General features: G+C 56.4%; 98 protein-coding genes, 1 tRNA gene, 2 rRNA genes and 2 pseudogenes (1 of these 103 only partly in view). 43 read left to right on the forward strand and 60 right to left on the reverse strand.

Features of this window, described 5'->3' with window-relative positions; genetic code table 11:
• Window positions 1–428 precede the first annotated feature (428 nt).
• The 3 genes from RMR21_RS19475 (at window position 429) to RMR21_RS19485 (ending at window position 4,234) form a co-directional block, all read left to right on the forward strand.
• Window positions 429–3,235 (forward strand): 23S ribosomal RNA (locus RMR21_RS19475).
• A gap of 458 nt (window positions 3,236–3,693) precedes the next feature.
• A 5S ribosomal RNA gene (gene rrf, locus RMR21_RS19480) occupies window positions 3,694–3,808 on the forward strand.
• Window positions 3,809–4,157: 349 nt separating this feature from the next.
• A tRNA-Met gene (locus tag RMR21_RS19485) sits at window positions 4,158–4,234 on the forward strand.
• Between the two features lie 176 nt (window positions 4,235–4,410).
• On the opposite strand, the gene RMR21_RS19490 is transcribed toward RMR21_RS19485, so the two are convergent.
• Window positions 4,411–5,220 carry an MOSC domain-containing protein gene (locus tag RMR21_RS19490; RefSeq protein ID WP_498671057.1) on the reverse strand — a complete coding sequence of 270 codons (810 nt, stop codon included), beginning with the start codon at window positions 5,218–5,220 and terminating at the stop codon, window positions 4,411–4,413.
• Window positions 5,217–6,899: an FAD/NAD(P)-binding protein gene (locus RMR21_RS19495; RefSeq protein WP_498671058.1), complete on the reverse strand. Its 1,683-nt coding sequence runs from the start codon at window positions 6,897–6,899 to the stop codon at window positions 5,217–5,219. The genes RMR21_RS19490 and RMR21_RS19495 overlap by 4 nt, the downstream gene beginning before the upstream one ends.
• Before the next feature lie 278 nt (window positions 6,900–7,177).
• Here RMR21_RS19495 and RMR21_RS19500 point away from each other — a divergent pair, with 278 nt between their 5' ends.
• Both RMR21_RS19500 and RMR21_RS19505 read left to right on the forward strand, forming a co-directional pair.
• Window positions 7,178–8,806, forward strand: coding sequence for a sensor histidine kinase (locus tag RMR21_RS19500; protein WP_498671060.1), 1,629 nt, complete (start codon window positions 7,178–7,180; stop codon window positions 8,804–8,806).
• Window positions 8,803–9,513 (forward strand): response regulator transcription factor, encoded by a 711-nt coding sequence (locus RMR21_RS19505; RefSeq protein ID WP_498671061.1) that lies wholly within the window; start codon window positions 8,803–8,805, stop codon window positions 9,511–9,513. The genes RMR21_RS19500 and RMR21_RS19505 overlap by 4 nt, the downstream gene beginning before the upstream one ends.
• A gap of 9 nt (window positions 9,514–9,522) precedes the next feature.
• Here the strand turns inward: RMR21_RS19505 and RMR21_RS19510 are convergent, their stop codons facing one another.
• From RMR21_RS19510 to RMR21_RS19530, 5 genes are all read right to left on the reverse strand, one after another.
• Entirely contained in the window at window positions 9,523–10,086 is a 564-nt protein-coding gene (locus RMR21_RS19510; protein WP_498671062.1) for a metal-independent carbonic anhydrase family protein, read from the reverse strand.
• 249 nt (window positions 10,087–10,335) lie between these two features.
• Entirely contained in the window at window positions 10,336–11,472 is a 1,137-nt protein-coding gene (locus RMR21_RS19515) for an alpha/beta hydrolase (RefSeq protein ID WP_498671063.1), read from the reverse strand.
• A gap of 60 nt (window positions 11,473–11,532) precedes the next feature.
• Window positions 11,533–14,610 carry an efflux RND transporter permease subunit gene (locus RMR21_RS19520; protein WP_498671064.1) on the reverse strand — a complete coding sequence of 1,026 codons (3,078 nt, stop codon included), beginning with the start codon at window positions 14,608–14,610 and terminating at the stop codon, window positions 11,533–11,535.
• Entirely contained in the window at window positions 14,607–15,689 is a 1,083-nt protein-coding gene (locus tag RMR21_RS19525; protein WP_498671065.1) for an efflux RND transporter periplasmic adaptor subunit, read from the reverse strand. The genes RMR21_RS19520 and RMR21_RS19525 overlap by 4 nt, the downstream gene beginning before the upstream one ends.
• The gene (locus RMR21_RS19530) at window positions 15,686–16,759 is read right to left on the reverse strand and encodes an efflux RND transporter periplasmic adaptor subunit (RefSeq protein ID WP_498671066.1); all 1,074 of its coding nucleotides are present in this window, start codon (window positions 16,757–16,759) and stop codon (window positions 15,686–15,688) included. Before RMR21_RS19530 ends, RMR21_RS19525 begins: the two co-directional genes overlap by 4 nt.
• Window positions 16,760–16,867: 108 nt before the next feature.
• Between RMR21_RS19530 and RMR21_RS19535 the strand changes: the two genes are divergently transcribed.
• Complete coding sequence (locus RMR21_RS19535; RefSeq protein WP_498671067.1) at window positions 16,868–17,503, forward strand: TetR/AcrR family transcriptional regulator; 636 nt, start codon at window positions 16,868–16,870, stop codon at window positions 17,501–17,503.
• A 4-nt stretch (window positions 17,504–17,507) separates the two neighbouring features.
• Here RMR21_RS19535 and RMR21_RS19540 read toward each other — a convergent pair whose 3' ends face one another.
• The 10 genes from RMR21_RS19540 to RMR21_RS19585 form a co-directional block, all read right to left on the reverse strand.
• Window positions 17,508–18,200 (reverse strand): ParA family protein, encoded by a 693-nt coding sequence (locus RMR21_RS19540; protein ID WP_498671068.1) that lies wholly within the window; start codon window positions 18,198–18,200, stop codon window positions 17,508–17,510.
• Between the two features lie 120 nt (window positions 18,201–18,320).
• Window positions 18,321–19,409, reverse strand: a complete 1,089-nt coding sequence (locus RMR21_RS19545) for a protein-glutamate methylesterase/protein-glutamine glutaminase (protein ID WP_498671070.1) — start codon at window positions 19,407–19,409, stop codon at window positions 18,321–18,323.
• A 9-nt stretch (window positions 19,410–19,418) separates the two neighbouring features.
• Window positions 19,419–20,267 (reverse strand): CheR family methyltransferase, encoded by an 849-nt coding sequence (locus tag RMR21_RS19550; protein ID WP_498671071.1) that lies wholly within the window; start codon window positions 20,265–20,267, stop codon window positions 19,419–19,421.
• Between the two features lie 13 nt (window positions 20,268–20,280).
• Window positions 20,281–20,775, reverse strand: coding sequence for a chemotaxis protein CheW (locus RMR21_RS19555; protein ID WP_498671072.1), 495 nt, complete (start codon window positions 20,773–20,775; stop codon window positions 20,281–20,283).
• Between the two features lie 3 nt (window positions 20,776–20,778).
• A complete protein-coding gene (locus RMR21_RS19560; RefSeq protein WP_498671073.1) occupies window positions 20,779–22,467 on the reverse strand; it encodes a methyl-accepting chemotaxis protein in 1,689 nt (562 codons plus the stop codon).
• A 172-nt stretch (window positions 22,468–22,639) separates the two neighbouring features.
• Window positions 22,640–24,454: a methyl-accepting chemotaxis protein gene (locus RMR21_RS19565; RefSeq protein ID WP_498671074.1), complete on the reverse strand. Its 1,815-nt coding sequence runs from the start codon at window positions 24,452–24,454 to the stop codon at window positions 22,640–22,642.
• 1 nt (window position 24,455) lies between these two features.
• The gene (locus RMR21_RS19570; RefSeq protein WP_498671075.1) at window positions 24,456–24,998 is read right to left on the reverse strand and encodes a chemotaxis protein CheW; all 543 of its coding nucleotides are present in this window, start codon (window positions 24,996–24,998) and stop codon (window positions 24,456–24,458) included.
• Window positions 24,995–26,983 (reverse strand): chemotaxis protein CheA, encoded by a 1,989-nt coding sequence (locus RMR21_RS19575; RefSeq protein ID WP_498671077.1) that lies wholly within the window; start codon window positions 26,981–26,983, stop codon window positions 24,995–24,997. Before RMR21_RS19575 ends, RMR21_RS19570 begins: the two co-directional genes overlap by 4 nt.
• Complete coding sequence (locus RMR21_RS19580; RefSeq protein WP_498671078.1) at window positions 26,980–27,348, reverse strand: response regulator; 369 nt, start codon at window positions 27,346–27,348, stop codon at window positions 26,980–26,982. The genes RMR21_RS19575 and RMR21_RS19580 overlap by 4 nt, the downstream gene beginning before the upstream one ends.
• Entirely contained in the window at window positions 27,345–27,659 is a 315-nt protein-coding gene (locus RMR21_RS19585) for an STAS domain-containing protein (RefSeq protein ID WP_498671079.1), read from the reverse strand. Before RMR21_RS19585 ends, RMR21_RS19580 begins: the two co-directional genes overlap by 4 nt.
• A gap of 851 nt (window positions 27,660–28,510) precedes the next feature.
• Here RMR21_RS19585 and RMR21_RS19590 point away from each other — a divergent pair.
• From RMR21_RS19590 to RMR21_RS19615, 6 genes are all read left to right on the forward strand, one after another.
• Window positions 28,511–29,746, forward strand: coding sequence for an ABC transporter substrate-binding protein (locus tag RMR21_RS19590; protein WP_498671080.1), 1,236 nt, complete (start codon window positions 28,511–28,513; stop codon window positions 29,744–29,746).
• A 156-nt stretch (window positions 29,747–29,902) separates the two neighbouring features.
• Window positions 29,903–30,805 carry a carbohydrate ABC transporter permease gene (locus RMR21_RS19595; RefSeq protein WP_065698780.1) on the forward strand — a complete coding sequence of 301 codons (903 nt, stop codon included), beginning with the start codon at window positions 29,903–29,905 and terminating at the stop codon, window positions 30,803–30,805.
• Entirely contained in the window at window positions 30,798–31,739 is a 942-nt protein-coding gene (locus RMR21_RS19600; protein WP_498671081.1) for a carbohydrate ABC transporter permease, read from the forward strand. The genes RMR21_RS19595 and RMR21_RS19600 overlap by 8 nt, the downstream gene beginning before the upstream one ends.
• A gap of 5 nt (window positions 31,740–31,744) precedes the next feature.
• A complete protein-coding gene (locus RMR21_RS19605) occupies window positions 31,745–32,833 on the forward strand; it encodes an ABC transporter ATP-binding protein (protein WP_498671082.1) in 1,089 nt (362 codons plus the stop codon).
• A gap of 48 nt (window positions 32,834–32,881) precedes the next feature.
• Window positions 32,882–33,643, forward strand: coding sequence for a sugar phosphate isomerase/epimerase family protein (locus RMR21_RS19610; RefSeq protein ID WP_498671084.1), 762 nt, complete (start codon window positions 32,882–32,884; stop codon window positions 33,641–33,643).
• Between the two features lie 25 nt (window positions 33,644–33,668).
• Complete coding sequence (locus RMR21_RS19615; RefSeq protein WP_498671085.1) at window positions 33,669–34,802, forward strand: Gfo/Idh/MocA family protein; 1,134 nt, start codon at window positions 33,669–33,671, stop codon at window positions 34,800–34,802.
• A 43-nt stretch (window positions 34,803–34,845) separates the two neighbouring features.
• On the opposite strand, the gene RMR21_RS19620 is transcribed toward RMR21_RS19615, so the two are convergent.
• Window positions 34,846–35,682, reverse strand: coding sequence for an endonuclease/exonuclease/phosphatase family protein (locus RMR21_RS19620; protein WP_498671087.1), 837 nt, complete (start codon window positions 35,680–35,682; stop codon window positions 34,846–34,848).
• 48 nt (window positions 35,683–35,730) lie between these two features.
• Window positions 35,731–37,191: a phospholipase D-like domain-containing protein gene (locus tag RMR21_RS19625; RefSeq protein WP_498671837.1), complete on the reverse strand. Its 1,461-nt coding sequence runs from the start codon at window positions 37,189–37,191 to the stop codon at window positions 35,731–35,733.
• 240 nt (window positions 37,192–37,431) lie between these two features.
• On the opposite strand from RMR21_RS19625, the gene RMR21_RS19630 reads away from it, so the two are divergent.
• Together RMR21_RS19630 and RMR21_RS19635 are read left to right on the forward strand one after the other, a co-directional pair.
• Window positions 37,432–38,724 carry a L,D-transpeptidase family protein gene (locus RMR21_RS19630; RefSeq protein WP_498671088.1) on the forward strand — a complete coding sequence of 431 codons (1,293 nt, stop codon included), beginning with the start codon at window positions 37,432–37,434 and terminating at the stop codon, window positions 38,722–38,724.
• On the forward strand, window positions 38,721–38,954 hold the full coding sequence (locus tag RMR21_RS19635; protein WP_498671089.1) for a sulfurtransferase TusA family protein: 234 nt from the start codon (window positions 38,721–38,723) through the stop codon (window positions 38,952–38,954). The genes RMR21_RS19630 and RMR21_RS19635 overlap by 4 nt, the downstream gene beginning before the upstream one ends.
• Before the next feature lie 19 nt (window positions 38,955–38,973).
• Here the strand turns inward: RMR21_RS19635 and queE are convergent, their stop codons facing one another.
• The 7 genes from queE to RMR21_RS19670 form a co-directional block, all read right to left on the reverse strand.
• Window positions 38,974–39,711, reverse strand: a complete 738-nt coding sequence (gene queE, locus RMR21_RS19640) for a 7-carboxy-7-deazaguanine synthase QueE (RefSeq protein WP_498671090.1) — start codon at window positions 39,709–39,711, stop codon at window positions 38,974–38,976.
• Window positions 39,708–40,076: a 6-carboxytetrahydropterin synthase QueD gene (gene queD, locus RMR21_RS19645; protein ID WP_498671091.1), complete on the reverse strand. Its 369-nt coding sequence runs from the start codon at window positions 40,074–40,076 to the stop codon at window positions 39,708–39,710. Before queD ends, queE begins: the two co-directional genes overlap by 4 nt.
• The gene (gene queC, locus RMR21_RS19650; protein ID WP_498671092.1) at window positions 40,076–40,786 is read right to left on the reverse strand and encodes a 7-cyano-7-deazaguanine synthase QueC; all 711 of its coding nucleotides are present in this window, start codon (window positions 40,784–40,786) and stop codon (window positions 40,076–40,078) included. The genes queD and queC overlap by 1 nt, the downstream gene beginning before the upstream one ends.
• A 148-nt stretch (window positions 40,787–40,934) precedes the next feature.
• Window positions 40,935–41,741: an ABC transporter ATP-binding protein gene (locus RMR21_RS19655; RefSeq protein WP_498671093.1), complete on the reverse strand. Its 807-nt coding sequence runs from the start codon at window positions 41,739–41,741 to the stop codon at window positions 40,935–40,937.
• Window positions 41,738–42,733, reverse strand: a complete 996-nt coding sequence (locus tag RMR21_RS19660) for a FecCD family ABC transporter permease (RefSeq protein ID WP_498671838.1) — start codon at window positions 42,731–42,733, stop codon at window positions 41,738–41,740. Before RMR21_RS19660 ends, RMR21_RS19655 begins: the two co-directional genes overlap by 4 nt.
• A 41-nt stretch (window positions 42,734–42,774) precedes the next feature.
• A complete protein-coding gene (locus RMR21_RS19665) occupies window positions 42,775–43,818 on the reverse strand; it encodes a FecCD family ABC transporter permease (RefSeq protein WP_498671094.1) in 1,044 nt (347 codons plus the stop codon).
• Window positions 43,818–44,780, reverse strand: coding sequence for an iron-siderophore ABC transporter substrate-binding protein (locus tag RMR21_RS19670; protein WP_498671840.1), 963 nt, complete (start codon window positions 44,778–44,780; stop codon window positions 43,818–43,820). The genes RMR21_RS19665 and RMR21_RS19670 overlap by 1 nt, the downstream gene beginning before the upstream one ends.
• Before the next feature lie 277 nt (window positions 44,781–45,057).
• Between RMR21_RS19670 and RMR21_RS19675 the strand changes: the two genes are divergently transcribed.
• Window positions 45,058–47,178: a TonB-dependent siderophore receptor gene (locus tag RMR21_RS19675; protein ID WP_498671095.1), complete on the forward strand. Its 2,121-nt coding sequence runs from the start codon at window positions 45,058–45,060 to the stop codon at window positions 47,176–47,178.
• A 208-nt stretch (window positions 47,179–47,386) separates the two neighbouring features.
• Here the strand turns inward: RMR21_RS19675 and RMR21_RS19680 are convergent.
• Window positions 47,387–47,673: pseudogene (locus tag RMR21_RS19680) on the reverse strand (transposase); the annotation flags it as partial.
• A gap of 373 nt (window positions 47,674–48,046) precedes the next feature.
• Window positions 48,047–48,538: a MarR family winged helix-turn-helix transcriptional regulator gene (locus RMR21_RS19685; protein ID WP_498671097.1), complete on the reverse strand. Its 492-nt coding sequence runs from the start codon at window positions 48,536–48,538 to the stop codon at window positions 48,047–48,049.
• Window positions 48,539–48,623: 85 nt separating this feature from the next.
• Between RMR21_RS19685 and RMR21_RS19690 the strand changes: the two genes are divergently transcribed.
• The 4 genes from RMR21_RS19690 (at window position 48,624) to RMR21_RS19705 (ending at window position 53,680) form a co-directional block, all read left to right on the forward strand.
• A complete protein-coding gene (locus RMR21_RS19690) occupies window positions 48,624–49,025 on the forward strand; it encodes an aldehyde dehydrogenase family protein (RefSeq protein WP_498671098.1) in 402 nt (133 codons plus the stop codon).
• A gap of 147 nt (window positions 49,026–49,172) precedes the next feature.
• Window positions 49,173–50,012, forward strand: a complete 840-nt coding sequence (locus RMR21_RS19695) for a p-hydroxycinnamoyl CoA hydratase/lyase (protein ID WP_498671099.1) — start codon at window positions 49,173–49,175, stop codon at window positions 50,010–50,012.
• Between the two features lie 105 nt (window positions 50,013–50,117).
• Window positions 50,118–52,244: an acetate--CoA ligase family protein gene (locus RMR21_RS19700; RefSeq protein WP_498671100.1), complete on the forward strand. Its 2,127-nt coding sequence runs from the start codon at window positions 50,118–50,120 to the stop codon at window positions 52,242–52,244.
• Between the two features lie 83 nt (window positions 52,245–52,327).
• Complete coding sequence (locus RMR21_RS19705) at window positions 52,328–53,680, forward strand: MFS transporter (RefSeq protein ID WP_498671102.1); 1,353 nt, start codon at window positions 52,328–52,330, stop codon at window positions 53,678–53,680.
• A 375-nt stretch (window positions 53,681–54,055) separates the two neighbouring features.
• On the opposite strand, the gene RMR21_RS19710 is transcribed toward RMR21_RS19705, so the two are convergent.
• The gene (locus RMR21_RS19710; RefSeq protein ID WP_498671103.1) at window positions 54,056–55,825 is read right to left on the reverse strand and encodes a sigma 54-interacting transcriptional regulator; all 1,770 of its coding nucleotides are present in this window, start codon (window positions 55,823–55,825) and stop codon (window positions 54,056–54,058) included.
• A 324-nt stretch (window positions 55,826–56,149) separates the two neighbouring features.
• On the opposite strand from RMR21_RS19710, the gene RMR21_RS19715 reads away from it, so the two are divergent.
• Together RMR21_RS19715 and RMR21_RS19720 are read left to right on the forward strand one after the other, a co-directional pair.
• Entirely contained in the window at window positions 56,150–57,622 is a 1,473-nt protein-coding gene (locus RMR21_RS19715) for a benzaldehyde dehydrogenase (RefSeq protein WP_498671104.1), read from the forward strand.
• Window positions 57,623–57,696: 74 nt separating this feature from the next.
• Window positions 57,697–58,797 (forward strand): NAD(P)-dependent alcohol dehydrogenase, encoded by a 1,101-nt coding sequence (locus tag RMR21_RS19720; RefSeq protein WP_498671105.1) that lies wholly within the window; start codon window positions 57,697–57,699, stop codon window positions 58,795–58,797.
• Between the two features lie 608 nt (window positions 58,798–59,405).
• On the opposite strand, the gene RMR21_RS19725 is transcribed toward RMR21_RS19720, so the two are convergent.
• The 6 genes from RMR21_RS19725 to RMR21_RS19750 all read right to left on the reverse strand — a co-directional run bounded on the left by RMR21_RS19725 (window position 59,406) and on the right by RMR21_RS19750 (window position 66,240).
• The gene (locus tag RMR21_RS19725; RefSeq protein ID WP_498671106.1) at window positions 59,406–60,857 is read right to left on the reverse strand and encodes an aldehyde dehydrogenase; all 1,452 of its coding nucleotides are present in this window, start codon (window positions 60,855–60,857) and stop codon (window positions 59,406–59,408) included.
• 304 nt (window positions 60,858–61,161) lie between these two features.
• On the reverse strand, window positions 61,162–62,130 hold the full coding sequence (locus RMR21_RS19730) for a PDR/VanB family oxidoreductase (protein WP_498671107.1): 969 nt from the start codon (window positions 62,128–62,130) through the stop codon (window positions 61,162–61,164).
• 21 nt (window positions 62,131–62,151) lie between these two features.
• Complete coding sequence (locus RMR21_RS19735; RefSeq protein ID WP_498671108.1) at window positions 62,152–62,883, reverse strand: GntR family transcriptional regulator; 732 nt, start codon at window positions 62,881–62,883, stop codon at window positions 62,152–62,154.
• Between the two features lie 4 nt (window positions 62,884–62,887).
• Window positions 62,888–63,934: an aromatic ring-hydroxylating dioxygenase subunit alpha gene (locus tag RMR21_RS19740; protein WP_498671109.1), complete on the reverse strand. Its 1,047-nt coding sequence runs from the start codon at window positions 63,932–63,934 to the stop codon at window positions 62,888–62,890.
• A gap of 162 nt (window positions 63,935–64,096) precedes the next feature.
• Window positions 64,097–65,023, reverse strand: coding sequence for a 3-hydroxyacyl-CoA dehydrogenase NAD-binding domain-containing protein (locus RMR21_RS19745; RefSeq protein ID WP_498671110.1), 927 nt, complete (start codon window positions 65,021–65,023; stop codon window positions 64,097–64,099).
• A complete protein-coding gene (locus tag RMR21_RS19750; RefSeq protein ID WP_498671111.1) occupies window positions 65,020–66,240 on the reverse strand; it encodes an MFS transporter in 1,221 nt (406 codons plus the stop codon). Before RMR21_RS19750 ends, RMR21_RS19745 begins: the two co-directional genes overlap by 4 nt.
• 197 nt (window positions 66,241–66,437) lie before the next feature.
• On the opposite strand from RMR21_RS19750, the gene RMR21_RS19755 reads away from it, so the two are divergent.
• A complete protein-coding gene (locus RMR21_RS19755; RefSeq protein ID WP_498671112.1) occupies window positions 66,438–67,115 on the forward strand; it encodes a TetR/AcrR family transcriptional regulator in 678 nt (225 codons plus the stop codon).
• 45 nt (window positions 67,116–67,160) lie between these two features.
• Here the strand turns inward: RMR21_RS19755 and RMR21_RS19760 are convergent, their stop codons facing one another.
• The 3 genes from RMR21_RS19760 to kce all read right to left on the reverse strand — a co-directional run bounded on the left by RMR21_RS19760 (window position 67,161) and on the right by kce (window position 70,184).
• Window positions 67,161–67,934 (reverse strand): SDR family oxidoreductase, encoded by a 774-nt coding sequence (locus RMR21_RS19760; protein WP_498671113.1) that lies wholly within the window; start codon window positions 67,932–67,934, stop codon window positions 67,161–67,163.
• Between the two features lie 118 nt (window positions 67,935–68,052).
• The gene (locus RMR21_RS19765; RefSeq protein ID WP_498671114.1) at window positions 68,053–69,174 is read right to left on the reverse strand and encodes an alcohol dehydrogenase catalytic domain-containing protein; all 1,122 of its coding nucleotides are present in this window, start codon (window positions 69,172–69,174) and stop codon (window positions 68,053–68,055) included.
• Between the two features lie 80 nt (window positions 69,175–69,254).
• The gene (gene kce, locus RMR21_RS19770; protein WP_498671843.1) at window positions 69,255–70,184 is read right to left on the reverse strand and encodes a 3,5-dioxohexanoate:acetyl-CoA acetone transferase; all 930 of its coding nucleotides are present in this window, start codon (window positions 70,182–70,184) and stop codon (window positions 69,255–69,257) included.
• Window positions 70,185–70,579: 395 nt separating this feature from the next.
• Here kce and RMR21_RS19775 point away from each other — a divergent pair, with 395 nt between their 5' ends.
• From RMR21_RS19775 to RMR21_RS19785, 3 genes are all read left to right on the forward strand, one after another.
• Window positions 70,580–72,340, forward strand: a complete 1,761-nt coding sequence (locus tag RMR21_RS19775) for an acyl-CoA dehydrogenase family protein (RefSeq protein WP_498671115.1) — start codon at window positions 70,580–70,582, stop codon at window positions 72,338–72,340.
• Between the two features lie 636 nt (window positions 72,341–72,976).
• Window positions 72,977–73,906, forward strand: a complete 930-nt coding sequence (locus RMR21_RS19780; RefSeq protein WP_498671116.1) for an alpha/beta fold hydrolase — start codon at window positions 72,977–72,979, stop codon at window positions 73,904–73,906.
• A gap of 160 nt (window positions 73,907–74,066) precedes the next feature.
• A complete protein-coding gene (locus RMR21_RS19785) occupies window positions 74,067–74,957 on the forward strand; it encodes a SphA family protein (RefSeq protein WP_498671117.1) in 891 nt (296 codons plus the stop codon).
• Window positions 74,958–75,299: 342 nt separating this feature from the next.
• Here the strand turns inward: RMR21_RS19785 and RMR21_RS19790 are convergent, their stop codons facing one another.
• The 9 genes from RMR21_RS19790 to RMR21_RS19830 form a co-directional block, all read right to left on the reverse strand.
• Window positions 75,300–76,295: an ABC transporter ATP-binding protein gene (locus RMR21_RS19790; protein WP_498671118.1), complete on the reverse strand. Its 996-nt coding sequence runs from the start codon at window positions 76,293–76,295 to the stop codon at window positions 75,300–75,302.
• Window positions 76,292–77,317: an ABC transporter ATP-binding protein gene (locus RMR21_RS19795; protein ID WP_498671119.1), complete on the reverse strand. Its 1,026-nt coding sequence runs from the start codon at window positions 77,315–77,317 to the stop codon at window positions 76,292–76,294. Before RMR21_RS19795 ends, RMR21_RS19790 begins: the two co-directional genes overlap by 4 nt.
• A 4-nt stretch (window positions 77,318–77,321) precedes the next feature.
• Complete coding sequence (locus RMR21_RS19800) at window positions 77,322–78,293, reverse strand: ABC transporter permease (RefSeq protein WP_498671120.1); 972 nt, start codon at window positions 78,291–78,293, stop codon at window positions 77,322–77,324.
• Window positions 78,294–78,303: 10 nt separating this feature from the next.
• Window positions 78,304–79,341 carry an ABC transporter permease gene (locus RMR21_RS19805; RefSeq protein WP_498671121.1) on the reverse strand — a complete coding sequence of 346 codons (1,038 nt, stop codon included), beginning with the start codon at window positions 79,339–79,341 and terminating at the stop codon, window positions 78,304–78,306.
• Between the two features lie 120 nt (window positions 79,342–79,461).
• Window positions 79,462–81,159, reverse strand: coding sequence for an ABC transporter substrate-binding protein (locus RMR21_RS19810; protein WP_498671122.1), 1,698 nt, complete (start codon window positions 81,157–81,159; stop codon window positions 79,462–79,464).
• Window positions 81,160–81,218: 59 nt separating this feature from the next.
• Entirely contained in the window at window positions 81,219–82,112 is an 894-nt protein-coding gene (locus RMR21_RS19815) for a proline iminopeptidase-family hydrolase (RefSeq protein ID WP_498671123.1), read from the reverse strand.
• A 17-nt stretch (window positions 82,113–82,129) separates the two neighbouring features.
• The gene (locus tag RMR21_RS19820; RefSeq protein ID WP_498671124.1) at window positions 82,130–82,714 is read right to left on the reverse strand and encodes an ANTAR domain-containing response regulator; all 585 of its coding nucleotides are present in this window, start codon (window positions 82,712–82,714) and stop codon (window positions 82,130–82,132) included.
• On the reverse strand, window positions 82,711–83,862 hold the full coding sequence (locus RMR21_RS19825) for a transporter substrate-binding protein (protein ID WP_498671125.1): 1,152 nt from the start codon (window positions 83,860–83,862) through the stop codon (window positions 82,711–82,713). The genes RMR21_RS19820 and RMR21_RS19825 overlap by 4 nt, the downstream gene beginning before the upstream one ends.
• A gap of 258 nt (window positions 83,863–84,120) precedes the next feature.
• Entirely contained in the window at window positions 84,121–85,770 is a 1,650-nt protein-coding gene (locus RMR21_RS19830) for a diguanylate cyclase (RefSeq protein WP_498671126.1), read from the reverse strand.
• A 464-nt stretch (window positions 85,771–86,234) separates the two neighbouring features.
• Between RMR21_RS19830 and RMR21_RS19835 the strand changes: the two genes are divergently transcribed.
• Window positions 86,235–86,699, forward strand: coding sequence for a heme-degrading domain-containing protein (locus tag RMR21_RS19835; RefSeq protein ID WP_498671127.1), 465 nt, complete (start codon window positions 86,235–86,237; stop codon window positions 86,697–86,699).
• Window positions 86,700–86,706: 7 nt separating this feature from the next.
• Here the strand turns inward: RMR21_RS19835 and RMR21_RS19840 are convergent, their stop codons facing one another.
• Entirely contained in the window at window positions 86,707–87,378 is a 672-nt protein-coding gene (locus tag RMR21_RS19840; protein WP_498671128.1) for a CHASE3 domain-containing protein, read from the reverse strand.
• Between the two features lie 152 nt (window positions 87,379–87,530).
• Here RMR21_RS19840 and RMR21_RS19845 point away from each other — a divergent pair, with 152 nt between their 5' ends.
• The 3 genes from RMR21_RS19845 to RMR21_RS19855 all read left to right on the forward strand — a co-directional run bounded on the left by RMR21_RS19845 (window position 87,531) and on the right by RMR21_RS19855 (window position 89,465).
• Entirely contained in the window at window positions 87,531–87,788 is a 258-nt protein-coding gene (locus RMR21_RS19845; protein ID WP_498671129.1) for a hypothetical protein, read from the forward strand.
• A gap of 141 nt (window positions 87,789–87,929) precedes the next feature.
• Window positions 87,930–88,226 (forward strand): hypothetical protein, encoded by a 297-nt coding sequence (locus RMR21_RS19850; protein ID WP_498671130.1) that lies wholly within the window; start codon window positions 87,930–87,932, stop codon window positions 88,224–88,226.
• Between the two features lie 33 nt (window positions 88,227–88,259).
• Complete coding sequence (locus RMR21_RS19855) at window positions 88,260–89,465, forward strand: low temperature requirement protein A (protein WP_498671131.1); 1,206 nt, start codon at window positions 88,260–88,262, stop codon at window positions 89,463–89,465.
• A gap of 187 nt (window positions 89,466–89,652) precedes the next feature.
• On the opposite strand, the pseudogene RMR21_RS19860 reads toward RMR21_RS19855, so the two are convergent.
• A pseudogene (locus tag RMR21_RS19860) lies at window positions 89,653–89,825 on the reverse strand (DapH/DapD/GlmU-related protein); the annotation flags it as partial.
• Window positions 89,826–90,677: 852 nt separating this feature from the next.
• Here RMR21_RS19860 and RMR21_RS19865 point away from each other — a divergent pair.
• Window positions 90,678–92,435, forward strand: a complete 1,758-nt coding sequence (locus RMR21_RS19865; protein ID WP_498671132.1) for an FAD-dependent oxidoreductase — start codon at window positions 90,678–90,680, stop codon at window positions 92,433–92,435.
• A gap of 432 nt (window positions 92,436–92,867) precedes the next feature.
• Here RMR21_RS19865 and RMR21_RS19870 read toward each other — a convergent pair whose 3' ends face one another.
• The gene (locus RMR21_RS19870) at window positions 92,868–94,691 is read right to left on the reverse strand and encodes a methyl-accepting chemotaxis protein (RefSeq protein WP_498671133.1); all 1,824 of its coding nucleotides are present in this window, start codon (window positions 94,689–94,691) and stop codon (window positions 92,868–92,870) included.
• A gap of 565 nt (window positions 94,692–95,256) precedes the next feature.
• Here RMR21_RS19870 and RMR21_RS19875 point away from each other — a divergent pair.
• Window positions 95,257–95,889 carry a hypothetical protein gene (locus tag RMR21_RS19875; protein ID WP_498671134.1) on the forward strand — a complete coding sequence of 211 codons (633 nt, stop codon included), beginning with the start codon at window positions 95,257–95,259 and terminating at the stop codon, window positions 95,887–95,889.
• 82 nt (window positions 95,890–95,971) lie between these two features.
• On the opposite strand, the gene RMR21_RS19880 is transcribed toward RMR21_RS19875, so the two are convergent.
• The 5 genes from RMR21_RS19880 to RMR21_RS19900 all read right to left on the reverse strand — a co-directional run bounded on the left by RMR21_RS19880 (window position 95,972) and on the right by RMR21_RS19900 (window position 99,217).
• Complete coding sequence (locus RMR21_RS19880) at window positions 95,972–96,502, reverse strand: type 1 glutamine amidotransferase domain-containing protein (RefSeq protein WP_498671135.1); 531 nt, start codon at window positions 96,500–96,502, stop codon at window positions 95,972–95,974.
• A gap of 63 nt (window positions 96,503–96,565) precedes the next feature.
• On the reverse strand, window positions 96,566–97,051 hold the full coding sequence (locus RMR21_RS19885; protein ID WP_498671136.1) for a class I SAM-dependent methyltransferase: 486 nt from the start codon (window positions 97,049–97,051) through the stop codon (window positions 96,566–96,568).
• Window positions 97,052–97,236: 185 nt separating this feature from the next.
• Window positions 97,237–97,701, reverse strand: coding sequence for a nuclear transport factor 2 family protein (locus RMR21_RS19890; RefSeq protein WP_498671137.1), 465 nt, complete (start codon window positions 97,699–97,701; stop codon window positions 97,237–97,239).
• Window positions 97,702–98,013: 312 nt separating this feature from the next.
• Window positions 98,014–98,310 (reverse strand): YciI family protein, encoded by a 297-nt coding sequence (locus RMR21_RS19895; RefSeq protein WP_498671138.1) that lies wholly within the window; start codon window positions 98,308–98,310, stop codon window positions 98,014–98,016.
• 100 nt (window positions 98,311–98,410) lie between these two features.
• Window positions 98,411–99,217: an SDR family NAD(P)-dependent oxidoreductase gene (locus tag RMR21_RS19900; RefSeq protein WP_498671139.1), complete on the reverse strand. Its 807-nt coding sequence runs from the start codon at window positions 99,215–99,217 to the stop codon at window positions 98,411–98,413.
• Between the two features lie 221 nt (window positions 99,218–99,438).
• Here RMR21_RS19900 and RMR21_RS19905 point away from each other — a divergent pair, with 221 nt between their 5' ends.
• The gene (locus tag RMR21_RS19905) at window positions 99,439–100,491 is read left to right on the forward strand and encodes an AraC family transcriptional regulator (protein ID WP_498671140.1); all 1,053 of its coding nucleotides are present in this window, start codon (window positions 99,439–99,441) and stop codon (window positions 100,489–100,491) included.
• Between the two features lie 67 nt (window positions 100,492–100,558).
• Here RMR21_RS19905 and RMR21_RS19910 read toward each other — a convergent pair whose 3' ends face one another.
• Entirely contained in the window at window positions 100,559–101,320 is a 762-nt protein-coding gene (locus tag RMR21_RS19910; RefSeq protein WP_498671141.1) for an SDR family NAD(P)-dependent oxidoreductase, read from the reverse strand.
• 262 nt (window positions 101,321–101,582) lie between these two features.
• On the opposite strand from RMR21_RS19910, the gene RMR21_RS19915 reads away from it, so the two are divergent.
• The 9 genes from RMR21_RS19915 (at window position 101,583) to RMR21_RS19955 (ending at window position 110,952) form a co-directional block, all read left to right on the forward strand.
• On the forward strand, window positions 101,583–102,740 hold the full coding sequence (locus RMR21_RS19915) for a transporter substrate-binding domain-containing protein (RefSeq protein WP_498671142.1): 1,158 nt from the start codon (window positions 101,583–101,585) through the stop codon (window positions 102,738–102,740).
• Window positions 102,737–103,390, forward strand: a complete 654-nt coding sequence (locus tag RMR21_RS19920; RefSeq protein ID WP_498671143.1) for an ANTAR domain-containing response regulator — start codon at window positions 102,737–102,739, stop codon at window positions 103,388–103,390. The genes RMR21_RS19915 and RMR21_RS19920 overlap by 4 nt, the downstream gene beginning before the upstream one ends.
• Window positions 103,391–103,475: 85 nt before the next feature.
• On the forward strand, window positions 103,476–104,651 hold the full coding sequence (locus RMR21_RS19925; RefSeq protein ID WP_498671847.1) for an urea ABC transporter substrate-binding protein: 1,176 nt from the start codon (window positions 103,476–103,478) through the stop codon (window positions 104,649–104,651).
• A gap of 71 nt (window positions 104,652–104,722) precedes the next feature.
• On the forward strand, window positions 104,723–105,595 hold the full coding sequence (locus RMR21_RS19930; protein WP_498671144.1) for an ABC transporter permease subunit: 873 nt from the start codon (window positions 104,723–104,725) through the stop codon (window positions 105,593–105,595).
• Between the two features lie 4 nt (window positions 105,596–105,599).
• On the forward strand, window positions 105,600–106,676 hold the full coding sequence (locus RMR21_RS19935; RefSeq protein WP_498671145.1) for a branched-chain amino acid ABC transporter permease: 1,077 nt from the start codon (window positions 105,600–105,602) through the stop codon (window positions 106,674–106,676).
• A gap of 2 nt (window positions 106,677–106,678) precedes the next feature.
• Entirely contained in the window at window positions 106,679–107,395 is a 717-nt protein-coding gene (locus RMR21_RS19940) for an ABC transporter ATP-binding protein (protein WP_498671146.1), read from the forward strand.
• Window positions 107,388–108,104, forward strand: a complete 717-nt coding sequence (locus RMR21_RS19945) for an ABC transporter ATP-binding protein (RefSeq protein WP_498671147.1) — start codon at window positions 107,388–107,390, stop codon at window positions 108,102–108,104. Before RMR21_RS19940 ends, RMR21_RS19945 begins: the two co-directional genes overlap by 8 nt.
• Window positions 108,105–108,144: 40 nt before the next feature.
• Window positions 108,145–109,143: an acetamidase/formamidase family protein gene (locus tag RMR21_RS19950; RefSeq protein WP_498671148.1), complete on the forward strand. Its 999-nt coding sequence runs from the start codon at window positions 108,145–108,147 to the stop codon at window positions 109,141–109,143.
• 63 nt (window positions 109,144–109,206) lie between these two features.
• Window positions 109,207–110,952 (forward strand): nitrilase-related carbon-nitrogen hydrolase, encoded by a 1,746-nt coding sequence (locus RMR21_RS19955; protein WP_498671149.1) that lies wholly within the window; start codon window positions 109,207–109,209, stop codon window positions 110,950–110,952.
• 20 nt (window positions 110,953–110,972) lie between these two features.
• Here the strand turns inward: RMR21_RS19955 and RMR21_RS19960 are convergent, their stop codons facing one another.
• From RMR21_RS19960 to RMR21_RS19975, 4 genes are all read right to left on the reverse strand, one after another.
• The gene (locus RMR21_RS19960) at window positions 110,973–111,212 is read right to left on the reverse strand and encodes a hypothetical protein (RefSeq protein ID WP_498671150.1); all 240 of its coding nucleotides are present in this window, start codon (window positions 111,210–111,212) and stop codon (window positions 110,973–110,975) included.
• Window positions 111,213–111,383: 171 nt separating this feature from the next.
• Window positions 111,384–111,635, reverse strand: a complete 252-nt coding sequence (locus RMR21_RS19965) for a hypothetical protein (RefSeq protein WP_498671151.1) — start codon at window positions 111,633–111,635, stop codon at window positions 111,384–111,386.
• A 74-nt stretch (window positions 111,636–111,709) separates the two neighbouring features.
• Window positions 111,710–113,080 (reverse strand): sensor histidine kinase, encoded by a 1,371-nt coding sequence (locus RMR21_RS19970; RefSeq protein WP_498671153.1) that lies wholly within the window; start codon window positions 113,078–113,080, stop codon window positions 111,710–111,712.
• Entirely contained in the window at window positions 113,080–113,748 is a 669-nt protein-coding gene (locus RMR21_RS19975) for a response regulator transcription factor (protein WP_498671154.1), read from the reverse strand. Before RMR21_RS19975 ends, RMR21_RS19970 begins: the two co-directional genes overlap by 1 nt.
• 139 nt (window positions 113,749–113,887) lie before the next feature.
• On the opposite strand from RMR21_RS19975, the gene RMR21_RS19980 reads away from it, so the two are divergent.
• Both RMR21_RS19980 and RMR21_RS19985 read left to right on the forward strand, forming a co-directional pair.
• Window positions 113,888–114,388, forward strand: a complete 501-nt coding sequence (locus RMR21_RS19980) for a hypothetical protein (RefSeq protein WP_498671849.1) — start codon at window positions 113,888–113,890, stop codon at window positions 114,386–114,388.
• A 223-nt stretch (window positions 114,389–114,611) separates the two neighbouring features.
• Window positions 114,612–115,343 carry the 5' portion of a PAS domain-containing protein gene (locus tag RMR21_RS19985; protein WP_498671155.1) on the forward strand. It continues 372 nt past the right edge of the window, so the window shows 732 of its 1,104 coding nt (coding positions 1–732); it begins with the start codon at window positions 114,612–114,614; its stop codon lies beyond the right edge, outside the window.

Below are 115,343 nucleotides of genomic sequence, written 5' to 3' on the forward strand. Positions count from 1 at the left end.
TCTTGAATGAGATGATGCCTGTTCTGTCTGCATTGTGAAGAGAAGATATGTCTGGAAGCTTCCAGGTGTTTTGAACCATTGGTTCAAGGCGTCCGAGCCCAGTCTCAGTGAAACCGTGTGATGGCTTAGTCGGCCGGAATTGGTGGAGGGATTGGAGTAGGTAGGAAAGCTTGTCCTGAGGCATTTTTGTTGTTTGAAGGTTTAGGCCTTCATCTGATGGAGATGCTGGATTGATGTTGCCTGACCGCGCATCACCGGATGATATCTCGAGAAGCTGGTCTTAATGATACGGCCTCGAAGTGCACCGGCGTGCCTTCAATGAGGACTGTATCGACACGTCGATGTCATCAAGAAATGACCTGATTGTAAAAGGTAATCGGGTTGTCGCTCCTTTGGAGCGACTATGGGTGAGCATAGACAATGAGAACGAAGAAGTGAATTAAGGGCATTTGGTGGATGCCTTGGCATGCACAGGCGAAGAAGGACGTGATACGCTGCGATAAGCCGTGGGGAGCTGCGAATAAGCTTTGATCCATGGATTTCCGAATGGGGGAACCCACCTTAAATGCTTGGAGAATCTAAGTTGTGCTTCGGTACGGCTTAGGTTTCCAAGCATTATGATAAGGTATCTGCATCTGAATACATAGGGTGTAAGAAGCGAACTCAGGGAACTGAAACATCTAAGTACCTGAAGGAAAGGACATCAACCGAGACTCCGTAAGTAGTGGCGAGCGAACGCGGACCAGGCCAGTGGCAATGAGGAATAAAGTGGAACACTTTGGAAAAGGTGGCCATAGCGGGTGATAGCCCCGTACACGTAGAACACTCATTGTCCTTGAGTAGGGCGGGACACGTGAAATCCTGTCTGAACATGGGGAGACCACTCTCCAAGCCTAAGTACTCGTGCATGACCGATAGCGAACAAGTACCGTGAGGGAAAGGTGAAAAGCACCCCGACGAGGGGAGTGAAATAGAACCTGAAACCGGATGCCTACAAGCAGTCGGAGCTCGAAAGAGTGACGGCGTACCTTTTGTATAATGGGTCAACGACTTAGTGTAGCAAGCAAGCTTAAGCCGGTAGGTGTAGGCGTAGCGAAAGCGAGTCTGAATAGGGCGTTTAGTTTGTTGCATTAGACCCGAAACCGAGTGATCTAGCCATGAGCAGGCTGAAGGTTGGGTAACACCAACTGGAGGGCCGAACCCATATCTGTTGCAATAGATTGGGATGACTTGTGGCTAGGGGTGAAAGGCCAATCAAACTCGGAAATAGCTGGTTCTCCGCGAAAACTATTTAGGTAGTGCGTCGATCGAATACCCTCGGGGGTAGAGCACTGGATGGGCTATGGGGACTCACCGTCTTACTGATCCTAACCAAACTCCGAATACCGAGGAGTACTAATCGGCAGACACACGGCGGGTGCTAACGTCCGTCGTGAAGAGGGCAACAACCCTGACCTCCAGCTAAGGTCCCCAAGTCATGGCTAAGTGGGAAAGGATGTGAGGATCCCAAAACAACCAGGATGTTGGCTTAGAAGCAGCCATCATTTAAAGAAAGCGTAACAGCTCACTGGTCTAAATAAGGGTCTTTGCGCCGAAAATGTAACGGGGCTAAAGCCATGCACCGAAGCTGAGGATAAGACAGTCGTAGTGGCTGTTTTGTGGTAGCGGAGCGTTCCGTAAGTCTGTGAAGGGGGACCCGTGAGGGCCCCTGGAGATATCGGAAGTGCGAATGTTGACATGAGTAACGATAAAGGGAGTGAGAGACTCCCTCGCCGAAAGACCAAGGGTTCCTGCTTAAAGTTAATCTGAGCAGGGTTAGCCGGCCCCTAAGATGAGGCAGAAATGCGTAGTCGATGGGAACCACGTTAATATTCGTGGGCCTGGTGGTAGTGACGGATCTCGTGTGTTGTTCAACCTTATTGGATTGGTTGGGCGGCGAAGAGGTTCCAGGAAATAGCTCCACCGTATAGACCGTACCCGAAACCGACACAGGTGGTCAGGTAGAGTATACCAAGGCGCTTGAGAGAACTATGTTGAAGGAACTCGGCAAATTGCACGCGTAACTTCGGAAGAAGCGTGACCCTGTTGTACGCAAGTATGTCAGGGTGGCACAGACCAGGGGGTAGCGACTGTTTATCAAAAACACAGGGCTCTGCGAAGTAGCAATACGACGTATAGGGCCTGACGCCTGCCCGGTGCTGGAAGGTTAAAGGGAGGGGTGCAAGCTCTGAACTGAAGCCCCAGTAAACGGCGGCCGTAACTATAACGGTCCTAAGGTAGCGAAATTCCTTGTCGGGTAAGTTCCGACCTGCACGAATGGCGTAACGACTTCCCCGCTGTCTCCAACATAGACTCAGTGAAATTGAATTCCCCGTGAAGATGCGGGGTTCCTGCGGTCAGACGGAAAGACCCCGTGCACCTTTACTATAGCTTTACACTGGCATTCGCCAAGGCATGTGTAGGATAGGTGGTAGGCTTTGAAGCGGGGACGCCAGTTCTCGTGGAGCCATCCTTGAAATACCACCCTTATCTTCGTGGATGTCTAACCGCGGTCCGTTATCCGGATCCGGGACAGTGTATGGTGGGTAGTTTGACTGGGGCGGTCGCCTCCGAAAGAGTAACGGAGGCGCGCGATGGTGGGCTCAGACCGGTCGGAAATCGGTCGTCGAGTGCAATGGCATAAGCCCGCCTGACTGCGAGACTGACAAGTCGAGCAGAGACGAAAGTCGGTCATAGTGATCCGGTGGTCCCGTGTGGAAGGGCCATCGCTCAACGGATAAAAGGTACGCCGGGGATAACAGGCTGATGACCCCCAAGAGTCCATATCGACGGGGTTGTTTGGCACCTCGATGTCGACTCATCGCATCCTGGGGCTGGAGCAGGTCCCAAGGGTATGGCTGTTCGCCATTTAAAGCGGTACGTGAGTTGGGTTCAGAACGTCGTGAGACAGTTCGGTCCCTATCTGCCGTGGGTGTAGGAATATTGACAGGATCTGTCCCTAGTACGAGAGGACCGGGATGGACGTATCTCTGGTGGATCTGTTGTCCTGCCAAGGGCATAGCAGAGTAGCTATATACGGAATGGATAACCGCTGAAGGCATCTAAGCGGGAAACCAACCTGAAAACGAGTGTTCCCTATCAGAGCCGTGGAAGACGACCACGTTGATAGGACGGGTGTGGAAGTGCAGTAATGCATGAAGCTTACCGTTACTAATAGCTCGATCGACTTCTTCGTTCCCATTGATTATGTTCATCAAGCAAAGCTTGATGAAGATCTGTTCTGTCTTCACGCTGACGTGGCCTTCGGCCACTACGCTGCAGACGGCGCGCAAAACGATTTGCGACGGACTATCGTCCTGTAGGGCTGCCCCGCTCAAGCTTGAGTGTGGCACCATACAGGCTCAGCGAGCCGTCGCATCGCGTGATGCGGCCCGTCCGGAGCCCTTCGGGCGTCAGGACAAAACAGATAAGACGTGTAATTAAGACAAAAAGTGGCTCAGCCACCCAGCTTCTCGAAACAACAGTTTCCATGTGAAAACATGAACATGTTGCTTTGGTCAAACGTACACTCGCAAAGGGTGCCGTATCGACCATTGGTGTGCCCTGTGAGCGTCAAGCGAACAGGATAAGCTACACCAATCACAAGCAATCATATGTTCATGCTCCGCATGAACATATGTTGCGTTTTGCCGACCTGGTGGTTATTGCGGGGCGGCTGCACCCGTTCCCATTCCGAACACGGCCGTGAAACGCCCCTGCGCCAATGGTACTCCGTCTTAAGACGCGGGAGAGTAGGTCGCTGCCAGGTCTGCAAAACGCAACACATGATAAAACAAAAATCTTCTCAAACATAAACAAACTTCGGCCCAGCCGATACAAAGGGCCGCATCAAGCGGCCTTTCGTCGTTGAAGCGATAAGCCGAAAACAAATCAAAGATCGGCGTACCAAAAAAAGAGGTGCGTCCCTTACAGGAGACAAGTTGCTACGCAATTTGCTCCGGCACTCCATGTAAACCGCCTTGCGGTGTACATGATCGGTATTTTGCCCAAGGCAAAAACCGGGAAAAAAGCGACATTTTGCTAACGCAAAAGTCGGGTAGTGACGCAAACTCTGCGAGTTTGCTATGGCGGTTTTTGCAAACGCAAAAACCTGGTAACGCGGGGTGGAGCAGCCCGGTAGCTCGTCAGGCTCATAACCTGAAGGCCGCAGGTTCAAATCCTGCCCCCGCAACCAACGAAACTTGTAAATTCTCCCATTCCAAAGATTTGCGTTCAAGCTCCTCGGCTCCAGCCTTGGCAGCGTCTACTTTTCGCAGCGTCGGTGTCCCATGGTATTCTAGCACTGACGCGCCGGATCGACGAGCCAACTCTCCTGTGCCAGTCTTATGCGAACCTTGTTAGCCTGAGAGATTACAGTGATACGACCGCGAGATTGACGTTGGCGTCGACTGTCAATGTGCCAGACTGCGGAATATGACAATAAATCCCGAAATTTCGGGCGTTGCGACGAACAAGGGTTCGTAGAATCTCAGGTTGTTCTGTGAGTTCGGGCTGAGCGATCAAGGTCATTCCGCACCTTTTGGCTTTTTCCGTAACTTCCACTCTCAGCGTACCAAGGTAAAGTGTACCCTCCAGCCAGCTTTCTTCTAGAAAACCAGAATCCTCATGGTTTGAAGGGTCCGTCTCGATCAACACCGAGGGGCGAAACCGGCGGTGGTTTACCTCGGTTAACGATGCAATACTGGCAAGTTCTCTCAACGACTGCGTCGTGATAATGTGAAGAGGGCTTGGATCATACCGGTTCGAGATAATTGGAAGGGCCGCAGCCGCCGACAGATTGGTGCGCGCGTATCGTCCTACTCCGACATCAAAACCGAAGTGGTCTGAGAGCAGGGAGGGCGCCGTCTCGTCAATAATCGAGAGATCCGTACCATCAGGGAAATGGATGCGTGGCAATCCGTTTTCATCCAGTGTGCTGTGTAGAAACAAAGCGGATCGCCAGCGGGCTTCTTTCTCCGGTGCAGCAGCACGCCCGGTAGAGGTATCGAAAATGCCGAACCCGCGATCTCCCACGATACCATTCATATCCACATTGACAGTGTCGCACGTCTCGCCCCCCAAAGAACTCACGGGGTAGCGCCACAATTCGGCTATGCGTCCCACTCTTTTTACAGTTTGACGCTGGGACGCGGTGACAGTTCCTGCGCTAATATCATTCATGCTGAAAGTAACTCGGTAAACTGTGCATGGTTCACGTCGTCGATGATGGCCTGTGCGACGATCTCGCCCGTTTCTGCCGCGCTCGTAATGCCCTGAACGAAGGGATTCTTGTGCAAGAGAAACGGAATCGCAGCACAATAAAGGCGGTTCGAGACGGTTCCGGCTGTGATCGTACGATAGTGGTCATCCACGTCGATCCCGCCCAAACGTACGCTCGACACAGATGCATCGCCTGTCAGGAAACCCAACGGCTCGGCTGTGGGAGCTTTGCGCACGGTTTCCTGGTTGACCAGTGTCGGAAACGGAAGTTCACGGGCAGAAAGTGCACTTTGGCCAGTAGCATCAATGAAATTATCAAAGCGCTCCGTCCTCTCTCCCAACGCAACGCACGCCCCACGCGCCGATTCTGGCTTTGTGATCTCATAATCGCTACCTAGCTTGAAGATTTCCAGCCGTGCTGCATTTCGCAGTGCCAACAGACGCTCAATCGAGAGGTGTGGCACCGTTGCGTATTCATCAATGAAGATTCCTTTGAACGATTTGTTGAACCGCGCAAAATCTTCTGTGTCGAGATGCGGAACGACTTTAGCGATGATCTCGTGTGTGATCATGATTGCGTAACGCCATGGCACCGTAAATTCCGCTGCAGCATTCTGTTTGGCTTCTGCAAGGTTTGCGGCAGCCCAAACAAACGGATCGATGCTTGAGCGGCGGGCGTAATACGCGTTAGCAAACGTATCGACGTTCAGCTGGCTCAGTCCGATCTCGGCTGCATAGTCCGGATCGGCAAGACTGATTTCGTTTCTGAAAAGCTCGAATACCTTGTTCAAAAGTCCGTTCGATCCCTGCGAAATCAAAGCCTCGATCGATTCTGGAGTGCAAATGCGTGGGCGCATGTAAGGCAGCGGACAATAGAAGTCCGCCTCTGGTAAAAGTCCTTTTCGAGACATCAGAACAGCATGGAAATCTTCACAGCCAGTCGATGGTTGGTACTGGAGATTTCCGGTACCGTCATACACGAATGATCCACACGACGTCGCCACCGTCATAAGCGCGTCGATTGCACTCAGTGAAGTGCCCAATATGCCCAATCGCCCGCCTTTAATCGACTGAAGTGCGGATGCGGGCCAAGCCGACATAAAATATCCGGGGTGAGTTTCGGTATTTTCTGGCCAGTTGTGACCCGTTGCCATCACGACATGATCGTAGACCGCATCGAAAGTTTCACCCGCAGCTTCGACTTTCAGGCGAATTTCATGCGTTTCGAGGGCAATGTCCCTCACGCGGTGTTGCACGCGGATATCCACCTTGTGCCCATTTTTTTCCGCCTGCGCCTTCAAATACAGAAACTGATCGTGGAAATAGTCGCCCAAGACCAAGCGAGGGTAAAACTCACGCTCAGTGATATGGGTACGGACGATCCCGAATGTGGAGAGATATTCGTCATCACGGCCACGTAGCCAGTCTGCCAATGTTTGTCCCAGCAACGGGATCTCGATGCTCGGAATATTCGACAACATTGCCGGATCATTGATTGTGGGAAGATACGGAGTGCCTTTCCCCGCGTAGTTCTCAGCTTCGTATATTGTAATGGAGAGGTGCTTGGGTGAGTTGGACAAATGCTGAAACGTATAAATGCCTGTCGGGCCAGATCCGATGATACAAACTCTATCAGTCATAAAAACTCTCTCCAGCGGTATCTAATATACCGTCCCACCTAAACACCAGCTGGACCATATGTGTTCCACGCATCTTTGTTATGTGGCTGTCGGACGGATAGTGACACGTGGCTTTATGGGATGCGCAGGTTCGAGGCGCTAATCCTAACGCCCATCCAAACATTTCTCGCCTTAGCCGAACAAATACCGCAAAGTCCGCCTTGGCATATGCGATGTAAACGAGAGCTATGAGAATGTAGCTTGGCACGGCCAAGGGCCCCTTAACAGGAAGTTTTAGCATGGGACGGTTTGACTTCACGATGCGGCTGATCGCGGCTTTCGCGGTTCTCGCTGTATTGATCGTGTGTCAAGGCCTGCTCAACCGTCACATTGCCACAGAAGCCGAACAACAGGTCATTCGCGGACGCTATGCGGGCGATATTCTGTCAGGGCTGCTTGAGTTATCTGCTACCAAACAGAGGCTGCGGGCATGGTCCTTGCGCGCCTTGATTGGAGCAGACCATGCGCCTGGCGATGGTGAGATGCTCCGCGCCCAGATGGCTACCACCATCGAGCAGATTCAACAGATCAGCAAGGAAACACGGGAGATGGATCATCTCGCCGGGGCCTCCGCGGACGATGATGACGCACGCGACGAGGCTTTGCAGCTTATCTCAGGCAGTGTCATCGCGCTGAAACCCGCTATCGAAGACATCAGGTCTCACACGGGAGCAGATGATGTACGCAGCGCCTGGGCATCCATCGAGACGATCTTCGATCAGGGGGCGGGAAGGGATCTTCGCGAAGTGCTCAACAACACCATCTCCGAGGAGAAGTCGGAACTTGTCATCTCTCGGGCCAAGGCGAATGCAGCGCTTTTGCAGCTCAATCGCGTCCTCGCCGTGCTGACCTTCGTTATCGCGATTATCGGCATGGGACTGGCCTATGTCATCGCTAAAGCCATCCGGCGTCCGCTGCAGCAGATGTCCGAAGGGGCGAAAGCTTACGAATCCGGTCAGCTCGAACATCGTATTCCCGTGACGACGACTGACGAATTCGGCCGTTTCGCAAAAAGCATCAATCGCATGGCCTCAGAACTTTTACTTCGCCGAAACGAAGAAGCCGATCACCGCGTTGTCCTTGAGCAACAGGTGAGGGAGCGGACGTCTGCTTTGGAAGATGCTCTATCGCGACTGCGGGCATCCGAGGGGCGTCGGCGCAGTCTGCTGGCCGATATCAGCCACGAATTGCGTACACCCACCACCGCAATTCGTGGTGAAGCGGAGATTGCGTTGCGGGGGCAAAAAGCAGATGACGAGTATCGCGCGTCGCTGGAGCGCATCGGGCAAGCTGCCAGTCAGATGGGGAGCCTGATCGACGATTTGTTGATGATGTCGCGCGGCGCAGACGAGACATTGGCGCTCAACAGGGAGCAGATTGACATCGCGGGCCCACTCGAAGAGGCGCTGTTGAGCGCGGAAACCCTCGCAAATCAGCGAGGTATCAAGATTTCCACTGATATCGAGGATGCAGAGACGATCGTGGCGGGTGACCCGTTCCGCCTGCGCCAGGTCATTGCCATTCTTCTCGACAACGCCATCCGCTATTCGCCGCAGAACGCAAAAATAGATGTCAGTTCCAGCATCACCTCAAATGCTTGGGAACTTGTTGTTCGAGACCATGGGATAGGAATTGAAGCTGATGCGCTTCCCCATGTTTTCGACCGTAATTTCAGAGGCAGCAATGCACGGCTTCACCGCCCTGATGGTACCGGCCTGGGATTGTCAATCGCCAAACATCTGACGTCCGCACATGATGGAACCATCACGCTTCATAGCGAGAGCGAGCTAGGAACGACAGCGACGCTGCGCTTACCGTTGCTGGGCGCTTGTCGTGTTCCCGAAGCCATCATGGAGACGACGAAGTGAACATACTGATCATAGAAGATGATCCCAGAGTGGCGGACTTTTTGGAACGCGGCCTGCGTGCCGAGGGCTACAGCGTCACCGTTGCCCGTGATGGCCCAACGGGTATCGAACAGGCGCATGCCTTATGGCAGGAATGGCGCTCGACAGGCGCAAGCGGTGCCATTTTACTCGATGTGATGCTGCCGATCATCAACGGGTCTGATGTCTGCCAGACGCTTCGCGCCAGTGGTATCTCGGCGCCAATTTTGATGCTGACGGCACTGGGTTCGGTGAGTGACCGCATTTCTGGATTGAAAATGGGTGCTGACGACTATCTGGTCAAACCGTTCTCGTTCGAGGAGCTGTTGGCACGAATAGAAGCACTGATGCGACGTCCCATCGAACTGCGTCCGCTTGGGACGAGAACGTTGTGTGTCGGGGTGCTGGAGCTGGATCGCGAGTCCATGCGCGTCACGGTCGAGGGCGACGAGATATCGATGACGGCAAAGGAACTTGCGCTTCTGGAGCTGTTCATGTCCGCCCCGGGACGCGTGCTCAGCCGTGAACGCATTTTGGCAAATATCTGGGGCGCGGGTGAAGACCCCTTGACCAATGTCGTAGATGTCTACGTTCGCCGCCTGCGAGCAAAAATTGATCGCGCCGCGGACAGTCGCTCGTGTATCACGACTGTCCGCGGCATTGGGTATCGTCTGGAGCAAGATCGTTAGACGACGGTTTTATTTCGCCGAATAAGGCAGTGAAGAGTGATGCTGAACGATACGGATTGTTCCCACGTCATCCTTCTTGAACGTCCAGGACTTGTCGACTGTGGTCACCTTGCCGTCCTTGTCGGTGAAAGAGACGTTTCCAAGCGTGGTCGCGTATTCGCCATCCAGAAGAATGGCAGCGTTCTTGACCTCGACTTCACGCCATCCCTTCAGGGCAAAGCCTGTATCGGAAGGGTATTTCGGGTTCTGACCCACGAAGTAGGACAGTGCGCCCTCGCGGTCCGTTCTGAATGTCTGAGGCTCTTGCGTCAGCGTGGGCTTGAAGAGGACCGGGCCCAGCTGGTAGCCATAAGCCGCATCAATGACTTTGGCTGCCATCTCCTGGGCTGGCTTTACGCCTTTTTCTTCATGCTCTCGCGAAATAGCAACGAGAGCGTCGCCCCATGCTTTCTGCGTCTGGAGGACTTCAGTCTCGCTGATGGTCCGATTTTTGATTTCGACGGCGTTCACGCCACCGGCAGTCATGAGCAAAGCAGTTCCGGTCACGGCAGTTGCCTTGGCTATCCAGCGCATATGTTTTTATCTCCTGTTTGATGGCTCGTTTTGAGCGACAAAAGGAATATGGACGTCTTCTCTGAAACAGGCGTGGCTGCTGTATGAACAGATGATGGACAGAAGATTACGGTTCAAGTTGCGAACCAGACAGCTTCATTCTGCCGTGAGGTCCATAGACGCGGACAATGCCGTTTCGTGCACCTTGAATGATCTCGGACACAACGGAGAACTGGTTGAAGCTCGGACTATGGCTCAAGGCTCATCCGATTATTGTCTTGCGATTTGCCCAGCAAGCCTGAACGGACTGGCAACGGCGGCACCGGCCGCGTCGAAGACGAAAGCACCAATGTTGCCGCCGCTCAAGCGTGTTCGAGCTTCTGCCTTATCGATGTTTCCTGCAAACTGTGCAAGTGAGGCGTAGCGATCATGGCCGAGACCATCGGATGATTTCAGCGATGAAATATCGACGACGCGCACGCGCTCTGCTTTTGCGGTCTCCTGAATCACGGGGTCGTTCACGTCCAGACTTCCCACTCTTGGCCTTTCACCGCCAACGAAGCTGGAGAAGCTGAGCGCCTTGTCAGACTTTGATACCAGAAGCGTAATGGGCGTTGGAATCGCTCCGATATCGCGAATCTGCGATCGGAACACATCGAGGTCGATATCTGGCGCAGCAAGCACAATCTGCAGCTTTGCCAGGACATTGCTCCTGCCTTCGAGCCTGAGTTGTCTGGCTGCTTCCATGGACAGAAAACCGCCCATGCTGTGACCGAACAGGATGATGCGCTTGACCTTTGGTGCGGCCGCTATTGTTTCGAGGAGGGACCCAAGCTCCGAGCGGGAATAAAGGACCGCATCACGGTCTGCGACATATCCGGCTACGCTTGCCGCAGATGGCCACGAAAACATAATCGGTGCACCAACCGTGCCGGCATCGGCTACCATCTGTGCCGTTCGGAACAAGGCTTCCTGGTAGGAGTAGTTGTAACCGTGGACAAAGACCGCAGCGGTGCCATCAAACTGCGGCGTGTCGATCATCTTTTGAACAAGTGAAGCCTTTGTCAGTGTTTCTCGTCCGGTCACGATATATTGACGATTTGGATCTGGCATTTTGGACACATACTGAATGTTGGGTCCATCCCGTTCGGAAGGTACGGAGAATGAAAACTGATCATAGCTCGTAGCACCTGCCCAGCGGTTCCCGAAAGAGGCGTCCTTTGCCACCGGATCACGATTGGTAACGGCGAGAATGCTGACCTTTTTTTGCTGAGCGGTTTTCAGTGTCACCGGCTTGAGGACATCGGATGTCGGTCGCGAAACGCAACCCGTCAATGCAATCACCGTTGCGATGATGACCATGGTGTAAGGAAAGCGCCTGCCGCCCTTTGTCATGAAAAGTGACATGGTTTACTCGTTTCGTGCTTGGGGAGGCAGAGGAGGGCGCGTCAGCGCCCCCGTTTTGGCTCAGGCCGTTGCGGGTGGATGCTCGGGGTCTTTGGAGACGTCTTCACGTGGAATTCTAAACCATGCGACATAAAGCGCTGGCAGGAACAGAAGCGTGAGAACGGTTCCGACCACGATACCGCCCATCATCGCATAGGCCATTGGTCCCCAGAAGACTTCCCGCGAAATCGGGATGAGAGCCAGAGTTGCCGCTGCTGCCGTCAGCATGATCGGCCTCATACGATGTTCGGTCGCCTCTATCACCGCCTGCCAAGGCGTCAATCCTTCCTCTCGCAGATGCTCGATCTGGACCACAAGGATGACCGAGTTTCGTATGAGAATGCCAATGAGTGCGAGAATGCCCAGGATCGCGACGAAGCCCATCGGGGCATTGCTCAAGAGGAGGGCAGCAACCACACCGATCAGCGCAAGCGGCGCAACGGCAAACACCAGGAACAGGCGGCTGAAGCTTTGCAACTGGAACATCAAGATCGTTGCCATGGCAAACAGCATCATCGGCGCCACGGCAGCAATCGGCCCCTGAGAGTCTGCACTGGACTCGACGGAACCGCCAATTTCTACCTTGTAGCCTGCGGGAAGATTAGCCGTAAACTTCTCGATTGCTGGCTTCAAACCCTCAACAACCGTCGCAGGTTGAGTGGGTCCGACAACGGCAGCCTTGATGATGATCGTCGGGATACGATCTCTTCTGCCAATCATCGGTTGCTCAAGTTCGTAACGGAACTTGGCGACAGCCGAAAGTGGAACGGACTGGCCGTTAGAGCTTGGCAATTGAAGGTTTCTCAAGGTTTCGATTGACCCACGCTCAACGTCTTCGGCACGACCGATAACATCGATAAGATAAATGTCATCACGGACCTGCGTGCTGGAAGACCCTTCGACGACGTCATTGAGAACGGTCGCAATATCCTGAGAGGAGACGCCAAGCTGTCTTGCCTTATCCTGGAGAACGTCGATTTTGACGACGCGAGACGGCTCGTTCCAGTCAAACGTCATGTTGGATAGCAGCGGGTTGGCGCTGACGATTGCGCCGAGTTGCTGCGCGTATTGCCGCAATTTCTGCACATCAGGTCCGCTCACGCGGTACTGAACAGGCTTGCCGACCGGGGGGCCGATATCGAGAAATTTCGCGAAGGCATCGGTGCCAGGGAATGTCTTGGAAAGATAAGCCTGAAGATCGGCCTTGAGACGGTCACGTGCCTCCAGGTCTTTTGCGACGATCACGACCTGACCAAACCATGCCGCAGGGCTCTGCACGTCATAGGACAGAATGAAACGTGGTGCACCCTCGCCGACATAGGTCGACCAGTGGTCGATATCAGCGTTGCCAACCAGTTTTTCCTTTTCAAACTGAGCCATCTGGCGGTCTGTTTCGGTGATAGTGCTGTTTTGCGGCATGCTCCAGTCAACGATCAATTCCGGGCGATCGGATGTCGGGAAGAACTGTTGCTGAACCAGACCCATTCCGCCAAGTGAAAGCGCAAAAACGGCGACTGTAGAGATGATCGTGATCCAGCGGAAGCGCATGGCAAGGCCAAGGAGCCATGAAAAGCCGCTTGCCATCCGTCCCTTTTTATCGTGGTGGGACTTCATGGTTTTTGGCAAAATCATCACGCCGAGAAGAGGTGTGAACACCACGGCCACGACCCAAGAGACAACGAGTGATACGCCAATCACGACGAAGAGCGTGAATGTGAACTCGCCCGCGGCGCTGCTGTTGAGGCCAATCGGGATGAAGCCAGCTACAGTGACGAGTGTGCCTGTCAGCATCGGAAATGCGGTCGACGTGTAGACGTAGGTCGCAGCCTGTCGAAGATTGTCACCCACTTCCAGCCGCGCGACCATCATTTCGACGGCGATCATGGCATCATCTACCAGAAGGCCAAGAGCAATGATCAACGCACCCAACGAAATGCGCTGGAGCGAAATGCCGGTATATTCCATGTAAACGAAAGTAATAGCCAGAACGAGCGGTATGGACACGGCCACGACCAGTCCAGCCCTAACGCCCAAGCTGATGAAACTGATGGCCAGAACGATGACCACGGCTTCAAACAGCGCGGTGGTGAAGCCGGAAACGGCCTCCTCGACCACGGCGGGTTGATCCGAGACGCGCTCGACGGTCACGCCGATCGGCAGGTCTGCCACCACGCGTTTCATCTCGGCATCAAGATGTTCGCCGAAGGTCAGAAGGTTTGAACCTGTGATCATGCCAATGGCAAGGCCGATGGCAGGTTTGCCCTTGAAACGAAACAACGACGTTGGGGGATCAACATAGCCTCGCTTGATCGTTGCTACATCGGTCAGTGGGAAATAGCGGTCATTAACCCGAAGATTGATGGATTTGAGGCTTTCTTCGGAAGAAAAGCCGCCGCCGACACGGATAGCAATACGTTCAGGTCCGGCATCCACAAAACCCGACTGGGTAACCGCATTTTGTGCTTGAAGCGTATTGATCACGGCTTGGCGATCGAGCCCCAGCGCAGCAATCTTGCGTGTTGAAAATTCAAGATAGATAGCTTCGTCCTGCTCGCCGATAATATCGATTTTACCGACATTTTCGATCGTCAGGAGCTTGGCGCGCGCGTCTTCGACGAGATCGCGCAACTGTCGTTGGGACAGCCCATCCGATGTGAAGGCATAGATGTTGCCGTAAACATCTCCAAACGTGTCGTTAAAGAAGGGGCCCACCACACCGCTTGGTAAACTGCCCTTGATGTCATTGACCATGTTGCGAACCTTGACCCAGTTCGTGGTCACATCCTTGGCCTTGGTCGTGGGCAGCAACTCGACGTAAATGATTGTCTGGCCCGCTGTCGTTTCGCTTCTGACATAGTCAAGAGCGTCCAGCTCTTCCAGTTTCTTTTCAATCCTGTCGGTAACCTGCTTGGTGACTTCCTCGGCAGAAGCCCCTGGCCACTGGGCCCTCACAATCATGGTTTTGATGGTGAAGGAAGGGTCTTCTTCACGTCCCAGATTGATATAGGAGAACGCTCCAGCCACCACGAAGATGATCATGAAATACCAGACCAGCGAACGGTGTTCGAGTGCCCAGTCGGAGAGATTGAACGGCTTCACTGGGCAGTCTCCTGATCGATGCGAACGGCTTGGCCGTCTTGAAGTTGGTTGACACCTGCGACCACGATGCGGTCGCCGGGATTGACGCCTTGAAGAACGACGAGAGGTCCGCCCGTTGCAGTCCCCGCGGCCAGAGTGACCTCGCGCGAAGAGACCTTGCCTTCCTTGTTGTCGACGACCCAGACGAGCGTTCTTGAACCGTCGCGTTTGATCGCAGACGATGGGAGTTGAATGACGGGGCTGGAGCCAACCGATGCACTCGCACTGATGACGGAGCCTAGCCGCAATGCTTCCGGTGGATTGACGAGGGTCAATTTCGTGCGCCGCGTCCGGGTCGCGCTATCAGCAAGCGGCGTTATTTCGCGAACGATGCCTTTCGCTTTGATATCAGGATCCAGCTGCAGCGATACGTTGAATTCTGCACCGCCCTTCAAAAGGCCGCTCGCGGTTTCCGGGACGTCGATGACGGCATCGCGTTCCTCCGGCCGTGCGACCGTTACAATGCTTTGGCCTGCCGACACGACCTGACCGACTTCGGCAGATGTCGCTGTCACGACACCGTCGAATTCGGCGCGAAGCTGCGCGTAGTCCAGTTGCTCTTTTGCTTTGTCCAGATTGGCCTTCGCCTTGTTGAGGTTAGCTGCGTCTGTGCTGCGCTCCAGCTGGGCACTTTCAAACGTGGCTTTGGCAGCAGACTGGCGTTCAAACAAGGTTTGCTGCCGCTGCTCGTTGCTGGTGGCGTTTGCAAGTTGCGCCTGCGCGTTGGCAAGATCAGACTGCGCGCTACGGACGGCCAGTTCCAAAGCTATCGGATCAAGAGCTGCGAGAATATCGCCCTTCTTCACGAGATCGCCCACCTGGACGTTACGGGCAACGATGCGACCAAGAATACGAAAACCAAATTGGGTTTCGATCCGCGCGTTGACGGTGCCGGGAAGCGTGAGCGTCGCCTGGGGCACGGGTTGTACGACCACTGAAAGAACGGGACGCGGCTTTTCAGGAGCCTTATCCTCTTCCCCGCAGGAGACCAGAAATGTCGTGGCGAGCATCAGTCCCACGATCGTCTTTGGATATGTCATTTTGCGGCTCCTTCGTAGGCCACGACTTCGCCGGCTGTGAGAAATTTGGTCCCGTCAGAAACCACGATCTCGCCCTCCGACAGGCCCGAACGAACGGAAAAGCGCTGGTTCGCATACGCTGTTATCTCGATCTGGCGCAAAGATACGGTGTTGCCCTTCGGGTCAATGATCCAGACGGCTGGTTTGCCCGAGACTGACGCCATCGCAGACCATGGCAGCTCAATCGTCTTTACGGGCTTGTAATGCGCAGTCGCAACGACTGGACTTCCCAGGCGGACGTCGGCGTTCGGATCCAGCGAAAGCTTGACTTTGATCGTACCGGTCGTCGTATCGATCGTTGGTGATACTTCCCGAACTTTTGCCTTGATCGGCGCGCCCCCCGACAGCATTCTGACCTCGACGTCATCCTCGATTTCGCCGCCAAGCAAAAGAGATTCGTCGGCATTGATGACAGCGTCGCGTGGGCCGTCATGGGCCAGGGTGAAGACCGTCTGTGCCGCCTGCGCCACTTGACCGACTTCCGCGTTCCGCGCCGTGATAATGCCGTCGGCATCCGATTTGAGTTCGGTTTGCCCCAGAGCATCGCGTGCGCTGTCGACCTGCGCTTGCGCCGAATCAGCGGAGCCGCGTGCAGTCAAAAGAGATTCTTGAGCGGAATCAAGGGCTGCGCGCGTGGTAACGCCCGTGGCCAAAAGGCTTTGTTGTCTATCATAGGCTTGCTGCGCCTGGGTCTGCTGCGCTTTCGCAGACTCGAGACTGGCGATGGCGACTTGAAGGTCAGCCTGTTGTTCCTGCGGATCTATGCGCGCAAGGATCTGACCCGATTTGACGCGGTCGCCGACATCCACAAGACGCTCCGTGATGCGGCCGCTGACACGGAACGAAAGGTCGGATTGAACCCGGGCACTGATCTGACCCGTCGTTGCAATAGCGGTGGCCACGTCCAACGACTCGACCTGAACCGTTTTGACCTCCCGAACCGGCTTTTGCTGATCACCTCCCTCGGGAGCACAGGCGGCAAGACTTATCAGTGATATCGCCATGCCGGCGATCGTAGCTACGCGTCTCATACATTGCCTCTTGAACCGTGATGAATACGTGATACATTTGACTTACCCGATAGTCAATGAAATTGTTCTGCGGCGCAACCTTTCAGCCGCAGCAGGTTAGGATGATGAATGAAAAGGCTGACACGCGCTCAACAAAAGGCGCTTAGGCCCACACAGATTCTCGATGCAGCTTTCGAAGAATTTGTAGAGCACGGATTTTCCGCAGCACGGGTAGAAGACATCGCCGATCGTGTCGGCGTGACGAAAGGCACTGTCTACGTCTATTTTCCGACAAAGGAAGACTTGTTTGCGGGAATGATCGAGCACATTTCGGTCCCTATTCAGCAGACTATTGCCGACACGCGAACCTTGACAGGTACCAGTGTGGAACGGCTGACGGCGATGATGAAGCTGTTTTACAAAATCAGTGTCGATCAGCGACGGGTTCGAGAACTCTTGAGATTCGTGATTTCCGAGGGGCGGAGATTTCCAAAGGTCATCGATTCACACCGCGATGACCTTGTGGACCCACTCCTGATGCGCGTCCAGACAATCCTCAACGATGGTATAGCATCCGGTGAGTTCATCGCACGCCCCAGAGCTGAAGCACGACTGGTCTTCGCGCCCATTCTTGCCATGATCTTCGAGACGCTCATTCACGATGGCACACGAGAGCTTGATGTTCCCACTTATATCGAGGCCCATCTGGACATGGTACTGGGAAGTCTCATCAATAAAGACAGGCAGCCCAGCGACACAGGCTGAAAGTCTAGGCAGCGGACACCAGTCTCGTCGCAGATTGGATAGGCAGGAGCCGCATGACCTCATCTGCAAAAGACTTGGCGTTTTGCAATGCCTTATCCAGATTGCTGACTTGCGACGCGTTCATCATGTGGAGATAGCCGCCGAACTCAAACATATCACGAAACGCCGCGCGTTCGATGATCGGCGTGTCCAGAACATGCACGTTGCGTTTGGCGAGAAGCGCTTTGGCAGCCAAAAGTGCGCGCGTCGTGACCATGGAATTGACGCGAGACAGCACAACGGAGTGCGGTATTTTGATAGATGCGCGATCATCAAGATAACGGAGCAATTCGAGCACCTGCGCGCCGCCTTGGGCATCCATCGTGCTGCCTTGCACGGGGATGATAACATGGTTGGACATGCCCACAGCTGTCGCCAGAAGTGGTGACTGTGCGCCGGGGAGGTCGATGATGACATGGTCGAACTTACGGCGGTTGTCCAGGACGTGCTGTTGAAGGCTTGACGCGGTAACATAGGTAATCACGGAAAGGTCGACGCGGTCGTCAGCGGCCTCCCGCCATTTGGACAGCCAACGCTGGGGATCTGTGTCAATAACGCAGATTTTCAAACCACGCCGCGCAAGTTGTGAGGCAAGCAACAACACGGCTGTCGTTTTGCCCGCGCCGCCCTTTGTGTTCGCGAAAGTAATGACCGCCATGACCAGATCCGGTGAATGCTCGCGGGCGATCATCGCTCACTCGAAGCACCAGAATCATGGTGCTGTCTGATCATTCAGCATTATGGTTAACAGCATCTAAAGACCTGTTCAGGATTTAACTTACCGACGCCTGTCTTCGGCCAGGATTTCGCGAGCAATGTGGTCCAGAGGTACGATCTTGTTGACACCGCCATGCGCTATGGCTTCTTTCGGCATGCCGAACACGACGGACGAGGCTTCATCCTGCGCCAAGGTGTGAGCACCAGCCTGGTGCATTTCCAGCATGCCGCGTGCGCCGTCATCACCCATTCCGGTCATGATCACGCCCATGGCGTTGCCGCCAGCGGAGCGTGCAGCGGAACGGAACAACACATCCACGGATGGCCGGTGACGTGAAACGAGCGGGCCTGTGCGCACGGACACGTGATACCGCGCGCCCTGCCGCTCTAAAAGCATGTGCTTGTCGCCTGGCGCGATTAGCACATGTCCGCGCAGAACCGCATCGCCGTCTTCTGCTTCCTTGATCTCTACCTCGCATAGGGAGTTGAGACGTCTGGCAAACGCTGCCGTGAACTTTTCCGGCATGTGTTGGACGATCACGATGCCAGGTGCATTTGCTGGCAGTCTTTCCAGCATCTCACGCAATGCCTCTGTACCCCCTGTGGACGCGCCGATACAGACCACCATTTCGGTCGTCCGCGCCATCGCTTTTCCAGATGGTGGTGGCAGTACGGCGTCAGCAGTCAACTTGGCCTGGATGCCGTGTGTCGACCCATGCCGAGGCGATGTTTTTATCCCTCTCACGCGGGCGTGAGCGGCACTTTTGACGACCTCACAGATGCGCAATGCCGAATCCGCCAGATGATCGGCGGCACCGATACGCGGCTTCAGGATGATGTCGACCGCACCTGCCTCCAGTGCCTGCAGCAATGTCTCGGACCCAGCTTCGGTGAGAGACGAGCACATCACCACGGGAATGGGGTGCTGGGACATGATCTTCCGCAAAAACGTGATTCCGTCCATGCGCGGCATTTCGACATCGAGCGTTATGACGTCGGGGAGGTCTTCCTGTATCTTCTTGGCTGCCATGAAGGGATCGGACGCCGCTCCGATCACTTCGATGTCAGGGTCGGATTCAAGTACTGCGGTCAGTGTCTGACGAACACTGGCGGAGTCGTCGACGATCAAAACGCGCGTCTTTTTTACCATGGCCGTTCGCTACTGCTTTATGAACACTGTGTTGGCAACCTGTTTAACGGGAAGGTCGATACCCGTGATACTTTCGGAGTGACCGATTAGCAGATAACCACCCGGCGACAGGCACTTGCACAATTGCGTCAACACATGTGCTTGCGTTTTCTTGTCGAAGTAGATGAGAACGTTGCGGCAGAAAATGATCTGATAGGCGTCGCCGACCTCGTAGGTCGGATTCATCAGATTAAGCCTTGCATAGCCGACCTTTGCGCGAAGCTTAGGCGTGATGCGCACGTCGTTGCGCTGTTTGTCGCGAGGCTGCATGATATATTTTCGTGCTAGATCTGGCGGGACAGGCGCAACCAAGTCTTTCGTGTAGATTCCGGAATGTGCTTTCTGAAGGACTTCGGTAGACAGGTCCGTGGCAAGGATACTGAAATCCCCGATCACCCGTTTCTCGACAGCTTCGGCCAGAACCATCGCCATCGTGTATGGCTCAGCACCGGTGGAGCATGCCGAACTCCATGTCCGGATGCGTTTATGGCCCTTTGCAGACAATGCAGGCAGGGCAATTTTTCCCATGAAATCGAAGTGGTTGGGCTCCCGAAAAAAATCCGTCTTGTTGGTCGTGACAACATCGATCAGGAAAATGCTTTCGGTTTCCATGCCCCCATGGCGAAACAGGAAATCGCAATATTCCACGAAGGTCGCGTGGCCGGTTGCTCTCAAGCGTTTGCGCAGCCGCCCCTCCAGCATTGACCGCTTCGTATCTGGCATCTTGATGCCGCAGTAATTGTAGATGAATTCCGAAAGTTTACGAAAATCGCTGCTGTTCAGGCTGTCGTCGAAGGTAGTGTAAGCAGGTGCACTCAACGTTTGGACTCCATTATGCGGCGCGGACGGGTCCGTTGGCGGCCTGGGTGAGGCCGCTGGCCTCGCCGGAGAAGAGTTGCGCGAGGTCGATGATAACGACAAAATCACCCTCGCGACGAACGACACCAGCGATGTAGTTCGAGTTCCAGCGAATGCCGATATCGGGCGCTGTTTCAATGACCTCCCGGCTGAACGGTGTGACTTCGAACACCTTGTCTGCCACCAGGCCCAGTGCGAGGAGTTTTTCACCGATCGGAATATCCAGCACCAACATACGTGTGTTCTGGGTCTTGACCGTTCCGCTCATGCCCAGGCGTAATCGAAGGTCGATTACGGGTACGCCCTGGCCACGCACATCCCTGAGCCCCAGCAGGTAATCCGGTCCATGGGGGATTTTGAAAGCGTCCTCATGATCAAGAATTTCGCGAACGACATCCACAGGAACGGCAAAGACCTCTTCGCCGAGACTGAACGTGACATACTGGGTATCAGATGATGTGCTGGCCATGATTTAAGCGCTTTCCCGGAAATCCGCGTCGTTCGCATCCGGACCGCCCTGAGACATATCCAGTGCGAAACCCTTGGCGCGAGCCTGCTGTGTTCTGACGGAATGATCATTCGTCGCCTTGCGAGCAGGCATGGGTTGGTGAGGTTTTTTCTGCTTGAACGCCGCTTGTTTTTGCGCAGGCTGAGCACGGCGTGCATCGCCATTGTTCACCTTGAAGAATGCGATGCTCGTCTGGAGCTCTTCGGCCTGAGCTGCCAGCTCTTCAGAGGTGGCAGACATCTCTTCGGATGCGCTGGTGTTTTGCTGGGTAACCTTGTCCAGCTGCTGGATGGCCTCATTGATCTGGTTTGCGCCGATGTCCTGCTCACGGCAGGCTGCTGAAATTTCAGCGACCAGTTCCGCCGTCTTGCGGATATCCGGCACCAAGCGGTTCAGCATCTCACCCGCATCGGCTGCGGCCTTTACGGTGTCGCTGGACATGGCGCTGATTTCAGCAGCTGCAGACTGGCTGCGTTCGGCCAGCTTGCGAACTTCCGAGGCAACGACAGCAAAGCCCTTGCCATGCTCGCCGGCACGCGCGGCTTCAACCGCAGCGTTGAGGGCGAGAAGATCTGTCTGACGTGCAATTTCCTGAACGATGGAAATCTTTTCGGCGATTGTGCGCATGGCAACGACCGCACGCCCAACAGCTGCACCGCTGGCTTCTGCGTCGGTGGAAGACTGACGGGCAATCTTTTCGGTCTGCGCAGCGTTTTCCGCATTCTGGCGGATATTGGCAGCCATTTCTTCCATCGACGCGGATGCCTCTTCCGTCGAAGATGCCTGTTCTGTCGCGCCTTGAGACACCTGTTCCGAGCTGGCGGAAAGCTCCTGGCTACCAGACGAGACATTTTCGGCTGCGGAAATGGAGTCGGAAACAACGCCGCGCAAACGCTCGATCATCGTGTTGACGTGTTCCAGCAATGTGCCGATCTCATCGCGTGTGGTGATGACGGCCATACTTGTAAGGTCGCCTTCGGATACGTTTCGAACCGAAATGATCGCTTTGTTGAGGCCGCGGCTAATGGAGACCGAGATGAGGATCGCAGAAATTATCGAGAGTATGGCAGCTCCGAGAGCAAGGGCGGCCAGCGTTGTGAACGTGGTGTTGTACGCGGTTTCGCTCAGCTTGTCAGAGGTCGCGATACCAGCTTCTGTCAACTCTGACAGGGCTTCCGTCATTGCATCCAGTTTGTCGGAGGCAATTGTTCCCTCGGTCTGGTTCAATTCCAGAGCCTGATCGCGGTTGTTGGATTTCACCAGATTGATAATGCGGTCCTGTAGGGCGATAAAATCGCCCCAGAAGTCTCGAATTTCCGCCCATTTGGCTTTGAAGTCTTCCGGAGCACTCTGCTCGCCAGCAACCAGGGCCTCGTTGAAGTTTTTGCGTTCGGTGGCAATCATATTGAGCGCGTTTTGAACGCGTTCTGACGATGTTGAAAGAAGGAGGTCGCTTTCGGCCAATCCGAGGCCATCGAATGCGCCAGCTATGTCATTGGCGACATCGTCTTGACGGATAGGACCATTGATCATGCTATCCTTCAATGCATCCATCTCCCGTAGACCATTGATACCGAAAGCAGCGCAAGCTGCCATCAGGAGGACGAGTAGCCCAAATATCAGGCCAAGTTTTAATTTGATGGTAAACCGCATAGCTAGTCCTTTAAGTCGAAGTTTTGAATGATTGGCGTCATAGGTGCATCGCCGCCCGCACTATCAAGTTGCTGTGCAAACGATGCATCCACACCTCTCAATAGAATGCGTGATAGTCATCGTCGCATCGGAGGGCTCGAATATACATTTCGAGCCCATTACTCATCTCGCTTTACGCGCTTTCGCGGAAATCCGCGTCACCTGAGTCCGGTCCGCCCATCGACATATCCAGTGCAAAACCCTTGGCACGTGCCTGTTGGCTGGCGAGGGAATTGTCCGGTCTACGAGCAGGTGCTGCTTTCGGTGCTACACGTGCGGCAGGTGCCTGCGCCGAACGGGCCGGTGCGCGAAGATTTGCCGGCGAATGACCGGCATCAGAGCGATCAACCTTGAAGAATGCAATGCTGGCCTGAAGCTCTTCAGCCTGTGCAGCCAACTCTTCCGATGTTGCAGACATTTCCTCGGACGCGCCGGAGTTGAGCTGCGTGACCTTGTCGAGTTGCTGGATGGCTTCGTTGATCTGGCTGGCACCGATATCCTGTTCGCGGCATGCAGCCGAGATTTCAGACACCAGTTCGGCCGTCTTGCGGATATCCGGGACCAGACGGTTCAGCATGTCACCGGCTTCCGTTGCAACCTGAACAGTCGTGCCTGAAAGGGAACTGATCTCAGCTGCGGCAGCCTGGCTGCGCTCTGCAAGTTTGCGGACTTCGGAAGCCACCACGGCAAAGCCCTTGCCATGTTCGCCTGCTCTGGCCGCTTCAACCGCAGCGTTCAGTGCAAGTAGGTCGGTCTGGCGAGCGATTTCCTGAACGATGGAAATCTTCTCTGCGATTGTACGCATGGCCGTCACGGCACGGCCGACGGCCTCACCACTGGCTTCTGCATCCTTGGAAGACTGGCGTGCGATCTTTTCCGTCTGGGCAGCGTTGTCGGCATTCTGTTTGATGTTCGCTGCCATCTGCTCCATCGAAGCGGACGCTTCTTCGGCAGACGACGCCTGTTCCGTCGCTCCCTGCGAAAGCTGCTCGGAGCTTGCGGACAGCTCCTGGCTGCCGGACGAAACGTTATCGGCTGCTGCAAGCGCATCGGCAACCACGCCACGAAGACGTTCCACCATGCGCTGGAGCGAAATGCCCAGCGTATCCTTGTCCGAAAGCGGACGTGGCGTGACGGTGAGGTTTCCATCGGCAATTTCGTTTGCAACCGCTGCCGTGTTGCGCAGGTTTCCAGTCATGACGTTGATGCGGTCGACCAGATCCCTGATCTCGTCGTTGCTCTTGATCTCGACTTCCTTTTCAAGATCGCCCACCGACACCGCTTCGGCGACAGTCATGATCTTCCGCAAGCCGCTGCTGATGCCCAGCGCAATCCACAGCGCGGTCATGATGGCGATGATGACGGCGGCAACGGATGCAGCAACCAGCATCATGCGGGTCTGTTCGTAGTCGGAAGCAGCGGCCTGCTTGGCTTCGTTGAGACGTGTGCGGTTCATCTGCACGCCTTCGTTGAGTTTTTGCGTCATCGCGCCCGCAGCGGCCCGTCCATCTCCCGAAGAATAGGAGGATGCGGCAGCAACATTACCTTCGGCGATATACTCACGGACACGATCGTCGGTTGTTTCAAATGCTTTGGTGATCGCCTGCAAATCTGTCCAATAGCCGTGCGTCTCTGCGCTTGCCGTGGTCCCCATGTCGGCAATCATCTTGTCCATCTCGGCGCGGGTCTCATTGCCGGTTGCGATGTGTTTTTGTGCCTCCTGCGGCGATGTCGCCAAAATGAGGTTCTTCTGCGCACGCACGGTGGCAAGCGACAGAGCGTTGATCTGGTGCGTTCTGTCGAGACGAACGACAGTGCCGTCAACGACATCATCCATCGCGTCCTTGGCTGTGCCAAGGCTGTAAATGCCGTATCCGGCGGTTCCTGCCAGCATCAGAATCAGGAATCCAAATGCGACGGCGAGCTTCATTTTGATGGTAAATCGCATTCTAGAATTCCTTTGAGAGTTCGATGACGTTGTTGCGGGAGGCGCCCTTTAGCGACGCGTCCGGCTGTGACGTGAAGATGGCAGTGAGGTTTGGTATGATGACGAATTCACTGCCGCGTCTGATAAGGCAGTTGATGTAGTCCGGCCGCCATCGCATGCCGACGCTTGGTGGCTGTTCGCTCGCGGTTTTGGAAAAATTGGTAACTTCGTAAACCTTGTCTGTACGCAAGCCGACCAAGGTGCGTTCACCGTCGATCGGAAGCTCGATGACGATGATGCGGCTATCGATGGTTTTTTCCGCAGCGCCCATGCCAAAGGCGAGACGAATATCTGCCAGTGGAATGACCTTGCCTCGAAAATTGATAACGCTTGCCACGTAGGGCTTGCTACCGGGTACGGCGGTTTCCGGCAGAAGGTCGAGTATTTCCTGAACCTTGATGGCTTCGATGGCGAAGGTTTCGCCTTCGATGCTGAAGGTGAGGACCTCAAGATCGTCGCGGGTGGCCCACAGGTCTTCCGATTGTTTCATAAGAGGCTGGTTCATCCGGCTATACGCAATTGCGCCTCCTGCTGCTGGCCTGCGGTCACGAGGTGGCCGACATCGAGGATGAGGGCGACGCTACCATCGCCCAGAATGGTTGCACCGGAGAAGGTCGCGACATCATGATGCAGTTTCGACATGGCTTTGATGACTGTCTGGTGATCGCCGATGATCTGATCAACGACGAGGCCGACGCGTTCGGATCCCGTGGAGATGACGACGACCTTCTGGAACTGATCGGGCTTGGTGCCGGTATTGAACAGTTCCCGAAGACGGATGAACGGTACCAGGCTTTCACGCAGCGAAATGAACGAACGGCCACGGGACTTGACGTCGGCATCAGGGGAAAGCTCGAGACATTCTTCGACGGCAGACAGCGGAATGACGTAGCAACCCGTTCCAACGCGCACCAGCAAGCCGTCGATGATGGCAAGCGTCAACGGAATGGCGAGAGAAACCTCCGAACCAGCGCCGGGCGTGCTGGTGATGTTGATGAGACCACGCAGCGCTTCAACCGATTTCTTGACCACATCCATACCGACGCCACGGCCGGACAAATTGGTAATTTGTGCCGCAGTGGAAAATCCCGGTTCAAAGATGAGCTGCAAAAGCTCTTGATCCGACAGTGTCGCATTGGCTGCGATGATGCCCGAGGATTCAGCCTTGGCACGCACCCGTTGACGGTCAATGCCACGACCGTCGTCACGAATAGTGATCGTGACCTCGCCGCCGGACTGGCGGGCGATGAGGGTGATGCGGCCAATGGCAGATTTGCCCGCTCCAACGCGTTCATCCGGTGTTTCCAGGCCATGGTCGCAGGAGTTGCGAACCAAGTGGACCAGAGGATCAGCGAGGCGTTCGATGACGGCCTTATCGACTTCGGTGCTCTCACCTTCCGTCACAAGCTCGATCTGCTTGCCTGTTTCCCGCGCCAGATCATGGATCAGGCGACGGAACCGACCGAAGAGTTGGGCGATCGGCACCATTCGCAGTACCATCATCGTGTCGCGAAGTTCACCGGAAAGGCGCTCTACATCTTCGGAGACGGAACGAAGCTGGATATCGACGCTGGTGTTGGCCAACTGAGAAAGCCGCGATTGCGCAATCACGAGCTCGCCGACACGGTCCATCAACTCGTCCAGCCGCTCTGCGGGTACGCGAACGTTCTCGGCAGCCTTGTTCTGCTTGCCGTCATTAGCCTGCGCTGCGGCAGGATTCGCTCTGGCCGCCTCTTCGACGGGGGCGGGTGGCGGCACGATTTCAACGACTGGCGCCGGTATGGCTGCCATTTGTATGACGTTGATTTCCATATCGTCCATGACGAAGATGAAGACGTCATCAATATCCGACCGTGGCTTTTCTGTCGTCAGCGTAACCGACCAGGACAGATAGAGATTGGTTGGATCGATGACATCAAGTGCCGGAATGGTGGCGGTTTTGGCAACGATCAAACAGTCGCCCAGTTCTGCCAATTCATCGAGAAGGCCCAACGGATTGGTGCCGTTTGCCATGGCATTTGCTGGCAGGCTGAAATCGATCTGCCAGGTCGCCATTGCGGTTTGGCCAGCTTTTGCAGTCGGTGTAGGCTGTGTGTGTTGAGGTGCTGGTGTTGCACCGCTACCCACAGCTGTTTCCAGCTTCGCCAGCAGACGATCACCCGTTTCCGGGAGTGCAATAGCCGGATTGTCAACCAGTTGGCGCATGTGATCCTGCGCTTCGAGAACAGCTGCAATTAATTCGCTGCTGGCAGGCACTTCGCCCTTGCGAACGCGGTCAAAGGCTGTTTCGCAATGGTGCGTGAAGGCAGCCAACGCTTCGAAGCCAAACATGGCACCGGACCCCTTGAGGGTATGCAGACCGCGAAACACGGCGTCGATCTGTCCCTGATTGGACAGGTCATGCAACAGGTCGAGAAGGCCGTTTTCGATCTGCTCGAAAAGCTCGCCCGCTTCCGTTCTGAAAACCTGAATGGGGTCCAATATGGTCATCTACCAAGAACCTTTTTGACGATCTTGACGAGGTTTTCAGGGTCAAACGGCTTGGTGACCCAACCCGTGGCGCCCGCTGCTTTCGCCCGTGTCTTCATGTCCGCATCGGACTCGGTTGTAAGGAAGATGATCGGAATGCCGGTGTGGGTAGGCGATTGGCGCAATGCCTCGATCATTTCCAGGCCATTCATGTTGGGCATGTTCAGATCGGTGACGATGAGGTCGAAAGAACCGGCCTTTGCTTTCGTCAGGCCGTCTGCGCCGTCCACCGCTTCGGTGATCTGATATCCCGCGTTCGTCAAAGCAATTTTCGTCGTCATTCTGATGCTGGCAGAATCGTCGACTGTAAGAATATTGGCGCTCATTGAATTTCCTTTCCATGCAGCCAGAAGAGGCGCGAAGCCTCATCCATTTCGTTGAGAAAACCGCCGCGACGAAGCGTATCAAGAAGGCTCTGCGAGGCCGGTTTCATAAGTGTGATGTATTTACCCTCTATCCGGGCATAGACCCTTGATGCTTCGATGAGCTGAATGAAGCTTAAATCCGTGTGAGCATCAGAGGGGATATCGATTGTGACGGCTTTGTTCGTCTTCAGTGCATCGAGCAGGCTCTCATGAACAGCTGCGATGCCGCGTATGGAAAGGCTAGAAGGCAATGTCAGTGTTTCCGGTACCATCCAAATTTTCCTAGATTATCTTGATTGCCCTAAATGCTGCGGAAGGCGTTTGAGGACGCTTTGCGAGCCTCCACACCGAAATTGACGGTCTCAGCCGTTGCAGCACGGGAATTTCGTGAGCTCGTCATGGAGAAATTGCTGTGTGTGTGAACACGACACAGTTGGAGCGCGGCCAGAGGCGACTGGCGTTCTTCTTCCACAGGCAGGTTTTTCACGACGCACTCCGAAATCACTTGCGAAAAGGCACGACTTCGCGATCCCGGGCAAAGGGGAAAGCGTCCAAACGGGTACATTTTGGATTGCGGGCTGGCTTCATGTAGCCCGTTTCAGAAGCGACACATGCGACCACGGACGCTATGTGATTTACTCGCTTAACATATTAGCTAATTCCTATTCGATACTGGTTAATTAGCGGTTAAGCGGGGTTGCGATTATTGGCTCGTCTCTTAATGGTTGCGTCAAATTTACGTTATTTCGCAAAGTATCAAGTCAAAATCACTTTTTACTACCCTTGATATACATCGCTCGTTTGGTGGAAATTCTTGGAAGATGAGGGGTTGGCCTTTCGCAGCGAAGCGAGAAGCGATAACTGCGTTTTTACGAGGAAGCGCAAGGCTTCAAAAACACAGTGTGAGAAAACGATTTTTCATTCGTTGCGCTTTTTTCGATCAGTGGTGTTGCACCTTTCGACGCTTTTCATCCCTGATCTGTAACGACACACAGCGATTAAATTTTAAACTACTGTTTTTGAACGCTTATTATCGATTAAATTTTTTATTACACTTGCTGTTGCGGAAGTCCGATGTTTCGCATAGGTTTTTACGGCAACGTTTCAGTGAGGGAGGAGACTCATGCGCATACGTTCTATTTTGGCCGCTCTGGCGGCTGGTGTCATGTTGCCGGCAGGGATTGCCGGGGCCACTGACCTCGAAGTAACGCACTGGTGGACATCGGGCAGTGAAGCTGCTGCGGTAGGGGAGCTCGCCAAGGCGTTTGATGCAACCGGAAATAAGTGGGTGGACGGTGCGATTGCTGGTTCGGGCGGTACCGCACGTCCGATCATGATCAGCCGCATCACCGGCGGCGATCCGATGGGAGCCACACAATTCAATCATGGCCGTCAAGCTGAAGAGCTGGCGCAGTCCGGGTTGATGCGCGATCTCACCGATGTCGCGGAAAAAGGCAACTGGAAAGACATCATCAAGCCGTCCAGTCTGCTGGATAGCTGCACGATCGACGGCAAGATTTATTGTGCGCCGGTAAACATCCACTCCTGGCAGTGGCTGTGGCTTTCCAATGCCGCCTTCAAGAAAGCTGGAGTTGAGGTTCCAAAAAACTGGACGGAATTCATCGCGGCAGGTCCTGCCCTTCAGAAGGCCGGCATTCAGCCACTCGCGCTGGGCGGCCAGGCTTGGCAGGCCAACGGCCTGTTCGATACGCTGGTGTTGTCGATGGGCGGAAAAGACCTTTATGAAAAGGTTTTCAAGGACAAGGACGCAGACGTAGCTGCTGGGCCAGAGATGCAGAAAATCTTTGCGGCAGCCGATGAAGCGAGAAAGCTTGCAAAGGGTTCGAACGTTCAAGACTGGAACCAAGCCACAAATATGGTCATCACCGGCAAGGCCGGTGGCCAAGTGATGGGCGACTGGGCACAGGGTGAATTCCAGCTTGCAAATCAGAAAGCCGGTACGGATTACAGTTGCCTGCCGGGTCTCGGCCTTAGCGACTATATTACGACGGGTGGGGACGCTTTCTATTTCCCTCTTCTGAAAGACGAAGCGAAATCCAAGGCCCAGGAAGTCCTGGCTGAAGTGATCGTCGACCCGAAAACGCAGGTCGCGTTCAACCTGAAGAAAGGCTCGCTTCCCATCAGAGGTGACGTCGATCTCTCCGCTGCCAATGACTGCATGAAAAAGGGTCTGGCCATCGTTGAAAAGGGCAACGCCCTGACAAGCACGGATCAGCTGGTTTCAGCGGACACGCAAAAGCAAAAAGAGGATTTGATGTCCGAATTTTTTGCCAACGCGTCTCTGACTGCAGAGGCTGCACAGAAGCGCTTTGCTGACATCATTTCCTCAGCAGACTGACCTTCGTCGTCTGTAACCGGTCCGTAGAAAATCTGCCGGTTGCAGACGCCTCCTTGCCAAGCGCTTCATTTGTTCGCGCCTGGAAAATTTGCGGCGGGATATGCGCTTGAGCTACCCGCTGCATAATCAACCTATATGATTGATGAGGAGTGGACCATGGCGGTGAAAAGCCATTCTGGTCGTCCCAACCAGCTATTCCGCAATCTGAATTCAAAGATTGCATCGATACCCATGATCCTGACCGCGATGGTCATTTTCCTGGGTGGAACGATCTGGACAGTCGTTTATTCTTTTACCAACTCGAAATTGTTGCCGCGGGCGACTTTTATCGGTTTTGAACAGTATGAGCGTCTGTGGGCCGCGCCACGCTGGATCATTTCGATCCAAAATCTCGCGATCTACGGCATTCTCTCGTTGATCTTTAGTCTTGTGATCGGCTTCGTACTGGCTGCACTGATGGACCAGAAGATACGTTTCGAAAATACCTTTCGAACCATCTTTCTTTATCCCTTTGCCTTGTCTTTCATCGTTACCGGTCTCGTTTGGCAATGGCTCCTCAATCCCGAATTTGGCATTCAAGCCGTTGTGCGGTCGCTCGGCTGGGAGAGCTTCACGTTCGATCCGCTCTATAACTCGGATTTCGTGATCTACGGCATCCTGATTGCAGCTCTCTGGCAGGGTACTGGCCTCGTCATGTGCCTGATGCTGGCGGGCCTGCGTGGGATCGACGAGGACATCTGGAAAGCATCGCGGGTGGACGGTATTCCCATGTGGAAGACGTATATTCTGATCGTCATTCCCATGATGCGGCCGGTTTTTATCACCACGCTTGTCATCATCGCCAGCGGCATCGTCAAGGTCTACGACCTCGTGGTGGCGCAAACCAGCGGCGGCCCCGGTATCGCATCGGAAGTGCCAGCCAAATACGTTTACGACTACATGTTCCAGGCGCAGAATCTGGGGCAGGGGTTTGCCGCCTCGACCATGATGCTGCTCACGGTCGCCATCATCGTTGTTCCATGGGCCTATCTTGAATTCGGAGGGCGCAAACGTGGCTGACATCTCGACGCTCAATACTGTTGCGGCAGGGATCGACCCTGTGACCTCCAAACTCGACGGACCGCGCGGTCGCAAGCCGAAAAAGCGGATATCACGGCGCAATATCATTCTCTACGGAAGCCTGTTCGTCGCCGCGCTCTATTATCTCTTGCCACTCTACGTGATGGTCGTGACATCGCTGAAAGGCATGCCGGAAATCCGCATGGGCAACATCTTTGCCCCGCCGCTTGAAATTACCTTCGAGCCTTGGGTCAAAGCATGGTCGAATGCATGTACTGGCCTCAACTGCGATGGCCTGTCGCGCGGGTTCTGGAATTCCGTACGGATCATGATCCCGTCCACGATCGTGTCCATCGTCATTGCGTCCGTCAGCGGCTATGCACTGGCGAACTGGAAGTTCAAAGGCTCGGAGTTCTTCTTCTCTATCCTCATCATCGGAGCGTTCATTCCCTATCAGGTGATGATCTATCCAATCGTGATCGTTCTTCGTGAGATGGGCATTTACGGCACACTCACGGGTCTGGTCATCGTGCACACGATTTTCGGTATGCCGATCCTGACACTGCTCTTTCGCAACTATTTTGCCGGGTTGCCGGAAGAGTTGTTCAAGGCAGCGCGCATCGATGGTGCGAATTTCTGGCAAATCTATTTCCGCATCATGGCCCCGATGTCTTTGCCCATTTTCGTGGTGGCAATGATCTTGCAGGTCACCGGCATCTGGAACGACTTCCTGTTCGGGGTCGTGTTCACCAGACCGGAATATTATCCGATGACGGTTCAGCTCAACAATATCGTCAACTCGGTTCAAGGCGTGAAGGAATACAACGTCAATATGGCTGCGACCCTTCTGACCGGTGCCGTTCCGCTGTTCGTCTATTTCGTTTCAGGCAGACTTTTTGTCCGCGGTATCGCCGCTGGCGCAGTCAAAGGTTAAGCTTCATGAATAAAAGCGTCTCCATTCGCGAACTGTCCCTGTCCTTTGGTGCGGTGACCGTATTGTCCGACCTCAACCTGGATATCTACGAAGGCGAGTTTCTCGTTCTTCTGGGATCATCAGGCTGCGGAAAATCCACATTGCTGAACTGCATCGCCGGACTTCTCGAGCCGACTGAAGGGCAGATTTTCATCAAGGATCGCAACGTGACCTGGGAAGAGCCAAAGGATCGCGGCATCGGCATGGTGTTTCAGTCCTACGCGCTCTACCCACAGATGACGGTGGAAAAAAACCTGTCTTTCGGCTTGCAGGTCGCCAAAGTTCCCAAGGAGGAAATCGATAAGCGCGTTAAACGCGCCGCTGGCATCCTTCAGATCGAGCCACTTTTGAAGCGCAAGCCCGCAGAGCTTTCCGGCGGTCAGCGTCAGCGAGTGGCCATCGGGCGTGCGCTGGTGCGCGATGTGGACGTGTTCCTGTTCGATGAGCCGCTCTCCAACCTCGATGCCAAGCTGCGCTCGGAACTGCGTGTGGAAATCAAACGGCTGCACCAATCGCTGAAGAACACGATGATCTATGTGACGCATGACCAGATAGAGGCTTTGACGCTGGCGGATCGCATCGCGATCATGAAAAGCGGCGTGATCCAGCAACTGGATGATCCGATTTCGATCTACAACAAGCCCAAAAATCTATTCGTCGCAGGCTTCATCGGCTCGCCGTCCATGAACTTCCTGCGCGGCGAACTGGAAGCGAAAGACGGCAAGGTTGTGTTTACGACACATGGCGTCAGCTTCACGCTGGACGGATATGACACATTAGCTGCACTCACGCCGGGTACGCCTGCGGTTCTGGGCGTTCGGCCTGAGCATGTGCGTGTCGATAGCGATATTGCTAGCGGTGAAATCCACGATGCAGTCGTCGATATCGAAGAGCCGATGGGTGCAGATAACCTCATATGGCTCAAGCTCGCCGGGCACACGCTCTCGGTGCGCGTCGGTGGACACCGTCGGTTCTCGCCCGGAACGAAGGTCAAGCTGGCCTTCGATATGTCCATGGCCTCCCTTTTCGATGCGACGACGGAAGATCGTATCTAACCACCCTCAACCACCCACCAGACACAGTCCCAATGTCAGGAGAGACAGATGACGAAACTTGGTTTTCAGCTCTACAGCGCGCGCAATTTCCCGCCGCTTTCCGATGTCTTGAAGAAACTATCAGCCGCAGGCTACAGCCATGTTGAAGGCTTCGGCGGTATTTACGGCACGATGGATGACACGGCGCTCAAAGCCTTGCGGAGCGATCTCGATGCCAACAATCTGACCATGCCGACCGGCCATTTTGGTTTGGATATGTTGGAGAAGGAACCACAGGCAGCGCTGAACATTGCCAAAATCCTTGGCGTCCAGGCAATCTATTGCCCTTATCTTCTACCCGATCAGCGCCCCGACGATGCCGCCGGATGGCTTGCCTTTGGCAAGCGTCTTCAGGATGCCGCAAAGCCGTTCCGTGACGCTGGACTTTCCTTTGGTTGGCACAACCACGACTTCGAGTTCGTCAAGCTGGAAGACGGTTCCACGCCACAAGAGCAAATCTTTGCCGGTGGACCAGAATTGGAATGGGAGGCCGATATTGCCTGGATCATCCGCGGTAAAGCCGATCCGTTCGAGTGGATCGAGCGCTATGCCAGCCGTATCACGGCTGTGCACGTGAAGGACATCGCGCCAGCGGGCGAGAATGCCGATGAGGATGGCTGGGCAGATGTCGGCCACGGTACGGTCGATTGGAAGGGCTTGGTGGATGTGCTCAAGAAGACGGCCGTCAAATATTACGTTGTCGAACACGACAATCCGAACGATGCCGACAGGCTGATCACGCGATCCATCACATCCTTTAATACCTATTAATAGCGACAAAGCTGGAGTTACTGATATGGCCAAGGACCTTGGCGTCGGCATCATTGGATGCGGCAATATTTCAACGACCTATTTCTCTCTCTCGCCCCTCTTCAGGGGTCTGAAAGTTCTGGCCTGCGCCGATCTCAACCTCAGTGCAGCAGAATTGAGAGCAGAAGAATACGGGGTCAAAGCGCAAACCATCGAGGAACTGCTTCAAAACGACGAGATCGATGTGGTGGTGAACCTCACCATCCCGGCAGCGCATTTTGCCGTTTCGAAGTCTATTCTCGAAGCGGGCAAGCATGTCTATTCGGAAAAGCCGCTCGTGCTGACGCTGGAGGAAGGCGAAGAGCTGCGGCGTCTGGCACAGGCTAAAAACCTGTCTGTCGGTTGTGCTCCCGACACGTTTCTGGGCGGTTCGCACCAGTTGGCGCGTCAATACATCGATGATGGCAAGGTGGGGCGAATTACGTCGGGAACATGCCATGTCATGAGCCCCGGCATGGAAATGTGGCATCCCAATCCGGGTTTCTTCTTCCTTGAAGGCGGCGGCCCCATCCTTGATCTTGGTCCTTACTACATCGCCAACCTCATCAACCTGATCGGGCCCGTCAAGCGGGTGGGCGCGTTGACATCGATGGCAAATCCTACTCGAACCGTGACGAGCCAGCCGCTGAACGGGCAGGTCATTCCGGTTGAAACGCCATCGAATATCCACGCGCTCCTTGAGTTCGTAAATGGCGCGACGATCACGCTGTCGGCCAGCTGGGATGTGTGGTCGCACCGCCATGCCAATATGGAGCTTTATGGCACGGAAGGCTCGATCTACGTGCCGGACCCTAATTTCTTCGGCGGTGTCGTCGAGGCCAGCGGTCGCGACAAGGATATCAAGCCGCTTGAGACCTGGGACCATCCGTTTGGCATTGCCAATCAGGAAAGCCCACAGGGTGCCCGTGCCAATTACCGCACTGCAGGCCTTGCCGATATGGCCATCGCCTTGACCGAAGGGCGTGATGCACGTTGCTCGCTGGATCGGTCGTTGCACGGGATCGATGTCATGACGTCGATTTTGAAATCAGGGCAAGAGGGGCGCTTTATCGAGCTGACGACCACCTGCACCCAACCAGCCGCGCTTGGCATCGAAGAAGCACGCTCTTTGCTGCGTTGACGAGATGAAGGCGGGTGCGGTGCGCATCCGCCTTTACGTTTTATCAAGACGTGAGAATGTCGGTCCGGATCATCGCCTTCAACGGCAGGTGATCGGACGCGATGCGTGACAAAGCGCTCTCATGCGCCGTTACATTCTCGATCAAGCCCTCGCGGTTTGAGATGATACGGTCGAGCGCCAGAACGGGCAGGCCCGACGGAAAACTCGGAACGGCTGGCGGCAAGGTTCCGAAGGCGTCTCTGAAGGTGTTGAGCGAAGACCCGTTGCCGAGCCGCCACTCATTGAGATCTCCAAGGAGGATGGTTGGTTGTTCGTCTCTTGCGTTTAAGAGGTCGACCAATGCTCTTGCCTGCTGGGCGCGGGAATGTCGCAATAGACCGAAATGTGCAGCAATGATGCGTAAAGTGCTGCCCTGCTTCAACTCGAGCTCCACCACCAGTGCGCCCCGCGGCTCCAGCCCTGGGAGTTTCAACGGATGAACATCGCGTATGGACCCTTCCTTAATGAGCACGACATTGCCGTGCCAGCCGTGAGCCTTGGCACCAGCCGTGATCGGAACCGGCAACAGCCCGCAATCTCGTTCCAGCCTCTTCAGGTCAAGGAGACCTGTCCGCTCCCCAAAACGGCTGTCTGCCTCCTGCAAGGCAATGATATCGGCGCCAATTTCCTGGATGACGTGACTAATGCGGTCAGGGTCGAATTTCCGGTCTCGCCCAACGCATTTGTGGACGTTATAGGACGCGATTATCGGGAACTTTGCATCGTCGGAGGGATCGGTTTTGTTGCCGCCATTCTTGCGATTGCGAAAGGACGTGACGATAAAGGAAGGAAGGCTTTCCGGTTTGGTCCGTCTCGACTTTTTATCTGGCACCAGTGACATTCATTTCCTCAATCTCAAAGAACGTCCTGCAACGCTTGATGCTTTCCCTCACAGATAGGGAGAGGCCAGCCACAAAATGCGCTCTACCAGCCGCAATGCAAAGGGTCTTGCCCGCAATGCGTCCAACTCTACAGGGACCGCATTCTGCATGGCATCGTTTATGCGCAACGAAACAGCTTTGGCGAAACCCTCGTCGATAACTTCTATGTCCACCTCAAAGTTCAATCTTAATGAGCGCGGATCGAGATTTGACGAACCGACATAAGACCATCGGTCATCGATCACCAGCAGTTTGGAATGGTTGAAGGGGCCGGTTGCACGCCAGATGCGGCAATAGCTTTTCAACATTTGGTCGAACTGTGCTGTCATCGCCCTGTCGACCAGCATCAGATTGTTGTTGGCGGGCACGATGATGTCGACTTGCACTCCTCGTCTTGCTGCCGTTGTCAGAGCCGATATGAGCTCTCTATCTGGCAGAAAATAGGGCGACATGATGCGAATGGACGATCGAGCGATAGAAAAAGCGCCCATCAGCATTTTGTGACTGGTTTCGATGCTGTTGTCGGGACCGGATGCGACGACGCGCGCGAGCATAGGCGATCCAGGTTTTCCTTGCGGAAGCGTGATGTCCCACATGGGGCCATCCAGCAGTTCTCCCGTCGTGAATCGCCAATCTTCAGCCGCGACGGTGAAAAGATCCGCAACGAGCGGCCCTTTGACCTTGAAGTGCGTATCGCGCGATTGGTGATCGCCCGAAAACTCTGCGGCAAACCCTTCGCGAATATTCATCCCACCGGTAAATGCCATCCGCCCGTCTATCACCAGTATCTTGCGGTGTGTTCTCAAATTCGCATAGGGCAGACGCAGACCCATGATGACGTTGCCGTTGAAGACGTTGGCATTGATGCCTGCCTCTTTGAGGCTTGGCAGAATGCTGGGTACGGAATAGCGGGCTCCCACCGCATCGATGAGCACACGAACCTCGACGCCCCGGCCTTGCGCCTGGGTCAAGGCGTCAACGAAGCGGGTTCCTATTCTATCCTGATCGAAAATATAGGTTTCGAGAATGATCGAGCGTCTTGCGGTGGCGATTGCTTCCAGCATGGCCGTGTAAGCGATATCGCCGCTGGGGAGGGGCTCTACGGTATTGCCGGTGGTCAGCGCGTTTCGCGTTACCCGATCTCCCACGGTTTTCATGGCCGAAAAACGTCGTCCAAAACGTGCGATGACGATGTCATCGCTAGCATCGAAACGCGCAACGCGATCCATGATCGTACCGTGCATCAGGGACCGCTGCTGGCCCAATGAACTGCGACGAATACGGTTTATCCCGGCGATAGCGTAGATGACTGCGCCAATCACAGGAGAAAGGACAATCACGCCGACCCAGCCCAGCGCAGTACGGACCTCTTGTTTCGTCATCGTTGCATGGATAGCGGCCGTTGCGCCCATGATGACAGACAAGGTTGCCAGAATATGGGGCCAGTAGGTCGTGATAAGTTCGATCATGTCGAGGAATATAAAGGAGTTCAGCTTGGCCGCAAGGCGGATCACGTAAAGCCGGGTAGGGATATTTTAAGGCTTTGTAAGCTATAAAAGTCGAAGATAATTCAATAAATCCGATGATATCATGAACACAGATACAGACATCTCCCTCCCAACGAGCAGGCCTTCGGCCAGCCCGTGGACTTGTATTCACGCAGGATTTATTTTACCACCTTTTCACCTTCTGCAAATCGGTGAAACGTCATGCGTTTGAGACATATTCTGCTTCTCGCCTGTACGGCTCTGATGCTGACTGGCTGTAACGAAACGCTCGAAACGGTCGAGCGGGACGTGTCGCATGTCAAGAACAAGGTTGACTACCCGCTCTCTCCATCCATTCTCGCTGAAATCGACAAGAAGAATATGGATCGCAATGCGCCGATCATGATGCGTATTTTCAAGGAAGAAGGGAAGCTTGAAATCTGGAAAGCGCGACGCGACAACCGTTTCGAGGTGATCGCGTCCTACGACATTTGTGCATGGTCGGGAAAGCTTGGTCCCAAGGTCAAGGAAGGCGACCGTCAGGCGCCGGAAGGCTTCTACAATCTGACGCCAGCGCACTTGAACCCGAATTCCAACTATTACCTTGCCATCAATACCGGTTTTCCCAACCGCTATGATCAGGCCAATGGCCGCAACGGCACCAATCTGATGATCCACGGTGCATGCTCGTCGTCGGGCTGTTATTCGATGACCGATGCGCAGGTTCTTGAAATCTACGGTTTCGCACGCGACGCCTTTAAGGGTGGCCAGAAGACCGTGCAACTTCAGGCATTGCCATTCCGTATGACGGCGGAAAACATGGCGCGCCACCGCAACAGCGAGCACTACGAATTCTGGAAGATGCTCAAGGTCGGCTACGATAATTTTGAAGTCACCAAGCGCCCGCCCGAAGTCAACGTCTGCGAAAAGAAATATGTCTTCAACCAGCAGGCCGAAGCCGGTCAGTTCAATGCCTCCGCGTCCTGCCCCAAGATGAGCACTCCGCCCGCTCTTGCCAGTGCCCTTCAAAGCTATGCCAAGACCTATGATGTCGCCTACACCAAAGCGACGAAGAAGCTTGACGGCATGGTTTGGTACGACCCGAGTGAGGCCGAGCGTAAAGCGATTGTAGCAACAAAGCGCAAGGGCCGTGAGCCTGCTTATGCGCCGACTGGTTCGGCTCTCAAGGCCGGACGATTGATGAAGGAAACCGAATTCTTAGCGCTGATGGAAAAGAAGGCTTCCAAAGGCATTTCTGGCCAGGCCGCAACCGCCATGGCCTCAGCCTCCAACCCTGGCGCAACCACTGCCGCGACACTTGGCAGGCCGCAGACCGATGCTGGCCGCGTGGCACCAACTGTCATGGTTGCGGCGACGCCGCCTGCTCCAGCACAGCCGACGACTGTTGCGCAAGCTGCTCCGGTTCCCGCTGTCAATCCTTTGGCGTTCTCCGCGCCGCCGCCGGTTGAGGATGCCCAAAAGAAGCCGTTCTGGAAGTTCTGGTCCAAGGAATGACGGGCACCGCTCCCATGGTTTATGATTTAAGGGGGCTGAAATGCCCCCTTCCTGTTTTAAAAAGTCGCAAGAAACTATCGACGATGGTGGCGGGTGAAACGCTTTGGGTGGAAACCACGGATGATCTCGCCGTGCTTGATATTGCCCATATGTGCAACGAAGACGGTCATAGTCTTTTGGAGACGGTAGCGATGCCAACAGGGCATCGGTTCTTGATCCGCAAGCGATAGGTGGCTTGACCGATAGCTGTTAGACGCCGCGCTTGTTCCCCCAGAGCAGCAAATGCAGTTGCGGAAGCACGCGGACATCGAACCACTGGTCGGCGCTCACTTTCTCCACAAGCCACAACATGCGGTCCATGACACCGTCGATATCGACGGTCGCATTATCATCTTCGGGCGGTGGTGCAGTGTGGTTGCCCGGTTGAAGATAAACCGGAAGGTGGGGATAGCGCTGGTGGGCGTCTCTGGCATATGCGAAGTCTGCGTCGTCAAACACCACGATTTTCAGCGCAAGTTGCGGTCCGCTGCCTGCTGCTATGAGACAGCGCTCAAGCAAGGCCCAGTCCGTCCGCATACCACTGGACGGCGGCTTGGGACTGAGTACCAGATAGTCGAGATCTGAGAACCAGTCTTTCGCAACGCTTCCCTGGGTTTCCAGAGCAAAGCGGTAACCTTCCCCATGACCTCTGTTAATGAGGGGCCCAAGCGGCTGAATGGCTGGATTTCCGCCGGATAGGGAGACTGCCAACGGCTTTCCGCTGGATAGCCGGGTGACCTGCTGCCAGATGGTATCAGTTGACATAGGCTGCCAGTCGTCACGATACTTGCTATCGACAGCATGTAGCGTATCGCACCACGAGCAGCGATAATCGCATCCACCGGTGCGAACGAAGACGGTGGGAAGCCCGATAAGGGGGCCTTCGCCTTGGATCGTCGGGCCAAAAATCTCACTGATACGAACGAGCGCTTCTTTTTGCGTGATCATGGCTTTGGCTGAGGGCGATATTCGGCCCATGTTTTTGCAGTTTCGCTGACGCGAACAGCGCTCGTTTCCGGCAGGCGCTCCTTGCACCAGTCGTAGAAGTGCTTTGCAAGGCATTCAGCCGTTACGCTGTCATGCCCCATGACATCGTTGAGGTGGCGGTGATCGAAATGGTCATCGATGTAATGCTTCAGCGGCGCAAGCTCCTGATAATCGCGCACGAAGCCGTGGTTGTTGAGTTCTTTTCCTGAAAGTTCAACCTCAACAATGTAATTGTGTCCATGCAGCCGTGCGCATTGGTGGTCGGCAGGCAGGCTCTTGAGCTGATGGGAGGCAGAGAAGTGAAATTCCTTGGTGATCCGGTACATTACTTTACCTCCTGCGCCACATAGGCACCGGTAGCTGCGATCCAGAAATCCGGGTCCTTATAATCGGTGGGGTCGTCAACTCCGGCCAGATGAAAGGCTTCACGGCGTTCCACACAGGTGCCACAGCGCCCGCAGTGGCGTGTACCACCCTTGTAGCAGGACCATGTTTCCGCAAACGGCGTCTCGTGCTTGGCGCCATCTGTCACGATATCGGCTTTCGAGCCTGTGACATAGGGCGCATAGAGCTTGACCTTGGCATAGCCTTCCAGGGCGTGGCGTTGCATGTCGTTGAAACTGTCGATGAAGCCGGGACGGCAGTCGGGGTAGATGAAATGGTCGCCGCCATGCACGGCAATGGCAACGGCATCCGCCTGTTGGGCTGCTGCCAGCCCGAAGGCGATTGTGAGCATGATGGCATTGCGGTTGGGAACGACGGTGGAGCGCATCGTCTCTTCCGCATAATGGCCGTCGGGAACGTCGACATCGTCTGTCAGCGCCGAGCCCGTCAGATGCGCGCCGATGGTGCGGATGTCGATGATGTGATGGGCAACGCCGAGGCGTGTTGCGCAGCGCGCGGCGAAGTCCAGCTCCTTCTTGTGGCGCTGTCCGTAGTCGAATGACACCAGCGCGAGTAGTTCATGTTCAGTCGCAATTTTATGCGCAAGCGAAACGGAGTCCAATCCGCCAGAGCAGATGACGATAGTCTTCATGATGAGATCCCTTGTTTTGACCGGGTGGGCTGCGACCGGATTTATGGTTGCGGCTTCTAGCGCAAGTCGCGATCGTTGTGAAGAGGCGCTCGCTTTTTAGAACCTACACTTCAGTGGACGGTAAGCCTGGTTGTGCGAATACCAAAAACTAATGGGCAGATTTCATGCGATGACGACCGATAGGAAGCATGATTGGCCGACCCGATGTCGGGTCTGCGATGATGCAGCTCTCAAGGCCAAAGACTGCGCGGATGTTATCTTCCGTCAAGACCTGTTCAGGTGTTCCCATCACGTGCAGACGCCCATCCGCCATGGCGACGAGATAATCGGCGTAGCGTGCTGCCAGATTAAGATCGTGAAGGACCATGACGATGGTTGTGCCGCGGCTGTGATTGAGGTCGGTCAGGAGATCAAGCACCTCAACCTGATGGCTGATGTCCAGAAATGTCGTCGGCTCATCGAGAAGCAGGAGTTCCGTCTGTTGCGCGAGTGCCATGGCGATCCAGACCCGTTGCCGTTGCCCGCCCGAAAGCTCATCCACGGGCCGTTCTGCAAGTTCGAAGGTCTTCGTCGCTTCCAGTGCGGCGGCAACCGCTTGGTCATCCTCACAGGTCCACCTGGAGAGAAAGCCTTGATGCGGATGCCTCCCGCGACTGACGAGATCCGCCACCGTGATGCCCTCAGGCGCTATGGGGGATTGCGGAAGCAAGCCCAATGTCCTCGCCAGCTTTTTGGGCGCGATGCTATGGATTGATTTTCCGTCCAGCAAAACATGTCCTCTTTTCGGGGAAAGAAGACGGGACATGGTACGTAACAGCGTGGATTTACCACAGGCATTGGCCCCGACGATGACGGTGATCTTCCCCGAAGGTACGGTGAGATCAAGGTTTTCCAAGATGACAGTGTCGCCGTAACCCGCAGACAATTGGTGTGATTGAAGAGAATGAGTTGTCAAAGCGAGCCTCCGGTCCGGTTGACGCGTATGATCAAGAAAATCAGATAGGGTGCACCGAGCGCTCCTGTGACAACCCCCACCGGATAGCGGCTTGGCAGCAGAAACTGACCGGCATAATCGCCAGCAAGCACCAACAGTGCCCCGACCAAAGCTGCGGGAAGGAGCACTGAGCCATGAGGGCCGACGATGCGCTGTGCAATCGGACCTGAAAGAAATGCCACGAAGGCAATTGGCCCTGTGATGGCCGTTGCACAAGCAATCATGCCAACCGAAGCGATGATGACGATGACGCGGGTGACGCCGACGCGTACGCCCAATGCGGCGGCCGTGTCATCACCCAATCTCAGCGCCTGAAGATCGCGCTGGCGGCCAAGGAGCAGTGTCGCGAAGACAACAAGCCCCAGCAGAAGCGGCAGGACCTGCGAGAGCTGCGCGCCGTTGACGCTGCCCGTCAGCCAACGCATGGCTTCTTGCAGGTTCCAGGCCGGAGCGGTCGAAAGAATATAGGCGATCATGCTTTCCAGCATGGCAGAGACGCCAATGCCGACAAGGACGAGCCGCGTTCCGGCAACACCGTTTCGAGACGAAAGCCCATAGACTGACAAGGCGACGCCAAGGCCAGCTACCACGGCAAAGACCGAAACGATGGGACCTTTCAGCGATAGGATGACGATTGCAAAGACCGCTGCTGCGCTCGCACCGGAACTGATGCCGATAATATCGGGGCTCGCGAGTGGATTGCGCAGCATGATCTGAAAGGCTACGCCGCCGAGCCCGAAGCTGAGGCCCGCGAGAACGGACATCAAAGCGCGCGGCAATCGCAACTGTCCGACAGTAAAGCTTGCACCAGCGACGTCCTCGCCCAGCAATACGCGCATGACATCTGCTGGTGAAATAAAGGATTGACCAAGCACGAGAGTGAGCACGAAGAGCGCAAGCAGGAGTACGATGAGGACAGTCATGACCCGCAGGTGTTTGCGCGCATGTTTCATGCGGCTTTCGGTGATGGAACGAATGATCGGAGACAGCATCGTCATAGTTCGCGCACCCGCTGGCGCCTGACGACCCAAGTGAAAAACGGCGCACCGATCAGCGCGGTTACGATGCCCACGTCGAGCTCGGCCGGGCGCGCGATGATGCGCCCGATAATGTCGGCAGCCAGCAACAGGCTAGCTCCTCCCAATGCAGAAAACGGCAGAAGCCAGCGGTGATCGACCCCGACCAGCAGCCGACAGAGATGCGGCACGACAAGTCCCAGAAAACCGATGGGTCCACAGACTGCAGTGGTTGCGCCGCAGAGCAGGATCGCGCCAAGTGCCGAAAAGGCGCGGGCAATAGCCACACGCTCCCCGAGGCCTGCCGCCAGTTCGTCCCCCAGAGCCAGCAAGTTGAGCCTTCGTGCCGAAAGCATGCTGATAAGAAAGCCGACGGCGAGAAATGGCAGGACTTGTGAAATGCGATCAAAGGTCGCGCCGCCGACGCCGCCAATCTGCCAGGACCGAATACCCCCGGCAATATCATTCCTTGGCAAGACCACGGCAATGACCAACGACGAAAATGCCACGGAGGTTGCGGCTCCAGCCAGCGCCAGCTTGAGAGGCGTGGCACCTCCCCGACCCAGCGAACCGATCGTGTAAACGAACACGGCCGAACATCCCGCACCTGCGATTGCGGTCCAGATAAACGCGTTGGTCGAGGCGATGTTGAACCACGCAACGCCACTCACCACCGCCAGCGAGGCTCCCATATTGACGCCGAGTATTCCGGGATCTGCCAAGGGATTGCGCGTGACACCCTGCATGATGGCGCCGGATAGACCGAGTGCAGCACCAGCAATCACCGCCAGGACGGTCCGGGGTATACGAACGAGAACTGCAGCTTGACCGATATTGTCGCTGTTCCCGCCCAAAGCGGCAAGAATATCGGTCCACGCGACCTCTCTCGTGCCGATGGCAACGGAAAGCGTGCACAACACCACGAGGGTCGCCATCACGGCGGTAAGCCATAGCGAACGTCTCGTGTTGGACCGCATCGTGACACCGACTTGCTCACTGCGCTTGAAGCGTCGAAACGTCATTATTGCAGTCCAGTCGACTTTTCTGCTGCTTCGGCCAGCAAAGCCGCATAATCCCTCAAAACCCACGAGATGGACAGAGGTGTGGGGTTCGCCGCCGTGCCGAGAGGGTTTCGACCAAGCATGACAGTGGATTTGTGAAGAACCGCAGGCATTTTTGACAAAAGCGGATCGGCCTCCACCGCGTCAAGCAATGGCTTGCCGCCATAGGTCACGATGATGTCGACATCGTCAAAGGCATCCACGCGCTCGGCGCTCAGGCTGGACGCGAATTGTCCGGGCTTTGAGGCTTCTCTGACGCTTTTTGGTGATGTCAGACCGAGGTCCGCAAAGAATTTCACGCGCGTATCATTGGCGGTGTAGAAATTGATCGTGCTGAGGTTGGTGGCGTCCAGATGCGTGACAAACATGGCCGATTTTCCCTTGAGTTGCGGATAGCCGGCGACCGCTTGAGCAATCTCACCTTCCGTGCGCTTGATCAACGCCTCAGCCTCTGCGGCCATGCCGAGACCTGCGCTGTTGAAGCGGATCATGTCGCGCCAGTCTGTTGCCCATGGCGATTGCGGGTAGGCTATCACAGGTGCGATTTGGCTCAGCGTGTCGTAATCCGCTTGGCTCAGACCGGAATAGGCAGCCAAGATGACGTCCGGTTTCGTAGAAGCGACAGCTTCGAAATCGATGCCGTCTCCCTCATCAAACAGGACAGGCGTCTGGGCACCGAGCGCCTTTAGCCGTTCTGCCACCCAGGGCAACAGGCCATCACCGTCATCGTCACCGAAATTGGCCGCAGCAAAACCAACCGGCACGATGCCGAGAGCCAAGGGAACCTCATGATTGGCCCAGGCGACCGTCGCGACACGTTCAGGCTTCTTGTCAATCGTGGTCGTCCCCAACGCATGCTTGATGACGAGGGGATAGACCGTTGCGTCCACAGTCTGTGCACTTGTTGATGTGGCAAACGACATGATGACAGCAATGATGGGCGCGAAAGCGCGGGCAACGCGCAGCATGGGCGATACTCTCCGATATTAAAGTTGAGTTCGTTTCTCAGCTTCACGGTCGCGGGTCAAGGTTGATGTGGTGGTGACGCAACAGCGAGTGGGGAAGTTTCCGTGGTTTTCTCCAAAACCGTGGAATTGTACAATACCGGATAATATCTCTCAAGTTATTCCCCTTTATCATGGAGCTCCGGTGTTCTGCCGAGATTGCCAGCGACAGCAACACCACTTCTGGAATTTGATCATGAAGACTGAGACGAAAAGCGGGAATTCGGGCCAGCCGTGGCATCGCTATCACAAGGCCATCCTGTTGGGATGCACGGCACTTGTCGCATTTTCTCCGACGCGGCTCATCGCGCAGGACGTTGGCGCTTCAGGCGGCACGGTTCTTGAAACAATCGTTGTCGATGGATCGGGTGGCGACGATAACGAAAAATCAATTATAGCCAGACGCACGACTGGCGCTGGAAAAATGCCAAGCGAAGTATTGACGACGCCGGCTTCGGTCTCCGTCATCACGGCAAAGGAAATCAAAGAGCGCGCCGCGACGAGCGTCGAGCAGGTCGTACAGTACACAGCCGGCGTAGTGACTGATTTTTATGGCTCGGATGATCGTTGGGATTTCTTCGATATCCGTGGTTTTACGCCCTACACCTATCGTGATGGACTGGCCATTGGCAGGACGTTCGGCGGCGTTCGCGAAGAACCTTATGCTTTCGAGCGTATCGAAGTTCTGAAGGGCACAAGTTCTAGCAGCTTCGGATCGGCCGAACCTGGCGGGGCAGTAAATTATGTTACCAAATTGCCGAAAAGCGATCGTTTCGGCGAGGCTTACGTTACCGGTGGTTCGTTTGACCACAAGGAACTTGGGTTGGATTTTGGCGACAACATCACGCAAGACGATACGCTTTCCTATCGCTTGACGGGCAAGTTTCAGAACGCGGATGCCGAGTACGACTACTCGAAGGATAACGAGAAATTCCTCATGGGCGGACTGACATGGCGTCCCACGGACGTGACGAACCTGTCTTTTGTTTTCGATCATCTGAACAAGAATGGTGTACCGGGCAGCGGGGGGCATCCTTTTGGTTCGGATTTCGACAGAAGCAAATTCTTCGGTGAGCCGGACTATTATTTCAACAACACCAATCGCAACACGTACAGTCTGATGTTCGATCATGACTTTGGAGATGGTCTGAGCTTTGGTTCCAAGGCACGATATAGCAAGACGAATACCGGTTTTGGCAGTGCATATCTGCAGAACCCGACGGCTGGATTTCCAAACCTGACGGATCGTTACTTTTTTGGTAGCGACAAATCCTCCGAACAATTCGTCATTGACGCTAATCTTGTTTATGAGCGGAACTTTGATGACGTCGAGAGCCGGACGCTTCTCGGCGTTGAATACAATAATTTCAAATCAGAGGAGGCCAGTCTGTTCGTGCCGAACGGCCCGCCTCCGATTGACTCCGCAAATCCGGTCTATACCGGCGGCCCGAACGTTGGGCTTACGCCCGGAAATGGAAACGACCAAACAACGAAGGCCATCTATCTTCAGCAGGATGTCACTTACCAGGACAGGCTGACTGTTAGCCTCGGTCTACGGAACGACTGGCTCGATCTTAGTCAAACACAATTGTCGTCTGGTGCTTCAACGTCGGATGACCATAGCGAATTTAGCAAGAAGGTGGGCCTTAGCTATAAAATTACAGAGGAATTCGCTGCCTTTGCAAGCTACGCCGAGTCGGCAGCCGCCCCCGGCGTCGGGACAGAGCCGACGACTGGTAAGCAATATGAAGTTGGTATAAAGTACCAGCTGGAGGCTTTTCCCGCCCTGTTCACCGCGTCGCTCTATGACCTGACAAAGGGAAACATCACAGTCTATGATAGCGTGACGTACCTGCCAGATTCCGTCGAAAAGGTTCGCCACCGCGGGATTGAACTTGAAGCCAAAGCGGAGCTGACGGACAGCATCAATCTGATCGCGGCCTACAGCTATATCGACTCCAAGATCGAAGAGCCGGATGGCGTGAATGACGGAAACCGCCTTATGCGCGTGCCCAAGCATGTCGCGTCAATTTGGACAACTTACACACTGGAAGGTGAGGGCGCTCGCGGCGATACGACCTTTGGCGTTGGAGCCCGATATTCTGACAGCTACTTTACGAACATCCAGAACACAATTGCATCGGAAAGTGCGGTCGTGTTCGATGCGGCCATTACTTATAAGATCAAGGAAAATACGACGCTGCAGCTCAATGCCAGCAACGTGTTTGACGAAAAACATGTCGCAAGCCAGGACAGCGGTGGGATTTATTACAATCCAGGCCGTGCGATTTACGCCACGCTTCGCCAGACCTGGTAATGTTCCAGGGTTAAGGCTGAAACCGCCGCCATGAGTCGGTGGCGGTTTCAGGCGTACCAGATCATGCCACACTGTTTGAAAGCCTTCGTAACTCGCTCCCGATAAAAACCTCGCTGACATCCCGCAGGTGAAGGTGCTCCCGTCTCTTCACGATGACACCGTGAAGGCCGTCTTGCGATGACATGCTGGGACCAAACACTTGGGGTCGATCCTGCTCATATCCAGCAGCCCTGAAGTCGTTTTCGCATTCTGTTGTGGTGACGGAGGCATCAGTTCGCCCACGGCGTTCTATAGAGTATCGATCTTTTGCTCTCCCCGCGCCCGCAACAATGGCCTTCAACTTCCAGAAAGCATTCTCAACAGGATTGTTGTCGGGGCTATTAGGCGGCAGGAATGTCAACTTGGCCTGATGCGCCCGGTGGTATCGCGCACCCCAGCTGTTTCGTGTGCGGGCAGATTATCGCTGACGACAATATCGCCAGGGACAATCTGGGGGTTCCGCAATGCTTGCTACCTACGCGTGTATCCTCATGACGTTTTCCGTCGCCTGAGTTTTCTTCAGGGGGCATGGCGTAAGCCTTTTCGTAAAGCGGGTTGGCTGCAACGACACCGAGATCGCCGAGCAGCTTGCCGCCAAAGATCGGCAACCATGCTTTCAGGGCCGAGCGCGGCTAAACGTGCGCGTGCGGCAGCGTCATCTAGCCCGGGCACCTGCAACAGGAGCGGTTAGCCCAAACCCAAACCCTTTGGTCGCTCCGATGGATCGAATAGTAGCCGCGCCGAGGGCGGTGCCGGAAAGCATGCGCATGGCGGCGCGACCTTCAAAGTTTTCACCGGTGCACCAATCGCTTCTCCTGTCGCCGCTCTGTCACCCTCCCTTTTTCCAGAACGGACCGAGTAGATCCATCAGCAACTCGCGGGACCGGGACGGCAAGGCGCCGAAGAATTCTCGTTCATGCTCCAGCATGACCTGCTCGGCGTCCTCGGCGGCCCGTCTGCCGTCTGCGGTTACGGTCAGCCCGAAGGATTTTCCGCCGATATGTTCTCGCTCGATCAATCGGCGTCTTTCAAGCGATGCGGTCAACGGCACCATGTTCGCCCGTTGGATGCCAAGGATCCGGCCGATCTCGCTTTGAATGATGCGGTCGTTGCCCGCGATCAGGATAATCACGGATGCTTCGCTTGGGGTCAGGTCGATCCGCGCAAGCCTTTGGGCAAGTACGCCCATCAGAAAACTCGATGCCCTTCGAAGCTGATAGCCGAGATGGTCGTCGAGGGGGTTGGTGACGGTCGTTAGGGAGGGCGTGGCGTGAGGTGACGCGTCCTGTGATGACGACGAGGCGGTTTCGATCCTGATCATGTCCGACCCTAGAAAATTTCGCTTGCCAATTCAAATCAAAATGTCATGTTATATAACATATCATGAGACGGGAGGCTCGATGGTCATGAATATCGCTCATAAACTAGCTCCATCAGATCGTAACGCGACGTTCGAGCAGATCATCGTTTTGGACGCGATGGCGGATGGCTTCGTCGCGCGCTTTCAGGCCGCGCGATTGATCCGTGATGAGAGCTTTGGTCCGGTTGTCGCCGTCGGCAGGGTGCGGGACGAGGACCACGCCGTCGATCCGGCAAATGACACCGCGCGTGGCCTGCGTGTCGCCCGGCGGGTGAGATCCGGGATTTGCGAAATCAATGGACCGACCGTCCGCGACAAGGCGCAGACGCGGCTGGGTGGCGTCAAAAGCTCAGGCTATGGCCACTTCGGCGGCAAGGCGGACATCGAGGCCCTTGCCGCGTTGCGCTGGATCACGCCGGATACAAAGGACCGTCACTTCCCGGAGTGAGGCCATCCGGCGAAGGCGTAATACACAAGCCAAACAAAACGGCGTCTAGGGGCATGGACCGGTGTGAACCGGCCAGCCTTGAGGAGGTCGGCTGTCTTCAAGAGCGTTCATCGAACGGCCGCCGTTCGTCACATAAGGAGAAATACCATGGATTTGCATCGCCAGGAACAGGACACCGTCACTTTCGAAATCATTGATCGGGTCGCCTGGGTCAGCTTCAATCGTCCCGACAAGCGCAACGCCATGAACCCGGCACTCAATCGTCGGATGATGGACGTTCTGGACGAGCTTGAATTTTCCGAGGACGTTGGCGTCCTCGTGCTCACCGGTGAGGGAACAGCATGGTCCGCCGGCATGGACCTCAAGGAATACTTTCGTGAGACCGAGAGCCAAGGACTGCGCGGTACACGCAGAGCGCAGCGGGAAAGCTATGGTTGGTGGCGTCGGCTGCGGTGGTACCAGAAGCCCACCATCGCCATGGTCAATGGCTGGTGCTTCGGCGGCGGCTACGGCCCACTGTTTGCTTGCGATCTGGCCTTTGCTGCGGAAGAGGCGAAGTTCGGTCTTTCCGAAATCAACTGGGGCATCCTCCCGGGCGGGGGGGCCACCAAGGTCGCGCTGGAGCTGACCGGTTTTCGCAACGCGATGTACCATGCGCTCACGGGCGAGAACATCGATGGACGGAAGGCCGCCGAATGGGGCTTCGTCAACGAGGCCCTGCCGCTCGACCAGTTGAAAGCCCGCGTCGGCGAGGTCGCGCAGGTGCTTCTCAAAAAGAACCCCGTTGCCCTCAAGGCCACCAAGGATGCCGTGCGCCGGGTCGGCACAATGACCTACGACGAAGCGGAAGATTATCTCGTCCGCGCCCAGGAGGCCGCCAACAGCTACGACAACGAGGGACGGAAGGAAGGGATCCGGCAGTTCATCGATGAGAAGAGCTACAAGCCCGGTCTCGGTGCCTACGACCGGTCGAAGTCGAAAGCATAGACCTATGGGTCCGTATCGCACGGGGAGACGATGCGGACCTGTCAACGGAGTGTAAGGAAAGCCGTCGCTCCCATGGATGCGCGGCCCTGTGGAGGAGAGACGACTGTGGATCAAGATATCCGGTTCCCGCCTGCAAATGCCATCGGCCGCCTGCTTCGTCCGGCCTCCGTGGCGATCATCGGCGCATCCGACAAACCCGGCGCCCTGGGCGCGTCGGTCCTTGCCAATCTCGACCGTTTGCGGTTTCCCGGCGAGATATTTCTCGTCAACCCCAACCGGGCGGAGATCGGCGGTCGCGCCTGCCTGAAGGCCATCGGCGATCTGCCGGAGGGTGTCGACGTGGCGATCCTCGCCATTCCGCGTGCCTCCGTCCTTGATGCCGTGAAGGCGCTCGCGGCACGCAAAACCGGCGCAGTGGTCATCTTCTCGGCCGGCTTTGCCGAGGGTGGCGCCGAGGGATTGGCCGAACAACGCGAGATCGCCGCCATTGCGGCACGTAGCGGAATGATGGTCGAGGGGCCTAACTGCCTCGGCCTCGTCAACTTCGTCGATGGAATCCCCCTGACATTCATCGAGACGCCCGATATCAGACTTGACGGCCGTCCGGGCATAGGCATTGTCTCCCAGTCCGGCGCAATCGCCGCCGTCGTGGATAGTACCCTGCTTGCGCGCGGCCTAGGCCTGTCTTTCTCGATCTCGACCGGGAACGAAGCGGCAAGTGGCGTCGAGGACTATGTTGAGTACCTGATCGACGATCCCCATACCTGCGTCATCGGCATGGTGGTCGAGCAGTTCCGCAAGCCGGCGCGCTTCCTGCAAGCCGCGCGGCGCTGCATCGCGGCGGGAAAGCCGATCGTTCTCCTGCATCCCGGCCGCAGTAGCGCCGCGCGCGAATCGGCCGCGACCCACACCGGCGCCATGGCGGGCGACTTCCAAGTCATGAAGACCAGTGTCGAGCGGGTGGGCGTCACTCTGGTGGAGACGCTCGAGGAGTTCGGCGATTGCCTGGAACTAACCGCCCGTTACGGCACGATCGGTGGTGGCGGCGCGGCGGTCGTCGGCGAGTCCGGCGCGTTCAAGGCGTTGACGCTCGATCTGGCCGAAGCCTTGGCGCTTCCCCTGCCGCAGATGACCGACGACGACAGTCCCGACCTTCGCGCCGCCCTGCCGCCGTTCGTGCCGGTTAGCAACCCCGTCGACCTCACGGCGCAATCTCTGGTCGATCCAGACCTGTACCGGCGCACGCTCGCTGCCCTTCTGACCGACGATCGCGTCGAGACCATCGTGCTCGGTATCATCCAGACGGACGCTACGACTTGTACCCTGAAGTTCCCCTCTATCCTCGGCGCCATCCAAGACCTGAAACCCACCAAGCCCATCATCGTTGCCGGACTGGACGAGGGCGCGCCGATCCAGTCCGCCTATGTCGATGGCCTTCGCGCTCTTGGTATTGCCTATTTCCCATCCACCGACCGGGTGATGCGGGCCGTGTCCAGGCTTTCAGAACGCGCCCGTCGCACGCTCGCCGTGGGCGGCGGCGAGCCAACGCGGCTGGCAGCCTTGCCGGCCGGTCCGGCAGTCATTCCGGAATATCAGGCCAAGGACCTTCTGCGGCAGGCCGGTTTCGTCTTCCCGGAAGGGGCGCTCGCCACGACGCCGGAAGAGGCCTGCCGACGTGCACATGAGATCGGCTATCCCGTTGTCCTCAAGGCGCAATCCGCCGACCTCTCGCACAAGAGCGACGCCGGCGGTGTCGTCGTCGGCCTTTCCGACGAGGCGGCTGTCTTGAAGGGCTGGGCGGAGCTATCGGCAAATATCGCCCGCCACAAGCCTGGCCTCTTGCTGGACGGGGTGCTTGTGGAGACGATGAGCCCGCGCGGAATAGAACTGATCGTCGGAGCACGCAACGATCCGGAATGGGGTCCTGTCATTCTCGTGGGTTTCGGAGGCGTCCAGGCGGAGATCCTGAAGGACGTGCGCCTGCTCTCAGTGGACCTGACAGAGGAGGCGATCATTGAGGAGATCGGACGGCTGAAATGCGCCGCCCTTCTCGACGGATTTCGTGGAGCCGCTCCCTGCGATGTCGGTGCGGTGGCGGACATCATCAGTCGCCTCGGCCGTATTCTTCGAGCAGAACCGTCTATCCGCGAAATCGACCTCAATCCCGTCGTCGTCTACCCCGGACGCAAGGGTGCCGTCATCCTAGACGCGCTGATGACACTGGGCGACTGAGACCGATAACGCATGAGGGCTTTGCATCCGCGGAGGGCGGGCAGGGTACCTGATTCCATTTCAACCTTGAGGGAGGAACAGCCATGATCGAAGATCCGGAACGGAGTCTCGCGCAGACACCAATGAGCCCTATGCAGATATGGGCCGTCGGTCTGTGCGTTCTGTTGAACGCGCTCGACGGGTTCGATGTGCTGTCGATCAGCTTTGCGTCGCCCGGCATCGCCAAGGAATGGGGCATCGACCGTGCGGCGCTTGGCATTGTCCTGTCGATGGAACTCATCGGCATGGCCATCGGCTCTGTGTGGCTCGGAGGCCTCTGTGACCGGATCGGCAGGCGCGCCGCCGTTCTCGCCAGCCTCGTGCTGATGGCCAGTGGAATGTCGCTGGCAGCGACGGCTTCCGGCATCCTGCCACTGTCGGCCTGGCGGCTCCTGACCGGTCTCGGCATCGGCGGCATGTTGGCGGCAACCAACGCGCTCGCAGCCGAACATGCCAATGCGAAACGCCGAAATTTCGCGGTCGCCCTGATGGCGACAGGCTATCCTGTCGGCGCCGTGATTGGAGGCGCCCTCGTATCGTATTTCCTGGTCGATTACAGCTGGAGAGCGGTGTTTGCCAGTGGGGCCATCGTGACGGCCTGCTGCATACCACTGGTCTACTTCACCCTCCCGGAATCCGTGCCATGGTTGATCCAGCGGCGTCCCAATGGCGCGCTCGAACGGCTCAACGCTGTCCTGAAACGCATGGGCCGTGCAAGTGTCTCCGCCCTGCCGGAACGGGACGGGGTACGCCTGAAACCCGGCATAGGCCAGCTATTTTCCCCGATATTGCTCGTTGCCACTCTGTGCCTGACCTTTGCATATTTTTTCCACATCATGACTTTCTACTTCATCCTGAAATGGGCGCCGAAAATCGTTGCCGATATGGGCTTCATGCCATCTGCTGCCGGTAATGTTCTGGTCTGGGCGAATATTGGCGGCATCGTCGGCTCGATCGTCGTCAGCATCCTCGCTCAGCGCTTTCCTGTGAAGAACCTGACGATCGGAGTCATGGTGATCGCGACGGTTCTTGTCGCTCTGTTCGGGCGCAGCGCTCCAGATCTCGTGCAGCTCTCCATTCTCGCGGCTATTGCAGGATGCGCCACAAATGCGGGCGTTGTCGGCATGTATGCCATCGTTGCCGAGACGTTTCCCACCGAAGTCCGCGCGAGCGGTACCGGCTTCGTCATCGGCATCGGCCGAGGTGGCGCAGCCCTCAGCCCCATTATTGCTGGCATGCTGTTTGCAAACGGGGCCAGCCTCCCGACTGTCGCCCTTGCCATGGGCCTCGGTTCGACCATCGCTGCCCTCACGATCCTGTTGCTCGGTCTTCGACGGATGGGGCCAAAGAGGGGCGCGGCCGACCCTGCGATAGGAAACATCAAGCAAAGGCTTTGATACGGATTGGCTGCTGTGACCAACGACACTTTCGTTGATTCATCGGAGGATTTTGCAATGACAGTTCCAGCACGAGCCTAACGCGATCCAACTTTGCAGTCGATGAAGTTGCGATTGTCGCAGAGTGTGTCCAGATTCGGCTGCGGGCGCACGATCTCTCAGGAACGTGTACAGCCTGCGGGCGACAGAGCCGAAGACGGCAGACAAAGCCAGTATCTACGTCGCGCCGCCGACTGTCCCCTCTGAGGTCGGCGAGGAAGTTGACAGTTCTAATATGCCGGTTCTGGTGCGATGCTATTTTTGCGGTCGGCCCATTTGTATCGAACAGTTCGACGAAGATGGATTGGCTCGCTTTGGCCGCCGTGAAGAGCTCGGTCAATCCAATTGCCCGAGTTTCCTAAGCCGATATTCGAGTTTGGCGCGTGTTATACCCAGCTGGCGCGCCGCTGCGGAAACGTTTCCGCCTGCAGCGGCCAGCCACGAAACGTAAAGCTCTGCCTCTGCCCGTTTGAGGGCGTCGGGTGTCGTCATCGGATGGCTTGCATCCGCGCGAGGCTCGGACGATTGCGATGCCGCAGAGATCCGTCCGCCTTCTGTCAATTTGAGCGCGGGCGACGGCATCATCTCGAAGCCGGTAAACATGTGCTGCAGGTCGATCAATGAGCCGCTTTCGGAAAGAATGACTCCGCGCTCGACGAGGTTCTGGAGTTCGCGAATATTGCCAGGGAAATCGTAAGCCAGAAGCGCGTCCATAGCGCGGCGGGTGAAACCGGCAGTGTCACGCCGGTGTCGATCTCGGAAGAACTTGAGGAAATGCGCGGCTAGCAGGGGGATATCGTCGCGACGGTCTCGAAGCGGCGGAATGACGATCGGGAACACGCAGAGCCGAAAATACAGGTCCTGTCGGAAGCGTCCGCCCCTGACCTCCGCGGCAAGGTCGACATTCGACGCGGTGACAACCCGGACGTCCACCGGTATCGTCCGTGTGCCGCCGACGCGTTCGATCTTCCGCTCCTGGATAGCACGAAGGACCTTGCCTTGCGCCGAATAGGTCAGAGAAGCAATCTCATCGAGGAACAACGTGCCGCCGTGGGCGCGTTCGAAATATCCGGCGCGCGACTGGATGGCGCCGGTAAAGGCACCTTTTTCAACGCCGAACAGCTCGGACTCGACCAGCGTTTCCGGGATAGCGGCGCAATTGATCGGCACGAAGGGCTTGTCCTGGCGCGGGCTGAGTCTATGCAACTCGTTCGAGAAAAGCTCCTTGCCCACGCCGGATTCGCCGATGAAGAGCACCGTTGCGTCTGTGTCTGCGACCTTTTCCAGCATCAGCCTAGTTCGCAGGAAGCTTGCCGAAACGCCGACGACTTGGCCATCCGGTACGTTGGGTGATTTTGCCGCCGATGTCGGCACCCGCCGGTTTACCGATACGGGGCGGCGGCCGGTCCAGTCGAGGCCCAGATACTGGCGTTCGGGGGCGCCGTCACCCCAGGCATCGGCATGTTGACCGACGACGAAGCAGCGCGGTGCGCCCATGGCTGCGCATTCGATTTCGCGGAACACCACCGGCTTGCCGAAGAGCGTGCTGGTATAGCCTGAGGGATAGCCGATCTGCATCCAGCAGACGGGCTCGCTGGCGATACCATAGCTTGAAAGATGTTCGGCGGCCTCAGAGGAATCGTCCCAGTAGAATTCGCCAAAATAGGTGCCTTTGCGGAGATCAAACTGAAACTGCTTGGTCGTTACCTTGACGAAGCCTTCAAGCGTATGGACGCGGGGACCGGCGGCGAGTGCATGGGTTAAATCTTCCTGCGCGAAACGCTTTTGGATCAGCTCCGCATCCCGAACGCCCTGCATATAGCCGACACGCATGAACAGACCCTTGGCTGTCTCCACCCCGAAGGCATCGATGATCTCCTGCCGAAGCCGGCCGAGAACGAGCGACTGGATCAGGAGCATGCGCTGGTCGTTGAGCCAGATGCGGCCGTCGCCGAGCGCAAAATTCAGGGCTTCGGCTAGGTCTGCGAGAGTTGGGGTAGCCCCCATGTCGAGTTCGCTAAAGGCGCCGCGCGTCAAAATCCCGCCTGTCTTGCGGGAGGCTTCAGCAAGAGAGATCAGGTGATCGGGCGCTTGTCGGTCTTTCATGATCACATCGACATTTTTATGAATTTAATGAAGCGTATTTCATTATTTTATGAAGCGCAAGGAGTTGTACGGTGTCCGGATCGAACGCGCGTGCATTGGACAAAATCTCAAATATTTTCAATTTCTTATGAGGATGCACCACGGTTCATCCCTGTGGTTTGGGGATCTGGCATAGGCTTTGCAGGACAAGGAAAAGCCGCTGGAGGAAGCGGCAGGAGGCTTTAAACCAAGGTATGCGACCGTCTGTCCAAGAGAAAGTCAATCTCGTGACGGCGGAGCCATGCCTTTGCTTTCGAGTACTGTGCGATTGTGAGGAGGAACACGATGAACATCGAAAACCAGAATTTTCTCGATAGCGAGCGCTGGCAGGGTCGCGCCCTGTTTGGCGACTGGCAGACGACTGCGGCTGGGGTTATGGATGTGAAAGATCCGGCGACCGGTGCGGTCATTGCCTCAGTCGGTGTTGGCGGGCCGTCCGACATCGCCCGTGCCGCTGCCGAAGCGCGCGCGGCCCAGAAGGCCTGGGCGAAGACCCTGCCCACCGAGCGGGCGCGCATCCTGTCCAAGGCCGCCGACCTTCTCGAAGAGAACCGTTCGGAGCTGATCCCCTGGATCATGCGGGAATCCGGCTCGATCTATCCGAAGGCAGGCATCGAGATCGGGGATGGTGCGCTCTTCATTCGGCATGCGGCGAATCTGGCGACCCAGCCGATGGGCCTGTTGATCCCGTCGATCGATGAGCGAACCAGCTATGCCAAGCGCGTGCCGCACGGCGTCGTCGGCGTGATCTCGCCATTTAATTTCCCTCTCGTGCTGTCGGTCCGCTCGATCGCGGCGGCCCTGGCCTTCGGTAATGCAGTGGTTCACAAGCCTGATCCGCGCACGCCGATCTCGGGTGGCATCATCATTGCTCGGATTTTCGAGGAAGCAGGCTTGCCCAAAGGCGTGCTCCAGGTCGTTCCCGGCGGTGCCGATGCCGGCGAGGCGATGTGCATCGATCCCAATATTGCGATGATCTCGTTTACGGGCTCGGCGCGAGGAGGCTCCAAGGTTGCGGAGATCGCGGGTAAGCATTTCAAGAAGGTCCAGCTCGAGCTCGGCGGCAAGAATTCGCTCATCGTTCTCGACGACGCCGATCTTGATATCGCCGCATCGAACTCGGCCTGGGGTGCCTTTCTGCATCAGGGCCAGATCTGCATGGCGACCGGCCTCATTCTGGCCGATGAGACCATCGTCGAAGCCTTGACGGAGAAGCTCGTCGCCAAGGCATCCGATATGCCAGCGGGCGACCCCTCCAGCCATCAGGTGGCGCTCGGCCCCGTCATCTCGGATGAGCAGGTGGCGGCCATACAGGCGATCGTCGACGACGCCGTCGCCAAGGGCGCCCGTCTTCTGGCAGGCGGCACACATGAAGGCCGATATTATGCAGCGACGGTGTTGGCGAATGTCCGGCCAGGCATGCGTGCCTTCGAGGAGGAAATCTTCGGACCTGTCGCCTGCATCGCAAGCTTCAAGACGGATGCGGAAGCCATCGCCTTGACCAATGACAGCGACTACGGGCTCGCCGCAGGCGTCATCTCGGCCGACACGGCCCGCGCGCTGAGGATCGCGGAGGAGCTCGATGTCGGCATGGTCCATGTCAACGACCAGACGGTCAATGGCGGCCCTTTCGCGCCGTTTGGCGGTCCGCGCAAATCCGGGAACGGCAGCCGCATCGGCGGCCCGGCCGACGTGGAGGAGTTTACCACCTGGAAGTGGATCTCGGTCAAGCACGTTGCCACGCCCTATCCCTATTGACGCCTCCCAGCAGCAGGATGCGGGCCATGCGCGCCCGCATCCCGCGCCAGCCGCACCCCTTCCGGAGACCTGCCATGCAGATTACAGCCGCCGTCGCCCGCGCTCAGGGCGCTCAACTCAGCTTGGAAATTATCGACATCGAAGAACCGAGAGACAATGAAATCCTGGTCAAGGTCGTTGCGACCGGCGTTTGCCATACCGACATCGTCGTGCGCGACGGCATGATGCCGACACCGTTGCCCGTCGTGCTCGGTCACGAAGGGGCGGGCGTGGTCGAAAAGGTCGGACGCGCCGTCTCAAAGGTGAAAGCCGGCGACCGGGTGGTGATGACGTTCAACTCCTGTGGCCACTGCCCGACGTGCCAGGACCACCATGCGAGCTATTGCCACGAGTTCTTTCCACGCAATTTCTTCGCCGCGCGGACGGATGGTTCGAGCGCGTTGTCCGTTGGCGACGAGCGCATCAATGGCAATTTCTTCGGACAATCCTCCTTCGCCACCCATGCCATCTGCCATGAAGTGAACGTCGTGAAGGTGCCGGAGACGGCGCCGCTCGAACTGCTCGGGCCGCTTGCCTGTGGTATCCAGACAGGGGCGGGTGCCGTGATGAACGCGCTCAAGGTCTCGGCCGGAAAGTCATTTGCCGTGTTCGGCTCGGGTTCGGTCGGGCTTTCAGCCATCATGGCGGCCAATGCCGTCGGCGCGACGACGATTATCGCGGTCGACATGAACGATGAGCGGCTGGCCGTGGCGCGCGAACTCGGCGCCACGCATGTGATCAATCCCGGCAAAGTCGATGCGACGACGGAAATTCTGGCGATCACCGGATATGGTCTTCATTTCGCGCTCGACACGACAGGGATTTCCAGCGTCATTCGCGGCGCGGTGATGGCACTGGCGCCCATGGGCACCTGTGGCATTCTCGGTGCGTCCGCCATGAGAAGCGAAATCCATCTCGACGAGGTCCATTTCATGAGCGGCGGCCGTCGGCTCATGGGCATCGTCGAGGGTGAATCCAATCCGGATACCTTCATTCCCGTTCTGGTCGAGCTCTATGCCCAGGGCCGTTTCCCCTTCGACAGGCTGGTAACGTTTTACGACTTCGCTGACATCAACGAGGCGATCAACGATTCCGAGAGCGGGCGGACCGTCAAGGCCATCGTGAGGATGCAATAGCCGGGGAGGCGCCCACCCGACATAATGCCACGCCACAGGATATGGATTTGCAATGTCAGGGTGGTCCGGGACGATATCGACAGCAAACATGACAAGGACGGGCTGTCGGGCTCGTATTAAAGATAAATAGGGATCCTTTCAGGCAACGCGGCGAAAAAGGCCGTTGTCGATCTCCTGTCGATACGCGACGCCATGTATCACGCACTCAGCGGTGAGGGATTCGATGGTAGGAAGGCCGCGGTGTGTAAGTTCGTGAACAAAAAGCGTGCTGAAAGAGCGCTGGAAAGCGCGATAACGGAGATAGCCAAGGCTTTCCCAACAAACAATCCGCCAGCTTTGAGCGCGACGAATAATGTCACCCGCCACGCCGCCCAAACGTCTGCCGGACAGGCCACGGCCCGATGCCCAACATCTCCAGCAATACCGCACTCGCCAAGAACAGCTTGGAAGAGGTGTGAGCCGACCGCAAGTTTCTAGCATAAGCCAAATCGACCGGGGCCGATGGGGCCCGGTCGATTGCTGACTGAAGTTAGCCTCAAACGTCACCCTCGAGAGGCCTGACCTGTTAAGGCAACGCCACCCTCTCAATGGGTAAGGCCGGGAAAATCCTAGAAAGGATAGTGCTGGTTCGGATCCTCGATCGTGATCCAGCGCAGTTCCGTGAACTCGGCGATCGCGGATTTGCCGCCGAAGCGGCCGTAGCCACTGCCTTTCACGCCGCCAAAGGGCATCTGGGCCTCGTCGAAGACGGTCGGGCCGTTGATGTGGCAGATGCCGGATTCGATACGGCCAGCAACCGAAAGGGCGCGCTTGATATCGCGGCTGAACACAGCGCTCGACAGTCCGTATTCTGTATCGTTGGCGATACGGATGGCTTCATCCTCGCTTGACACCCGGATGACTGGCTTCACGGGACCAAAACTTTCCTCGGAATAAAGGCGCATGTCGGGCGTAACGCCGTCGAGCAGCGTCGCCTCCACGACGCTTCCCTGGCGCTTGCCGCCGGCCACGAGTTTAGCACCCTTGGATATGGCGTCGGCGGTCAGCGCGTCCATCTTGGCGGCCGCCTCCGTGCTGATCATCGATCCCAGAACCACATGGCCGCGCGGATCGCCTGCTGGGAGGCTTCTCGCCTTTGCCGCGAGCTTAGCGACGAACTCATCTGCCACCGCCTCATGCACGATGAGGCGTTCGGTCGACATGCAGATCTGCCCCATATTGGCGAAAGCGCCAAAGGCGGCAGCATTGACGGCACCGTCGATATCGGCGTCGTCGAGCACGATCAGCGGTGCCTTGCCGCCGAGCTCCAAGAGAGCCGGTTTCAGATGCCGTCCGCACAGTTCGGCGATGATCCTGCCGACCTTGGTCGAACCGGTAAAATTAACCCGGCGGACCCTCTCGTCGGCGATCAGATGTTCGACGATCCCAGGCGCGTCTTCCGGCGCGTTGGTGATCACGTTGATGACCCCCGCCGGCAGTCCGGCATCGACCAAGCACTGAGCGATCAGACGATGCGTGCCCGGGCACTGCTCGGAGGCTTTAAGGATGACGGTGTTGCCGCAAGCCAGCGGCATGGCGATAGCCCGTGTGCCCAAGATGACCGGCGCGTTCCAGGGTGCGATGCCGAGACATACTCCGGCCGCCTGCCGCATGCCCATGGACAGGGAGCCCGGCTTGTCGGAGGGAATGACCTCGCCGGAAATCTGCGTCGTCATGGCCGCGGCTTCCCGCAGGATGCTTGCGGCGAACATCACGTTGAAGGCACCCCAAGTGCCGGTCGCGCCCGTCTCCGCAGTCACCAGTTCGGAAAATTCCTCGACCTTGGACGCCATGACATCTGCGGCCTTCAGGAGGATCTTGCGCCGTTCGCCGGGGCCCGTCTTCGACCAGGCAGGAAATGCGGCGGCCGCTGCGTCGATCGCATCACGGGCATCGCCGACGCTCGCCGCTGCGGCCGTCGTCGCGACATCACCGGTATACGGATTGATCCGGTCGTAGGTACGCCCGCTTTCGGCGGCCCGTTCGGAGCCGTTGATCAGCAGGGGGATGGTCGTCGTCATGGGCGTCTTCTCCGTCGATTAATAAGGTGGTTTCGGTTAGGTGAGCTCGGGAAGGGTTCGACAGACAGCGTCGGTTAATGGTGCAAATTCACCTCGCTGTCACATGCGAGCCAAAGTGATGGTGTCCGAATATGTCCGTCGGCTGAATGGGTTATCGCTCAACGTCCGGAAACGCCCTTGTGCCGCTCCCTCGGCAACGCTGAGCGTTTAAGTCAAGACGATGTCGTTGGGCGCGTCCTCACATTGAAGACGTCCAAGCCTCATGCGTGGCGGCGCCTCCCTCATCGCCGCGCTGATCTCGTGTCTAGGCTCGATATCCGATATCGATTACGGCACGGCCCCCGGTAAATCGAGAGACGCAGGCGCACATATGTTCGTTGCTGTTCTTTTCCGCCTCGTTGAAGAAAACGTCGCGGTGATCGACGTCGCTATCTGCTTCAACGATGCGGACAGCACAGAGACCGCATTCGCCCCGCTGGCAATCGTAGATCATATCAACCCCCGCACCGATCAGCGCATCCAGCAGCGACTGGTCGGGCCGGACCGTCGTTTGTATGCCGCGATTGAGCACGGACACCTCGAAGGCGGTCTCTGTGAATTTTCCATTGTCGCCGAACACCTCATAGCGCAGGCGGCTGACGGGGCGGCCGCTTTCGAGCCAGACCCTCTTGACCGCCTGGAGCAGTCCGAGCGGACCGCAAACATAGGCTTCTCCACTCTCTGGCAGGGCGTCGATTTCCCTGGCGAGTTCCAAATTCCGGCCTTCGTCTGCTGGAAAGACCTCGAGCCTGTCGGCCAGCAGGTCGGCGAGTTCATCGATGAAAGGCATGACGCTACGCGTGGCACCGCCATAGATCATGCGCAGATCCTGACCGGCTGTCGCAAGCGTGCGTGCCATACCGTAGATGGGGGTAACGCCGATGCCGCCGGCAATCAGAAGATAGCGACTGGCGCGCCAGGACAGCTCGAAGCGGTTTTCCGGCGCCGTCACATCGACCGCATCGCCTGGTTTGAGCGACGCGATGAAACGCGATCCGCCGCGGCTGTTGGGATGCCGCTTGGCCGCAATCGCCAGACAGCCAGGCGGCGCCGGCAGACATGTATAGGTGCGGATGGCGCGGACGCCGTTAATGAGAACCGCGATATTGGTGTGCGAGCCCGGATCGAACGGGGGAAGCGTGCCCTGCACGTCAAATTCCACCCGATGAACTCCCTCGGCGATTTCCGCAGTCGAGCGGACGCTCGCCTGCCGCCATTCCATGTTCATGCGCATCGTTTCTCCTCCCAGAGTTTTTTACGCGACAACCAGCGCGAGGCCCGGCACTTTCGGTATCAGACTGCGATCCTCGCGCATGATGAATTCGAGATTTCTACGCGCCAGCCGCGCGTGTTCGCGACCCAGGAATTCGGCACGCGCGCCCTCCCGGCCCTCTAGCGCATTCACCATGTCGCGATGTTGTGTCTGCGCGAAAACCAGCGACTGGCGGAAAGCTGGAACGTCCTCCTGCTTTTCCAGAAAGGCGCTGGGCGAGGCGAAGGGCAGCTGCACGACCCGTTCCAGCTCCCGCCGCATGGTCTCGCTGCCTGGCAGCAGGGCCAGCGCCGCGTGGAACTCCGCATTCAGCTCGACATACCGCTCGAAATGCATGTTCTCGAGACGGTCGGTAAAGGCGTCGTCGAGTGCGCGGACCAGCGACCGGAGATGCCCAAGCCGCGCTGCGGGCACACCGCGTTCCGCCGCCAGCCGGAGCGCCGTTCCCTCCATAAGCCCGCGCAGTTCGATGGCATCGAAGACATCCTCCGTGGTGAAGCTGCGGATGGCGTAACCGCCCGAAGGGATCAGCTCCAACAACCCCTCCTGCTCCAGTCGCGAAAGTGCGGCTCTGAGCGGTGTACGAGAAACGCCGAGCATCTCGGAAAGGGCCACTTCGGAAAGGCGCTCACCCGCAGCCATGCTGCCGCCGAGAACGATGTCGCGCACACCAAGCAGGGCTTTTAGCGTTTGCGTGTCCCGCTTTGCCTCCATGTCTCTACTCCGCAGCCAGCCGGACGGCCTGTTCACCATCGATCATGCGTTCGGTCAATTTGCGCGCCCACATCGATCCGGCATCGATATTGAGATTGTAGAAGACATGGTCTGGATTTGCCTCGATGGCCTTTTGCTGGGCTTCGAGAATGTCCTCATCCTCGCGGAAGACACCTGCGACAGCCTCGCGAAGCTTGTGCGTCCAAGCCTGGTTGCCGATGTCCCAGTTGCGTGCGAAAGCCCAGAAATAATGACAGGTCGAATCCGTCTCGGGGGTCATCGTGTTGAGCACGAAACCGTTGACGCCCTGGCTCCTGTCGCCCTGCGGCGCACCCGTGCCGGCAACCGCGACGCCGACGTCGATGGCTACGGTCGAGGGCGCCTGGAAGTGGATGATCTGCCAGCGATCGACCTTGCCAGGCTTGCGCAGTTGATCGGACCAGAAGGGCGGCGGATCAATCCCCTCCATCCAGCGCGTCACTGTCGCAGTCGTTTCGGAATGCGTAACCGTGAAGGGGGCTTCCGCGACGGCGCGGTTGCCGATCGAGGAGCCGTGCACGAATGTCTCATGAGTGAGATCCATGAGATTGTCGACAACGAGCCTGTAGTCGCATTTCACGCGAATGACCTTACCGTCGCTGGCCCATTCCGGATCGTCGTTCCAGTGCAGGTCGGGGATTTTGGCCGGATCGGCGAGAGCCGGGTCTCCCATCCATATCCACAGGAAGCGATGACGCTCCTCCAACGGGTAGCTCTTAACGCAGGCTGAAGGATTGATGGTTTCCTGCGACGGCATGTAGACGCAGCGGCCTGTCTCGTCGAACTCAAGCCCGTGATACCCGCAGATGACATTGTCGCCATGCAACTCTCCCTTGGAGAGCGGCAGCAGCCTGTGCCAACAGGTGTCGGCCAGCGCGGCCGCCTTGCCGTTTTGCTTGCGAAACAGGACGACGGGCGTGCCGCAGATAGTTCGAGGAAACAGAGCCCGCTTCACCTCCACGTCATAGGCGGCAGCGTACCAGGCGTTAACAGGAAAAGTCTGGGTTTTCATCGCATCACTCCTCCAAGTGCTCAATAATGCATACCACTCGTATACAAAAAATGTCAAATACTTAGTTTTAAGCCGGAAATTATAGCAATACTTTCATTTCTGTACACAATCTGGTGGTCTTAGCATTTCTTTTGGAGACAACGGTGAGGAAGGATACGCTGACTAGCGATCCAGTTTCCAGCGATCAAGCATGCGCAAAAGCTCGATCCGCCGCTCTTGCCACACGGTGTCGGGTGTTTCCGCGAGAATCCCCTCTATTCCCGCTTCGATCTTGTCTTGCAGGTCCGCATTCAAGAGGGGCGCGCCGAGATCAGCCCACATTGCGCGCAGCGCGCCGCCAAGATTGGCGAAAGCTGCCGCTGCCCCGCCTGGTCCGCCGGCCAGGTGCTGGCTAATGAAGGGACCGGTTGCGGCCCATCGTTGCCCGGGGCCTTCGGTCAACGCAAGATCAATGTCACCTGCCGAGGCGACGCCTTGTTCGAGCAGAAAGAACGCCTCGCGCATGAGCGCTGCCTGAAGGCGATTGGCAATGTGGCCGGACACCTCACGACGCACGTGGATGGGGACTTTCCCAATCGCTGAGTAAAAGCCCATCGCGGCGACAATGGTGGCCTCCGATGTGCGTTCTCCGCCCACGACTTCCACAAGTGCAATCAGCGGTACGGGGATAAAAGGATGCCCCGCTATGATCCGTTCGGGATGTAAAGCCTGGGCCTGAAGGAGGCTCGGCATGATGCTCGATGTGCTGGATGCGATCACGGCTTGCGGCGGCGCGGCAGCCTCGATGGCACCAATGACCTCATGTTTCACATCAAGATTTTCGGGCGAATTCTCCTGGATCCAACCGCAATTCGTCACGGCCTGCTCGATTGTCGGAACGAAGGTCAGTCGGTTGATCGCGGCGCCGATACCGGCCTCGTCAAGTCCCAGCAGCCGGAGGTCGCGCGCGACGGATAGGTTGAGACGCTCTTCTGCGCCCGGAGCCGGGTCGGCACAAGTGACGCTCAAGCCGCGCGCCAGAAGATGGGTTGCCCATCCGGCACCGATATTGCCGCAGCCGACGACGGCAATCTTTTCCGGCACGGTCATTTCGCCTTCTCCTGAAACGAAGGGAGCGTCAGCAGCGAGACTGCGGCGACCACGAGGATTGCACATGAAAACCAGAGCGCGGGGTCGTAGGAATTCGCCATAGCCTGAAGCCGGGAGATCACAAGCGGGCTAAGGCCAAGGCCAAACGCGAAGATCCCGTATAATATGCCATAAATCCGGCCATAGACGGCGAGGCCGAAGTAACGGGCTGTGAGGTAACCAATCACGTCACCTTCGGCGCCCAGCGCAAGGCCGATGAGGAGGGCGCCAGGCGCGGCGGCGGCCACACCGAACAGCGCGATGATCGCAAGGCCGAGCGCGGCGAGCAACACGGCGCTCGCCGCTATATAGGGGGCAAAGATCCGGTCCATGAGAGCGCCCGCGCCCAGCCGGCCGACAAGCAAGGCAACACCGATCAAGCTCTGGATCCGTGCAGCCGACGAAAGGTCCATGCCGGCGTCGGTGAGCATCGGCACCATATGGAATGTGAAGCCCCCCACGCCCAGAGCCACAAGCAGAAAGGTGAAGGCGAGACGCCAGATGAATGGCGATGACAGGTCTGGCGTCCGGTAGTGCGCATCTGTGGATACCTCGGCCTCCGTCGCGGTGGGGACGGAAGCAGTCGATCGCAGCCGTGGAACGAGAAGCACCAGCGATAGGGTTGCGCAGACCAAAACGAGCCCGGCGACGGCAAGATAGCCTTCCCGCCAGCTATTCTGCGCGATCAGGGAGGCGATGATCGGCGGAGCGATGATGGCCATGACACCGCCGCCAGCCAACGTTGCGCCAAGCGCAAATCCGCGCGCTGCGACAAAGTTCTCGCTGACGATGCGCGTGAAAGAAACCGGTCCGGTCGCCGATCCGACGCCGATCAATAGCAACTGAACCAAAAGGAACAGCGCGAAGCTGCCGCCGATCCTGCTCAACACGAGATAACCCACGATCATCGCGCAAAAGGACACCAGCAAAGGGCGGACCACGCCGAACCGATCGACCAGAGTGCCCACAAAGGGTGAGAGAATGGCCAGCAGCATGCCGCCTGCCAGCGTTACCAGCGACATCTGCTCGCGCGACCAGCCAAAGGTTTGGGTCAAAGGCCCGACAAACAAGCCTTGCGAATAATATGCGATGGACGAAACGCCGCCCGCCAAACCGAGAAAAGCACCAAGTAAAATGGGCCATCGTCTTGATAATTCCTGCCATGCGGTTTCGCGCATCTGTCATCCTCCTCCCCAGGACATCGCCGACAAACAGCCGACGACTTCAGACAATATTCCTCAAAGACATGGAGCGGTCAATCTTTCTTTCTTAAAGAAGAAGTTTTAGTTGGCGTCTGTCGCGGGGTTGATCTTCCATGAGCTTTCAGCGAAGATTCAGTTTCTTTAAAGTGATGAGGTAAGAAGATCTTTTGACGATGCGCAGACGCCAAGCCGACCGACGGCAGGAATCGATGACCCTCATTCTCGACGTTGCGGAGGCAGAGTTCGCATGGAAGGGTTTTGACGGTACGAGCTTGACGAACGTCGCCAAGGCCGCCGGCATCGATACGGCCCTCATGCGCTATTATTTCGGCGACAAGAAAAACCTGTTCGAGGCTGTGTTTCGGCGGCGCGGTCCTTTTTTGAATGAACTGCGGCGCGAGGCCTTTGAAGCCTATGAGGCTGAAGTCGGCGAGGCGATGACACTCGAAGGCGTGATTGATGCGTTCATCCGACCGGGACTTCAGCTCAGCATCACGGACGATGGCTGGCGCAATTACGATGCGGTCGTAGGCTTCGTCAACAGCTCAGGAGGTGAGCTCCGCCGTTTGATGTCGGAGGTCTTCGACGACACCTCGCAGATGCTTCTTAGATATATGCGCCGTGTCCTTCCAGACGCGTCCGAGGAAGAAATTTACTGGAGCTATCACTTCCTCAGTGGCAGCCTGACCTTTTCCCTCAGTCAGACGGGCCGCATCGATGTGATCTCGAACGGATTGGTCTCCTCGCGCGACCTGGGTGCGATCCTCGACCGCCTCCCGATCCTGTTCGGCGCCGGTATCCGGGCGATGTGCGCGCAGCCGCAAAACGCTCCGAAAGTGCCACAGACATAGGAGAGCTTGCGGCAAAGAAGCGATCCCGCTAAGGCCAAAAATTCGCTAGGCCATGTATTGAAGATCATTGTCGATACCGATGGCCTGGCCACTGATCGCCCTGCCTTCTCTTGACGCCAGAAAAACCGCCAGCGCAGCGACCTCCTCGGCAGAGACGAGGCGCTTGATCGAGGTCCCCGCTAGCCCCTTCCGGATGATATCTGCCGGATCGAGTTGCGCGACCGCAGCTTTGGCCGAGACCACGGCCTGAAGTCTGGGGCCATCGACCATTCCCGGCAAAATCGCGTTCGCACGAATATCGTAGGCTCCCAGTTCGGCGGCGATTGTTTTCATAAAGCCGATAATGGCCCATTTCGCCGCTGCGTAGGGACTGCGGTTGGGATAGGCCATCCGTCCTGCCGCCGACGACATGCAGAGGATCGAAGCACAGTCGCTTTTCCTGAGTTCCGCCACGGCGAGGCGAACAAGATTGTACTGTCCTGTGATATTCACGGTCAGGGTTCGGTCCCAGTCTTCAGGAGCAATCTCATCCACGCGGCCGGTGGGGCCTGATATTCCGGCATTGTTCACCAGCGTATCGAGCCCGCCAAGTGCGTCGATGGCTGTAGCGAACATGGTGTCAACTGCGGCACGATCCGTCACGTCACACACAGCGCTTCCAGCAGACGGAAGAACCACCGCGAGCGCCTCAACCGCCTCCGCGCTGGAATCGCAAACGAACACAGCCGCGCCCGATGCGACAAAGGCGCGCGCGATTTCCAGGCCGATGCCGCTCGCCCCCGCTGTCACCAGAACACGAGGGCGTTTTACTGTCGGCATTCCATCTCTCCCAAACGTCATTTATGTCGGACCCGGGCGGTCACGATCTACCCCCTAATAGAGTTCCTCCCGCGATCTGGTCAGAGCAATGACCGCGCGCACTCGACGACCGCCGCAGTCAAAGCCTTCCCGGTTCAACCAGATATTTCGCACCTGTTAACGGCACGCCAAGCCTTGCAATCGCTTCAGGCTCGACCAACGCGGTCAGCGGCACGGCGTCTGTGTAACTGGATGCGAAAACGGTCGTGATTTGCTCGGCAATCTGCTGCCGAAGTCGCGTTCGCTCCAGCGGTCCGATCCGCTCCAAAAAGGGAGTGAGAAGCCAGCCACCGACGGACCACTGCATGCCCCAATCGCGGTCAAGCACGATGGGTCTGCTATCGAGACCGCCATAGATGTAGATCTGCTTGTGGACGCTGGACCCGTAGCGGCTGAAATGCGGCATGTCACGGCGAAAGACCTGATCCATCGCGCTGAGAATCTCACCGGCCAAGCCACCACCACCGACGGCATCAAAGGCGATCGTCGCACGCGTTTCCTCAATGGCATTCGTTAACTGCAGAGCGAAATCGGGTTCATCCGATCTGACAATCCATCGCGCATCGAGAGCCCGCAGAATGTCCGCCTGCGTAGCATTTCGCACGATATTGACCAGCGCTATGCCGTCTCTCGCGCAGAGGCGGTTGAGGATCTGGCCCAGACTCGACGCCGCCGCGGTGTGAACGATCGCGGTGTGTCCCTCGGACCGCATCGTATGGACCATTCCGGAAGCGGTCATCGGGTTGACCCAGGCAGAGGCAGCTTGCTGCGGCGTAACGTCTTCGGGTAGCACGATGCAGTCATCCGCCGTCACTGTGCGATACTGCGCGTACATTCCACCCCCCAAGACAGCAACGGTTAGCCCAAGCATATGGCGCACGGAAGAGCCCGCATCGATAACGATGCCGGCGCCCTCGTTACCGACGGGCAAAGGATGACCGATGCGTGCCGCCATCAGGTCCAGAGCATGCGCCGGCAGGCGCGCGACCAAGACTGCCTTGCCGTCCGCGTCATTTGATCGCTGGAACTCCGATGGCTTCGCGCCGGCCAGCATCAGGCCGATATCCGACGGATTGACGGGGGCGGCATCGACTCGCACGATGACCTGATCGGGTTGAGGCTTGCCGATGGGCGTTTCCACCAGACGCAGCACCACCAGTCCGTCTGCTGTCACTTCAGATACGAGTTTAAGTCCGATCATGATGCCTCACCAATTCCTCCTCCAGCAACCAGACGTCATCTGGTCTTCATGTATCCCCAGCGCAGAGCGCCAAGCGCTCGTCAGAAGGCGACTTCGCTGCTGCCCTTCAGCGCCAGCATTTGCCGTGCCTCGTCGGGTGTTGCGATCTCCCTGCCAGCCTCTTCCAGAATACGACGGATCTTGCGGACTTGCTCTGCATTGGTCTGGGCAAGCTGCCCACGGCCAATCATCAAGCTGTCCTCGAGGCCCACACGAACATTGCCACCCATGGCAGCGCTCATCGTCGCGAAGGGTATCTGATGCTTGCCGGCACCCAGGACAGATAGATGCCAGTCGTTGCCGAACAGCTTGTCCGCGATCGTCACCATATGCGTGAGGTTTTCGTGATCACCGCCCATGCCGCCGAGTATTCCGAAGATGCACTGGATGAAGAAAGGCGGCTTGATAATGCCCTTGTCGGCAAAGTAGGCGAGGTTGTAGAGATGGCTTATGTCGTAGCATTCGTGCTCGAAGCGGGTGCCATAGCCGGAAAGCTCCGTCGCAATGGCTTCGATCTGTGCAAAGCTGTTGCTCATCGCGGTATGCCGGGTGGATTCGAGGAATGGCTGCTCCCAGTCATATCTCCAAGTTCGAGGTTGCTCGGCTGCGACGAAGACCCCGAAATTCATGGTTCCCATGTTGAGGGACGTCAATTCGGGCCGGGCCGCACGCGCCGCGCCAAGTCGTTGATCGAGTGACATACCGACAGCTCCGCCAGTCGTCAGGTTCACGATGGCATCGCACTGTTGCTTTATCCGCGGCAGAAACTGCATGAAGATCGCGGGATCCGCACTCGGCCGTCCGTCTTTCGGATCGCGGGCGTGTAGATGCAGAATGGCGGCTCCCGCCTCGGCAGCCTCGACGGATTGCTGAGCAATCTCGTCCGGCGTAATCGGCAGGTAATCGGACATGGTTGGCGTGTGGACCGAACCGGTCACGGCACATGAAATAATTGCTTTTCTTACTTTGATCATAAACTATCCTCCCAGACACATATCCGAAGCCAAAGCGACGAAGTTCTCGCAGGCGGCCTCCGACCGCCAGCTATGATGCCGGACCGGCGACGACCGACGAAGGCAACGGTACACTCGGTTACCGCGTCCGCCTCCCTTGGGCTTTTTGACGATCACCAGAACCGCGCTCCTCCACGCCCTAACGGTTCGATCTTGCGCCCGAGTCCATTCTGCGTCAATATTTCTTTTCTAGAAAAGCAATAAATGATAAGAGACGGTATCGATTGGTCGCACATGGCGGTGTCGATGGCTCGCAGAGACGAAGAAGCGCCGTGGCATGAGGAGGAGAGTTTGATGAGCCCGATGGACATTTGCGTTTGCGGTCAACCCCTGGCGAAGAACGGGCGGTTTGCATGACCACACGTGCCGAACTACCCGTAGCTGATCTCGCCCCGATCCTCCACACACTGGCCCGTCTGCCGGAATTGCAGCGGTTGCGTGACATCCAAAGCCGCTTCGCAATTGCCGAAGATGCGCTGATCCAAACGATCGTCGAAGAGGCAGATCGCCTCGCCTCGAAGGTCATCGCACCGCTCAATGCTGATGGAGAGCGCAATCCTCCCCATTACCAAGAGGGTCGCGTGCGGACCTCTGACGTGCATAAGGACGCATGGAACCACTATGCGGCTGGCGGCTGGCTGTCGCTCGACATGGACTCGGATTTCGACGGACAGGGCCTCCCGCTCGTGTTGGCGGTCGCCATCCAGGAGGTGTTCGACCGCGCGTCACCCGCCTTCGGCATGCTGCCGGTGCCGATGCGCTCCGCCGCCAGAATGATCTCGATGTTCGGCGATGACGATATCCGCGCACGCTGGCTACCACGTCTCGCTTCCGGCGAAATCGGTGCGACCATCTGTATTTCCGAGGTGGAGGCAGGCTCCGATGTTGCCCGGCTGCGAACGGTCGCAGAGCCAGCGGGCGACCGTTGGCGGATTACCGGCGAAAAACAGTGGATCAGCTTCGGCGACCATGATCTGACGGAGACGATCCTCCATTGCGTTCTTGCATGCGAAGCTGAAGCGGGAGGCTTCTCGCTCTTTCTCGTACCCTGCGGACCGAACGAGGCCGGTAAGACAGTGGTGACGAGACGGCTTGAAGAAAAGCTCGGACTGCATCTTTCGCCCACCTGCGCGCTTGGCTTCGAGGGCGCTCTCGGCGAGCGACTGGGTGCGCCGGGCCGTGGTATGGCCACGATTTTCGGTATGATCACGCGGATGAGGCTTGCGGTGGGCGCCATGGGGCTCGGGATCGCTGTCAGCGCCCTCGACGTGGCCCAAGCCTATGCCGCCGAACGGCGTCAGGGTGGCAAGGCCGCACAGCCGGTGCGGATCGACACGCATCCTGATGTCCAACGCATGCTGAAACGCATAAGTGCGACGGTGATCGCATTCCGGAATTTGCTCTATACGGTCGCGGCACATGCGGAACTCGCCGAGTTCGAGCCCGATAAAGAGGCCGCCGCGACAAGCCAGCAACTGGTGCAATGGCTGTTGCCGGTGATCAAGACGCTCGGCGGCGAAATCGCCTTCGATTGCGCGAGCGAGGCAATCCAGGTTCTCGGCGGCGCTGGCTACACTGCCGACTGGCCTATAGAACAGGCGCTTCGTGACGCGCGGGTTCTGACGATCTTCGAAGGTACGACCGGTATCCAGGCAGCCGATCTGGTGCAACGCGGGATCTGGCGCGGCGGCAGCGCCGGTCTCGGCGTCTTTCTCAAGCTGATCCGCGATGATCTCGGTCATATGGTGCCCGAAGACCGGTATTTGGTCGAGGCTGCGCTCGAGATCCTCAAACAAGCGACGCAGCTCGTGACCCCGCAGGATCGGGGCAGTGAAGCCGCCTCCGTTGCCTATCTCCACCTTGTCGGACATTGCGCGCTTGCCTGGGCGGCGATACGCCAGAAATCCTCAGGCGCTGTGAATGAAGCTGAGAGCAAAGCCCTTGATATCGAGCTGGGTACTCTGCGCGCGAGATGCGAGCTGGAGGCGGCGCGGATCGCCACGTTGACGGAACATTATCGCACTGGAGATCGGCAAACGGAGTCTGCCCAATCCTCAGAGACAGATTCGCAACGGCTGTACGTGCTGAGACCGTTTGGGGATATCATGGTTTGACGCGGCTACCGTCGTCCGGCTAGCGCTTGCAAGGTCATCGTATGCGGCTTTCATGAGCTCCGGCAATGGCGAAAGCACCCCTGTATCCAGCGGAGCCTTTCTTAAAACCCGGGGCAGGAAAGATGTTCTTCTAGCGAGGGAATAAGATCGACATCATCATTCGCTCTTTCAGGATTTCATGTTTCAGAGACGGTTTTCATCATTTCCTGAAATTCATGGACGGCTGGGTCCATCTGCGTCGCGACACGTTTTATCGCGTCCCTGTCGCTCGCCCTTTATCTACTAAATTTATCAGGAGAATCTAATAGAAATAATGATTCTGGCATGCCGTTTGCTTAGCCATAATCATGCCGTTGGAGGACGGACTGGAGGGAAAGCGAGAGTACCATCGTTGCCGGCGTGGAGCCCATCCGCGCCGAACGGCGGAGCGTTGTTTTCTTTAAAGGGAGCGCTGAGGAGGGCGTGAATGGTCCATCGTAATTGTCCCGCGCTAGCTCTCTGCACCGCAGCAGCTCATGGACGCCAACCTCCGGTCAAGGGCAGTGGTGTCGCATTCGGCCTCTCGGATCTTCACCCGTCGCGAACGCGTGCCGGGTCACGATCATCATCAGTTCCGCACATTTTAGGGAGATTTCCATGCATGACCAATACATCGCCGTTGATGGCGTCCGTATCCGCTACCGCGACACGGGGGGGACCGGCACTCCGATCCTCTTGACCCATGGGATCGGCGGCTCGCTGGAAATGTTTCTCAAGCAACTCGAGACACTGGGGGGATCGTTTCGCCTCATTGCATGGGATCTTCCTGGACATGGTCTATCGGATCTCGGCGATCAGCCCTATGAACCCGGTAAATTCAGTGTCGTCGCATGGCGCTTTCTGGATGCGTTGGATATCGACAAGGTCATTCTCGTCGGCAACTCGCTCGGAGGTCTGATCTCGTTAAGGATGGCCGACACGCACCCACTGCGCGTCGGGGGTCTGCTTCTGGCTAGCAGCGCGGGGTTTGCACGGAAGACACCTCTCGCATTCCGGCTCATGACGCTACCGATCCTTGGAGATCTCATGACGCGGCCAAGCCCGATGGCAGTTGCGCAGCAACTCAAAGCGATCTTCCATGATGCTGCTGTCGTTTCCGACGCCATCCGGGCCGTGGTGGCCCGTAACGTGTATAAGCCGGGCGGCGCAAAGGCCTTCGTCAGAACCTTGCGGCTGATGTCTTGGCTTGGCGCTCAACATCCGCAATTGATCCGCAAATCCCGCGCAATCCTCCAGAAACTTAGCCAGCCCATCGTATTCCTTCACGGGCGCGAGGATGCCGTACTGCCCTGTTCGCATTCCATCGAAGCGGTAAAACTCACGAAAAACGGCAAGCTCATCGTTCTGGAATCCTGTGGACACACGCCTCAGTTCGAACGACCCGATGCTTTCAACCAGATCCTGATCGACCTCGTTGAACAAGCCGATAGCCACGTCCAGGCCCGGCTTGATGCATCATCATGCGGCAATGCGGCAGACCGTCCCAACGCGTCTTCAAAACTGGAGACAAACCAGAAGACAGCGTGAGCTCGCCCGGCGGACCTGCGTTTGCAGAATTGCGCGGCAGATCATCCGAACGGACTGAACATGCGCGGTATCAGCCGGCGGGAACAGCTAGCGGATCAAACTTTATCCAAACGGACGACTGGCGGAATTTCAGGTTCGTCAATTCAAGAGGGGAAGCAGCATGAAATTGCGCATTTTAGGTCTGGCAGTTACGCTCCTTGTGGCAGGATCCGCAGCCTATGGGCGTGAGCCCGGAACCCCGACGGCCATGCCGCCCGGCGGAACCGTGGGTGTACCGGTCGGCGCAAATCCGCCGCCCGGGTTGTATTATTCCATGCGGACGGATTTTACATTCGCCGATGTCTACAACGGTGATTCAAAGCTGCCCATCGAAGTGAACGTCAAAGCCAGCGCGCAACAATTCCACTGGGTGCCGGGCGATACAGTTTTCGGCGGGACCTACCGCGCCATGCTGAGTGTTCCGCTGGTAGGGGTCAATCAGCGTGCTTTCGGTATTGAGGGGAACGAGTTCGATGTCGGCGATATCGTCATCTCTCCGCTCAACCTGTCCTGGATGATCGCGCCCGGTGTCTTTGTGCAGACAGGGGTCGGCTTTACCTTCCCGACCGGTAAGTTCAGCGCGGCACCCGGTTCCGTCAACACCGGCTCTAACGCCTTCACGACATCCGCAGACATCGGCCTCAGTTATCTCGCCAATGGCTGGAACCTCTCGGCTCACGCCAATTACTTCGTCCATGCAGAAAACCCGGACACGGATTATCGGTCCGGTGACGAATTTATTCTAAACTGGACAGCCATGAAGGAGGTAAACGGCTTCAGTATCGGGCCAGTAGGCTACTTCCGCCAGCAGGTGACAGACGACCGCAACAATGGTCGCTTCTATGGTGGAACCACGAATGGGAAAGGAAAGGAATTCGGCATCGGCATTGGCTTCACGAAAAAGCTGGGGCCAGTTGAAGTCAACCTCGACTACCTCCATGACTTTGAGGTGAAAAATACCGCTGGTGGAGACCGCTTTCTCGTCAACCTCACCATGCCGATTCCGTTTTAGACTTTTCCCGCAACACCGCGACCATACCTTCAATCAAGAGCGCTTCCGGCAATCACTGGCTCACGGGTAGCGCCCTCGGTTCCAAAACATCATCGATCGTAAGAGCTTTTCATTTCGCCAAATCAATCAGCGCCTGCCTTGTTGAGATTGTTTGCAAATGTGTTGCCGCTATGAACCGGCAGCTTTCGTCAGATTCACTCGAAAACAATCACACCATTGCGGGTCATCTCGGCGCTCGCGTTACAGAGTTGCGCCATTACCCCGTGGGACCGACTACCGTTAGCGCGAGGTCGATTTTGGACGATAGACTTGTTGTTAGGCCGCTCATCCTGCAGGTAAACCTCAGACCAGCGGAAAATGGCATGCGACCGAGCGCTCCGGAGAGATGGCTGCAAGTGTCGGGCGCGTCTGGTGGCAGATGGTCTGTGCCGTAGGACAGCGCGTGGAAAACTTGCAGCCTGCGGGCGGATTGAGCGGGCTTGGGATTTCGCCTGACAGCAGAATCCGACTTCGCTGACCACGATTATGCGGCTGCGGGATCGCCGATAGGAGGGCTTGCGTATAGGGATGGCTCGGCCTTGCGTAAAGCGCGTCAGTCTCCCCTATCTCCACAATCGAGCCGAGATACATGACGGCGATACGGGTGGATACCTGGCGCACCACCGCGAGATCATGGGCAATGAAAACGTAGGTGAGGTCGAGCTGTTCCTGTAGGTCGCTGAAAAGATTGACGATCTGTGCCTGCACCGACACGTCGAGCGCAGAGACCGGTTCGTCCGCAACGATCAGTTTCGGTTCGACCGCCAAGGCGCGGGCGATACCGATGCGCTGACGCTGACCGCCGGAGAATTCGTGCGGGTAGCGATTGAGATAGTCACGGCGAAGGCCGACAAGGTCCATGAGTTCGCCTAGCCTTGCATCGATGGCGCCCCCCTCGCGGATGCGATGGACTTTTAGCACTTCTGCCAGAATGTCACGGACCCGACGGCGAGGGTTAAGTGAGGCGGAAGGGTCTTGAAATATCATCTGCATCTTGCGTCGCACGGGCTTCAATGCCCCCGAACCAGCTTTGGTTATGTCGGAGCCGTCGAATGTCAGCGTGCCTCCGTTGATGTCATAGAGCCGGGTCAGACACCGTCCAAGCGTCGACTTGCCGCTTCCCGACTCTCCCACAAGACCAAGCGTTTCGCCGGTGAAAACGTCGAGACTGATGTTGTCTACCGCATGAAGGATGCGACCGGAGCCCGGCCTGATGGTCTTGCCGATAGTGAATGTTTTGACGATCGATCTGGCTGACATCAGAGGAGCGTCTTCCCGTGAATTTCCAAGGGGTGTCATGCGAATTCCTCCGGTGTCAAGACAGATTGGCGCAGCAGACCGCGTTCTGGCTCTTCCAAGACACAAAGTGCCGCCTGTTCCCCGGAACGTCGAAGCGGCGGCCGTTGCAGACATTGAGGCTGGGCAAAGGCGCAGCGAGGCGCAAAGCCGCAGCCCTCGCCGATTGTTTCCGGTGTCGGGGGCATGCCGGGAATGGATTTGAGGCGATTGAGCCGGGTCCCTGTGAGCGGCGGGATGGAGGCCATCAGGCCCCAACTGTAGGGATGAAGCGGGCTTGCGAACATTGCCTCCGTTTCTCCACGCTCTACGATGCGACCGGCGTACATGACGGCGACGCGGTCGGCGATTTCAGACACGACGCCCATATCGTGGGTAACCAGAATGATAGCGGAACCGAAATCCTTGCGAAGGCGTAAGAGAAGATCGAGGACCTGGGCCTGAACCGTAACATCAAGCGCTGTGGTTGGTTCATCAGCCACAAGCAGCGCCGGATTGCACGATAGCGCCATGGCGATGACGGCGCGCTGGCGCATGCCGCCGGACAACTGATGGGGATAGCGGTCTACGGCCTCACCTGGATTGGACAGGCCGACCTCTCCCAAAAGCTCGATGGCTCGTTTCCTGGCCATGCGTGCGGACACCGGCTCGTGAGCACGGATTTGCTCTGCGATCTGCCAGCCGATTGTGTAGACGGGCGTCAGCGCGGTCATCGGGTCCTGCGAAATAAGGCCGATTTCCTTACCTCTGATGCGCCGCAGGTCGTTGGCGGATAGCTCCAGAATGCGGCGACCCCTGAAGGCGACCATGCCATCGACGCGGGTGGTCTTTCGGTCATGGAGGCCGAGCAGCGACAGGAGTGTCACGGATTTTCCAGAGCCGGACTCGCCGACGATGGACAGGATTTCACCTTCGCGGACATTGAAGGACACATCGCGGACGGCCGAGACCATCCCGCGATCAGTCGCAAACGAAACCGTAAGGCCGTTCACGTCGAGGAGAACAGGTTTTTCCGGATTGGTCATGGCCTCAGGTCTCCCGGACGCGCGGATCGATGAGGACATAGACGACGTCCACGAGTGCATTGGCAAGAACGACGAAGAAGGATGCATACATCACGGTTCCCAGCACCATCGGCAGATCGAGATTAAGCAGCGCCTGATAGGTGAGCCGACCAACGCCATTCAACCCGAATACGACCTCAGTCAACAGCGCCGAACCTCCAACCAGAACGCCGAAATCAAGCCCGAACATGGTCACGAACGGAATGAGTGACGTGCGAAGCGCATGGCGCAGCATAACGCGGGCAGGGGTCAGCCCCTTGGCGCGGGCAGTGCGGATGAAGTCTTCCTGATAGGCCTCGACCAGGTTAGCCCGTAGGACGCGGCCATAAATGCCGATGTAAAGGGCGGCCAGCGTGAACCAGGGAATGATGAGCGTCTTGAACCAGCCGACAGGGTCCGTCATCAAGGGCTTGTAGCCCAGCGCTGGAACCCATGAGAAAAAAACGGTGTCGTGAAAGCGGCTTTGCGTGATGAGGTTCATCACTTCGCCCAGCCAGTAGACCGGCATGGACACGCCGATCAACGACAGCGCCATCAGCCCGCGGTCGAGCAGCGTATCGCGCGCCAAAGCAGCGACGACACCGACGAAAATGCCACCGATTACCCACAGAATGGCAGCACCCGCCACCAGCGACAGCGTCACGGGAGCGGCTGAAGCAACCGCCGGTACGACGCGCATTCCGCGATTGACGAAGGAGGTCAGATCCTGCGTTACGAACAGGCGCTTCATCATGATCACATATTGGACGGGCAACGAGCGATCAAAGCCGAAGTCTTTGCGGATGGACTCCACTGTTTCTGGCGAGGCGTTGCGCCCTGCAAGGCGTGCAGCCGGATCGGAACCTGGCGTCGCAAAGAAGATCAAGAAGACAAGTGCAGAAATACCAATCATGACAAACAGCATCTGGGCGACGCGCTGGATGACAGCAAGGATCATGGGCGTCTCCTCATGCCAGTTTCGTTCTTGGATCGAGCGCATCGCGAATGCTGTCGCCAAGCACGTTGAGCGACAGCACGGTGAGAGCGATGGCGATACCTGGAGACAAGGCGACTGCCGGCCTTGTGTAGAGCAGCGTCTGGCCGTCCTGAATAATGGTTCCCCAGCTTGCATCCGGTGCCTGTACCCCGATCGAGAGGAATGAGAGCGAGCTTTCCGTGATGATATTCAGCGCCATCATGAGCGGCACAAAGACGATCAGCATTGTCGAGACGTTGGGTAGGATGTCGTTGAGAAGAATGCGCCACGCCGGAATGCCAAGGCCGGTTGCTGCCAGAACGAACTCGCTTTTCTTCAGTGCCATCACGCGTCCACGCACGGGTCGCGCAACGTAAGGCACATAGATGATGCCGATGATGAAAATCGGCAGAGCCAGGCTATCCCCTGTGATCTCGATAGGACCGAGGACGATGCCTTGGGACAGAAGCACGATAGAAAGCGATATGGCGAGCAGATAGACGGGGAATGCCCAGAGAATATCCAGGATGCGCGACAGGATCTGGTCGGTCCACCCGCCGAAAAAGCCCGCTGAAATGCCGATAAGAGCGGCAAGCGCCAGACAGATCGCGGTGGAGGCCGTTGCGATCAGCAACGAATTGCGCCCGCCATAAAGAAGTCGCGCTGCAACATCGCGCCCTTGAGTGTCTGCACCCAGAAAATATTGCGCGCCCCAGGTCGGGCCGATTGGCGTCACGCCAAGCCCGAGGCCTTCTGTCGACGCCTGCATCACCTTCGTTCGCTGGCCGTCGATGGTGATGCGAGCCGAAAGATTGGAGCGAAACGGATCACTACCCGCCACATAGGCAGCGTAAAGCGGCGCGGAGAGACTCGACAGGATGATCAGCACCAGAACAAAGGCGGCTATAACGGTTGGTTTGTCACGTTTCAGCAGATGCCAGGCACGTTTCCAGGGTCCCGCACCCATATGTTTTACCACAGGTTCGGGCAATCCGGCGTTGGAGACGGCCATTTCGGAAGAGGTGGTCATAACGTTTCCTGCTGCGCATCTCGGTCTAGCGGAAGGAGGCGACGGCGAAGCTTTGCCGCGCCGTCTTCCATCTTTGAAGCATTGTCTTTTTGACTGGTCGAAATACCAGCTAGATGCGGGTTACTTGACCCATGCCTGAGACGTGATCCAACGGTTCTGCTTGTTGAACAGATAGTTGCCTAGCCGCGCCGAGGTGAAGTTGACGCTTTTCGGCGTGATGAGCGGGGCCATGGGCGCTTGCTCCATGAAAGCCTGATCGACCTTAGCCCAGATCGCGTTGGCGGCGTTCTGATCCGTGAGGGCGGTGGTCATCGCCATCTTCATCTGGGCGTCCAGATCCTTATTGCAGTATCCAGCGATGTTGATGGACGAATCGCTGCCCTTGTTGATGGAGCCGCAAGAAAGCAGCACGTTCAGGAAGTTCGATGCCGCAGGGTAGTCCTGATACCATTGCGATACGCTGATCTGGACGTTGTTGTTGGTGTTCTGGATGTAAGTAAACTGGATGTTGGGCGAAATCGCCTTCATCGACGCATCATAACCGAGCTCAGTTAGAACGCTGGCGATATAGGTGCCGATACCGCGCGACGCTGCGTTATCCTCTGCAATCACCGTGATCTTCTGGCCCTTGGTACCGGACTCGTCCACCAGCGCCTGAGCTTTTTCCATATCGGGCTCGCCCCAGGTCGGACCAGGCTCCTTGGTGTAGATGCAATTGTCGACATGACCCGGGAAGTCCGGCGGCAGAATTTGGCACACCGGCTGGCCAAGCGCCTCACCGCCGAAGAGGCCGACGACCGCATCGCGGTCGACCGCATAGTTCAGCGCCTGACGCACCTTCACATTGTCGAAGGGAGCAAGGTTGGTGTTCATCGGTGCGTACCAGAATGCCGCGAGCGGATCGATATGAATCTGGCTGGCGTATTTCGTGCCGATTTCGGGCAGTCGGTCGGCGGGTGGCGTGTCAAACAGCCAGTCGATCTGGCCGTTGATGATGGCGTTGATCGCCGCTTCCTCGGTCAAGCCGAACTTGTAGATGACCTCGTCGGCATAGCCGTCAGGCTGCGCGTCGACACTCCATTCCTTGAAATTCGGATTGCGTTTCAGCACCATTTCGGAATTCGGATCGTAGCTTGTAATCATGTAGGCCCCCGTTCCTGGGATCGGTGTCGTGCCCGCGTCGGCCGTTGGCGTATCGGCAGGCAGGATCGAGGCATGGGGTACGGCAAGCTTTGAGAAGATTTCGGCGTCGGGTGCGATGAGATTGAGCGTCACCGTGCCAGCCGCATCATCTCCGGTAACGCCGCCTTCAAGCGTGCATGTCGCAGAATCCGCGATGCATTTATCAGCCCCGACAATGCCGTTGTAGAAGCTGCCAGTTGTCGGGCCTTTAACCTTGAAGATGCGCTGAAAAGAGGCAACGACATCGGATGGCATGACTTCGCGACCATTGGAAAACTTGATACCCTTCCGGATTTTGAAGACATAGGTCTTCCCGTCATTGGTCGGCTCCGGAATGGCTTCCGCAAGCGCCGGAACGATATCGAAGCCCCCGGTGCCCGCGACCTGCTTGAACTTGACAAGGCCGTCGTATGTCATCTGGAAAAGCTGCCAGAACTGAGCGGTATAGTTGATCATCGGATCGACGGTACCGGCTGCGGAAACCGCAGCCATCGTGATGGTGCCGCCACGATGTTCTTTCATCAGGGCTGCCCGGTCTTCGGCTTGCGCCACGCCGGATAGAGCGGTCTGGGCAAGAAGGCAGGCTACAATCAGCGCGCCCGTGTGCCGGGATAGATGTTTCAGGAGAATGCTCATGCTTCGTTTCCCTCTGTTTTCTCTTGGTTCAGGCTTTTTTTGTTCGATTTTATCGGTTTTTAGGTTGCCGTTTCATCAAGGAAGGCCTCGACAACGGCCATGCATGCGTCGCGTTCTTCCACATGCGGCATGTGACTGGATTGTTCGAAAATCGTCCATCGTACATTCGGAATCTCGTCCGCATAGGGCTGTACGCAGGCTTCCGTTGCCTCGTCGAAGCGTCCGGAAATCAGGAGGGTCGGCACGTCAATGGTTGCGAGCCTGCCGACGATTGACCAGTTCTTCATGGTGCCGATGACATGGAATTCATTGGGGCCATTCATCGTGTGGTACACGGTGGGGTCTGCGCCAATGGCGTCAAACGTGCGTTGCACTTCCGGCGGCATGGGCACGACGCGGCACACGTGACGCTGATTGAACACATCAGTCGCCGCCATGTATTCAGCACTGTCCGTTGTCCCGGCCTCTTCGTGACGCAGGAGGGTTTGCTGAACGTCCTGCGGAAGCTCCCGGCGGAGGCGGTTGGCTTCGGAAATCCAGGTGGACATCGCAGCCGGCGAATTCGCAATGATGAGCGCCTTCAGGCCAACGGGCTGATCGACGGCAAATTCCGCTCCCAGCATACCGCCCCATGACTGTCCAAGCAGGCAATACGCATTGCGGATGCCGAGGTGGTCGATGAGGTTGTGCAGTTCCGCCTTGAAGAACGCGACAGTCCAGAAGTCACCACCCTTTTCGGGCAGGTGGGTCGATTGACCGTTGCCAACCTGATCGTAGTGGATAACAGCCCGGCCAGTCGCTGCTATGTCCTTGAAGCTATCGACGTAATCATGGGTGCAGCCCGGCCCTCCATGCGCGACGATCAGCGGCGGCTTGGATGAGGAAAGGTCGCCCGTAATCCGGTACCATGTCTGGTACTCGCCATAAGGCGCAAATCCTTCAGTGATCTCCATGGGCCTTGCTCCTGTTTTTACGTACCCTTCCGGGTATGCTTGTCGTTGCGACAGATTGCTTCCGCGGCATCTTCGATGGTCATGCCCCAGTCCATAGCCACCGAGCGCAAACGCTTCCACGCCGCCGCTTCGCCGCCGCCCTCGTTCTGAAGCAAATGGAGAATGGCCCGCACGACGATGGGTCGCTGGCGCAGCCTGTCTTCTAGCGCTCGAATATCATCGGCCTGCGCCTTCACCTTCGCGTAGGCATCGGCTGCGATCAAAAGCGCACTATATGCTCCGGTGGAGCAGATCGGCTTCAGCAGGTGGGCGTTCGAACCCTGATCCAACGCCCACTCGATCCGGCCTGGCGCTTCTGAGCCAATCAGGGCAATCATCGGCATGGGTGCGTATCCTCGCGGCCATGGAAATTGACCGTCATGGCCCATATCCGCGTCGAAGAAAACAACGTCCGCCTCTGCCTCGTTCAGATGCGGCCAGCATTGCGTGACACGGATATGCAGGAGTTCGAGCTGACGCCGGAGCGCATCGACTGATGGATGATCGCGGTGCAGGATAACGGCATGCCATTGGGCAAGAAGGGGTCTGTCCCGGCGCGTCATTTGATCACCTTCAGTATTGGTGAATGAGACACTGACGCGGGCTTTTGCAAGGAGCGCACGAGATAAGGATCGGCAGGGATCGCCTCATCGGCACTTTGGAGAAGGGTGAAGCCACCCTCTTCGTCCGACACCCCCAGGTGCGGTTTCAGCGCAGCGTGATGGGTCCGCGGATCAATCCCGACAGATCCCACCGGGGTGTCGAACAGTCGGGCGGTCGCGACTTTGCGAACAGCTTCCGGCGCGTCCGTCCCGGCGTCGGCAATGGACCGGGCGAGGATCGACATCGCCATGTAAGCCGACATGAAGGGCGTGGTGATGCATCGTCTGGCGCCATGACGGGTTGTCATGCGTGTCTTGAACGCGCGATTTTCCGGCGTATCGAGCCGGTCGAAATAGATCGATGTCGAGATGTGGCCATGCCGCGCGTCATGGCTCAGGCCATCCAAGTCGGTCTCCGACATGTTGCAGGCAACGATGGGTGGTGCATCCTGCTGGTGTTTGCGAAATGCGCCATAAGCTTCGATGAAAGCCGTTGCGGACTGGCCCACCAGGTTGCTCAAAATGAAATCGGGCTTCTTGTCTCGGATTTCGCTGATGAGGTGATCGACCTCGGTTGAGCCGAGCGGAACGTAGCGGTCAGAAACGACCTGCCCGCCGGACGCCTCTGCTATTTCACGGGCGATGCGACTGATCTCCCAGCCCCAGATATAGTTCGAGCCGACAATGAAGGGTCGGCGACCGTGACGTGGCAGCACGTAATCGAACAGGGGCAGCAGATGCTGGTTTGGACAGGCGCCGAGATAGACGGCGCTATCGCTCGCCTCATAGCCTTCATAGGGAAAGGCGTACCACAAAAGCGCACCGTGGCGCTCCGCGATCGGTAGCACATCCTTGCGGCTCCAGGACGTGATGGTGCCGATGATGTGGCGACAGCCACCATCGCGGATGGCAGAGCGGGCCAGGGCTGCATATCCTTCCGCCCTGCCACCGGGATCATCGATCTTGGCAGCGATATCGAAACCATGGGCATAATCGGCATTGATCTCGGCAACAGCCGCCATTGCTCCGTCAACAGCCTCACGACCCAAGGCGGCGTAGGGACCCGTGGTGGAATAAAGGATGGAGACGGGCACACGATCACGCATCATTTCCCAGGCTGCTCCTTTGTATCATCACGCCGTTCGATGTTCATCCTGTTCTATCCAATTCCGGTTGCGCGATCGGTGAAGCAGGCGCCTAGAACAAAAAAAGCCCCGAACCGCTTGAAGCAGTATTCGGGGCTCAATTGCCATCGGCGTGTGACGCCATGTGTTAATGTCAGGCTATGATAAGCACTGATTTCAGTCAATCGTATTTTTTGCTCAATTTTTGCTCAATTGCAAGTCGGGACTTATCGATAGACTGCTTTACGGGAGACATACGACTCTGTTTCGTCCAGACTGTTTTGCGCAATAAAGGTGGTGATCGGCACTTTCCAGAACCACGTCCGCATTTGGTGCGTCATTGGAAACGGCCACGCCGATGCTCACGGTCACGGTCAGTTCCGCCGATATTCTCGACCAGTCGTATCTTGCGATTGTGAGGCGCATCCGTTCGCAGGCCCTTTTGGCTCGTGCCATTGTCGCACCCGGCATCATGATGATGAATTCTTCACCGCCAAAGCGGACCGCGAGGTCGCCCTCCTGGACCGAGTTTTTGATCAGTGAGCCGATTTGTGCGAGAACCCGATCACCCGTGATGTGTGAGAAGGTATCGTTTATTTTCTTGAAGTGATCGACGTCCAGCATCGCCAGCGCATATTGGCTGCGCGATAAGTCGATATCACTCAAGATAGCTTCCAGACGCCGACGGTTGGCAAGTCCTGTCAGCGGGTCCGTGTTCGCCGCCTCAGTCAGGAGGGTGGTCTGCTGCTGAAGGGCTGCTAGCGACCGCGCCAGTTGCGCTGAGCTTTCGGCTTCTGTGTCCAGCGATGTCTTCAGCTTTTTGGTTTCATAGCGGATTTCAACCAAGCGGGCATTTTGCTGGGTTCTTTCCGCTGTGAACTGCTGATGCAGAGAATGGTACCGTTTGTAAAAATGCAATGCGGGTTCAAAGGCCCGCAGATGTTCATGTGCCCTGGACAGATAGAGGCAGGCATTCATCAGTGTTTCGACATTGCTGTTTTCTTTGGCGAGCGCGTGCGCCTCATTCAATGGAACCAGTGCCTCCTCGTAGCGCGTCAGCGAAATCAGCGTGCGTCCGAGAATATCCAGATAATGCCCTTTGCCTCTGTCGTCGTCGTTGCCTGGTACCGCGCGGTACTGCGCGAGATATTCTTCTGCCATAACGAATTCATCGAGGGCATTGGAATATTCCGCCAGATTTCCCAGACACAGTCTTTCCGCCCATGCGTCTTTCAGCGTCACGGCGATATCATATGCCTGACTTGTTATGTCGATTGCCGTTTTCATCGAGCTTTCGAAGGAAGTCCTGTCGTCCCTTTCCAGGGCCAGATAGGCGACCTCCGAGTGAGCGCCGCCCAGGTTGATCAACCACCAACATTCGAAGGTGACATCGCACGCGTCTCGAGCGAGTTCTACCGCACGACCGCAATAATCGAGTGCTTGCGTCGGTTGTCGCGTCATCCAGAAGATCACGCCGACGACGTTGATGGCCAGGGATCGAGACCTGAGGTTACCGCTCTGGTCGGCAATATTCAGCGCTTCCGCAGCCAATTCGATGGCACTCTCCAAATTGCCGAGTTCCAGCTGCAGCCAGGCTTTTATGCTGAGTGCCTCGGCCTCAAATGCTGGTTCTTCCAGTTGTTTCCAAAGGGTGACTGCCTTCTCCGCGAAATCCAAACCTTGCTCGGCTTTGCCAAGCTGAAAACAATACCAGGCACTTTGTTGGGAACTGCGCGCGATAAGGGATTGATCGCCGCGCTGCTCTGCGGATGCCAGAATAGACCCTGCTATCGAAAGAGCCTGGATTGAAAGTCCTGTGCATGCAAAATTCCAGGCTTCATCCAGAGCGTTTGCCGCGACATCTGCATCGAAGATTTTTTCAGCGACTGTCAAACTGGTGATCCAAATCTCGGCTCACTCTTGCGTCACAACAAAGCCGATCTTGACTATGACGTTACTTCCTAATTTTCTTAAGCGTGACATTCAAATCTGAATCGAGCGCTAATAGGTGCCGATGTTCTAAAATTCTGATGCGTTAACAGCCATTTTTTCGTTCAATTGCATAACGATTTATGACTCACTTGGAGGGCTTTTTAGGCGCCGGTCCAAGGACGATAACGACACGTTCATTTTCGGGGGGGAGGGGCTTCGTGGGCTCGCTGATGTGTGCTCTTCACGTCGAAAACAGTCACAGCGAACCGCAGACTGTTGGGATGACTGTGTGCCATTTAACCTGCTTGTGAAATACGACAACATTCTCGATTCCTGGGCACAAAAAGTTTCTAACTGTTTGACTTTTCAACTACCTGAAAGAAGGGTGAAGTGAACGACGTTGACGATTGAAGAAAGAGCAAGTCATGGCCGCACAGATACCCACATTGGACATGTTGAAGATCGAGGAGGATATGCTCCAACTGGAACGCTTCGACTATGATTTCGCCTGGGTTTTGGGTAGCCATATCAGGAAGAAAGCGGTGTTGCGGAACCTCCCCGTTGCCGTTGAAGTTCGGCACGGAGCAGATGTCGTTTTTGCGAGCCTGCTGCCTGGCGCAACGGTTGACAACTTCGGCTGGACAAGCCGCAAGTGCGCGGTCGTTCATCGCTTCCATCGCAGTTCGCTTCGTGTCCGGCTTCAAGCGGAAGCAGGAGGATATGATTTCAATGCAAAGTTCGGCCTACCCTCTGCAAATTTTGTTGCAAGCGGCGGCGGATTTCCGCTGACGTTGCGGGGAGGGACCTTGATAGGCTCGGTGGCAGTCAGTGGCCTACCCGATGTCGAGGATCACGCCTTGATCACCGCGTCCTTGAGGGAATTGCTGTAACGGCGCATCACTTCGCCTCCTGTCTTCTCGTCAGATACATCTCAACCCCCGCCCGTGTCAGGAAGGAGGCCAGTCCAAGGATGATCGCAACCAACTGGATCCGAAATTCGTCGGACTCCACCTCGGCTTGTCTGGTTTCCAAAAGGCCGCGCTCACTGACAGTGATGTCGCCGATGATGTTGCGGATGCGATCCATCGTGGCTGTTGCCATATAGGCACTCTCTTGAGCCCGTGCATCGTCAGCACTGTTCTGGTCGTGAAGCGTTATGGAGTGGCTGAGTTCTTTCAGTTTGGTATCGATAAGCCCATTGAGCGTCGTGACCCGAGCAACCTGGTTCTCGTTGTCGGATATTCTTTTCAGCAGATCGGCTTGCAGCGTGTGCAGTCTGCCCAACGCCTTGTCATAGGGATCGAGATATCGCCGGTCGCTACTGACGAGGTAGCCTCTTTGTCCCGTTTCTGCATCGTCGAGCGCGATCAGCACATCCTTTGTTGTATCAATCGCTTCGTAGGTGTGAACGACCATATCTTGGTGGTCGCTGAGAAGGGTATGGGTCCAAGTCGTGGCGACGACCCCAGCGGCGATGACAACGCCCACAGGTATGGAGCGTAACAGCGTCGGCGTCGTCAGGTATTTCTGTCGAAGCAACTCCCAAGACCACCGGCTCGTTTCACGCATGCTACCTAACCATATCAAGAATTTTGGTACGTAATCGAGATTGAACCATGGTGGTTCCTTGGCATCGACTTTTGCATCGAAAATATGTGATGACGTACACAAACAGGTCAAACACTTTATAACCCGCGATCGCGCGTACCAGAGGGTCAAACATGCCAAAGAAAGAAAAACTGGAGCACTCCGAATTTTCGGGTGAATTCGAAGACGATGGCATCACCGTGCTTGTCGACATTTTCCGTCCGGCCGGAACCAACAATGATTGGCAAATGGAGGTCGTCAGCGAGGAGGAGGATGTCACATCATGGGAAGAAGCCTTTGCGACCGACAAGGACGCCTGGGAGGAGTTTCTGGCGACATGTGAAAAGGATGGCATTCGCAGCTTTCTCGACGGAGGAGAGCCGATCCACTGATCGACGGCGCTAAGAGTTCTACCACGGTGCCTTTGCTCGCGATTTTGCGGCCATTTGGTGCGTTGCGAAACACTGTGGAACCAAATGTACGTCTTCTGTGTTGTTGCCGCACAAAAGCTCAATACTTTCAGGAGATTGTTGATGAAACGGGTTGCCGTAGGCGCCGGCGTGGGCGCCGCTCTTTGTCTTGCAACGGTCGTTATGGCTCAGGATATCGAGGTTAGCAGCCTTGATCTTCGAAAGACGAATATTGAAACTCTCAGCGCTCCCGTCAAAACTATAGGTCAAGATGGCCGCTACATTGTCGACGTCAGCGGCAAGCAAGTGAGGCTTGTCGGTCCAAGATTCTTCCCGGACAATTCCAAGGAGGTGGAATTGTTTGGCCGCGCTCAATCACTCGCGAGGGAAAATGCGCGTGCGCAACTGGCTTCGAAGTGAAGACCATAATCGCGGCGAGGGGACGGGACGCGAATGATGAAGCCAACAGCCTCTGAAACCAAAGCCAAAAACAAATCAAACCTGATCCGGCAGGAAGATGCAGACGCCGGCAAAGCCACTTTTCCGGAACTGTTTTTCGATCTCGTTTTCGTCTTTGCGCTCATCCAGCTCTCGCACACTTTGGCGAAGGATTTTGGGTCCACAGCTCTTGTGGAAGCGGCCATTATCATTCTTTCACTCTGGTGGCTGTGGGTGCAGATCACCTGGCTGACGAACATGCTGAACACGGAAGCTGGGCCCGTCAGGCTGTTCTTGTTCACGATGATGTTTGCAGGCGTGCTCCTTGCCATCGCGCTGCCCAAAGCATTTTCCGATCAGGCACTGGTGTTTGCGACGATCTATAGCATCATGCAAGTCGGCCGGTCACTTTTCGCACTTTACGTTTTCAAGGGCGTAGACCACGAAAACGCGCTCACATTCTCTCGCATGGCCATATGGCTGGCAGTCTCAAGCATGTTTTGGATCGCTGGCGGCTTGTCCTCGACGCTTGGATGGCAAATCGCTTTTTGGGGCGTTGCAATCGGCACTGAATATCTAGGCCCTCTGGTGAAATATTATGCCCCGGGATTAAAAACAGGAAAAGACGAGCGACTTCATCTCTCAGGAGAACACCTTGCCGAACGTTGCGCACTGTTCGTGATCATATGCTTGGGCGAAACCATTCTAACGACCGGTCGCACAGCCACGGAGTATATGAATTCCAGTCTTACATTCGTCGTGTTCTGCTCTGCTTTCGCAAGCACGATTCTCATGTGGTGGATCTACTTCCACCACGGGCAGGAAAAGGTGTCGGAGAAAGTGGAAGGTACTGGCGAGCCCGAAAGGATCGCTCAGAACCTATTCAACTATGGTCATCTCCCCATTGTCACGGGAATTATTTTGACGGCTGTCGGAGAAGACTTCAGTTTGTCGCACAGTCAAGATCCATCAACGTGGCGAGAGGCGCTTGCCATTGCAGGTGGACCAATTCTGTTTCTGGCAGGCAACGTCGGTGTGAAGGTGGCATCCTCCTACATCAGGCCCGTCTCTCATTTTGTCGGCATCGGCGTTCTGGTCATATTGTTGCTCTTGCAAGGTATGCCCCTTTACGCGTTACAGATCGGCTGTGCGAGTGTTCTTGGGCTTGTGGCGGTATGGGAATATGTGGCGCTCAGAAACAACGCGACAAATTCTGCGTAGCCTTTGTACAAAACTGGAGCCTTAAAGAGAGAGCCCGGCTGCAATTTTGGACTTCACCATATGGGTCACGGCGCCTGATGTCCGCCCTTCACACGCCGAAGATACCGCTGCTAAAGCGCTCAGATTTACCACAAATCCACGTAGGATCTGGCTATCAGCGTCTTCACGGCTCCCAAGCGATTTCATCTCTGACGATTTTCGCAGGATTGCCGGCGACAACGGAGCGGGGCGGAACATCTTTCGTCACGACGGCTCCAGCTGCAATCACAGCGCCGTCACCGATGGTCACGCCTTTAAGGATATCATGGCACGCATCCCTATCCATACATGATTGCCTATTCTGATGGGCGCCTTGTTGGGGCGACCGACGAGGGTGTGACCATCCCAATCGCGAATGATCGCTTGATCTGCGATGAAGACCTCCTCGCCAATCGTGATTTCGCAGCCGCAGGATATCCAGCTTTGGCGATTGCAAAATCCATCTCCCAGCGTCAACTTTGCACCGCTTTGAATGCCAATCGTACTGCCGCTATAGGCATGAAACTGTCCCGTGAGATGCAGTTCACCCCGCTCTTTTATAACAAGCTGGGCAGGCTCGGGAACAAGACCCTTCCATGCTTGACCGAGGGAAAGATTGCCAGTGCCGGTGACACTCCCGTCGATTTGCGCCTGCCCTTTTTGCATCAGCACGATTGATTTGTTTGCTCTCAATCTCGCTATTCTAAGTCTTATGTTGCCTATCATGAAATTGCGCGCCTTACGGTTCTGGCAGACTTACTGAGGCTGCTTGATGAGAGAGTTGATTATTTTTACCGCTCTGTAACCCCCGCTTCAAGTTTTATTTAGTTTATATTTTAAAGTTTTCACTAATTTATAATATAGATGAATATAAATATCGTATATTACAGTCAAATCGCATTTTTCGAAATCTCTGATTGCAATATAGCGGCTTTCAGCACAATCAATACGGACATTAATTTTTAGAATACTGCTTTAGCACAAGGATAAATTTTTTTGCACTGCAAAATTTTACGTATTTACTGCGGTGCGAAATCAAGTAATTTCCCAACGGTTAGATCGAGTTTCAGTCGTGAGCTGTCGGATCAGCGCGCGCCTGAACAGCTCGGGGTTAATACCGGAGAATAGACATGAAGCGCTGTTTCGGTGTCCGGCTTGTCCGGTCTGGCGCTCCTTTAAGGAATAGGCGACAAAATGCTCTCTCATATCAACCGACGGCACTTTATTGCCGGTAGCGCCCTGCTGTTTGCCCCGAAGCTGGCATTTGCCTCGGAGCAGCGTGCCGATATCGTGATCTATGGAATGACCAGCGGCGCGGTAACGGCGGCAATCCAGGCTCGGACCATGGGTCTTTCGCCCGTGATCGTTGGAGGGTGGCGAGACAAGCACATAGGCGGCATGATGTCTGGCGGGCTGGGCGGCACCGATATCAGTTCAGGCAATGCCTATGGCGGTCTGAGCCGTCACGTTATCAGTCTCATCAATGCTGCTGGCAAGCAGTCCGACGATCAGTTTCATTTCGAGCCACGGTTCGCTGAAAGCGTCTTCAATGATCTGGTGAAAACCTACGACATTCCCGTTATCCCCACTTTAGGCCTTCGGCGAGTAAAAAAATTCGGCTCGCGACTGGAATCGCTGGAGACCATCGACGGGCAGGTTTTTCGCGGTCGTGTGTTCATCGATGCGAGCTATGAGGGCGACCTGATTGCTGCGGCTGGGGTCAGCACAATCGTTGGGCGGGAAGCGCGCAATGGCGACAACGTGCTGAACGGTTACCGAGGTACTGATCACGCAGCGCTGGGAACCAACCATAATTTCTACAGCTGGCGACATCTGGAAAAAATCATTGGCCCGGTTTCCGTGGATCCTTACGTCGTTTCCGGCAACCCGGGAAGCGGTATCCTCCCGTGTATTCGCTCCTATCCGCAACCCGAAAATGGTGCAGCGGATCGTGCCGTGCAGGCCTATAACTTCCGCATGACGATGACGAAAGACGTATCGCGCAGGGTGGATCTATCCGCAACCGCACCTGAAGGTTTCGACCCGGCACGCTACGAACTCCTGTATCGCTGGATCGACGTGCTCAACCGTGGCGGCCTGTTGGACAATCCAGCGGAGGCGGTAAAGCTCTTCCTGCTGCACAACGATCTGGGCAATGGCATCTACGACATTAACAATTTCGGCCCCGTCTCTACCGATCTCGTTGGCGCATCATGGGGGTACCCACAAGCCGACTATGCCGCGCGTGAAAAACTTTGGAAGGCGCACGAAAAATGGATACGCGGACTTTTCTACGCGCTTCAGCACCATCCGGATGCGCGTATGCCGGTCGATATGCGCGATGCCTTCAGGCAGTATGGACTGGACGAAGCGCATTACAAAGATCCGCACGAGAATGATGAGCGTCACTGGCCCTATCAGCTCTACGTGCGCGAGGCTCGGCGCATGGTCTCTGATTATCAGCTGAGCGGCCGTGAAGTCGCTGCCAACGATGACATGGATCCGCTTGATCCACGCACGATTGGCACGGGATCCTACAATCGCGACAGTCACCATACCCAGCGCATTCTTCGCGCCGACTCCAATATTCTCGGCGTCTCCAAAGTGTCGGTCTGGAATGAGGGCAACTTCGAAGCCCCTTCTGGAGGGGCCGACCTTATGTTCCCTATCCCTTACGGTGCGATCACACCGCGTCGTGCTGAATGCACCAACCTGCTCTCCATATTTGCTATCAGCGCAACGCACGAAGCATTCGGCGCGACACGAATGGAAATGTCGCTGATGCAGCTTGGCCAATCAGCTGCTGCCGCCGCCGGACTGGCGGTGAAAAGCGAGGCCGATATACAGGAAATCCCCTCTGATGAGCTTGTATCAGCTTTGTTTGTCCCCACCGGAGCACCACCGCCCGTTTTGCCGGAAAGAGCCCACCCAAAGGCACTGGCCCAAAATTGAGCTGAAGACAGTTGAAAGTCAGCGATGGCGTAGATGGGTGACGGCTGAATGGATTGCCGTCGCAGATGTATATCTTAAGTGTACTATGCCAGAGGGATAGTGAGGTCACCGATCACGATCTATATCAATATTGAAGCTGTCCCATGTCAGCGGCCTGCCATAAATTTCGACGCTTAGCGGGGTGTCGACCGCCGGAGACGACATTCCCTCAACAGGTGGGTTCTCGTTGATGTCGATGGTCTACAGACCGCGTCTTCAGTCCAGCCGATTGTACTTGTGCGTTAAGATGAGGACCTGTTCTAACAATTGCCGTCGTTGCTTGAAGCGGTGACGGGCCATCAGAGGCCTCCAAATCGAGGCCTCAGTGGATCAAACATGGGAAGGTCCTATTGCAACCCCTGCGCTAAATGCCAGTTATCCAGCTGACGCACTTCAAGCTACGCGCTGAGCAGCCGACGGAGTGTTCCGAAACCCAGTTGTCTTGCCGGATTCTGTGAGCTGGAACTGCATGACGGATTGGCGCAGCCTGCCGCTCTCACTCGCGAGTGTAACACCTGCGGCGCTCATCTCCTCGACCATAGCCGCGTTCTGTTGCGTCACCTGATCCATCTGATTAACCGCTGTATTAACTTCACTCAGCCCAAGCGATTGCTCTTTCGCTGAGGATGCAATTGAGCGCATGTGCTCGTTTATGACGGCAACATAGCTCTCGATCGTCTTCAAGGCGGTTCCAGTTTCACTCACAAGTTTTACGCCATCCTGTACCTCAATAGAGGAGTTCCGGATCAAATCCTTGATTTCCTGAGCGGCCTTCGCCGAACGTTGGGCCAATTCCCGCACTTCCTGTGCGACAACTGCGAACCCCTTTCCAGCTTCACCAGCTCTGGCGGCCTCTACGCCCGCGTTAAGCGCGAGAAGATTGGTCTGAAATGCGATCTCGTCAATCACGCCGATGATGTTGGAGATCTGACCGGAAGACTGCTCAATCCGTTGCATCGCATCAACGGCATTGCTGACAACACGTCCAGAGTCTGTCGCACTTTCGTTCGCCTGAAGGGCAATCCGGCGTGCTTCATCGGCACGTTTTGAGGAGTTGGAAACATTGACGGTAATCTGGTCAAGCGCCGCCGCAGTTTCTTCAAGTGACGCCGCTTGCCGTTCTGTCCGTTTAGAGAGATTTTCGGCGCTGGAGCTGACTTCACGGCTGCCATTATCCAGGCCACCCGTGGCTTCGGAGACCGCGCGCAGGGTGTCAGCCAGTTGCGAGACAGCGGTGTTGAAGTCGTTTCGCAACATTTCAAAATCAGGAGCGAAAGGCTTCAATAGCTGGAAGGTTAGATTTCCGCCCGCAAGGTGGCGTAATCCTTCGCCAAGTCCGGACGTCGCCTGTGCCATCTCTTCGGAGCGAATGCGATCTTGTTCAGCACTTTGTATGCGTTGCCGTTCTGAGATGTCTCGCTGAGATTGGGCCTCTCGTTCCAAGCGGAGGTTGGCGACGGCGTTCGAACGGAAAATCTCCACAGTGTTTGCCATTGCGCCGATTTCGTCCTTACGACCTATGGCCGGCACGGTGATCTCCGTATTACCGTTCGCAAGTTGAACCATCGCCGACGTCATGGAAACGACGGGTTTGCCTATCGCTTTTGATAGAAGGATGCCCATGGAGAGCGCGACCAGCGCAGCAGTTGCTCCCCCAATAGCTAGGGCTGCGATTGCCGTATTGAACGTTGATGCCAAGGCCTCTGCTCGTTTCGCAGAAGCCTCCTGCTTGCTAGTCGTCAATTTACCGATGACGTCGCGTATCTTCGTCAGGCGTGCTGTTTTGGCGATGTTCTCGCGTGTTTCCTCAAGGCGGTTACCGGCTTGAACGGCAGCAGTGGTCGCCACCATTTCACCATTGAAGTTGTCGATCGCCGTTTGCAAAGGTCCTATTACACCAGTGGCCTCTTCCGGCTCCAACTGTTTTGCAAGTTGCATCATCAAAGGTGGAATTGACGCAGTCTGTTTGTTCATGCGCTCGATGAATTCACTGTTCGTGCTCGCTACATATCCGCGCATCGCGTTCTGATTTTCAACGAGGCTGGCAAGAATGGCATCTGCGGTTTTAAGGACGTCTTGCGTCTCGCGATTTTGGGCTGTGGCCTTTTCAATATGGGCTAGCGAAGAATACACAATTCCGCAGAGAACAAGCACAACAGCGAATATCGAAGCAAAAGCTACCAGTAGTTTCCGAGAAATATTCCAATTCGCAAGCATGTTTGCCTCTTTGAATAAAGGTCAGAATGACCATGGTGTTTTATGGTCTGCAGCCAATTCATTTCACTGGAGACATTGGAACCGCAGCGTTTCCTGAGACCTCTGAGAATAATCTACAGCTGCTCGCGAATCTGGAAACAAAATAGCCTGCAGAGCGTTGTATTTACCTATATTCGACATCTATTTATTTATAATTAATTTAAAAGTATTTGATGATATTTCGTGCTTATTTTATAATAAATTTACCAAATAGTAATTTTATGTTCAACTAAAAAGTAAATTTATCAAATCAATACTGGATATACGCGTATAGATTGATTGAATTGCATCATTCGACATCACTCTTTCACGTGAATTCTTGGCCACAAGCTTGTGCCTGGATCAAAAATTGCTTGATCAGGTGAGAAAAAAAGATCGACCGAATGTCCTTCAGCACAGACAAGTTTGTCAGCTGCAGTATCCTGTTCAATGCCCACGCCAAGTGCATCGGTATGTTGTTCAATGTCGATGATTAACGCTTCGCAGGATCGTTGATTTGAACGAACTGAAACACCATTTGTGACTCATGCCGAAGCGTGAAAAAAATGTCATCGAACTGATCAGGACATGGACCCTGCCAGCCAATGTCACCATGGGTTCGGCCGTGCGCGCGAAAGGCATTCTCCAAGAAATACAAGCAAGACTGCCGATCGTGTCGAAAAAATCGATTTCACTTGAAGGCGTCGATCTCACGCTGACGATCGCCGCAAGCGAAAAGACCGTCTTCAATGCCGCTGCCGCGATTGTTGCAAAGGTGGTGGCGGAGGCAGGGGCGCTGCCCGTCATCCCGCGCGAAATCGAAGATATCCTGGCCATCAAGACAAGCGAGCGGCATCGGTGGCTTGCCGACAATCGTCTGCCAAGTGCAGGGACGAGAACCGTGAGACTGAACGGGCGGGCGCGTCGGATCACATTCCATGTCTTTGACCCCAAGGTGGTGGAAGATATTCTGGATCGGAATGCCGTCGATCAATGGCGGGAGGAAGACGCTGAGGCGAAAGCTGAAAAGAGGCAGCTGGCTGCTTATCAGGCTAAACTCAGGCGCTCACTCGAGAAGAAGTCTTCCATGCGACGTAAAAAGACGGGCGACAGCGCCGCAGATGAGGCTTCAAAGCTTCGAGGTTGGGAGCAGTTTGATGTGGATGGACTGCTTCGTTAGCGCATTGCGCCAGCGACCGGGAAAGATGCTTACTCCCCATCCCGGTCGTTCAAATCCCAAGATCGTTAGCGCTTCAAGCCAATCAAGCCGGATTGGTCAGCATTGCGATCAGAACTTTGGCAGTTTCTTCCGAAGATCCGGGGTTCTGTCCGGTGATCAGCAACCCGTCCTGAACTGTATAGGACTGCCAGTCGTCAATCTTCGAATAAAGCGCACCCTTCTGTTTCAGCATATCTTCGACCAGGAAGGGTACGATGTTGGTAAGTTGCACCGCATCCTCTTCAGAGTTGGTAAATCCTGTCACCTTCTTGCCTTGCACGAGTGGCTTGCCGTCTGCGTCCACGACATGGCGCAGAACGCCAGGTGCGTGACAAACAAAGGCCACAGGTTTTCCGGCTGCGTACATTTTTTCGATGAGTGCGATAGACACCTTGTCCCCTGCTAGATCCCACAGAGGTCCGTGACCGCCGGGATAGAACACCGCATCAAAGTCGGCGATGTTTACATTGGACAAAACAACAGTGCTCGCCAAGACGTTTTTGGCATCCGCGTCGGCCTGAAACCGACGCGTTTGATCCGTTTGTGAGTCGGCCTCATCGCTCTTCGTGTCCAAGGCAAATGGTTCCGATCAATGCCGTAGATGCACCCTCACATCATGTCGTGTCGAAAACGAGATTCAGCGGATCGCTTGGCGCTTGGTGATCCGGTAAACGCTCGCTGGCGGGAAATTTGCGAAGGTCGTATTGATGCGTGTCGCTTTCAACCCGAGCCGATCCAGCAAGCGGCGAGGAACGGGGCAACGAAGCCCATAAGTGAACTGGTACATCGCCCCGTCAAAACGAAGCTGCCTGAATGCTCCTCGCAAGATCGCAGCAACCTTTCGCGGCGACATCGACAGAAGCGGCAATCCACTGACAACAGCGCCAGCTTTCGACGTTCCGAAGACATCTATATTCAGCAATGCTGCCGCGTCCATTTTGAGAAGCTTCGCTTGCGGGACCTGTTGGCGAAGCCTGCCGATGAACTCAACGCCGCTTTCAACCATCACGATATTTTCCTCGGCGACGCCACGTGCCTTCAGTGCGCGTGTGAAGACCCCGGTTCCCGGACCAAGCTCGAGAACATGTCCGGTCGATGCGGATATCTCTTGTGTGATTGCCAAAGCAAGGCGGCTGCCTTAGGGAATGATAGACGCTACACGCAACGGGCTCGCAAGCCAGGCAAGGAAACAATCGAGACCGTCGCTGCGCTGGCGATGTCCGGTTCCCGACCCGTCTTGTGCAACTCCTCCACCACTATCAATCTTTTTTATTGCCCCACAGATCATAAGCCCTGCTTCTCTGGATGTCATTGACTACCGACCGCGTTGTTGCTGTCACTGTTTCGCTGCTGGGCCGACGCCGCCATGCGTTGCGCCACTTCCTTGCAGAGCTTTGCGACAACATCCACCGGACGCAGCATGACGATAAGGTCCACCATTTTGCCCTCGGGGTTGAACTGAACGATATCGATACCGAAGACAGGACTATCGCCAACGCGTGCGCTGAACTCGAGAACATGACCCTCGGGTCCATGAAAGCGTCTGTGGTACTGAAAATCCTCAAAAATACTGAAGACAAGTTGCAGGATGCCGACGAGTGCCTGCTTGCCGCGATAAGGCTCCAATTGCGCCGGATTATGGTAGGTGACATCATCTGTCAGGAGGGCGGGCAGCTTGTCCCAATCTCTATGCGTGACAATGCTATGCCATTCTTCCAGACCGGCCTCGTCGTTGTTCTTCACGATGCTAGGGCGTTCGGTGTCATTCGTCATAGGCATGGCTCCGACTAGAATTGAATGTGCAACGGGGGCGATGATACGTCCGGTGGTCATGCACTGGTGACGACACCCCGCTTGCGATTGACGAATTTCTTCATGCTGACATCATCTATTTCGCGGCCATAGCCCGAGCACTTGATGTCGCCAAAGGCCCCTGAATTGAGAAATGATCTCGTCCCTGTAGCCGGTGCGGATGCTGTTGGAGGCACTGGCTACAGGGCGGTTGTCATTGTTTTGTTCTGATGTTTTGGTGGGTAGCGCCTCTGGTGTCCCGTTCACATCGATGCGCAGGGATGGTCAGTAAACCTAGTCGCGTGCCTTCAAATGCAGCATCGAATAGTGCTCGTAATGGCCGGCGCCATTGGCGACCACTGGATCGTGCGATGTGATCGCCTCTATGTCCTGATCATCTTCGATCCGATAAAGGGACACGCCGTAGCCCCCAGCCGGATCCATAACCGGACCATGTGCTACGACCACTCCTTGGTTGAGCAATTCGTCCAGATATGCGCCATGCTGGCCCATCCAGGTCTTTTCATCATCGCTCATCGTCGCCAGAAAATCAGCACGCGGCGGAATGTACTTGCACAGATAGTATTTCATGGAAATGTCTCCGCTGTAGGGTTTCTTGGGATTGGAAAGATTGACGCATGGCCAATGTCGGCATGGCCAAACGCTTGAAAAGATTTGGCTGAGACCGACCTCAAGCAGCTTTCGTAAAACTCTTGAGGATCGAACCCTCGAACATTTTGGGCGCATAACTCTGTAGAAACAGAAACATGCCAACCATCTTGCCGACCGGGTTGCTGAACTTCGGGTCTTTTGCACTGATCAGATCGTTGATCTTGGCGACAACCGCATCGGGGGCTTCAGCCTCATCGATACCTTTCTGTGTCGCCAGATTGGCCTTGCGCCGGTAGCTGTCATAATCGGATATCGAGCCTGCCGTCGCTTTGATCGCATTACTTGCTAGGTTCGTCTTGAACCACACCGGTTCCACCATGCTGACGGTGATATTGAACGGATTGAGCTCGAACCGAAGCGATTTGAAATAACCTTCAACGGCATGCTTCGATGCTGCATAGAAAGACAAATTAGGTGGCCCGATCAGGGCAACGATCGAGCTGACGGTGATGATCTTTCCAAACCGTTGCTTGCGGAAATGCGGCAGGATCGCATTTGTAACCTTCACGGTACCCCAGAAGTTGGTTTCGAACTGCTTGCGCGCCAAATCCATCGGCGTCTCCTCGGCAAGACCGGTCAGCATGTAGCCTGCATTGTTCACCAACACGTCGAGCCGCTTTACATGTTGGAAGAGTTCGGAGGGAAACGCCTCAATCGAGGTGTCGTCATCAATGTCGAGATGCAGCAATTTGAACGGAACTTTGCCTGCATATTTTTCAGGCTCACGGCTGGTTCCAATGACATTGAACCCTTGTGCGTGAAGTTTGTTGGCGAGCATCAGTCCGAAGCCCGATGAGGCACCGGTTATCAGAACGGTTTCGGTCATGGCATTACTCCAGTCGCATGGCAGCGGTTGATATTTGTGGAAGGACTATGAGACAAAGCAACAGCCTTTTCACTCGCGAAACATGCCAAAGAAAATACGGATAACGCCAATCTCACGGATTGGAAGCCGTAATACGATGGTCAGCACAACATGATCGATCGAGATACAGATTGGCGTCATCCGCGATTGTGCTGGCATGATCTGCTGAGTAGAATTGTCCAATGGACACAGTAGATATCGGGACCGTTGGCCGCTCAGGTTCAACATTGGCATATACGGTGTGGCCGGGTTGGCGTCTGCTGATGCAGGACGCTGGACTGGCAGCGGCTCCCATTCTGCGCCGCGCGGAGTTGCCAGGCGACCTTTTCGCGCGCGAACAGGTGCGCCTCGATTCCGGAGATTTTTTCAAGCTCTGGGTGGCCATCGAGGACGAGGCGCAGTCTCTCGACGCGTCCCTACCTACCCCCTTGCAAATAGCAAAGGTGATGACGACAGACTGGTTCGATCCCGAGCTGTTTGCTGCCCTGCGCAGCGCAAATCTTGGCGATGCGATCGACCGTATCGCGAAATATGTGCGGCTAATCGCGCCGATGAAGATCAATGTCGAGCGAACATCGACGCAGGCGACTGTCAGCATCGATTTTCTTGACGAGACAACGTCGCCACCTCCAGTGTTCGTGGCTTTCAAGCTGGTTTTCTTCATCCAGCTTGGCCGTCTTGCAACGCGCTCCACCATCAAGCCGATGAAGGTCGCATGGCCCTCTGTCAGTCACCTGTCCAATACGGATGCCAACATCTACGAAACGTTCTTCGGGATCCACATTTCCGAAGCACCGATCGCATCGATCGTCTTTAGAGCCGAAGACTTCAATCGGCCGTTTCTCACTGAAAACCACAAGCTTTGGGCGTTTTTCGAGCCTTCTCTTCGCCAAAGGCTCGCAGATCTGGACCGAACCGCCAGCATGATCGAGCGTGTTAGAAGTGCGCTTCTGGAAGCGCTGCCAGCAGGTGATGTATCCATGCAATCGGTGAGCAAAAGGCTGGGCGTTGGAACACGAACCTTGCAGCGTCGGCTGCAGCAGGAGGGTACCTCGTTTCAACTGACTTTGGACGCCGTACGCGCCTCGCTTTCGGAGCACTATTTGCGCAAGACGATGATGTCCAGCGCAGAGATAGCGCTTCTTTTGGGGTTTGAGGATGCAAACTCCTTTATTCGCGCCTTTCGAGGATGGACAGGCAACACCCCGCAGGCTGTTCGACGTCGTAAGGCTTAGGATTTGCTGTCGACCAGATAGACGTTTTTCACGATCGCTCAGTTGCACCCGTCATTGACTGAGACAATCAAAGCTGCACGCCGCGGGTCAGCGCACCGTCAACCACCAGGTTGGTCCCATAGATGAAGCTTGCGGCGGGGCTTGCGAGAAAAACGACTGCGTTTGCAATCTCCTGCGGAGTTGCCATTCGTCCGGTTGGATTCAAAGCAAGCGATGCCGAAAACAGCTCTGGATTGTTTTTCTCGATGCTCTCCCAAACGCCACCGGGGAAATAGGTATTGCCCGGAGACACGGTATTGGCTCGGATGTTTTTTGGTGCAAGCGCGTATGCCAGGCCCTGGGTGTAATGTGTCAACGCCGCCTTGAATGCACCATACGGACCGGCGGCAAAATCAATCTCCCTGCCGGACACAGACGCGATCGTAACGATCGATGCAAACTTGCTTTTTTCCAGATGCGGCATAGCCGCATTGACAAGCCGGACCGTCCCCATCATGTCGACGTCGAACCCCTGTTGCCAACTCGCCTCGTCATTGCCGACCGCCAGTGCACTGACATTGGCGACGACGATGTCGATGCCGCCAAATTCGGTCGCGGCCTCGTCCACCCAGGCCGACAGGGCGGCACCATTCGCGACATCGACTGCTCTACCCAAAGTAGAGATAGCGGGATTGGCCAGGGCCGCAGCAACCGCCGTTGCCTCCTGTGCATTCCGGCTACAAATTGCGACGTTTACACCTTCCGCCGCAAGCGTTTCGGCAATCTTCAAGCCGATGCCGCGCGTCCCACCTGTCACCACAGCCCGCAGGCCATTCAATCCTAAATCCATTGTCATCTCCATGTCGAGGTCGCCGTCGTAGCGCCTGTACGCGCATAGGATCCAACCCGCCGGGACAGAGCGTCAAGGGCAAATAGCGCATCGAAAAAAGTTGAAATCGGTGACTTGACAATTGGGAAACAAAAGGTCAGCTTAATTTCGAGGCTGCGAGCAAGGATGCTCAAATAAGCGCCATTATTGTCATTTTTTTCGTTCGGGCAACGTCGCCGCCAGTAGCTTTTGCTATCAGGTTTCAACTTTTGGCTGCCTCGACATGATCAACGCATTTCCAGTTGGAATATTGTTCTCCGTAACCGGCTCGTACGGGACCGTCGCCAGATCCATGCGAAACGGCGCGATGCTCGCCTGCGACCAGATCAACGCGGATAGCGGGTTTGGCGTCACACTCCTGCCCGTGGCTTGCGATCCGGGCGGTGACGCCCTGGCCTATGCGCCAGCCGCCGAGGCGATGATCGCCAACGGGGTGAAGCATGTGGTGGGTTGCTATACGTCGTCCAGCCGCAAGGAAGTCATTCCCGTTTTTGAAAAACGCGACGCGCTGTTGTGGTACCCCACCCACTATGAGGGGTTTGAAAGTTCGGCCAACGTCATCTACACTGGCGCATCCCCCAATCATCATATGCTGCCGCTTGTCGATTATGCCACGCGTCACATCGGTCGCAGGATTTTCTGCGTCGGCTCCAATTACATCTGGGCGTGGGAAAGCAATCGCGTCCTGCGCGAGGAACTTGCCTTACGGCATGGGTCGATTGTTGGCGAACGTTACCTTGCCGTTGGCGAAACGGATGTCGATTTCCTTGTCCAATCCATCCTGGACGCCGATCCCGATATGGTCTTTAATTCTCTCATTGGTGAATCCGCGTACGCGTTCTTCCGCGCCTTTCGGGTCGCGTGTGAAGCACGTGGCATTGATCAGGCAAAACGCTATCCGGTCGCAAGCTGCAACCTGTCGGAGCCGGAACTTGACCGGATCGGTCCAGGCGCGATCGATGGACACTTGAGCTCCAGCGTCTATTTCGCCTCGATTGACACGGCCAGAAATCGTCAGTTCGTCAGTGATTACTGTGCCGCATTCCCGGAAGAGAAGGCTCCGTCAGCCGAAGCTGAGGCCGCCTATGTGGCGATGTTCCTGCTTGCCCAGTCTCTGCGCGATGCCGGCACCGATGGTATGCGTGCCGTCAAGACCTGTGCTGCCAGCCAGCATTTGAGCGCTCCGCAGGGCAAAGTGAGGATCGACCCCGATACGTTCCATACATATCTAACCCCGAGAATCGGGCTGTCGCGCCACGATGGTCATTTCGACGTCCTGTTCGATGCGGCTAGCCCCGTTGCGCCGGACCCTTATCTGATCAATTCCACCGCCATTCGCGAAGCGCCGTCCCGTCGTCCAGCGTTAAGGATCGTGTCATGAGGTCGAACCGTTACGTCCAGAATTTTCGGCAACGTCGCGCACTCGTCCTCAGCAACGACATGCGGGCCGTCGATACCATTACTGCCATGGTGACACGGCTTGGCATGTCTCTAGAGCAGCTTTCGTCGAGCAACGACGAATTCCGTCTTGTCCTCGAAACAGCCGAGACGCAGCGTGACGTGTTATTCCTCGATGGCGACCTGAACCTTTTTCCCGATACGACCCATGGCGGCGCTGAGGAGCTCAGGCACATTCCCGTCGTCGGCCTGGTCGGCATCGAAGCGCCAAGCCGACTTCGCACATTGATGCAGCTCGGCGCCACCGCGTTTCTTTCAAAGCCCGTTCACAGCGGCTCTATTTTTTCCGCTCTTTATCTTGCGATCAACACGTTCGAGCAGAAGGCTGGCCTGCGCTCATCGATCCAGGATCTCGAAAACCGTCGCCGCGATCGACGCCATGTCATCAAGGCGGTGACAATGGTCATGAAATCCCATTCCCTCGACGATGAGGGAGCGTTCGCCATGCTGCGCAGGGACAGCATGCGCGCACGTCTCAGTCTGGAAGCCTACTGTGAAAGCGTCGTTCAAAGATGCACGACGAAAACCATTGACGACACGGAACCTGACAAGAAGCAGGCCGTCGCCGAGTAGCCAACCCACCTCTATGGAGAACAGAATGATGAAGACGCTTAACGGCGCCGTGACGGCGCTTGGCCTGATTTTGCTTTGCTCCAGCATGGCACGTGCCCAGGAACCGATCAAACTCGGCGTACTCGAAGACCAATCCGGCGACTTTGCTGCCGCCACGATCGGAAAAGTCCACGGCATCCAGCTGGCGGCCGAGGAGATCAATGCCGCTGGCGGCATCGCCGGCCGTCCCTTGGAGCTGGTGATCTACGATACCCAGTCCGACAACACCCGTTATCAGGAATTCATGCGCCGCGTGCTTCAGCGCGACAAGGTCGATGCCGTCTTTGCCGGCTTTTCCTCGGCGTCTCGTGAGGCGTATCGTCCTATCGTCAACCAGTTCGACGGCTTTGCCTTCTATAACAATCAGTATGAAGGCGGTGTCTGCGACGCAAACATGGTCGTCACCGGTGCCGTGCCCGAACAGCAGTTCTCGACCCTGCTCCCCTATATGATGGAGACCTATGGCAAGAAGGTCTACACCATCGCTGCGGACTATAATTTCGGACAGATATCCGCCGAATGGGTCCGCAACATCGTCAAGGAAAACGGCGGCGAAATGGTTGGCGAGGAGTTCGTCCCGCTGGGCGTCTCGCAGTTCTCGCAGACGATCCAGAACATCCAGGCCGCCAAGCCCGACTTCATCGTCACACTTCTGGTCGGCACCGCGCAGGCGTCCTATTACGAGCAGGCTGCGGCGGCGAATGTGAACAAGCCCATGGCCTCGTCCGTCAATGTCGGCCAGGGCTACGAGCACAAGCGCTTCAAGCCGCCGAGCCTTGCCAACATGTATGCGACCGTCAACTGGATCGAGGAAGTCGACAATCCGCAGTCGAAAGCCTTTGTGGAGAGATGGCACAAGAAGTTCCCCAACGAACCCTACATCAATCAGGAAGCGGAGAACTCGTATCTGGCCGTCTACCTGTACAAGCAGATGGTCGAGCGTGCCAGCGGGTCCACCAAGAAGGACGACTTGCGCAAGGTTATCGCTCAGGGCGATGTCTGCTACGACGCGCCTGAAGGCAAGGTCTGCCTTGATCCGAAGAGCCAGCATATGTCGCACACGATCTATCTGGCAAAGGTCAACGATGATCACTCCATCAGCTTCCCGAAGGTCTGGAACGACATCAAGCCTTACTGGCTGGGGAACGCGGGCTGTGACCTGACGAAGAATGATCCGAGCGCACAATATACGCCATCCAGCCCGCCACCTGCGGCCAAGTGACACCGGATCGGCCGGGGCACCATGTCCCGGTCGCCATTCCTAAAAGGCGAGCAGCAAGGACGTCTTTCCCTATGACTGTGTTCTATACACTCTTCAGCTTTCTCTATCAGACCGGAGATGCTTTCGCCTTTCTCGTGCTGTCCGCCTGTGGCCTCGCCATCATTTTCGGCATGATGGGCATCATCAATCTCGCGCATGGCGAATTCATCATGTGCGGCGCCTATGTCTGCTCGGCCAGCGCCCGCGCAGGTCTGCCATTGCCGCTTGCTGTCCTTGCAGGTGCCCTTGCCGCTGGTGTTGCCGGCATGCTGGTCGAGCGGATCGTCATACGCCCCCTTTACGATCGCCCATTGGACACGATCGTGGCGACCTGGGGCGTATCCATGATCGTTACGCAGAGCACGCTGATCCTGCTCGGCTCCACCATGCCCGGAACCGGCACCCCGTTCGGCAGCTTTGCCGTTGGCCCCTATTCCTATTCCATCTACCGCGTGGTTCTGATGGGTGCGGCTCTGACAACGCTCGGTCTTCTATGGCTCGGCTTTACCAAGACGCGCTTCGGTGTTCTGGCGCGCGCAACGATCCAGGTGCCGCATATTGCCCAAGCCCTCGGCGTCAACACCGGCCTCGTCTACAGTCTGACATTCGGTCTTGGCGCCGCTTTGGCCGGACTGGCCGGCGGCCTCTATGCCCCGACCATGACGCTTGTGCCGACAATGGGAAGCGCCTTTGTCGTTGAGGCTTTTGTGACGGTGGTCGTGGGTGGAGCGGACATCTTCCTCGGAACCGCACCTGCTGCCCTTGTTCTGGGTGCCGTCAAAGCGGGCCTCACCTCGTGGCAGGGACAACTGGCGGGCCAGATCGGTCTTCTGGTCGCAGTCATCATCGTCATTCGCATCCTGCCGCGCGGTATCTCCGGCTGGATCCTTCGTGAGAGGGCCTGATCAGATGCGCAAAGAGAATGCCCTATCTAGGGCCTTTGGATTGCTGGAAGGACCACAGACATTCGGTCGGGGAAAACCATTCTGGACCGTTTTCTTACTCGTCCTTACACTTGCCTGCGCTTACCCGATGTTTGCGGATGGCTACGATGTCGGCAACAACGTCTATTTTTTCAATTGGGTCTTCATGGCACTCGGCCTCAGCCTGATCTGGGGCTATGGCGGAACGTTGAGCTTTGGCCAAACCGCCTTCTTCGGTGTGGCGGGATACAGCTACGGCATTATTTCGACCAATATCGGTGACGCCTATGGCCTGACGCTGGTGGCCCTGGTCGCATCCGTAGTCGCCGCAGCGCTCCTCGCCGCCATTCTCGGCTACTTTCTGTTCTTTGGCCGGATTAGTGGGGTCTTCCTTGGCATCGTGACGCTCTCCGTCACGCTGGTGCTTGAGCGCTTCATGGCCCAGACAGCCGGGCCGGAATGGCAGATTGGCACAGTCAGGCTGAACGGCTATAACGGCATGGGCGGCATGCCGTCGCTCACCATCCCGTGGTTTGGCAGCGATATCGTCCTGTTTCCCGATATCCAGCTCTACTATTTCACGCTCGCGCTGCTCGTCGTCTGCTATCTTGGCCTGCGCATGCTGGTGAACTCTCGCTTCGGCAACGTCCTCGTCGCGATCCGCGAAAACCCGCAACGGGCGGAAATGCTGGGGTATGACATTCGTGTCTACCAACTCGTGACCTTCGTCATCGCCTCTGCCCTTGCTGGTCTTTCCGGTGTTCTCTACACGTCCTGGGGCAATTACATCACGCCTGCATCGATGGGCATGACGGCAGCAGCCCTTCCGATCGTCTGGGTCGCGGTGGGTGGTCGCAGCGACCTGACAACCACCCTTGTCGGCACGCTGATCGTGCTTGCAGGCTTCCAGGCGCTCACGATCCATGGAAGCCAGTATGCACTCGTCGTCATGGGTTTTCTTCTGGTGCTCACCGTCCTTGTTGCTCCACGTGGCCTCGTCTTCGGGCTTGGCTCAGTGATTGCAAGGGTGTTTCGCCGAAAAGCGTCGACCGGAGAAAAGTGAACATGGCCATTCTTGAAACACGCGATCTCAACAAATGGTTCGGCGGCCTGCACGTGACGGGTGGTGTCAATTTTGCACTGGACGAAGGCGAAATCCATTGCCTGATCGGTCCGAATGGGGCGGGCAAAAGCACGCTCTTCCGGCTCTTTCTGGGTGAACATCTGCCCACCAGCGGCCAGATCCTCTATGAGGGCAAGGATATCACCAAGGCAAAACCGTTCGAACGCATCCGCCGCGGCATCAGCGTGAAATTTCAGGTACCCGGCATTTTCAAGGCTCTGAGCGTGCGCCAGAACCTTCAGATCGCGTTGCAACACCATCGACGGCCGGAGACGCTGGACGAGGAAATCGACAAGCTGCTCGAATTCCTCAAGCTGACCGAAGCGCGCTATCAGCTCGCAGGCAACCTCAGCCATGGACAGAAACAATGGCTGGAAATCGGCATGGCGGTCGGGCTGAAGCCACGTCTTCTGCTTCTCGACGAACCGACAGCCGGCATGACAGCGGATGAGACGGCAGCGACCGGAGAAATGGTCCAGGCGTTGAACCGTGAGGGTGTGACGGTGCTTGCCGTCGAACACGACATGGCCTTCGTCCGCCAGATCGCCCACAAGGTTACCGTCCTACACTTTGGCAAAATCTTCGCTCAAGGCACGATCGACGAGATCGTGGCGGATGAACGCGTGGCCGCAATCTATCTGGGAGATGCCCATGCGTAAGGAAGTCCTTCTCAACACGGTCGGCCTGTGGTCCGGTTACGGAGGCAAGCCGGTTCTTCAGGGCGTCGATATCCAGGTCCGCGAAGGAGAGATCGTTGCCGTCATCGGCCGTAACGGTGTCGGCAAATCGACCCTGATGAAGAGCCTGATCGGGCTGCTGCCTCGCGACAAGGGCTCGGTGATCTTCAGAGGTCAGCAGATTGACACCGTGCCAGCCTATAAGCGGGCGCGGCTGGGCATCGGATATGTTCCGCAGGGACGCGATGTCTTCCCAAGGCTGAGCGTGATTGAAAACCTGCAGGTTGGCGAATCCATCAGTGGGAAACGCGCGTCGGCCGAGCAGATCGAGGCGGTCTTTACCTACTTTCCCATTCTGAAAGAACGACGCAACCAGCAGGCCGGTACGATGTCGGGCGGACAGCAGCAGCAACTGGCGATCGGACGTGTTCTAATGGGCAATCCGGCCCTGATCCTTCTCGATGAACCTTCGGAGGGTATTCAACCGAACATCGTTCAGGACATCGCCAGGATCATGGTGGAATTGAACAGAACCACCGGTATCACGGTCGTCTTCGTCGAACAGAACATCGACATGATCCGCGCGATGGCGCAGCGGTGCTACGTCATAGACAAGGGCCGGATCACCAACGAGATCATGCCGGAAACCCTCGAAGACCGCGATGCGGTCCGCCGTTTCCTGGCTGTGTGAAACCTCGAAACATCAAACTGAGCACGTAAAGGAGGACCTTATGACCTGGCTCGACGAAACCATCATGGCACGCAAGGGCGTCGCCAAGGGCAAAGCCGGTGAAACCTACGCGATTACAGAGGAAAGCCAAGGCAAGTATCATTACGTCTACGGCGCCTATGTCGAACCGATCCTCAAGGTTGATCCGGGTTCGATCGTCTCTGCGGAGACCCATGATGCCTTCGAAGGCGCGATCAAGAACGAGACCGACATGCCGTCCAAGGTCCTCAATTTCCCGTTCCTCAATCCGCAGAACGGCCCAATCTACGTCAACGGCGCAGAAAAGGGCGATTGCCTCGCGGTTTACATCAAGAGCATCGTGCCGCGCGGACCCCAGCCGCGTGGAACGACCGTTATCATGTCGGAATTCGGCGGCCTTGTTCCGACAGCGGATACGGCGATGCTGACGGCGCCTCTTCCCGAGCGGGTGCGCAAGGTGGATGTCGACAAGGACGCAGGTGTGAAATGGAGCGACAGGATCACGCTTCCCTACGAGCCCTTCATCGGCACCATCGGAACGGCACCGGAAATCGAGGCAATCTCCTCGCTCGTTCCCGACTATTACGGCGGCAACATGGACCTGCCGGACGTTTGCCCCGACACCGTGATCTATTTGCCGGTGAATACCAAGGGGGCCTATCTCTATCTCGGCGATTGCCACGCCGCACAAGGCGACGGCGAACTTTGCGGCGTGGCCATTGAGCACCCGACGGTTACCACCATTCAGATCGACCTGATCAAAGGCTGGACCATCAAGACGCCACGCCTTGAGAACGAGCGTTTCTACATGACTGTCGGCTCCGCTCGCCCGATGGAGGACGCGGCCCGCAGCGCCTATCGCGAGCTCATCCGCTGGATGGCGGCAGACTTCGGCTTTGACCAAATCGATGCATACATGCTGCTGACCCAGTGCGGACGCGTGCGGCTCGGCAATATGGTCGACCCGAAATACACGGTTGGCGCCTCGGTGCTGAAATCGATCGTCGGCATTGCGGCCTGATCGACCGTTCTTTGTGACCGCCCGACAACCGGGCGGTCTATTCTACCTCCAACGGAGATCTCCATGACCGCCCCGTTCAAGGCCGCCGCCGTGCAATTCGAGCCGCATTTCGGCGAAAAAAGACGCAATATCGACGTGCTCCTCGCCCTGGTCGAAAATGCAGCCAAAGCCGGTGCCAAACTCATCACGACACCGGAGATGGGGACCACGGGCTATTGCTGGTATGACAGGGCAGAGGTCTCCGGCTTTGTCGAGACGATTCCAGGGCAGAGCACCGACCGCTTTTTGGAACTGGCCCGCCGATACGGCTGCTATATCGTCATCGGCCTTCCCGAAGTCGATCCGCAGACCAACCTCTACTACAATTCCGCAGCGTTGATCGGACCGGAGGGCGTCGTCGGCGTGCATCGCAAGACACACCCCTATATTTCAGAACCGAAATGGGCAGCCTCGGGTGACCTTGGCCATCAGGTCTTTGAGACGAGGATTGGCCGGATCGCGATGCTGATCTGCATGGATATCCACTTCATCGAGACGGCGCGTCTGGTCGCACTCGGTGGGGCAGACGTGATCTGTCACATTTCCAACTGGCTTGCCGAACGAACACCTGCACCTTACTGGATCAGTCGGGCCTACGAAAACGGCTGCTACCTGATGGAGAGCAACCGCTGGGGCCTCGAGCGCGGCGTCCAGTTTTCCGGTGGCAGCTGCATCATCGGGCCGGAGGCGGAGATCATGGACGTGGTCGACGACGGTGACGGCGTTGCTTATGGTGTAATCGATCCGGCACGATCCCGCGAACGGCAGGTTGCGGGCGAGCCGGTCATGCGCCAGCGCCGCCCCGAACTCTACATGGACCTGATGACGAATACATTCGCCTGGAATCCGGGGGAATTCTTCCGTCTTTACGGGCATCGGCCTATCGCAGACGGGCGTGTCGGCCGGATTGCCGTTGGCGAATTCACGCCGACATCCGATATCACCGCCAACCTGATCTTGATGACTGACCTGGCCGAAGACGCGAAGGCACAAGGCGCAGAGTTGATTGTCTTCCCCGCGTTTGCGTTGACCGGTCTCACAAACACCGGAGAAACGGCCACGTCGAGTTCACATCCGGCGATACAGGCGATCGCTAATCTATCCGAGCGGCTGGATATCTGCATCATCGCCGGCTTTGCCGAGGCAAGCGATGGCAAACGGTTCTGCAGCGCCATGATCGCCGGACCGAACATGCCCACCACCACCTATCGCCAGATTCACCTGACCGAGGGCGAGAAGACCTGGGCAACGCCGGGGGACGAATTCTGCGTCTTCGACCTTCCCTTGGGACGGGTGGGCGTCCTGATAGGCCACGATGCAGCCTTCCCTGAGGCTGGCCGCATTCTGGCCCTCAGAGGCTGCGACCTGATCTGCTGCCCCTCAAGCACCATTGACGGATTTTACTCTGGTCACCCAGGGAGCACGGTCAGACAGCCTGAACCGATCCCGTCTGGCGCCGACGCGGTCCACTGGCACCACTACCGGGTTCGTGCCGGGGAAAACAACTGCTATTTCGCATTCTCCAACACCAAGACCGCTGGAAACAAATTGGCTGGCCTAAGTGGCATATTCGGGCCGGATACCTTTGCCTTTCCAAGGAAGGAAGCCATCGTGCTCGATGGAGGGCTTGCGGTCACCGATATCGATCTGTCGAGCACCAGCCCGACCTATCCGACCAACGTCGCGCGCCGTAAAGACCTAGTCCTGATGCGTCAGCTGCATCACTATTTGCCGCTTGTCATGTTCGATGGAAAGCCTGATCTTCAATAGTCACTGTGCCTTATTGCCGGTCATCCCATATCGGGAATTTCGCCGTGTTGGAATATGATGATCGGAGGGCCGTACTCCCCGATATCGGGGTCTGCATCTCGCGTCCATGCTATGACGCCATCATATTGGCTGGACAGTGATTTGCCCTCGCGCACGGCCCGTTCTTCAGTCGGCATCTGCCTCGGCTCGAAGGCCTCAACCATGTTACCCTCATCGTCGGCTTTGTAAGCGGCAAGAACGATCAGTTTGATTTTGGCCATTGTTCATTCCTAGTGGGTGACTGCCCCTGTATGGCAGGTGCGTACCGACGGCTACAGCCCGTTGTCAGCCTCGATCAAAAAAACTCCGAGAGTGGCGTGCGCTGGATTCTGTTTTGGTAGTCAAACAAAAAAAGGCGAGCTTTCGCCCGCCTCTTCGGGGAAATTGACGGTTTAACGCTGTATCACACCGTAGATGACCCGACTATCGGTGTTTCTATTTCTGTCGCGATCATTGTCGCGCCAGTTTCCTCTCCTGTCGCGGCGAAAATCACGGTCGTAATTACGATAGTCGCCGCGGTTGTCGTAACCACGGTCATAACGGCTTGAAGAGTAGTAGCCGCCACCGCGATAGCCGCGATCATCGACGCAGCCGCTGAGAACGCCGACTGATATCAAGCAGAGTGCGGCAGTAGAAATTTTCATTGAGACCTCCTGTGCAACCCACCCAAACGCGCCGAACGGCTTGTATGTTCCAATCGCCTCGCGTCTGCGGTAGGTCATGGCCCATATCGGGTGGAAATCGGAAGAGCAAGGGTTGTTCGTAAGCCAGTCGGAGTGCCGGGTTCGAGAGACAGTGTTCCACCATAAAGACCAGCCAATTCACTGACGATGGAAAGACCGAAGCCGCTGCCTGCGACGCGTTCGTCCTCTCTCACGCCAGGAAGCAATACCGCTTCCATTCTGTCTTCGGGAATGCCCGGCCCGTCATCTTCAACGATGATTCGAACAATAGAGCGATCACGTTGGGCACCGACCTGCACGCGGGAGGACGCCCATTTGAACGCGTTGTCGATCAGATTTCCGAGCATTTCTTCCAGGTCATTTTCGTTACAAGCCGCCTTCAGCGCGTCGTCAATGGCAACATCGAAGCGAATTTCTTTCTCCGCATGAATGGAGCCGATCGCGCGGTGAAGATCGGCGACACAAGCTGCAATATTGACACCGGATGTCGTGGTGGTCCCGCCCATAGCGTGACGCGCGGCGTTGAGGTGGTGCTTTATTCTCTGGTCGATACGGCTTGTGAGCTTGCGTAAAGTGCCATCAGTGTCATTTCCATTGTCGAGCGCCAGCATAAGGCTGGCGACAGGTGTTTTGAGGCCATGTGCCAGATTGGCGAATTGCAGACGGGTTGCCGTCAGTCTTTCTTCATTGGCAATCAAAAGGGCGTTGGTCTTTTCTGCCAAGGGAGCGAGTTCCGGCGACTTTTGGCGCGGCAGCCGCTTCAAATCCCCTTGATTGATAGCATCCACATCGGCTGCCATGGTTGCCAGCGGTCGTAACCCAAACCGGATTTGCCAAACCGTGCCAGCCAGAAGCACGATCCCCAAAAAAAGCATGCAGGGTATCATCCAAAACAGGGCCCGAAGTGCTGGATCAACGAGTGCGCCGAACGGTGCCGTTGCCGTTATCGTGACAATGTCACCATTCAGGTTGCGGGTGGCCTGCCGCGTGTACAACGCCCTTCCGTGTTTATCCTCAGCATCGCCGGGCGACGGCAATCCCGATATGGTTTCGCGAAAGCCTTTCTTGCCTTTAAGCCCGTTCAGGCTGTTTTCGGTCAGTGACCGTGATGTCAGTCGGTCCCTGCTTGTCTCGATTTGCCAATACCAGCCCGATCCGCTTCTATCAAAGGGTGGGGCGTCCAGGGGAGTTGACAGCGCAAGCTGCCCGGACGGATCTCGGCTGACTGTGCTGGCGAGCGCAGCAATCTGCGTATCAAGCCTCTGGTCAATTTGCTCGCGTACGACGTTTTTCAATGCGAGCCAGAGAGCCACCGAAGCGACCACCAGTGTGGCCGTCACGAACAGGCCCGAAAACAGCAATAATCGTCCTGCGAGCGAGTGGGGAACATATAGGTTTTTGAGCATTATCGTGCCACCGCCGCTGTCAGCATGTAACCTCTGCCTCTGACAGTTTCGATACACTCTGGACCAATCTTCTTGCGAAGCCGTGCGACGATGACCTCGATGGAATTGGAATCGACATCTGCGTCACCATCATAGACCCGCTCGTTCAACTCGCGCCGATCAACGATGGTTTCCTTGCGCAGCATGAGGCAGGACAGGACTCGCCATTCCAGTGCTGTAAGCTTCAAGGGAAGGCCATCGAGCTCGAATGTTCCGAGTTGTGCGTCAAAGACAAGAGGCCCACAGTTCAGTCGTGAGGAGGCGTATCCTGCGGCGCGCCTGACCAGCGCACGAAGCCGCAACACAAGCTCCTCGATCTTGAAGGGCTTTGGTAGAAAGTCATCTGCTCCCGCCTTGAAGCTAGCAACCTTATCCGGCCACCCGTCGCGCGCGGTCAAAACCAGAACAGGCGGATTTCGGCCTGCTTCACGCCAGTTCTTCAGGACCGCCACACCGTCGATTTTGGGCAGTCCAAGATCCAGCACGGCCACGTCGAAGATTTCCGTCAATCCGGCATGAAGTGCATCTTCACCATTACGGGCAACATCGACCACGAAATTTTCCGACCTCAGTGCGTTCGCGATCCGGCCACTGAGGTCGTCGTCGTCTTCTACGAGGAGTACGCGCATAGGGAAATGTTCCGATGAATATATGCTGAAACTGTAGATATGGCAGCTTAACTCAAGCTGAACGGGAAGGTTCAGCGAGGCGACGACCCGCAGGTGCTAGCTTGTATGTGTCATGAACACATGGAGCACCACAATGCAGATCGAAAATCAATCTCACCACCAGGCAGACCACGAAGGTGGCCCTTCCACGACGCCGAAGAAGCCCCGCTCGCGATGGGCATGGCCCGCCCTCATTACCGTGTTTGCGCTGGCTCTCGGTGCCGCCGGCGGCGCCACTGCCACGAAACTGATTCGTCCAGTCCCGGAAATGGCGCCGGTAACACCGGTTGCGATTTCTACGCTTCCGGTATCCGGCCTTGTGACGATCAAAGGTACAATTGCCGAGATCTACGGAAACAAATTCATTCTGCAGGACGAAAGTGGAAAGGCTCTTGTTGAAACGGGTCCTGCGGGTGAGGGCGGAAAGCTTGTGAACACGAGCGAACCCGTGACTGTTCAGGGTCGAGCAGACGACGGTGTCGTTCACGCCAGCTATCTCATCCGTCAGGATGGCAAAGCCGAAGCGATCGGTCCCGCCGGACCGAAAGGCCATCCGCATTTGCGTCATCCTGATGACATGGACCCCAAGCCAAGACCCTGAACCGCTGGATCACGAAATATCGCACATTTTCTGACGTGAAGAAATGTCATTAAAAGGAAGAGTGGCGCTTGATATTATTCAGAGCGCCATTTTTTTCGTCTGGAAATAGCGTGAAAAACAGAGGCTTTCCAAGCCGTCGAATGCCAAAACTATTCTTTTGAACCCATGGAACCCAAAGATATTTTCGTGCATTTAAGTGTTCGATTATTGGGGGTTACTGAGTATGGTTGGAAGTGACGTTTGGGGCGCGCGCGATGCGGGTGATCGCCTTGTGGCGGCGCATGCATCGGAAGACCCGTTCGCGGCAGCGTTCAAGGCAACCAGAATGCCGATGCTCATCACCGACCCGCGCCAGGAAGACAATCCAATCATTTTTTGCAATCACGCCTTTAGCGAACTCACAGGGTATCCGACCGACGAGTTGGTAGGCCGCAATTGCCGTTTTCTGCAAGGACCGAATACTGATCCGGCAGCGATTTCTAAAATAAGATCGGCGGTGGCTGAGGAACGCGACCTAGCCATCGACATCTTGAATTACAGAAAAGATGGCTCGACCTTCTGGAATGCCTTGTTTGTCAGCCCTGTTCGTGACCAGACCGGGGAGGTGATTTACTTCTTTGCTTCGCAACTGGATTTTACCAACATCAAGAGCAAGGAAGCGGAGCTTGCAGCAGCACGTCATATGGCCGAGGAAGAGGTCGCGCGGCGAACGGCGGATTTGACAGCAGCGTTGACCACGAAAACGTCGCTTGTCCACGAGGTTGATCATCGTGTTAAAAATAACCTTCTGACGATTGCTTCGATCGTCAAACTCCAGGCACGCATGACGAAGGACGATGTTGCCAAACGCACCCTGATGTCAGTTTTGAGCAGAGTGGAGGCTCTCAGCACCGTTCACCGTAAGCTTCTCAACGACGACGATGTCGGTCATTTCGATGTTGCCGACTTTGCAAGC

Source organism: Agrobacterium sp. rho-8.1, assembly GCF_033957725.1.
GTDB lineage: Bacteria > Pseudomonadota > Alphaproteobacteria > Rhizobiales > Rhizobiaceae > Agrobacterium.

What these genes read in the sequence shown, in the direction of transcription:
- RMR21_RS19490 (WP_498671057.1), bottom strand. Translation starts at nt 5,220, where the DNA reads ATGAATGATATTAGCGCAGGAACTGTCACCGCGTCCCAGCGTCAAACT.
- RMR21_RS19495 (WP_498671058.1), bottom strand. Translation starts at nt 6,899, where the DNA reads ATGACTGATAGAGTTTGTATCATCGGATCTGGCCCGACAGGCATTTAT.
- RMR21_RS19500 (WP_498671060.1), top strand. Translation starts at nt 7,178, where the DNA reads ATGGGACGGTTTGACTTCACGATGCGGCTGATCGCGGCTTTCGCGGTT.
- RMR21_RS19510 (WP_498671062.1), bottom strand. Translation starts at nt 10,086, where the DNA reads ATGCGCTGGATAGCCAAGGCAACTGCCGTGACCGGAACTGCTTTGCTC.
- RMR21_RS19515 (WP_498671063.1), bottom strand. Translation starts at nt 11,472, where the DNA reads ATGTCACTTTTCATGACAAAGGGCGGCAGGCGCTTTCCTTACACCATG.
- RMR21_RS19525 (WP_498671065.1), bottom strand. Translation starts at nt 15,689, where the DNA reads ATGACATATCCAAAGACGATCGTGGGACTGATGCTCGCCACGACATTT.
- RMR21_RS19530 (WP_498671066.1), bottom strand. Translation starts at nt 16,759, where the DNA reads ATGAGACGCGTAGCTACGATCGCCGGCATGGCGATATCACTGATAAGT.
- RMR21_RS19535 (WP_498671067.1), top strand. Translation starts at nt 16,868, where the DNA reads ATGAAAAGGCTGACACGCGCTCAACAAAAGGCGCTTAGGCCCACACAG.
- RMR21_RS19540 (WP_498671068.1), bottom strand. Translation starts at nt 18,200, where the DNA reads ATGGCGGTCATTACTTTCGCGAACACAAAGGGCGGCGCGGGCAAAACG.
- RMR21_RS19545 (WP_498671070.1), bottom strand. Translation starts at nt 19,409, where the DNA reads ATGGTAAAAAAGACGCGCGTTTTGATCGTCGACGACTCCGCCAGTGTT.
- RMR21_RS19555 (WP_498671072.1), bottom strand. Translation starts at nt 20,775, where the DNA reads ATGGCCAGCACATCATCTGATACCCAGTATGTCACGTTCAGTCTCGGC.
- RMR21_RS19560 (WP_498671073.1), bottom strand. Translation starts at nt 22,467, where the DNA reads ATGCGGTTTACCATCAAATTAAAACTTGGCCTGATATTTGGGCTACTC.
- RMR21_RS19565 (WP_498671074.1), bottom strand. Translation starts at nt 24,454, where the DNA reads ATGCGATTTACCATCAAAATGAAGCTCGCCGTCGCATTTGGATTCCTG.
- RMR21_RS19570 (WP_498671075.1), bottom strand. Translation starts at nt 24,998, where the DNA reads ATGAACCAGCCTCTTATGAAACAATCGGAAGACCTGTGGGCCACCCGC.
- RMR21_RS19575 (WP_498671077.1), bottom strand. Translation starts at nt 26,983, where the DNA reads ATGACCATATTGGACCCCATTCAGGTTTTCAGAACGGAAGCGGGCGAG.
- RMR21_RS19580 (WP_498671078.1), bottom strand. Translation starts at nt 27,348, where the DNA reads ATGAGCGCCAATATTCTTACAGTCGACGATTCTGCCAGCATCAGAATG.
- RMR21_RS19585 (WP_498671079.1), bottom strand. Translation starts at nt 27,659, where the DNA reads ATGGTACCGGAAACACTGACATTGCCTTCTAGCCTTTCCATACGCGGC.
- RMR21_RS19590 (WP_498671080.1), top strand. Translation starts at nt 28,511, where the DNA reads ATGCGCATACGTTCTATTTTGGCCGCTCTGGCGGCTGGTGTCATGTTG.
- RMR21_RS19595 (WP_065698780.1), top strand. Translation starts at nt 29,903, where the DNA reads ATGGCGGTGAAAAGCCATTCTGGTCGTCCCAACCAGCTATTCCGCAAT.
- RMR21_RS19605 (WP_498671082.1), top strand. Translation starts at nt 31,745, where the DNA reads ATGAATAAAAGCGTCTCCATTCGCGAACTGTCCCTGTCCTTTGGTGCG.
- RMR21_RS19610 (WP_498671084.1), top strand. Translation starts at nt 32,882, where the DNA reads ATGACGAAACTTGGTTTTCAGCTCTACAGCGCGCGCAATTTCCCGCCG.
- RMR21_RS19615 (WP_498671085.1), top strand. Translation starts at nt 33,669, where the DNA reads ATGGCCAAGGACCTTGGCGTCGGCATCATTGGATGCGGCAATATTTCA.
- RMR21_RS19620 (WP_498671087.1), bottom strand. Translation starts at nt 35,682, where the DNA reads ATGTCACTGGTGCCAGATAAAAAGTCGAGACGGACCAAACCGGAAAGC.
- RMR21_RS19625 (WP_498671837.1), bottom strand. Translation starts at nt 37,191, where the DNA reads ATGATCGAACTTATCACGACCTACTGGCCCCATATTCTGGCAACCTTG.
- RMR21_RS19630 (WP_498671088.1), top strand. Translation starts at nt 37,432, where the DNA reads ATGCGTTTGAGACATATTCTGCTTCTCGCCTGTACGGCTCTGATGCTG.
- RMR21_RS19635 (WP_498671089.1), top strand. Translation starts at nt 38,721, where the DNA reads ATGACGGGCACCGCTCCCATGGTTTATGATTTAAGGGGGCTGAAATGC.
- queE (WP_498671090.1), bottom strand. Translation starts at nt 39,711, where the DNA reads ATGATCACGCAAAAAGAAGCGCTCGTTCGTATCAGTGAGATTTTTGGC.
- queD (WP_498671091.1), bottom strand. Translation starts at nt 40,076, where the DNA reads ATGTACCGGATCACCAAGGAATTTCACTTCTCTGCCTCCCATCAGCTC.
- queC (WP_498671092.1), bottom strand. Translation starts at nt 40,786, where the DNA reads ATGAAGACTATCGTCATCTGCTCTGGCGGATTGGACTCCGTTTCGCTT.
- RMR21_RS19660 (WP_498671838.1), bottom strand. Translation starts at nt 42,733, where the DNA reads ATGAAACATGCGCGCAAACACCTGCGGGTCATGACTGTCCTCATCGTA.
- RMR21_RS19665 (WP_498671094.1), bottom strand. Translation starts at nt 43,818, where the DNA reads ATGACGTTTCGACGCTTCAAGCGCAGTGAGCAAGTCGGTGTCACGATG.
- RMR21_RS19670 (WP_498671840.1), bottom strand. Translation starts at nt 44,780, where the DNA reads ATGTCGTTTGCCACATCAACAAGTGCACAGACTGTGGACGCAACGGTC.
- RMR21_RS19675 (WP_498671095.1), top strand. Translation starts at nt 45,058, where the DNA reads ATGAAGACTGAGACGAAAAGCGGGAATTCGGGCCAGCCGTGGCATCGC.
- RMR21_RS19685 (WP_498671097.1), bottom strand. Translation starts at nt 48,538, where the DNA reads ATGATCAGGATCGAAACCGCCTCGTCGTCATCACAGGACGCGTCACCT.
- RMR21_RS19690 (WP_498671098.1), top strand. Translation starts at nt 48,624, where the DNA reads ATGAATATCGCTCATAAACTAGCTCCATCAGATCGTAACGCGACGTTC.
- RMR21_RS19695 (WP_498671099.1), top strand. Translation starts at nt 49,173, where the DNA reads ATGGATTTGCATCGCCAGGAACAGGACACCGTCACTTTCGAAATCATT.
- RMR21_RS19705 (WP_498671102.1), top strand. Translation starts at nt 52,328, where the DNA reads ATGATCGAAGATCCGGAACGGAGTCTCGCGCAGACACCAATGAGCCCT.
- RMR21_RS19710 (WP_498671103.1), bottom strand. Translation starts at nt 55,825, where the DNA reads ATGAAAGACCGACAAGCGCCCGATCACCTGATCTCTCTTGCTGAAGCC.
- RMR21_RS19715 (WP_498671104.1), top strand. Translation starts at nt 56,150, where the DNA reads ATGAACATCGAAAACCAGAATTTTCTCGATAGCGAGCGCTGGCAGGGT.
- RMR21_RS19720 (WP_498671105.1), top strand. Translation starts at nt 57,697, where the DNA reads ATGCAGATTACAGCCGCCGTCGCCCGCGCTCAGGGCGCTCAACTCAGC.
- RMR21_RS19725 (WP_498671106.1), bottom strand. Translation starts at nt 60,857, where the DNA reads ATGACGACGACCATCCCCCTGCTGATCAACGGCTCCGAACGGGCCGCC.
- RMR21_RS19730 (WP_498671107.1), bottom strand. Translation starts at nt 62,130, where the DNA reads ATGCGCATGAACATGGAATGGCGGCAGGCGAGCGTCCGCTCGACTGCG.
- RMR21_RS19735 (WP_498671108.1), bottom strand. Translation starts at nt 62,883, where the DNA reads ATGGAGGCAAAGCGGGACACGCAAACGCTAAAAGCCCTGCTTGGTGTG.
- RMR21_RS19740 (WP_498671109.1), bottom strand. Translation starts at nt 63,934, where the DNA reads ATGAAAACCCAGACTTTTCCTGTTAACGCCTGGTACGCTGCCGCCTAT.
- RMR21_RS19745 (WP_498671110.1), bottom strand. Translation starts at nt 65,023, where the DNA reads ATGACCGTGCCGGAAAAGATTGCCGTCGTCGGCTGCGGCAATATCGGT.
- RMR21_RS19750 (WP_498671111.1), bottom strand. Translation starts at nt 66,240, where the DNA reads ATGCGCGAAACCGCATGGCAGGAATTATCAAGACGATGGCCCATTTTA.
- RMR21_RS19755 (WP_498671112.1), top strand. Translation starts at nt 66,438, where the DNA reads ATGCGCAGACGCCAAGCCGACCGACGGCAGGAATCGATGACCCTCATT.
- RMR21_RS19760 (WP_498671113.1), bottom strand. Translation starts at nt 67,934, where the DNA reads ATGCCGACAGTAAAACGCCCTCGTGTTCTGGTGACAGCGGGGGCGAGC.
- RMR21_RS19765 (WP_498671114.1), bottom strand. Translation starts at nt 69,174, where the DNA reads ATGATCGGACTTAAACTCGTATCTGAAGTGACAGCAGACGGACTGGTG.
- RMR21_RS19775 (WP_498671115.1), top strand. Translation starts at nt 70,580, where the DNA reads ATGACCACACGTGCCGAACTACCCGTAGCTGATCTCGCCCCGATCCTC.
- RMR21_RS19780 (WP_498671116.1), top strand. Translation starts at nt 72,977, where the DNA reads ATGCATGACCAATACATCGCCGTTGATGGCGTCCGTATCCGCTACCGC.
- RMR21_RS19785 (WP_498671117.1), top strand. Translation starts at nt 74,067, where the DNA reads ATGAAATTGCGCATTTTAGGTCTGGCAGTTACGCTCCTTGTGGCAGGA.
- RMR21_RS19790 (WP_498671118.1), bottom strand. Translation starts at nt 76,295, where the DNA reads ATGACACCCCTTGGAAATTCACGGGAAGACGCTCCTCTGATGTCAGCC.
- RMR21_RS19795 (WP_498671119.1), bottom strand. Translation starts at nt 77,317, where the DNA reads ATGACCAATCCGGAAAAACCTGTTCTCCTCGACGTGAACGGCCTTACG.
- RMR21_RS19800 (WP_498671120.1), bottom strand. Translation starts at nt 78,293, where the DNA reads ATGATCCTTGCTGTCATCCAGCGCGTCGCCCAGATGCTGTTTGTCATG.
- RMR21_RS19805 (WP_498671121.1), bottom strand. Translation starts at nt 79,341, where the DNA reads ATGACCACCTCTTCCGAAATGGCCGTCTCCAACGCCGGATTGCCCGAA.
- RMR21_RS19810 (WP_498671122.1), bottom strand. Translation starts at nt 81,159, where the DNA reads ATGAGCATTCTCCTGAAACATCTATCCCGGCACACGGGCGCGCTGATT.
- RMR21_RS19815 (WP_498671123.1), bottom strand. Translation starts at nt 82,112, where the DNA reads ATGGAGATCACTGAAGGATTTGCGCCTTATGGCGAGTACCAGACATGG.
- RMR21_RS19820 (WP_498671124.1), bottom strand. Translation starts at nt 82,714, where the DNA reads ATGACGCGCCGGGACAGACCCCTTCTTGCCCAATGGCATGCCGTTATC.
- RMR21_RS19825 (WP_498671125.1), bottom strand. Translation starts at nt 83,862, where the DNA reads ATGATGCGTGATCGTGTGCCCGTCTCCATCCTTTATTCCACCACGGGT.
- RMR21_RS19835 (WP_498671127.1), top strand. Translation starts at nt 86,235, where the DNA reads ATGGCCGCACAGATACCCACATTGGACATGTTGAAGATCGAGGAGGAT.
- RMR21_RS19840 (WP_498671128.1), bottom strand. Translation starts at nt 87,378, where the DNA reads ATGCGTGAAACGAGCCGGTGGTCTTGGGAGTTGCTTCGACAGAAATAC.
- RMR21_RS19845 (WP_498671129.1), top strand. Translation starts at nt 87,531, where the DNA reads ATGCCAAAGAAAGAAAAACTGGAGCACTCCGAATTTTCGGGTGAATTC.
- RMR21_RS19850 (WP_498671130.1), top strand. Translation starts at nt 87,930, where the DNA reads ATGAAACGGGTTGCCGTAGGCGCCGGCGTGGGCGCCGCTCTTTGTCTT.
- RMR21_RS19855 (WP_498671131.1), top strand. Translation starts at nt 88,260, where the DNA reads ATGATGAAGCCAACAGCCTCTGAAACCAAAGCCAAAAACAAATCAAAC.
- RMR21_RS19865 (WP_498671132.1), top strand. Translation starts at nt 90,678, where the DNA reads ATGCTCTCTCATATCAACCGACGGCACTTTATTGCCGGTAGCGCCCTG.
- RMR21_RS19870 (WP_498671133.1), bottom strand. Translation starts at nt 94,691, where the DNA reads ATGCTTGCGAATTGGAATATTTCTCGGAAACTACTGGTAGCTTTTGCT.
- RMR21_RS19875 (WP_498671134.1), top strand. Translation starts at nt 95,257, where the DNA reads ATGCCGAAGCGTGAAAAAAATGTCATCGAACTGATCAGGACATGGACC.
- RMR21_RS19890 (WP_498671137.1), bottom strand. Translation starts at nt 97,701, where the DNA reads ATGACGAATGACACCGAACGCCCTAGCATCGTGAAGAACAACGACGAG.
- RMR21_RS19895 (WP_498671138.1), bottom strand. Translation starts at nt 98,310, where the DNA reads ATGAAATACTATCTGTGCAAGTACATTCCGCCGCGTGCTGATTTTCTG.
- RMR21_RS19900 (WP_498671139.1), bottom strand. Translation starts at nt 99,217, where the DNA reads ATGACCGAAACCGTTCTGATAACCGGTGCCTCATCGGGCTTCGGACTG.
- RMR21_RS19905 (WP_498671140.1), top strand. Translation starts at nt 99,439, where the DNA reads ATGGACACAGTAGATATCGGGACCGTTGGCCGCTCAGGTTCAACATTG.
- RMR21_RS19910 (WP_498671141.1), bottom strand. Translation starts at nt 101,320, where the DNA reads ATGGATTTAGGATTGAATGGCCTGCGGGCTGTGGTGACAGGTGGGACG.
- RMR21_RS19915 (WP_498671142.1), top strand. Translation starts at nt 101,583, where the DNA reads ATGATCAACGCATTTCCAGTTGGAATATTGTTCTCCGTAACCGGCTCG.
- RMR21_RS19920 (WP_498671143.1), top strand. Translation starts at nt 102,737, where the DNA reads ATGAGGTCGAACCGTTACGTCCAGAATTTTCGGCAACGTCGCGCACTC.
- RMR21_RS19925 (WP_498671847.1), top strand. Translation starts at nt 103,476, where the DNA reads ATGGCACGTGCCCAGGAACCGATCAAACTCGGCGTACTCGAAGACCAA.
- RMR21_RS19930 (WP_498671144.1), top strand. Translation starts at nt 104,723, where the DNA reads ATGACTGTGTTCTATACACTCTTCAGCTTTCTCTATCAGACCGGAGAT.
- RMR21_RS19935 (WP_498671145.1), top strand. Translation starts at nt 105,600, where the DNA reads ATGCGCAAAGAGAATGCCCTATCTAGGGCCTTTGGATTGCTGGAAGGA.
- RMR21_RS19940 (WP_498671146.1), top strand. Translation starts at nt 106,679, where the DNA reads ATGGCCATTCTTGAAACACGCGATCTCAACAAATGGTTCGGCGGCCTG.
- RMR21_RS19945 (WP_498671147.1), top strand. Translation starts at nt 107,388, where the DNA reads ATGCGTAAGGAAGTCCTTCTCAACACGGTCGGCCTGTGGTCCGGTTAC.
- RMR21_RS19950 (WP_498671148.1), top strand. Translation starts at nt 108,145, where the DNA reads ATGACCTGGCTCGACGAAACCATCATGGCACGCAAGGGCGTCGCCAAG.
- RMR21_RS19955 (WP_498671149.1), top strand. Translation starts at nt 109,207, where the DNA reads ATGACCGCCCCGTTCAAGGCCGCCGCCGTGCAATTCGAGCCGCATTTC.
- RMR21_RS19960 (WP_498671150.1), bottom strand. Translation starts at nt 111,212, where the DNA reads ATGGCCAAAATCAAACTGATCGTTCTTGCCGCTTACAAAGCCGACGAT.
- RMR21_RS19965 (WP_498671151.1), bottom strand. Translation starts at nt 111,635, where the DNA reads ATGAAAATTTCTACTGCCGCACTCTGCTTGATATCAGTCGGCGTTCTC.
- RMR21_RS19970 (WP_498671153.1), bottom strand. Translation starts at nt 113,080, where the DNA reads ATGCTCAAAAACCTATATGTTCCCCACTCGCTCGCAGGACGATTATTG.
- RMR21_RS19975 (WP_498671154.1), bottom strand. Translation starts at nt 113,748, where the DNA reads ATGCGCGTACTCCTCGTAGAAGACGACGACGACCTCAGTGGCCGGATC.